Here is a 115,343-nt window from a genome sequence, read left to right on the forward strand (position 1 = left end):
CAGCATCTATGATAATGGTGCAAAAGCATCGATGGGCGCATTTGCAACAACAGACCCTGTTGAAGGCGTTAACATCAGTGATACCGTATTCGGTACGATCGATTCCCTAGTAACCGGTGCTAAGACTCAGCAACAATGGGTTGATGCCATCACAAAAGATAGCGATGCCCTGCGCGGTGCATTGAAACAATAATAAGGTGGATTTTTAGGGTTCCCCTCGATGAAGTAGGGGAATCTACAAAAATCCAGTAATGATGGTGGTCAGCATTAGCTGCCCACCATTATTCTGACCTTAAGAAGGAGAGATCGCCAATGAATTCCACCAAAGGAAGAGGACGCTTTATATTCCTCTGTCTAGCACCTGCTGTTCTCCTATTCATCATTTTCTTGATTATCCCTACATTTGATGTATTTCGGATGTCCATGTACAAGTGGGGAGGCTACACCGATAACAAAACCTTTGTAGGTATGGAGAATTTCACGAAACTTTTTCAAAGTGATAAATTTTATCAGACCTTCCAAAACAGTGTTCTACTCATTGTCATCGTTACAGTCGTAACCTTTAGCTTGTCACTTCTATTTGCCTCGATGTTGTCCCGTGAAAAAATCAAAGGACAAAATCTATTACGCGTCATTTTCTACATTCCGAACATCCTGTCCGTTGTTGTTATTAGCGCGATCTTCTCAGCCATTTATGATCCGAATAGCGGGCTTCTGAACTCCTTCGTGAATTTATTCCGTGGATCAGGAGCAGAGCCGATTCTGTGGCTTGGAGACCAGAACATTGTTATTTTCAGTCTCGCCGGCGCAATGATATGGCAGGCCATTGGCTATTACATGGTCATGTATATGGCAAGTATGGCTAACATTCCCGAGAGTTTATATGAATCAGCGCAGCTAGAGGGTGCAGGTCGGATGACTCAGTTTTTCTCTATCACCATCCCACTCATCTGGACGAACATACGCACGACCCTCACCTTCTTCATTATCAGCACGATTAATATGAGCTTCCTATTCGTTATGGCTATGACAGGCGGCGGCCCAGACGGTGCCACTGAGGTATTCCTGAGCTACATGTATAAAGAAGCTTATACCAATTCCTCGTATGGCTACGGAATGGCAATCGGTGTTGTTGTGTTCCTGTTCTCGTTTGCGCTTGCAGCGATCTTGAATGTAGTCACTAAACGAGAGCATTTGGAGTATTAAGGAGGGGACAAGATGAAGAAAGATAAACTCGCAGGGCAACGCGGTAGCGATAAGTTCTATAAAGGCTTTATATATGTGATATTGATTGCTTTGGCCGTCATCATTGCAATCCCCGTGCTATGGGCGTTCATGTCTTCGGTGAAACAAGATAGTGAGTTCTATGGTAGCCCGTGGGCGCTTCCAGAAGGCATTTATCTGCAGAACTTTGCTGATGCATGGTTTAAGGCCAAGATGGGTTCATACATGCTTAATTCGGTTTTGGTAACAGCTATGGCACTCGTGATTCTACTTGTAGTAGCACTGCCAGCAGCCTATGTACTTTCACGATTTAAATTTATAGGAAATGGTTTTTGGAACATGTTGTTCATGGCGGGGTTGTTTATCAATATCAACTATATCGTCGTACCGATCTTCCTGATGCTTAACAACGGTGATAAGGTAGCGCGCAGCATTTTTGGACATCCGATTCTATTAAACAATCTGTTCGTCCTTGCCATCGTCTATGCTGCCATGGCACTGTCCTTCACCATCTATCTGATGTCAGGATATTTCAAATCTCTACCGAAAGAATACGAGGAAGCGGCTTCCGTGGATGGCGCAGGTTATTTCCGCACGATGGTTCAAGTGATTATGCCTATGGCTAAACCGAGCATTGTCACGGTCATTCTGTTCAACTTCCTATCGTTCTGGAACGAATATATTGTTTCTATGACACTATTACCAAAGCCGGGACTCAAAACACTGCCTGTTGGCTTAATGAACCTTATGGCAGCGCAGAAATCGGCGGTTGAATACGGTCAGATGTACGCAGGTCTCGTACTCGTCATGCTTCCGACTCTCATTCTGTATATTCTCGTACAAAAGAAGCTAACCCAAGGAATGACTATGGGCGGGTTGAAAGGTTAAGGTGGCTAATATGAATGATTCGATGAATGCTTTACGTGGTGTGCTGATGCTGATTGTATTTATCATCGGTATGACACTCGTGATTGTCGGCGTAAAAAACATTGGTGCACCCGGACTCGGTCTTATGTTACTCGGGCTCGCCATGTTGATTAGTCTGCTGTGGTTCTATAATCGTAAATACAAATAAAGGAGCTGTCATCGATGAGTAAAACTAGAGGACGTGTTACGATACCAACGGATTTGGACGTTATTTCCCAGACGCATGAGGTTATGAAACGCTGGGGAGCGGACGCCGTTCGTGACTGTGATGGTACTGACTTTCCAGTGGAGCTGCAAGAAGTCGATGCTAAGATATATTCCACGTATTATACGACTCGGAAAGATAACGTATGGGCCAATGCGAATCCGGATGAAATCCAGCAGATGTATTTGATGACACCGGCACATACAGCTGAAGGACCAAGCCTATCCATCAACTTAATGAAGGGGCTTTATCCGGATATGCTCGCTGTGAACACCCGAGATGATATCAAACGCTGGTGGGAAGTCATCGATCGCACGACAGGAGAGCCTGTCCCTACGGATCAATGGAGCTATGACGAGAAGACAGGCAATGTAGACATCGCTACCACTACATTCCATGATTATACGGTTAGCTTTTTAGCTTATATCATGTGGGATCCCGTTCATATGTACAATGCGGTCGTCAATGAATGGAAGGATGTTGAGCATCAGATCACCTTTGACGTTCGTCAACCGAAGACCCGTGAATACACCATGGAGCGTATCCGTAAATTTATCAAAGATCATCCTTATGTCAATGTGATTCGTTACACAACATTCTTCCACCAATTCACTCTCGTCTTCGACGAGCTTGCTCGTGAGAAATATGTGGACTGGTACGGCTATTCAGCCTCAGTTAGCCCTTATATCCTCGAACAGTTCGAACAAGAGGTTGGCTATAAGTTCAGAGCTGAATATATTATTGATCAAGGTTACTACAACAACAATTATCGCATTCCAACGAAGGAGTTCCGTGATTTCCAAGCCTTCCAGCGCCGTGAAGTGGCGAAGCTTGCCAAGGAAATGGTCGATATCACCCATGAATGTGGGAAAGAAGCCATGATGTTCTTAGGCGATCACTGGATCGGTACAGAGCCTTTCATGGAGGAATTCGCGACCATTGGTCTGGATGCTGTAGTCGGCAGTGTAGGGAACGGTTCAACACTAAGGCTGATCAGTGACATTCCAGGTGTGAAATATACAGAAGGTCGTTTCTTACCTTATTTCTTCCCAGATACCTTCCACGAAGGTGGAGATCCGGTTAAAGAAGCGAAAGTGAACTGGGTGACGGCAAGACGTGCGATCCTTCGCAAACCGATTGACCGGATTGGCTATGGTGGATACCTGAAGCTGGCGCTCGATTTTCCAGACTTCATCGATTATGTAGAAAGTGTTACGGATGAATTCCGTACGCTATACGACAACGTACAGGGAACAACACCTTATTGTGTTAAGACGGTTGCGGTTCTTAATTGCTGGGGCAAAATGCGGGCTTGGGGCAATCATATGGTCCATCACGCACTCTATTATAAGCAAAATTACAGCTATGCTGGCATTATTGAAGCACTTTCCGGTGCGCCGTTCGATGTGAAGTTCATCAGCTTCGATGATATTAAACAAGATGCTTCCATTCTGGATGGAATTGACGTCATATTGAATATCGGGGATGCAGATACGGCCTATACGGGCGGAGAATGGTGGCTGGATACAGACATCGTGACCGCAGTGAAAGGATTTGTTCATAAGGGCGGCGGATTCATCGGTGTTGGCGAGCCAACAGCGCATCAAGCGAATGGACGGTATTTTCAACTGGCGAATATCCTCGGCGTAGAGGAAGAGCGTGGATTCACCCTAGGTTATGATAAGTATAACTGGGATGAGCATGATCATTTCATTACGGCTGATTGCAAAACCAATAATGATGGACAAAAGGAAATCGACTTTGGTGAAGGCAAGAAAAATATCTTTGCACTAGAAGGTACGACGATCCTCCGACACTTGGATAAAGAAGTCCAACTTGCTACGAACGAATTCGGCAGTGGTAGAAGTGTATATATCAGTGGTCTGCCATACAGCTTCGAGAACAGTCGCTTGCTGTACCGTGCAATCCTGTGGAGTGCTCACAGCGACCACGAGTTGAACCGTTGGTTCAGCGAGAACTATAACGTTGAAGTTCACGCCTATGTGAAGAACGGTAAATACTGCGTCGTAAACAACACTTACGAGCCGCAGGAAACGGTCGTTTATCGTGGGGATGGCTCTAGCTTCTCACTCAAGCTGGAAGCGAATGAGATTAAGTGGTACGAGATTTAAATTAAAGTGGCAGGTGTAAGTTGCTGTTGTGAGCTTAAGTGATAGGAAAGACCGTCCAATGGGCGGTCTTTTTGTATTTGGGGCGAAGTTGCTTGGTCGGTTCATGCACGAGGTGGGGGGGAATCAGCCTTATGTTATTTTGCAAGGTGCTCACTTCGTCAAAAGAATAGGCAATAAAGACATTGACTTGCTGGTCTATAAGTCGTAGACTTATAAATCATAAAGGTCGATAACATATAGACCAAGAGAGGTGCAGTCATGGCGGAATACACACTTACCGAAAGTGAAGAGAAGTTCGCAGATATCATCTGGCAGAATGAACCGATCGGCTCTGGCGATCTGGTGAAGCGGTGTGAAGACGAGATGAAGTGGAAAAAGTCTACTACGTATACCGTGTTGAAAAAATTATGTGAAAAAGAGATTTTTCAGAATGAAAATGCAGTGGTTACGTCTTTAATTCCTAAGGATGAATATGTTTCAAAACAAAGTCACCGTTTCGTTGAGGACACCTTCGGAGGGTCATTACCTAAATTCCTAACAGCATTCATGGGCGCGAAGAAACTAAGCAAACGACAAGCTGATGAATTAAAGAAGCTAATTGATGAACACAAGGAGGAGTAGAAATGTTTGAGCTGTTTCTTACGACATTGAACATGAGTCTGACAGCTAGTTATGTCATCCTCTTTGTGATCCTTGCCAGATTCCTGTTGAAAAAGGCACCCAAAATCATCTCCTATGCCTTATGGAGTGCCGCTGCATTCCGCCTTGTATTTCCGTTCTCATTCGAAAGCATGTTCAGTCTGTTCCCCCGAGGCACGGATAACTCGATCATCCCGGATAAGATCATCCAGCAATCAAGTCCTCTAATGGATAGCGGCATTACGGCGGTTAGTTCGCTGGTAAGGGGGACGTTTCCTGCCGTTGATTCTGGAACAAGAATGGACTCTCTGTTGATGTATGCATATATAGGGGCTTATATCTGGATTGTGGGTGCGGCAGTACTGCTCCTTTACAGTGTGGGATCGGTTGTGATCTTAAAGAGAAAACTTAAATATGCAGAGTGGATAGAGCACAATATTTACGAAGCTAGAAATTTGAAAACACCGTTCGTGCTTGGTCTGATAAGACCCAAGATCTATTTACCTATGGGAATGAGTGCTGACGAGAAAAAATATATCCTCTTTCACGAACAGACGCATATTCGGCGCAAGGATCATATCATTAAAGCGCTAGCTTTCATCATCCTATCTTTTCATTGGTTTAATCCGCTGGTGTGGATCGCTTTCATCTTAATGAGCATGGACATGGAGCTGTCCTGTGATGAACAGGTCTTGAAGAAGTTGGATGCTGATGTGAAGAAGCCTTATGCGGCTTCCCTATTATCGCTTGCTGTCGGAAAGCATATCATGAACGGGAGTCCACTTGCTTTTGGTGAGGGGAGCATAAAAGCAAGGATTAAAAATGTTCTTAAATACAAGCAGCCAAGGCTTTGGGTAACGGCATTCTCTGTTATCTTTGTCATCGCTATTGGTATTGGACTTATCGCTAATCCAAAAACGACTATATTAAAGGCAGAAGAGTCACTTTTACCGGAGAAGACTGAAGTCCACGAGGAACTGTGGAAAGCTCACACACCTTATATAGGTAATGCCTCCGCTGTTGGAAAACTGATTAGCTTGCTTACGATGCCAAGCGATGTGGAGTACGACCACATGGAACTGAAGACAAGTGAACGGCCATATGAAGTTAAAATAGTATACTCTGCTTCTTCTGAAGTTTTGAATGCGTATGACACGGAGGGAGCGAATGTTTCACGCCCCTTCTTCAACAATGCACTAATCCTGCTTGCTCTGATTGATAATGCAGATGGTGTACAGGTAACCCTGACAGACGGCAACCGTGAAGTGAACTTTACGTATGGGCTGGAGTGGGCGAATTCCACAGTTGGAGAAGACATCAAAAACTATGCCGAAACTCCTGAGAAGCTGAAAGAGCTTATAAACCTTGAACCCGCACAACGAAACGTTGATAAGATTAGTAGTTATCTGATGGTTGAGAGCAAGCGTGTATTCTCTCCATATTATGAGTTGCAGAATTTTATCATATCGGATTATAAGGAAGAAACGATCGATGGGATTATGGAAGCCACTTTCACCTATACGATAAACTATAAGAACTATGATAAAGATCCGGATACCGTGAAATACATTAAAGATGCCAAGGAGAGCGGCAGTAAGCATTATCAGCAGTTATATGATGAATACCTAGAGACCAAAGAAATGAATTTTTATTTTAAAGTGAAGATGGATAAGGACGGTGGAATGACTCTATTTAGCGCTGATCCTGCTATTAAGGATAGTTGGGATGAAGTGAAAATGTCTGATTTTATTATTAAATAAGTAGGCGTGTAGATGGAGAATAAGGAAATGCCTCGCGGTAGCGGGGTGTTTTTTATATTTTGGTAGTTTCTAATGACAGATATGATCAGTGGTATCCATTTCTGATAGGAGGAATGGGAGCCGAAGGATATAGTGACAATAATAAATAAATTCAGGACCTTGGAATGTTTTCCAGATACTTGTAATTGGGTATAATCTGTTTAGCAAATAATGGAGTGATACATATGTCCAAAATCCAGGTTCCACCCGAGGTGCTGATTCAAGTCGCTGAGAAGTTCCGTGTAGAGTCCCTGCAGATGGAATGGAGAGTAAGTTCACTGGACCATCAAATGGAGACCATGCTGATGTGGGAGGGAACTACGCGTCAGCGTTTTTTTGAAGATTATCATAGAGCTCGCAATGATATGACCAAGACCATTGAATATATGAACTCAATTAATGAAGAATTAAAACGCATAGCTAATCGATTTAAATTAGTAGATGAAGAGCTATTACCTGTTGCCCTGGTTGGTAGGAATGAGGAACCAAAGGAATGGTTTGAAGAGGCCTGGGATAGCTTGAAAGGATTAGGGAATGATTTTGTAGAAGCTTCTAATGAGAGATATGATAGACGGTATGCTTCTGTGTGGGGCTTTTTGGACTACTGGACAGCTGGGATACCCAAAGCAGCTTATCAAGGGTATGTCGATCGAGCTAATAAGGCGTTTGCTTCCCCGAATGACTTCGCAAATTATATGACACTTGGAGTCCATGGAACCATTAGAGAAACCCTCTTTCCTACACAAGCTTGGTCTAAAGAACATATGGCTAGTATGATTGGATCAGCAGGACTTGTTGCGGGTGGAGCTCTTGTTAAACCGAAAGATGTGTTGAGGCCATCTGTTAAAAGTGAGGTTGGAAATGGTAAGAAAGGGTTGAAGGGTGAGGCGGATGGAGGGGGAAGGCCGAAGGCTGAGGAGCCGGGAAGTGGTAGTTCGGTTAATAGTGTAGTTATTAACAAGACTATAATTAGTGCAGAGATGGAACAGAAGATACTATTTGGTAGAAGAAACGAACCAACATCAAAAAAGCCGAATGGTGTTGTGGGAGGTCATTCCCCTAATATAAATAACTCACATCCTGATTTCGCGGTAGAGGAATTAAGAATTAATCCTGATGGAACAAAGGATATAAAATTTTATACACAATTTCCAGATGGTAAGATTTCAAATGTTAAGTCAAGTACTATTTTTCCAGACACATGGACTGATACAGAAGTGATCAACGCTGTTAAAGAGATTGGTGATACACCAAGTACTGGTACTCGTGTAGACATAGAAGGTACGAAAACACTGCACAGTGGAACTGTCAATGGGGTAAAAATAGATGTTATTAAAATGGGCGATGATGTGGTTTCAGCTTATCCAGTGGGAACAAAGCCTACCCCAGGTTTTAATAAATAAAAGAAGGTGGCATTAATATGTATAAGGAACTGGATACACTTTTAACAGATTTTCAAGATGCAGATAATTACTGGTATGACGTTGGTTGTTTAACCGCTGAGAAATTAATTACAATGTTTAAACAGAAAGATTGGAATGAGTTATCAGATGACCTTTTGACAAAATCTCTAGGTTGGCAAAAAAAATTGGCTTATTGTTTAGGTGATGACTCCAATTTCGAAGAGTTAAAAATTTTATTAACTCTAGCGAGAGTTGAGGATGCGGATTTATTTGAAGTCTGTATTGATTCTTTAAGGAGTTTTACCAGTGAAGAAAATAAACGAATAATATGTGAGAATCGTTCCATTATAGAAAAAGTAAAGGAAGTTATACCTGGAGCTGGAGTAGTATCAAGAGAAATATTTCATGACTTTCTTGATAATATAGATCAAACAAATCAATAAACAATAAACGAAATATAAACTTATAATGTTATATGGCGGAAGCTGAGAACATTCGTCTTGTCCGTAATAAAAGTCCCTCGAATGATTTACATGCTTTGAAGTACTTGAATTTTATAACCTAAATAACGCTATACTGTTACACCAAACAGGTCGATTATGGTCAGATACTCTCCATGATCGATCTATTTTTTTGTTATCTTCGTGTTCTAATAGTTTTTAAAGTAATCTAACATTAATTAGAATTGGGACAAGATATCTATAAACAAGTATATACGACGTTATCAGCCACAGATACACACTACAAATGTGAAAATGGAATACGATACTGAATATAACATTTCGAATGATATTGCATTTTACAGGAGGAGTAAACATGGAGGAATGGGATTATAACGAATTAATTGAATATGTTTCTGAGGTTTTTGATAATTCAATTGACGATGGTCTGAATGCTCTGCAAGCAGGAGGACGATGTTTATATGAGTTTGCTAACGTGATTGAGGAGGGGGATACCGAGAAGACTATATTTTATATTAGTGTAGCTCATCTACAAATGAATAGTGGAGTTTTATCTGCTCGAATCTATGAAGAAGTTAATAATATCGTTAAGTCTTTTGATATTGATAACTTTGTTGATGTGTTAGGAACTAATGATGCTAAAGATTTAAGTCTTCGTATCGAATCACTTAAAACAAAGATACAGAGTGCTGAGATTATTGGTTAGTTTTATCTCACCTAGGTTGTGGAGCTATCCAGTAGCGCGACTAAACCCATGATTCGACCAACAACACATATAAACCATCTAATACCTTTATAAAGATTTCACCTAATTTGTTTGTGCGCACATGAATCCCATGATTTTACAAGTTGAGTAAGGTTTTTTATTCAGCATTAAATGGAGGCACTATATTTGTACAAGGAACTAAATAACCTATTATCTGCTGATACAACAGTAGATTCCTGGTATGATGATGGCTGTGTCATTGCAAACGAGATACTTGAGGATTTTACCCCAAGTGATTGGGATGAATTATCTAATCAAGTACCAAACAAACCAGTAGAATGGCAAAAAAAATTAGCATATTGTTTAGACAATGAGTGCAATATGTATGAACTTAATATTTTAATATCATTGCTGAGCACTAATGATGTTGAATTGTTCGAGATATGTATTGACACACTAAGAAGTTTTACAACTCAAGAAAGTAAGGAAATGATATTAGATAATCCTATAATACTACAACGTGTTAATAACATTTTATTGCATACTTCGAGCTTACCCGTGAAAAGTATGCTTCAAGATTTCCTTTCAAAAATACATACATAAATTTGCGTCATTTGCCACCTTGATTCAGGAAGTGAGAATCTGAAAGTCTATATTAAATAAATAGCAGAAGTTGAACGGAGAGCCTTTGAAGGCCTCCGTTTTTTTGCGTGCAATTAAGATTCTCTAAGCCTTTAGAGTATGCACGGCAGGTTCATTGAAAAATACCATGACAACGTGAGAGCAAACTCCTTCTGTAGACCGACACCAATATACATCGGCTGAGGGAAGTGATTTTTCTTAATTGCTATATGATGGAAAACAGTGGAATGAAGTCGGTTAGAGTACTACCCCTTTAAAAGTCAGCGATGCAATACCAAATAGAAGTTTAAAACAAGGAGATGTAAGAATTGAAAACGTTAATCGAATTCAAAAACGTGACAAAAGAGTACAGAGTAGGCGAGGTGAGTATTAAGGCGCTTGCTGGTGTTGATTTTTCGATATCAGAAGGAGAGTTCGTCGTTATATTAGGTGCCAGTGGGGCTGGTAAAAGTACGATCCTGAATATCCTTGGTGGGATGGATACAGCTTCTTCCGGTCAGGTACTCGTTGGCGGTCAAGAAATCACAAGCTTGGGAGAGAAGAAATTAACGGTCTATCGCGGTGAGAAAGTTGGCTTTGTATTTCAATTCTATAACTTAATTCCGAATTTAAACGCGCTGGAGAATGTTGAGTTTGCCACAGAAGTATGTAGGAATCACCTGGATGCGAAAGATATTTTACATAAAGTTGGACTCACGGATCGGATCAGAAACTTCCCTTCCCAGCTCTCTGGAGGAGAACAGCAAAGGGTTGCGATCGCAAGAGCTGTTGCCAAGAATCCTCTGCTACTACTCTGTGACGAACCTACGGGTGCTTTGGATTATGTGACAGGCAAGTCTGTCCTAAAGCTTCTTCAAGATCTGAACAAAGACACGAAAAAATGCGTCGTGCTCGTCACACATAATTCCGCCATTGCGCCGATGGCAGATAAAGTGATCAAGGTTAAAAGCGGGAGGATCGAAAGCATCACCATAAATGAGAAGAAACAAAGTGTTGAAGGGATTGAGTGGTGATGTCGAGATTAATCTTGAAATTGTTCAGGGATATGCGGCAATCGGTCGGACAATTTGTAGCTTTTGTTCTGGTGATCGCCGTCGGGGCTTTTTTCTATGCGGGACTAGATACGTTAAGTGATGATCTTAGCGAGTATTCGAAGGCTTATTATAAAGAACATAATTTAAGTGACTTGAATGTATATTACAGCCAAATCTCCAAGCAGGACGTGGAGAGCTTAAGTAAGATCCAAGGTATAAACAAAATCGAGGAACGGTACACCTTGGAGGCGGAGCAAGTTTTTGAAGATACGAAAGCTACAATAAAGCTACATTCGATCCCTGAGATCAATGAGATTAATACGTCTGCGATCATGGAGGGCAGGATTCCGTCTCAAAATAATGAAATCTTGCTAGATTACCATTATGCCAATGAGCATCAGTATCAGGTCGGTGATCATATTCAGATGCGTGTGAGTAACAACCAGATGACGTTCACCATTAGTGGCTTGGCTATGAATGTGGAATATGTCAAAAAGAACGCAACCCAAGATCACAAAACGTCCGGTTTTGCTTATATCCAAGAAGGCGCTCTGCCTGAAATCATCGGTGGCCTTACCTATAATGAGATCATGATTGATGCGGTGGACGGTTACGATGTTAACAAGTTAGGTCAAACCATCGAAGCACAGTCCAAAGGCCTCTCCTATATAAACCTAGTAAGCAAAGAGCGAACGTTCAATTATATTCAATTACAACAAATGTTCTATAACAACAAAGTCATGAGCAATGTTGTGCCACTGGTCCTCTTCATCATCACAGCCGTGATTCTTTTCCTTACAATGTCGCGTATTATTGATTCGCAACGTAATCAAGTAGGGATCATGAAGGCGTTGGGTGTGAAGGACAGAAAAATTTTGCTTCATTATATGGGGTATCCGGTGCTGGTGGGGATCATGGGCTCCATTCTCGGTTATATCATTGCTGCGAATCTATTCATCCCCATGATCGCAGCGAAGAGTGCAGTATCCACTTCTCTCCCTGATGTTGTCTTCTCCCTGTCCTTACCTTCCATCATTGTACCCATCTTCTTCTCAAGTGCGTTCGGCATTGTGGCTTGTTACTTGAGTGCCAGACCTATCTTACGAGAACGTGCGGCTATGGCGATGCGTCCGAAACCACCGAAGAAGACAAAGAAGCTGCTCATCGAGCGAGCTACGGGATTTTGGAATTATATTTCCTACAGCAACAAGATCATTTTAAGAAATATATTCTTGAATAAACCTAAAGCATTAGCGAGCTCCTTTGGTGTCATGGTGAGTACCGTGTTACTGATTACTGCTTTTGGTACGCAGATGGGCCTGATGCAAGTAGCTTCCCAGATTGAAAAAGTGAACACCTATGATTTAAAAGTCGAGTATAGAAGCGGAACTGACCTCGAGACCGTACAACTGCCCAGCGGTATTGAAAGTAGTTACGATCTATCCACCTTTCCCGTGGAGCTCATCATAGTGGAAGATAACGAGAATGCCACGTTAGTTGTTACGGATAAAGAAAACACGCTTATTCATTTCATGGATGAAAAGGAAAAAAGGGTCGCTTTGAACGAGAATGGTGTGCTAGTTCCTAAATCGTATGCCGACAAATATCGGATCGCAGAAGGGGATCTCATCAGAATTAAGTTCACTGACCCAGCGTTGGCTAATACAACCGTCGATATGAAGGTTGCACATATATCCATCCAGTATTCGAATCCGTCTTTTTACATTACACCAGCGTATCTAGAGAGCTTTGACATCGATAATAATCCAACAATGCTATTAGTGGAAGCGAGTAATCCAGCGGACCTTACAACCGTTCGTCATTTCTTCGAGCAAGATCAACAAGTGGAGACTATTGCAGATAAAACGGATTTAAAGAGATCCGCGGAGTATATGATGAAGCAAAATAGCTTTGTGTTTATCTTGTTTATTATTAGTGCTATTGTTTTGTCCTTCGGAACCATCTATACGATATCCTCCATCAACATTTATGAAAGAAATCGTGAGCTGGCGACACTAAAGGTACTAGGTTATCCCAAGCATAAAATAAACCGACTCATCTTCTCAGAAAATATGATCTTGACCACCTTCGCGGTTGTTGTAGCGTTGCCGATTGGTGCCTATATGTATACCCTAGCTGTCCAGGCCATGGCAAGCGCCCATCAGCAAATACCGAGTCAGGTAAATCTGCCTGTTATTGTGATATCTGTTGTTATGGCGTTTGTGCTTACTGTAATTTCGAGCATGTTGCTTCGGAGGAAGGTGGGGCGGGTTGATTTGATTGGGGCTTTGAAGGGAGTGGAGTGAGGGACGGAAGCCCCTCTTTTTTTGTTGTAATATCCAGCTTCTATAATGCTTATGAATTACTTTTATGGTTAAATATTACTTATATAATAATGAGAGATTACTAATGATATTGAAAAACAAAAAAAGATAACTGATGAGGGGAACAATGGCCACTATTAAAGTTACTCCAGAACATCTACAAGAGGTATCCAAGCAATTTTTCAATACCAAAATAGTAGTTGATAATATGAATGCCCATTTAATATCTCAAATTTCAGATATGGTAGAGTCTTGGGAAGGAACTACAAAACAACGCTTTTATTATGAGTTTCATACAGCTAAAAAGGCTATGGAAAACTTCTCATTTTTAATGGGTTCAATTTCTCAACAATTAAAGGAGCATGCCGAAAAATTTAGATTAGCGGATGAATCTCAAAATGGCATACTGGATTCTAGGTGTTTACCACCACCTCCCAACTCCTGTACGGCTCCTTCACAAGACACGCCAAATGCCCTTGAGAAGTCTTGGGACAGCTTGAAACAGTTGGGTACCGATATTAAATCGGGTTTTGACGAGCGGTACGAGAGAAAGTTTGACTCATTTTGGTCATTTCTAGACTTTGCCTCTGCAGGTATTCCTAAAGGGGCTTATCAAGATTATGTGGAGAGGGCAAACCATTTGTTTGACTCTCCCAACGACTTTTTTAATGGTATGACATTTGGTGTGCATGGTGCCATTAGAGAATCTATCTTTCCTACTAACGCTTGGTCCACGGAACATATGGCCAACCTTATTGGAACGGTTAGTCTCGTCAGCGGGGGCATTACTGCGAAGGGATTCATTAAACCTAAGAATGTAGTGGAAGGTTCAGTTAAAATCGAAGGCGCTAGTGAAATAAGACAAATCTCCTCGGATGGTATTAGAAATGAACTCCCATTAACTGAATTTCAACAAAAAGAGCTCATGGAATACACAAGAACTCTTAGTTTTCCAGAACAAAATATTATTCTAAGCAGATCTGGATTTTATGATGAATGGAATACAGGAATGATGTATGATCGGTTTATTATAAATACAGATGTACTGCCTGCGGAGCATACAGGAATAGGTACTCTAAGTGCAAATTCCCGAGTTACCGGCAGAGCGACAGTGGCACATGAAATTGTAGGTCATTATGAAGCATACCAAGCAGGAAGAGCATTTGAATTATATGGACTTGAAGGTGACACATTTAAAATCAACTTCGCTCTTGACGAAGCGCAGGCTAGTATTAGAGCGGCTAGGTTTGCACCCGAATTAACATCAACGGAAAGAATGACGCTGCTCAGAGATGCAATTACTAGGTTGCATAATGGTGGTCTAAAGTGGCGAGATGTAAAAGATCAATTATATATCAATGAAAGATAAAGGAGGTTTAGATAGATGGATAAAATTATGACGGTTAGCCTCGCATTTGATCACAAGGAAGAGGGAACGATCTTAGTAGGCATAAATCCAGAACTTGATTCCTTAACCTATCCCGAAATTGAAGCGATGATAGGTGAACGGATAGTCTTAAAAAGTGATAGTGATGAAACAATACATAGAGTTCAATCAATACAAATCTCAACTTCAATGGCTAATAAGAAGAACATAGGTATTTGTATTGGAAAGAATGTAGCGGCCAAGGATATTCAAGTGGGTTCGGTTGTGTATAGAGTTAAAGAGAGTGGTTAATGGTTGTCTATATGAGTCAGATGCATCTCCAACATACAAATGAGATTTATACTATATCAATCATGTTTGAACAGACAGATAACAGAGTGATTACAATAACCTGTAACATTGACTGATAAAAAATAGAGCCACCCAAGAGAAGGGTGACTCTATTTTTACTTAAAGGGGGAGTAGAGCTTCTAACTTGATTCAGCCCGAATTCCTAGTGATAAAGCCATCAACAATAAATTAAGACTCAGTCAAATACCCATAAAGCTTGCTCTCTACCGAACGCTCCAGTATCAGATTCATATGTACAACAGATATGGAGTCCCCATTTTTATCGAGCATGGAACCTTGGACGGCACTATTTCGATCCGGGTGTGCTTTCCCCAGATAATAAAACTCAGTTCCTTCTGCGTCGTCCTTTTTAACGAATACATGAAGATCGATCATTCGACGATCTGCCTCAATAATGGTTCTAACTTCTTCAGATTCAAGTGTTCTTCTACTTCTTGTTGACCACTTCAAAACTTCGGAATTAACAAATTCCTCTTGATAATTTGTACTTGCTTCGACCTCATCATGTTTGTGATAGGTTACAAAGATCGGGCAGGTGTGATGTTTCGTTTTATATCCGTACATGGTCGAGCTTTCATCGCTATGCCAATTCAATAGTTTGCAGGAATCCTTACGGGAATACTTTTTGTATAGAGTTAGTTGCTCGTTACATACATACTGTTCACTAATGCGAGATGCAGTCTGTATAATGTCTGAGAACAAATCCTTGAAATAAGAGTTGTTCTGCAAGGAATTGGTCATCGCTGGATGAAACGAAAATTGCTTATTCTGCGTGAACACAACGACTGGGGTGTCTCCATATTTCTTCCGCGTGGGTTCTGTGAAGAAGGTCATGTCAAGAACGCGTTTGACCGAGTCAATCGTTTCGGTATCAGTTGAGCAACCATGTTCCTTAAGAGCATATACATACTCCTCGTAGGATACTTTCTCTCTGTTAAATAACAGCTCAAGTAGTACGATCTCATGTCGACGCTTCCCATTTAGAACTTCAGCAGATAACATGACGACATATTTTTGTTCTTGTTCGGATAAGTGCGGGACACTCTCTTTGATTCTCTGTAAAAAGTGATAATAACTAGCGTGTTCATCAGTAAAAATCAGTGGATCAATTGAATCATTCTCAGTGTAATCCATTAATCGGGGTATACGATTTAGCCGATTTTTAAGCTGAAAATAAGATTCTCTAAGTATCTTTAATGCTGTTAAATTGCTGTTGCTAATCGAACGGAAGATCTGTTGTCTTGCAACCTCTTCGAAATTGATTGTTGAGACGCCTTTAATATAACTTGTGTCTTTCATATGTCGGCGGATGTTATCTTTGTTCTGAGACTTATCTCCTGATAGGGCTACCGGTATCAAATAATTGTTTTTATAGTTACCAATAAAATCGATAATGGTGACAAATTCCTTGTCTGAATGTTTACGCAGACCACGTCCTAACTGTTGAACAAACACAATGCTCGACTGTGTCTGTCTCAGCATTACGACTTGATTAATACAAGGAATGTCGATCCCTTCATTAAAAATATCTACTGTCAGGATATAGTCCAATTGACCAGCTTCAAGATCAGTTACACAGCGAATACGTTCTTCTTGACTATCATCGCCCGTTAAAGCCACGGTTCGGTAGCCTCTGACATTAAGGATATCAGATAGTTGAATTGCTTCTTCCTTACGACTACAGAAGATTAAGCCCTTTACAGCTTCGCCGGAATAACCATAATATTCGATTTTCTCAATTAAATAAGAAACTCGTTCATTAGCAACCAGCTGAGAGAGCATCGTCGTATCGTCGATTGTTTGGCCGTTGTATTCAAAATCAGTGACTCCAAAATAGTGAAAAGGGCATAGCATATCTTCTTCTAAAGCTTCTTGCAGACGAATCTCGTAAGCGATATTGTAATCGAACAATTCATAGATGTTAAAATCGTCGGTCCGTTCTGGCGTTGCAGTCATGCCGAGTAGAAATTTAGGCTTGAAATAATCAATCATTTTAAGATAAGAAGTGGCTCCTGCTTTATGAACTTCGTCTATTAGGATATAGTCAAACGATTCGGGATCAAAACCTGTTAGAGTTGTGCTTTTAGAAATTGTCTGAATTGTGGAGAATAGATATTTGGCATCCATATCTCTACTGGTGCCGGATAATATACCATAATCACTATCCTTACCGCCAATGATTCGCTGATAATCGATAATAGCCTTTTGCAGGATCTGCTCTCGGTGCACAATAAATAGCATTCGGTCAGGTGCAAAGTTTCTTACGTCGAAAGCAGAGAGATAGGTTTTTCCTGTGCCTGTAGCCGATATGACCAAGCCTCTATGTTCTCCTGACCTGCGTAGATCCTTCAGGTTCCTTAACGCACTCTGCTGCATTTTATTAGGAGAGATTGAACTGAAGAGTGTCTGAGGAACCTCTGGAATCATCGGCAGCACATTATGATTCTTTTGATTTGCCTTTTGGACCTCTTCATATAAAATTTGATAGGCGTCGATCCATTTATCTGTTAATGGGATAGCCTTGTTCCAAACCTTTTCAAATTCGCTTTGAAACTGTTCCAGAAGTCCTCCATGTTTAAAAGAGGTTAGCTTCACATTCCATTCGTAGTTGGACTTTAATGCTGCAGCTGTTAGGTTAGAGCTTCCCATAATGATGGTGGAATATCCTTCATGCTTAAAGACGTATCCCTTCGCATGAAAGCCATTTAGATCCGTCAACCGAACTTCAACATTTGTGATCTTCAGCAGCTCTTTATAAATTTTTGGTTGGTTGAAGTTTAGATAATTGGAAGTAAGAATTTTACCTGTTATTCCACGCATCTTTAAATCAGCCAGATGAGACTTGAGCGTGGCTAGTCCACTCTCTGTTATAAATGCAACGGAGAAAATAAAGGATCGACAGTGATCCAGTTCCTCCAATAAAGGAGTAAGCACATAATTACTGGTCTCTGAGTTGTTAACCAAAAGCTTAGGCTTGTACTTGTCCAAAGATTCTTGCTCATGATTAATGAATGCCCAGCTTAAGGAATTATTTAAATGCTGAATAGGATTTTCCATTTTATTTGATCAGCTTCTCCTGAATTTTAGTAACAGCAGGGATATCAGCAGGTGCCCAATCCAAAGACATCAACTCATCCGGTGATAGCCAAGAGATCGCAATATGTTCAGTCAATGTGGGCTTTCCGTTGATCAGATGACAATAGAATGTAGTTAGATGGACAAAGCCAAAGTCATATTCATATACAGTGGTTTCGATCGCTTCTCCAATCTCAATGGTGCAATCCATTTCTTCGTCGATCTCACGCTTTAATGCAGCTTGAGGTGTTTCGCCTTCCTCAATTTTCCCACCTGGAAATTCCCATTTGTATGCTAATGTTTTCGTAGCTCCGCGCTGCGCGCACAAAACCTTACCGTCTTCGATGATTACAGCTCCAACGACGTGAATATGCTTCTTCATTTAATAGTTACCTCCGGTCATGCATTCTGATATTTAGTGAATTCTGCAATTAATCTTATTCTATTATAGTTTTGGGGATTTGGGCTATAAATTGCTGAAAGGTAAAGGAGTTCATGACATAAAAGTTATATACAAGTTTCGATCTATACATACTTCAACTTCATTAGCTAATTAGAAGAATATAGGGAGTGCAATCGGGAAGGATGTAAATTCGCAGGATATTCGAGTTGGTTCGGTAGTATATGCGATGAATGTGGACTTCAAATAACTATGATGTGTGCATGTAATGTAGTCCTGTTCATTCCCTTACCTGTGATAGAATATGATTACACAATTAACTATGTAAAGGATGAGACACCATGCCAGTTTACAATAAATTAGTTCGTGATTTTATTCCTCAAGTAATTAATTCGACTGGAAAACAATGTCGCACACGTATCTTGGATGAAGAAGAGTATAAGAAAGAACTGAATATAAAGCTGAAGGAAGAGTCAGAAGAATACCATACCGCTCAGAATTCAAATGAATCTTTAGAAGAGCTTGCAGATATGTTAGAGGTTATCCGGGCCTTGGCTAATGTACATGGCGCATCTTGGGAAGAACTTGAAGAAGTGAGGAAAAAGAAAGCGGAGAAACGTGGTGGATTTCAGGATCGGGTGTATCTAATCGATGTCGATAACAACGCTTAATGTCAAGCTGATTACAGAGAATCTAGCGGACGATTTAATCACTGCAATGCGGAATGCTTCCGGAATATATATTATGACTTCCTTTGTGATGCAATCAGGAGTACGCTTATTGGCGCCTCATTTAAAGGAAGCTGTAGAACGGGGAACTGAGGTGAAGCTTCTCGCTGGAGATTATTTGTTCGTTACGCAGCCTGAAGGACTTCAAGCATTACGTGATATTGACCCTAGACTTGAGGTGCGATTATGGCGGAGTATGGGTACGTCATTTCACCCCAAGGCTTATTTATTTGATAACGAAAATGGTGAAGGACTACTCATTGTGGGCTCATCTAACTTCTCAATGTCTGCTATGAGAATGGGGATGGAATGGAACTTAGCAATGAATGCCAAAGCGGAGCCGTATACATTCCAAGTAGCTTTAGAGAAGTTTATGCAGAACTTCTATCACGATTCTACATTGCCACTCAATGACCATACGATCTCTTTATATGATGAAGAGTACCGGATGTACCATCGTAATAATCCGGAGCTAATCCGGATGATAACGGAAATGGAAGAGAACGAATATCGTACAGAAAGCATCGGTGATTCTGTAGAAGAATCAGATCAGGAAGATGAACAAACGTCTATATTTCCTCGTTTCGCTCAAATCGATGCTCTGGATGCGCTAGAGAGAACATTAGAAGAAGAATATGACAAAGCCATGGTTGTTATGGCTACGGGTCTCGGAAAAACTTATCTAGCGGGCTTTTTTGCTCAGCGCTTTAAACGTGTGCTATTCGTAGCGCACCGTGAAGAAATACTCTATCAAGCTAAGCGATCATTTCAACGTATTATGCCGGATAGAACTTTAGGTATCTTTAATGGATCAAAGAAAGAGGGAGACGCTGATTGTGTGTTTGCTTCAATATACACGCTTGGAATGAAGAAGCATCGTGAATCTTTCTCACCAGGCAGCTTTGAGCTTATTGTAGTAGATGAATTCCACCATGCAGCAGCGGCATCCTATCAGTCACTTATTCAATACTTTCAACCGAAATTTCTACTTGGTATAACAGCTACACCAGATCGAATGGATGGAAAGGATGTATATGCTCTGTGCGATGGTAACGTCGCATATCAGATCCATTTCATTGAGGCTATTCGACGGGGCTGGTTGTCTCCGTTTCGATATTTTGGTGTGTATGATGATACGGATTATTCATCCATCCGCTGGCTTGGAACACATTATGATGATGAACAGTTGGCTGCAGCTCAGTTAAGACAGACGCTAGCTGACAAGATCTATGAAGCATGGAACGAGAATAAGCAGACACGGACAATTGGTTTCTGCTCATCAATTCGACAAGCTGATTTTTTGGCGAGATATTTTCAAGACAGAGGAGTAGCAGCAGTTAGTCTTCACTCTGGAACCATAGGCATTACGAGAGAAGAGGCAATAAGCAGCCTAACAGGCGGAGATTTAGAGGTCATATTTACGGTTGATTTGTTTAATGAAGGTGTGGATATTCCAAGTGTGGATACGCTGCTATTTGTCCGTCCAACAGAATCCCTAACAGTATTTACACAGCAGGTTGGTAGAGGTCTGAGACTATCGGAGCTGAAGACGCACTGCACAATCATTGATTTAATAGGGAATTATCGAAATGCAGATGTGAAGCTTCGTTTATTCGCAAAAGATGGGGAAGTTAAGAGAACGGCAAAAGATACAATCATTCCATCAGTTCCGGAAGGATGTGAACTTCATCTAGAGACGTCGGTCATTAATCTCCTTGATGAATTAAGTCGTAAAAGGCTACCTCATCGCGAACGTTTGCATCGTTCATTCCTAGATCTCAAGAATGAGCTCGGTCGAATTCCTACATACCTAGAACTACACCTCTATGGAAAATCTAACAGTTGGGAATATCGGAACGAATTTGGTTCATATATTGGATTTCTATATTGGGCGGAATGCTTATCGAAGGAAGAAGAAGAGGTATACCATCAGTATGAATCTTGGATTTGTGATGTCGAGAAGACCGCCATGAGCAAGAGTTATAAAATGATTGTTCTTCTTTATATGCTTGAACGTGGGTCTGAGCACTGGATTGAGTCGGTTACCTCTCGGGAGGTTGCGCCGTTCTTTCACGGATATCTTATGAAAAAAGAATATCGGAGGAGAATTGACTTCTCCGATAAGGATTCGAAGCGACTTTGGGAGTATAACGAGTCCGGAATTAGCCAACTCATTGAACGGATGCCCATGACGAAATGGGGAGCGGCTAAAGGAAGTATGACTCGTTTTGAGAATGGCGTGTTTAGTTTAAGGTTTGAGACTAATTCCGACCATCGTTCTATTTTGTATCACTGGACAAAGGAGATTTGTCTTTATAGATTACATCATCACTTTGAACGTAAAGAGAAGAATGCAGGAGTCTTTAAATCATAATGAGTGAAAAGGTCAACACCTCGTATGCCGAATTGTCAGTGGTTTGTATGAGAGAGCAAGGATGAGAGAATCGATCTAATTCTCCAATTCCCCCTCATACCCCTCTATTAAAACCGAAGCCTTAACATGAAGCGCTCTTGCTAATGCAGTAATCGTTAGCAACGTAGGCGCTTTTTCTCCGTTCTCAAGTTCACTAATGTAAGACCGATCGACGCGGGAGTAAAGGCTCAACTCATCTTGGGTGAGCTTTTTTCCTTTGCGGATTTTTCGAAGAGCTCTGCCGAAGGCAAGTAACTCTATGGATTTATCATTATGATTCGTCACGTTATAACCCCTTAATGGATAGTTAGATTCATCTTATGCGGCAGACTGCTTTGACCAAGGTGCGATTTTTCTTCTTACCCAATGCTCTCAAGAATATATGAATCTATGTCTACATCTCTTAGACAAAAAATTTCTTCACGTCAGTTTACTGCTATGCACCAGAGCCCTAGAATCCATGCTAAACGCTTTATATATAAAGCAGGAGAGAAGGCCGCTTAGTACAAATATTTTGCTAGATGATATAATTAGGATGTATTCTGAAAAATCATTGATGAACGTTGAAACGTTGATATTCATCCAATCTGTATCCTTTTTATCACAAGAGATCTCTTTAATTAGTAAAATGCAGCCTTCACATTTAATAGACTTGATCAAGAGAGTGGATGACCATCTTCTTCAGATATCCAGCCAACTAGAAATGCCCTACGAAACATACCAGTCAGTTTTTAAATAATAAAGCTGCCCATCATCTTTTCTCAATGACTTCGACTTAACTCCAGAATTCCGTTCCACAATCCATTCATAATAATCAGTTCTTCAAAAATAGCCTCCAAGGCTCGCTATCTAAAGCAGCCTGGAGGCTATTTTCACTCAGCTTCTTTTTTCAGCTGATTAATATGTTTTTGATAGAATAGAGTCGAAAAGATGGTGATAACTGCAGCTAATAAGAAGAGCCAAGTTGATAGAATACCCCATTCTCCCTTCACGAACGAATTTCTTATGAACAGAAAGAGGGAAAGTAGTAACAGAATGAAGTGCGCATCTCGTTGTGGCTTATAGTATGTAATTTTATCTTCAATCGTAGTATGTGATGCAAATGGTCTATCGTCATGGTGTCTCTCGATAATGAAGAGCTTTTTATTCTTCGTGATGACGCGATATCCAAAGTCCCTTAAAGTCCTCGTATATCGTTCTAACTCGCCATTCGATTTATGCCCCGCAAAATCAATGTAATATTCATATTGGTTAGGTTCACATTCCTCAAATTCAAACCATAGCTTGCCTGTTCTGCTTAAACGATACCCTTTTGCCGACATCGTGTTCAACCATCTTTGCTCCGATTCTATGAATCCGCCAAAATAACGTATGTATTTTTTACTCATGCCCTAGGCCCCTCCGTAATTTAATGAGCAATTGTGATGACTTCCCTCAAATACTATTAGTGTATCATTAACGTTGATAGACTAACAATTAGATCATAAGGATGGTTTGTCATCAAGATAAACCGTTTTATTTACACTGGGGCTTGAGAAACTTAAACTCTATGTAAACTTGATATAATAAGCGTCTGGACAGATGAGTAAATGAACTCATTCGTTCAGTCTGTTTTTTTATTATCCGGATTTTTTCGCGACAAGGGAACCGGATACTGCATATTGTAGTCTTATTGTTTGAGGTGAATGAATTGGAAGTGGATTTGAATTATTTACAGTATACAAGTGAGATGGACAATCTCTCATTAGAAGAAGTGATGGATCAGTATGGAACGGACGTATGGAATTATGCTTACTTTTTAACCAAGGATACGGAGATGGCCGATGATATTTCGCAGGAGGTATTCATTAAATGCTACAAGAGTATTGGGAGTTTTAGGGGGAAAAGTACACTCAAGACTTGGCTTCTTACGATCACTAGGAACACAACATTCTCATACCGAAGGTCGCGTTATTTTCGTTCCAGGAGCTTTGTGGAATTACTTCGTTTGCAAGATTCACAGACGTTAATGGATCAACGTTCAAGTGCTGCTTCTGCAGAGAGTGAATACATATCACGTGAACATGTTAATGAAATATGGGATGTCATTATGCAGCTGCCTGACAAGTTGCGCGAGGTACTGGTGCTAGATTTGAAGTTCGAGATGTCAGTGAAAGAGATTAGTGAATTAATGGGAATCGCAGGAGGAACCGTCAAATCGAGACTTTCCAGGGCTAGAAAGAAAGTGCAGACAATGCTGAGGGGGTTGGAGTGATGAATGAAACAAGACCACAGTGGTATGAAAAAGCCAAAGAAGGACCGTTTGAGAAAAAAGGATTTACAGCTAGTCATAAGCAAGCAGTCATGATAAAAATTCATGAGAGTAAATCATCCTCATCTAGGTCTAGATATACAGATGGCAACCGTAAAAGAATGTACTGGGGATTCGCTACAGTGGCCATATTAGCTTTAGTGGCAGCTGGTTGGTTGTGGAATTCAGAACGATTGAACACGAATCCAACATATCAGGCTCAGAGTATATTGACAGAGGTTCCTCCAACGGGTGTGACAGAAGCGGTATGGAACACAGCCAGATCAGCAATGCATGAAGTGGTAGGTAAAGAAATGAAGTTTGAGCGTAGTGAGAAGCTGGACAATAACGAAATGTTACTGACATTCCGCGGCGAAGGTGATGATTTTGCGAATTTATGGATAGACGTAGCTTCAAACGAATTGGTGAGAACCATTTCCACAGCGGACTTGCCTAAAGAATCTGTAGCTTCATTTGGTGAAAAAGCAGAAATGGAATTGAAAAAGCTCGGTTATAAAGGACAATTTGATTACTCCGTAGGACGTCATGTACTGTACAAAATGGATAGCGATACTCAGAATAAGGTTCTTACATCACTTAAAAGTGAGGATGCCAAAGTGGATTTTTCCAATGGTGAACTGGAGTCGGTTTGGTTATCTAAAAGTATGGATGATATTCCATTAGAAGTGGAAGAGGCATCGAGTGCTGCACTCAAAAAGCTTCGCGGTATAGAAGAGCTTCCTCCATTGACGGAATCGTTCCAAATTAAGTATATCAGCCGTGGTCATCATGTTCTTGAATTGCATTATGGTGAAGATACCATTGTCTATTACGAACTCAATCAAAAAGAAATCATTCAAGTTAGTGATTGGTCTTTAAAGGGAACAGCTAAGAGCAGCACTTATGTTAAGGATAAAAATACAGCTAAGAAACAAGCGGCTCCTTTAATTAATAATATATTAGGGGTAGATGTTAGGGATTACAGAGTGACCGTTGACAATAAAAATCCAGGCAGTTACCTGTTTGTAAAGGAAGGCGAGCCGTCGATTGAGGTAGCTTATAATGCCAAAAAGTATGTTTATAGTATCACTAAACATATTTCTGAAGATTGAATGGAATGAATCTCTCAAAAGATTAATGTTAAAATAGAATCAATATACGCAGTTATGGAGGTATTGTCATTGATCATTCAACTAGGTAATTTTGAAGTGAATTCCGGACAATTGGTTGTTGCAGATCCTTGTTATGAATTGGATACGAACATTATCATCATGGGTGTACTGGAATCTGCTGTTAGTGGAAACTGGACTGCGGAAGTGGAGAAGGTGGAGATTCCGGACTGGGGTGAAGCCAACGCTAAGCTGACGGCTTATCATCATTCCGTTGTTGATCAAGGGGCATTCCTGGAGTGGATCAAGTGTCCTTTTGTGGCTGGGGTGGATAGCGGGCAGGCTGGGATTTTTGACATTAATCATTACCGAGTTCCTGATGTGGACGGTCCTGATGTTAATGCCGATACGGACAGTGACTGGTATCTTGCCTGCTGCGATATCACCGAGAATGGGGAAGAAGCGGGTGTCCTGACTGGTGGCGTTGTATCTCGTACGGGTGTGGGTGACGGCGCTTATGGCGTGTATAAGGCAGTGAATGCCCAGGGTCAGGTGGTTGGTGTGAAGATCGTGTTTATTAAGAGCTAGCCTAGTGCTAAGTAAACTGAATAAAAGCAAGCGCAAACGGCCATAGGAGGAAACTCTTTAATGGTCGTTTTTTGTGTGCAATAGTTCTTCTGAACCATGAATTGGATAAAAAGTTCGAATCTTTATGCATGTAAAGTCCAATTCTCTCAATATGCAGGACTCTGGCATCTTACACATACCCTAAAATATGGATAAAATAAGTAACCAATGAAATCGCCTGGAGAGGATGCGAATGTCTAGAATACTTGTTCCGCCGGAGGTTCTGATCCGAGTATCGGATGAAGCAGGAAGGGCTGCGGAAGAACTGGAAACAACCAAAAATCTTCTGGATCAGCAGATTACGTGGATGATGTCTTCATGGGATGGGACGACTCGGTCGCGGTTTTTCGAAGATTTTCAGCGGGCCCATGGAGAAATGAACAAAACGATTGAACATCTTAGAGTCACCAGCCAGGAATTGAAGACTATTGCTTTTCGTTTCATTCAAGCAGATGCGCGTATGGATTTATGGAATGCAGCATCTGCTGCCGGAAATGCAGAGTCCAAAAATTTCTGGGATCACGCGGGGGACTTCTGGGAAGGACTCCAGACTGGGGCGATGTCCATAGCGAATTCGGTAAAAGATACGGCCACCTCTCTGGTTGAAGATCCGGTTGGCACCGTGGGGGATATGGCCTATAATGCAACCATCGGAACGGTGGAGGAGATCGTCGATACCGCAGTCTGGGGAGGCAAAATGATCTTCGATGCGGATACCCGTGAAAAGTTCGCAGGGGACGTTGAGGACGCAGGAGGCACGTCCAATTATATCGGACAGCAGGCTGCCATGGTCCTGGGTGGCTTGGCCACGCGCCGGTTCGGCGTGAAGGGTAGCCCTCATCTTAAGCATGACTCGGGTGGAGATGGGGGGAAGAGTGTTGGGGGAAAGGAGAAATCTGGGGCGTTAAGCGAAGATTTAAGTCAGAACTTAGTGGATCATATTCTTAATAGACATTCGGTGGATAGTACAAAGAAACAGCTTCCGTATCTGCAAAAGAAAATGTCGGATGAACAAATCGATGAAATGTTAAGTAAAAAGACTTTTTTTAATAAAGAATGGTCAGATATTAAAATTGCTGAAGCCTCCTCGTTGGCTGTTAAGCAATTAAATCAACAGGGAATAACCGATGGATTACATACAGTGACTGTTTTTGATGAGCCGATTAAAGTGTATATTAGGAATGGGAATGTCGATTCTGTTTATGGAACAAATAGTTATACACTCAGCGATATACTAGATTAGGGGTGACTGAACATTTTTACTATTTCCTTTAAAGCATATGATAATTTTGATGATATTAAACAAATGTCAGCTGAACAGTTTGACCAGACAAAACAAGATATAGAAGGAATTATAGAATTAAATTTTAATGGTAATAAATACGGAATGTTCTTCGATGATTGTCCTTTTGGTGAGGAAAGGCTTATCAGGTGGTTTGTTGACTTATTATCAATCGCGATAAAATTAAAAGAGCATAATTATGTAGCGTACCGAATTCCAGATAGTGCAAACTTGTGGCTTGAATTTATTTTGCAGGGAAAAGAGCTGAGTGTGAGCCTGGTAGAGGATGTAGATCGAGAATCAATAATAGACTTATTCATATATAAACCATACAAGGAATTTAGATATTCGCAATGGACAGGAAGTATGATCAGCATAGGTTCTTTTATAGAAGAAATAATAATAAATGCAGTAAAGCTATTAGATTTTATATCCGTATTAAATCCTCAACTTTTAAAGAGCAAGAATGTTCATATACTAGACAATAAAGTACGTGAATTAAGTTTATAAAGTTTTATTTCATATATGATGACTGACTCGTAGTCCTGCACTAAAGTAACTTCATAATAGCAAACGTAAACGGCCATAACGCGTTGGATAATAAAAACTAATGGAGAAATAGAAATTATTTTCCTAGATAACATGTTGCAACCCTAATATTTATGGAGGTTAAACTATATGTTTAATGAAAAGGTGCGTTCGGTATTAGGGGCACGGGCGTTGCTTGATGATAACGACTTAGGCTTGAATAGTCATATTCAAATCGCAGAAAGTTATATGAATTAATCGATCTTCAACTTACAAAGGCTTAGCAACAAGATTATGCATATCAACCACAAACCACAAAAATTTAAGGCTTATTCCAACTTATAATGAGTTAAGAATGAGCCTTTTTTGCATGATCAATGAATGGCAGATGGCTACGAACAATTAACTTACAAATGGAATTGTGGAACATATAAGTACGAAGTTAGGTGGCACACTAAAACTCTGCTGATCAAGAAAACACTTGAGTGATTCAAAGAAGAGTTCTCTTAAATAATAATTGATTGGAGTAAGGTATGATTAATAGGAACAAACCATTAAAAGAGTCTTTGACCAATGAAGAGTATGAAAACATTGTGAGAGATGCAACACAATTTTCAGATGTATCATTACCTATATGGCACTTAGAAATAGTCGGGAAATGTCTCGTTGAGTTATCAAGCTTTGATTTAATCCGCTGTATTAGACAAGATGTTTACACCGATCTAGCAATATTTGAAATTATTGAACGGATAGATGAACAGAATACCCCTTTCTATGCTGATCTTGATTCAATAGAATTAATGGAGAAATTATCATCTGTTAGTTCTGAAAGGCTTTCAGTGTATAAGAAAAGGATAGATAGAATCATTGAGAACATTGAAAAAAATAACTTAATAGATTTAGCAGATATTTGGATATTTGATGAAGAGAAGGCAACATACAAAGGCTATATCAATAAATTAAAGAATAAATTCTAATTTTATAGCGAGCTTTTAAATTTGGAACGTTAGTTAAAAGACGGAAAGCTAACTAATTAGGAGGAATCAAATTATGGCCAGATTACAATGTAAGTGTGGAGAATACTTATCTACAGTTGAAGCTCCAAACGATGTTCAATTACATGTTTATACAGATAGAGAATGGGACGATATTATAAACATGGGAGATTCTATAGATCCACTTTTAATACCTGATCCTAAGAAAGAAGTTTGGAGATGTACTAATTGTGATAGAATATACGTTTTTAACGAGGATAATACAGTTAGTAAAGTCTATGTATTAGAACAGCATTAAGAAATGAGAAGTTCTATAAACTTAACAATCTGTTCGGATAATTTAATTAGTATGAGGGCTCATTTTAACTTGAACATGTTGTAGAATGAGTTTTTTTCTCGATAATTCTTGAATGAAGAAGCCTAGTGGCATATTTCATATCCTACTGTAAACGCAATTTGCATTAAGGAAGCAGGTACTCACAAAACTGAATTATTGCAAGTGTAAACAGTCATAGAAGGAAGGCCTTTTATGACTGTTTTAGTTTTGGTATACACGCTACGCTCAAGAATATGGGTGACAAAATACTGTGGTGGCCGTAGTCATAGGCTGGAGGTGAATAGTGTGAATGGGAACATCGATGTATCATTTCATGAAAAGTTGCTTCTGCATACGCAATGGGTGAAAACATTAGGTAAAGAGGGGCAACAGATTCAAGTTGAAGATATTAATTTATCAAATCACAACTTCTCGGAAATTAATTTATCGCAAGCGATCATGCCAGGAGCAATATTTGATAATTCAATCTTGGAAGATGCGGATTTATATGCGTCGAATCTTGCATCAGCGTCATTCAAAAATGCAAAGATGGACAGGGTTACAATAGCAAAAGCAAATTTAGATTACTCAGTGCTAGAAAATGCTTCTCTTGTTCAAGCCAATCTAATAAGAACGACATTTTTCGAGGCGAACTTAGAAAAAGCTAATTTAACACAGGCTAAACTAAAAAAGGCGATGTTTATTGAGGCAAACTTAAAAGATACCATATTTATTAATTGCGATCTTGAGATGGCTGTATTCAATAAATCCATTTTATCGAAGACTGATTTCAGTGGAGCTAATTTGATTCATGCTGATTTCTCAGATGCAGTTTTCATCGATTGTAAATTTATTCAGGCGAAGTACGATGAGAACACAAAATGGCCAGATGATTTTGAACTTTCTGCTCATGAATTAATTAAAGTGTAGTACAGCATAATAGCAGTCTGGTAAATATTATACAGGTCAATTATGGTCCTCCCATGATTGACCTATTTAGCTATTCTCTTTCCCACACTGAATCATGAAATCATACTCACCTGCTCCATATACCGCCCCATCCATGTAAGTTGAGACAGCAAGAAACCTCTCTTACTGATACAATAAATATAATTTGAATGGATAGACTTAGATTACTAGACAAAAGGAGTTAGGGAGATGCAGTTTGCTAAGAGAATGGATCAATTTGGGGAAGGGATCTTCACTAAATTATTGGAGATTAAACGTTGTAGATTGGAGCAAGGAGAACCGGTGATTGATTTGAGTGTGGGCACACCGAATATCCCTCCGAGCAAACATATCATAGAAGCTTTATGCTCAGCAGCAGCCGATGAACAGAACTACATATATGCGGTTAATGATCAAAGTGAATTGCTTGAGGCCGTGAGTTATTGGTATAGGGCGAGATATGGGGTGGATCTGGCCCCCAAGACGGAAATATGCTCACTTTTAGGATCACAGGAAGGGCTTGCGCATATTTCTCTATCCATTGTGGATGAGGGGGATATCGTGCTCGTGCCTGATCCATGTTACCCTGTGTTCGCAGACGGGCCTAAGCTTGCCGGAGCTGAACTGCACTATATGCCGCAGAAAAAAGAAAATGGATACGTGATCAATTTACGAGATATCCCTGAACATGTAGCCAAGAAGGCGAAGCTAATCATTGTCTCCTATCCTAATAATCCGACTACTGCCATGGCACCGGACAGCTTCTACGTTGATCTAATCAACTTTGCGAAGGAGTATGAGATTATCGTTCTTCATGATAACGCTTATAGCGAATTAGTGTTTGACGGAAAAAGAGGAGGCAGCTTCCTATCCTTCCCTGGTGCAAGCGAGGTAGGCGTTGAGTTTAACTCTCTATCTAAAACCTATGGTCTAGCGGGTGCTAGAATCGGCTTTTGTGTTGGAAACGCTGAGGTCGTATCACGTTTAAAAATACTTAAGTCCAATATGGACTATGGCATGTTCCTACCGATTCAACAAGCTGCAATCGCAGCTATTACGGGGAATCAGGCTGGTGTAGAAGGAACAAGAAAAGCTTACGAACATCGCAGAAATGTGCTGTGCGACGGTCTGAATGCGCTCGGTTGGCCTATAGACAAGCCTGAAGCGACAATGTTCGTCTGGGCCATGATCCCGTCTCATTACGAGAGCTCAGCGGATTTTGCGATGGACATGGTAACCAAAGCAGGTGTGATCGTAACACCTGGCAGCGCTTTTGGTCCTTCGGGTGAGGGCTATGTGAGAATGGCATTAGTTCAGGATGAGGTAGTTTTGAAGCAAGCCATTGAGGCGATTCGCCAAAGTGGGATTTTAGAGGTGTAAGTCTGAGCTCTTCTTTTAAATCCGGTTTATATGATTTGATATCGTATAGATAAAATGAAGCAGAACAACGTTAACCGTAGAATTGCTTAAGCTTGTGCTATTGAAGAGAGAGTGGAACCTGCCTTCGAAGCGGTAGGCAGATTCCATCACTCCTTATAATAACAAAACACCTTATTCCAAATCCCATACTAACTTTGCCCTCTTGAGTAGTTCGGTAACTTCAAGTTTTAGATCTTCTGCTATTCTTTGTTCGATTAGACTATTTTTTTTGATTGGTGTCAGATCGTGATTCAAGTGGACTTGATAAACCTTGTCTTTCTTTTTTATCATAATCCCATATTCATACTTACCGTTCATTAATGGCCAAATAATTAACAATTTCCCCTCTTTTGAGTTGTTGACCGATAAATTTCCGGTAAAGCTTAAGTATGTTGGACGATTTACACCGTATACATAATCATCTTTACGAATGATATGATTTCCAAATTTGCTTTTTGGTACAGCTTTAAGGAAGTCTTCATAGCGGTTATTCGTTAGTAGGATCCAAGCGATATTCCAGGCTGCAAATAGTAAGAGGAGGATAGAAACAAGAATAATAAGCGGAACTTTTAGATTTTTCTTTCGCACAGATGAACCACCTTATTTCCTTGTTTTTTTATTTCCTCATCATGGGTGACCAGAACAATAGTTTTACCCTGATCATTAAAATCTTTCAGAATATTAAGTACAATGTTTGCATTATTGTGGTCGAGTGATCCTGTCGGTTCGTCTGCCAGAATGAGATCACATTTTTTAAGCATTAATCGAGCCAGTGCTACCCGCTGCTGCTCACCTCCTGAAAGGGTATATACTTTACTATTCAATTTGTCCTCGAGACCTACCCTCTGTAACGCATCATTTATGGAGAGGTTCGTTCTGGAATCCTTTCGAATCATTTGCAAATTATCTTTTACTGTTTTATGGTCTACCAGTGCAAAATTCTGAAATAAAAAACCTACTCTGGTGCGGAAATAATTTAATTGGTTTTTCTTATCGCTTAAATCCACGCCGTCAACTCTTATTGAACCGGATTCAATAGGCTCTATCGCACCGATCATATTCAGAAGGGTTGTCTTTCCACAACCGCTGGGACCTGAAATGATCACAAAATCTCCAGATTCGATCTCAAGATTGAAATTTTTGAATAATGCTTGGTCACCAAAAAACTTATTAAGGTTTTGGATGGAGATCATGTTACGTTCCCCCCTTTTAAAATCAATTGTATTTTAGCTTTTTCAATCTTTCTGATCTTTCTAATGATAACTATAATCTCCAGAATCATTATCACGGCACCTGCTGATGCCAAATAACCAGATATGTTTAATTTTAGGAATATTGATATTGCCACTGCTATGGCAGTGCTTAGAATCGTAGTAATGAACGTGATAAGAATGATTTTTCGATGGTTCTCCCAAATGCTGTAACCAAGAACCTTCCTGATGGAAAGTTCAATTGCGTTCACTTCGTACTCTAATTTGATTATAGAAGTGATGATCATGAATTCTAAGATCAGCACGAGTATACTAAAGACCAGATTAATGTAGAGTATTTTTTTGGCGGCATTCCAGCTGTCATTGAATTTATCCATGACATTGGTTTTTGAGATGACTGCATTAGCTTCGGTCAAATCATGCTTCTGAAGAAAACGATTGAACTCTTCATCTGTAATATCATACATAATCTCTCTGATGTAATTTGCTCGATGAGGGCCTATGTTAAGGGGCTGGGATTCAGGTGAGATGTTGTTGTATATAATAATGGGGTTTTCCAGCCATTCACTTCCGTAGTTTTTATTTTCATTGATTGCCGTTATATCTACGTGGTTTTGATAATAAATGACTTTGTACTGTCTCTCTTGAAGATCTGTATTTTCAAAAAATGTGAATTCTTGTTTTAACTCTTCAACAATCTGGTTGTTATCAGATAGAGATTGGGGAAGTAAGAAGTATACGTCATGGTCCATAGGTTCACTATTGAACTCTTGGATTCGATTTGCTAGATAGTCCCGGGCATTTTGATTAGTCATGACAGCCGAGCGGGTTGTGGATAAAGGACTGTGAACAACTGAGATTAATGTAGCCTTTGTTTTGCTGAAGTGTTGTGAATAAAATTTGGATTGCAAAAGCTCACTTTCTTCAAACATCGCATTCGCATTACCATTCTGATCCATATAGGGTCTGTACTGGGTGTAAATATATGAAAATTGAGCATTTTTTTCGAAGAATGGTTTTTGTCTATAGAGCTGATATGAATCATGAACCAAAACTAGGTTACTGGAAATAACGGATATGGTCACTATGACGGTAATTGCCTTTAAACCATAGTTTAGAGCGAGGAGCTTTCTGGAGCTACTATTTGTATTTGAGAATACTTGTTTAATGTGACTGGTTCGAAGGCTTACATAGACCATTGCATTTAAGACAAGCAGGATAGCTATACATAGTAATGATTCAGTGAATTGATAGGAGATGGATGTGATGCGATTCAATAGAATAAATATGAATAAAAACATAAGAGTATACACTATGGTGTCACTTGCGATATTTCTAATAATAATACTGCTTAATTTTTCGCCCATGGAGACGCGGATGAGATTTTCCTTTTTCTGATGAATGGCATCATAATAAGTGAACAGCAGTGTGATACCAATCAATAAGATCCAGATTGCAAAAACGGTATACTGCGCATCTTCATTTTGGTAGCCTTCCTGTGGAAAATTACCGGCATAAATATTAATCAATTCAGTCTTGAACTGATCTGACTGCTCTTTTCCCCCAATAATATAAAAATCATGGATATCTTTTAAATTTTGAATGGCTTCAAGCGAATATAAGCTAAAATGAATATCTCCTAGAAATAAACTTTTATAGTGCTTATCATAGATATTGAGTTCCTGGTTAATGTGCTGCTGAAAGTTTGGCGTTCCGTATAGCTTTATCGAAGTGTATTTATCAGTTGGAGTTTTTATAAAAGTAAAAACCTTTACTTTATTTCTGTCGGCAGCCTGCAGGATATCTTTAATCATATCCTTCTCGTTCTGACCATGTTGGAGATAAAGAGAGGTATAGCGATATGGAGTATGAAACTGATCCAGACGAAAAATTTGACTCTCGGCAACGATCAGCATGCCTATGAAAAAAACAAAGAAACATAGTATGTATTTTATTGTCTTCAAATGAGTAAACCTCCATACATATTTGTTACCGCACAACTATTAAAAAATAGTTGTACGGTAACTAGGGTTAAGTATGTTTAAATATAGCTGTTAAAAATTAAAATTATAGTATACTGCGTTGCCGGAATGTCTAACGTCCACTCTCGACCAGTTACCAGCGGTGTCGCTGTCAGAATATGTTCCATTTCCATTAGTCAATTTGACGGTATGACCCTTGGAATTGTGGTAGCCATGAATAAAGTCTTCGTCTATAGCATATTTATTAAATCCGTACTTAACCTCCCAAGTGTTGAACCCAGTCCCGCCGTCATCATATGCAGTCCAGGAACTTCCAAATCCGTGACCGCCACTATCATAGGCACTTGCGAAAGCTGAAAGCGTAAGAGAAAGTAAACTCAACGTAAGTATACTGGACAATAATTTTTTCTTCATAATTATTCGTAGCTCCTTTTATAATAAGTTAGTTGGACTTTGACCGGTCAGTTATAGTGTCTCAACTTGATATGATAGTATCATCAAATTTTAGTATAGTAAACATAAAATGTAAAAAAAGAGAGAAAATAACTAAATAAACTCGAACGGCCATGAAATTCGTGCAGCCGCGGGTGGTAGCATGTCCCACGTCATGAAAACGACTGTTCTTATTCAAAATATGGATGCCCTTATAGAAATTGAAGTGATTGTGAAGCTTAATTATGTAGCATAAGAGAGAGAATCCCGCGTTGTGCAGCGCGTTGGGATTCTCTTCTTTGTTGAATTCATCTTAGGTTTGAGTGACGGGTAGCAACGCCTGCTCTATAATAAGAGACATGGCATTCATTTGTAATAATCAACCATCCACAGAATAGGAGAACAAGATGAATAAACTAAAAATGGCCGTCGTCGGCTTAGGACATATGGGCCGCCATATGATTCACCGCTTACTGCCCCAATATGCGGACACAATCGAATTAGTTGCACTTTGCGACAGTGATGAAGTTAGTATGAATAAGGAAGTGGAAGCAGCAGGCATTAGTCCTCGGCTGTACACCGACTACCGCCAGCTGTTGGGCGAGGTCGAACTTGATCTAGTATATATCGCGGTTCCGCCGTCCCTGCATTATGACGTGGCGAAGATCGCTTTTGAGAAAGGCATTCACGTCTTCTGCGAGAAGCCGCTTGCCAACAGCTTGACCGAAGCACGGAGTCTAGTAGAATTGGCAGAGCAGTCGGATCTGCTCCATGCCGTCCATTTCTCACTACCGCTCGAACCCGCTGTACTGAAGCTACAGGGATTGCTTGAAGAGCATGCAATCGGAGAAATTCAAAGCATGGAGCTATTCCTAGAGTTTCCGCAGTGGCCGAGAGCTTGGCAGCAGAATCCTTGGATCACCTCTAGACAACAGGGAGGCTATCTGCTGGAAGTCGGTATACACTGGATTCAGATGATTCAACAGCTATTCGGTCCAATCACGCATGTGAAGAGTGAGGTGGAGTTTCCATCGGATTCGAATCAGTGTGAGAGCCGTGTGCAGGCTGTTCTCAGATTACATAATGGTATCGACATTCACTTGTCTGGAACCGATAAGCGGGAAGAGGATGAAAGGGTCTCTCTCGTGATCCATGGTGAAGAAGGGACGATAGCACTTGAAAACTGGTGCAACTTGTTCAAGAGCGGTAAGGACGCCGATCTTCAGCCTGTACCTGTAGAAGACAACAATAGCTTACTGCCGATCTTGAGCCAGATCGTTAAGACATTGCACGGAGATTCTGGGATTTTCTTTAACTTCTACGATGGCTACAATGCGCAGGTTGTACTCGAAGCCCTGCGTAATCCAGGTGAGGGCTTTACGGATCTAAGCCCCCAATTGATGGTGGCCAAGCAGTAGAAGCCAGTCTTGGACAATCCTGAATTGGTGGAAACGGGTGGTGAATATCTTATTCACTACTCATTTTTTAAACGAATACCTGAGACACGCAAAAACACGCCAATAACTGGCGTGTTTTTTGTGCTTCCAAGCTACCAATTGTCTGACAAAGATCATGGATAATATCTTCTAGTTAGCTCATAATCATTTCTTTGGCAGCCTTCTTGCCTGCCGAGAGAATGTTGTCGCTCAGGTTAGGATCACTAACCGTTCGTGCAAGAACAAGAGAGCCCACCATGGTACTGAACAGTGCACTACCTTTGGATGTGTCTATTCCCGCCAGATCGGAGATGAAAGAAATCATTCGCTGCAGTTCATCGGTGAATACCTTCTGAACCTCTTCTGATGAACGAGATATTTCGCTAGAAAGGGCAGGAATAATGCAGCCCATTTTTTTTTTGTCGCGGTGATACATACTTAAGTAATAATCGATGACGGTATTAATTTTCGAGTTCTGCGTCTCCTGATCAGCGGCTTTCTGCAGAAGTTCGATGGTATCGCTAATGGCATACCGGCAAGCTTCGGCGACTAGCTGGTCTTTGTTATCAAAATGCGCATAGAATCCTCCATGAGTTAATCCGGCGCCCTTCATAATGAACGGAACACTAACATCTTGAATACCCTTGGTGCGAAAAGCCTGAGCGGCACTTTCAACGATTCTATTCCGTACTTTTATCTTATGGCCTTTGGGATACGGTATTGTAATCACTCCACAGCTTCGTCAGTCTACTTTTCAAAATATTATATTCGTCATATTAAAGCCTGTCAATTTAGCGATCTGGTGGCGGTTAGCCCAAGTAAGGTTAGACACGGATATTGACGTTTTTAAAATATGATGACTATAATATATTATAGTCATCATATTTTAAATTGGCTTCAACTGGAGGTATAAGGATATGAGTAAGCTTGAATCCGTAGATACGTTAGTGATTGGATCAGGTCCAGGAGGTTATGTGGCTGCGCTGCGCTCCTCACAACTTGGTATGAAGACCGCGATTGTTGAACGAAGTCAGCTTGGCGGCGTCTGCACACATGTGGGCTGCATTCCATCCAAAGCATTAATTGCAGAATCACATCGTTATGATGTATTTAGATCGTTCAATAATATAGATGCGTTAGCGTCATTTCAGCGTGCACAGGATTTCAAGCAAGGGATTGTGAATAAGCAGGCAGGCGGCGTTCAGTATTTATTAAAAACCGCAGGGGTGAGCATTCTGGAAGGAGAGGCTAGCCTGGTTGATGAACATACCGTGCTGATCCGGCAAGCGGGAGCGGAGCAGACCCTTTCTTTTAAACATGGCATACTTGCAACAGGATCTCGCCCAATTGAGCTTCAAGCATTTCCAGTTGAAGGACGCATTCTGTCTTCCACAGAAGCACTGTCACTCCAAGAGATTCCGAGTAGCTTGGTCGTTATTGGTGGTGGATATATCGGGATCGAACTGGGGCAGATGTACGCTAAATTTGGAACAAAGGTAACGATTCTGGAGGGAGGAGAACAAGTACTGCCCGGATTCGAGGCGGAGCTTGTAGCCCCTGTTGTCCGGCAGTTGAAAACCGATGGGGTCCATATAATTACCGGCGCGACAGCTGGAAGCGCAGTACAAAATGCAGATTCCATTACCCTTCATTATTCACACAATCAGGAGCAGCATCATGTTACAGCGGACTATGTGCTCGTCACGGTCGGCAGAAAACCCAATACAGACGGCAAGTTAGGACTGGAGCGCATAGGCTTGAATGTGACGAGCAGAGGATTGATCGAGACGGACGAACAGTGTAGAACGTCTATCCCACATATTTTTGCCATTGGGGATATTACAGCGGGTCCGGCCCTTGCCCACAAGGCGTCCTATGAAGCGAAGATTGCAGCAGAAGCGATTGCAGGCCTTACCTCCAAGGTTGATTATAAAGCGATGCCGCTTGTTGTTTTTTCGAGTCCTGAGCTCGCTAGCGTGGGCTTAAGTGAAACAGAAGCAAAGGCGAAATCTATTCCAGTTGTGATTGGCAAAGCCTCTTTTGGGATCAACGGGAGAGCATTGGCACTCCGGGAAACGGAAGGGTTCATTAAGATCGTAGCAGACGAGACCTCAGGTATCATCATCGGTGCACAGATTGTAGGTGTAGAGGCATCCACACTTATTTCGGAGCTAGCACTTGCAATCGAGATGGGGGCAACCGTAGAGGACCTGGCCATGACCATTCACCCTCATCCTACATTGGGAGAAGTGGTGATGGAAGCTGCCGAGAATACGGTCAGAAAAATAGCAATGAAGAAGAACTAACTACAGCAGATTGTTGTTATTAATAAGGACATGATGGTACGAGTAAGTACTGTCGTGTCCTTTTTGTCGTATCTAAGATATTCTAGTAAAAAAATAAATTGGAAAAATTTAAGCCAAAACATCTCTCCATTTATCTAATAGATATAAACCCCAAACGAAAGGAGGAATGGCAATGACACATGAACGATTAGTCAAGAAAGCGCAAAAAGGAAATGACAAAGCCTTCTTAACTCTTTTTCAGCAATACGAAGCAGATATTTACCGTATGGCGTATGTCTATGTGAAGAATAAAGACGATGCCCTAGATCTTGTTCAAGAAGTGGCCTATCAATCATTCAAGAACATCGGTACATTGAAGCAACCCGAGTATTTTAAGACTTGGCTTATGAAAATCACGATGAATTGTGCATTGGGCTTAATAAACAGAAATAAAAAAGTGATTCCATTACATTCAGATTTCGATATGCATATGGGGGCGGACGATGAAGATATTGCACTTACGATATCTTTGAATAATGTCATGGATATTTTGAAAGAGGATGAGAAGAGTGTGATTTTGCTGAAATATTATGATGATCGTACGTTAAAGGAGATTTCCGAGATTCTAGATATTCCGCTTGGTACGGCCAAGTCTGTTCTATACCGTGCATTGGATAAGCTTCGTCAAACTATAAAGGAGGTAGGTATTTATGGATAATCACTTTAAGCGAGAGTTAGCGGGGATCGAAATTCCTGTAGAGCTTCGTGAACGAAGTAAAATGGGTATTGATAGAGCAAAGTCTGAAATGGGTGGCAAACGGAATCGTTCTCTAAGAAAAAGATTGGCCATCGTCATTATTGCTGCTTGCTTAATGATCCCTACCGGAGCATTTGCTTATCAAGCGTTACTTGCGGATGATTTATATGGTTCATTCGATAATCTAAAGAAACGTGCGCTAAATATGACAATGGAAAGTTATTTAATATTTAATGCAAAACTAAATCAAGCAAAAGGTGACCTCGGAAAGGAAGAATATAAACAATTTAAATCCATATTACATGTCATTACAAGTGCAAAACTAGAATATGGCGATACGAATGGCAATATCGATTATTCTCAGGTCCCTTCAGCACCATTAGCGGAAATCAGGGGCGCCATGAACGATATTCAACCCTATTTTGATCGATTAAACGGACTCCCATCAAGCAAAGAAGTGTTAACAGCAGAAGAGTATGAGCAGTACATTCAAGCCTTAATAACCTATGAAACGATTAAGGCACAACTAGGAGTCTCAAGTATTCGCGACACTTCTTCCATCCCAGCGGAGTTACAAGAGGAATTTGGTGAGGCTCGAGATTACTTATTTTATGTAAATGAAAAACAAGCTGAAAAGTGAGCAAATTCGAATTGGGGAATATGAAAAAGAGGCGCCGTAGCTACCTCATTTGAATGAATCAATCTATCCCATTCTCTATGTTTGTTCCAATTCTTTCAATAAGTCGTAAGGTTCTATTTCCAACCCAATCAATTTTACATTCCAGTTAACCCCAACCAACAAACTCTCTTCATTCATTCCGTATAGCCAACTATATTTGAATTCTTCTAGAGTGATAGGGGCTGGTATGTAATGCGACCATTCTTCAATTGCACATTGTCGTGCATATGCTTCATCTGACCAAAAAAGCATAACTTCTGTATCTTCATACTCGTTCGATTCGCATACACACCATCCATGTTCACTCTTTAATCCCCAAACCATTTTATTTTGGGATATTCTACTTATAAACTTTTCATATCGTCTTTTAGAATTTATGGTCAAATCAAGTTCCATCACGAATCTCCTTTGTGCAGTATTCCATCTAAAGTCTCTCAGTTTAGCACTAAACCTCTTTTTTAACAAACGGAGCAGGTTGAGTTTATCCAAGAGGCTAATAAACAAACAAAGTACACCACATTTATATGTGATGTACTTTGTCTCATCTATATCTATCATAGCTATGTAGATGTTAATCTCCCACAATGACCCTATTCCTGAGCGTCACGCTCCATCGTTCGAATCGACTCGGCAACCTTCACCATCATGGAGCATTCCACCCGTTTGCGAAACACATCGCAGCTAAAGTCGTAGATGCCGTTGATGTCGCCTGTTGCATGAAGAGCATTAGCAGGACATCCGCCGCTACAATAGAGCTTGGCCCAGCAATCTTTGCATTCCGGCTTCGAATAGCAGTTGCTCTCTTTGAATTTGCATTGCAGCTCAGGTCTTGTGATGCCATCCCAGAGATTCCCCATGCTGTACGCTTCATCCCCAACAAACTGATGGCAAGGGAATAGCTCACCCCAAGGTGTAACAGCAAGGTATTCTGTGCCTGATCCGCAGCCAGAGATTCTTTTCTGGATACAAGGGCCTTCCGAAAGATCGAGCATGTAATGATAAAAGGTAAAACCTTCGCCTTGTTCACCGCGCTCAACCATTTCTTTGGCGAGAACCTCGTACTGGTTGTAAATCTCCGGCAGGTCCTTCTCGGTTAGTGCATAAGGCTCCTTCGGATCGCAGATAACCGGTTCCATCGAGATATTATCAAAGCCAAGGTCTGCGATATGAAATATATCGTTCGTGAAATCAACATTATTACGCGTGTAGGTTCCCCGTACATAATACTCCTGGTCACCCCGCTTTTGGATGAATTCCTGAAACTTCGGCACGATATGATCATAGCTTCCTTTTCCGTTAACGGTTGTGCGGAGCCGGTCATGAACTTCTTTTCTTCCATCCAGACTGAGTACGACGTTATACATTTCCTGATTCAAAAATTCGGTGACCTCATCGTTCAGCAGCATGCCGTTCGTTGTGAAGGTGAAGCGGAACTTCTTCTTATATTCTTGTTCCTTGTTTCTTGCGTAAGCCACAATCTGCTTGACGACTTTCCAGGCCATAAGCGGTTCACCGCCGAAGAAGTCGATGTCGAGGTTCCGGTGATGCCCTGAATTCTCCAGCAGAAAATCGATCGCCTTTCGTCCAACCTCATAGCTCATGATAGCCCGGTCGCCGTTATATTTTCCTTGACTCGCGAAGCAGTAGTCACAGGAAAGATTGCAGGTGTGTGCGACATTTAGGCATAGCGCTTTAACATACGTTGTGCGATTTCTTAAATCCATGGACAGATTCTCATAGGGATCTTCAGTAAAGAGCTGTCCCGTTTCTTTAAGTTCCTCTACAGTTACTAGGGTATCTCGAATATCCTTTTCGGTAATGTCCGTATCATGCTTATGCTTCTCTAGCATATGTTTCAGAATGTCTTCCTGAGATGTATGTTCATAAAGCTCAATGATGTGGTATGCGAGATCATCAACAACATGCACTGAGCCGCTGTAGGTGTCGAGCACAATGTTGTATCCGTTGAGTTGGTATTGATGGATCATTCCTGTTAATCAAGCTCCTTTTGAGGGTAAATAGAATAGGCTATAAAAAACTACGCCCATCTACGAGAGCAGAGGGCGATGAACATGTAAGAATCCTATTTGTTCACTGGGTTTTCACAGCGCTGGTTGGCAACGCCGCAAGAGGTCTTACAAGCGGATTGGCAAGATGTCTGGCAAGCACCGCATCCGCCATGTTTTACGGTGTCCATTAGTTTCCGAGTGCTTAAGGTTACGATTCTTTTCATCATGAATAACTCCTCTGCCATTTTTCATTAGTTCGTAAATTATTAGACTTCTGAAATATGGTAACAACTGCTTGAAGGATGCTTCAACCACATAGGTCACACGAATAAAGAGTATCAATTTTAATAGAAATCAGCACAGAATATTACATTATATTGACCAATTCAATCGTGGCTTGTCTATTTATTTTCACAAAAAAAGCAATCATTAATTTCACTTTTTTAGAAGTTATTTATTTACATATAACCCAGTGTGTCTCCCTTTTTCGTAAATGTTATAAACCCTTTGATATCAAAGGATGTTAATATTCAAAGCTCATCTGTATTCTATCTTTCAGTTTCCAATTATTTAGAAGAAAAGTTTTTATTATGTACAAATTTACAGTGTATTTCTTGACATATGTAATTTGAATTGATAGGATTCAAAGACTCGTAGAAATCAAGTCAACAATAGAAGGGAATGTATGGTATGAAAAAGTTAGCTGGAAAAGTAGCAATTGTCACCGGTGGAGCATCTGGTATTGGTTTGGGATCTGTTAAACGTCTAGTAGAGGATGGCGCTGCTGTTGTAGTAGCTGACTTGAACGAAGCTGGCGCGCAGCAGATTGTTGAAGAGATCAAGCAAAACGGTGGTCAAGCTATCGCTGTAGGCGTGGATGTAGCTGATGAAGAAGCTATGAAAGCCATGATCGCTAAGACAATCGAAGCTTTTGGCAAGATTGATATTCTATTTAACAATGCTGGTTTTGGACATCGTGATGATAAAGACCTCCTATCCATGGATACGGATCTTTGGGACAAAATGATGGCAGTTAACGTACGTGGACCTATGTTTGGCGCTAAATACGCTATTCCTGAAATGTTGAAAAACGGCGGAGGCGTCATAATCAACAACGCTTCAGGTAATGCAAAAGTTGGTGATTATGAACGTACAGCTTACTCTGCTGCAAAAGCAGGTTTGTTATCTTTGACTCGTTCTATCGCAACGCAATACGGTAAAGATGGAATTCGTTGTAACTCTATCCTGCCTGGCTTGATTCTAACACCTGCGACTAGAGGTCGTTTCTCCCAAGAACTCATGGACCTAATGGAAGAAGGTCACCTGACTCCTTATGTGGGTGAACCCGAGGATATTGGTGCGCTTGTATCTTTTCTTGCATCAGATGATGCTAAATTTATTACAGGCCAAGAAATCCCATGCGATGGCGGTGTGAACGTTCGTTCCGCTGCATCAGGTATTATGAAACACGTTCAAATGTACGGTAAATAATATAGTTATCATTTAAAACATTTAATATAAGTCAAAGCCTCCATTCAGTGTATACTGGTGGGGGCTTTGTGTATTTATGATCAGGGATAATTATCATTTTTCCTGTAAAGTGTAACTTTTTAAATCATTCCTGCGTTATTATGTATAATAATGTAAGAATGGAGGTTTATAATGAAAAAAATTAACAAGCTAATTTTTATAATGATTCTGCTATGCATCCCTCTTCTAATAATATCCTGTACTAATTCATCTGAGAAAAAGCTTAACGAATCTGAAGGTTCTCAAGAGAATAATAAACCAACTTTCAAACTAAACCCTGAAGATATTTCAAGTGTTATCGTGTATGATCATAGCCCAGAAAGGCATAAATCCGCAGAAGTAATTAAAAGAGTGGACATTGATGAAATAGTAACAATTCTAAATTCAAACACAAATTATGCAGAGCCACATACATTAAAAAATTATCGTGATTTAGAAATCCAAATGAAGAATGGCTCAGTATTAACAGTAATGCTCCTTAATGGATCAGTATTTTATGTAGAGAATCCCGGCGATCTCAGGTTTAGCCCACCAGAAAATCACAAAAAATTAAAACAGCTAATTGAACGTATAGAAAAAGAATATTTAGCCAAATAAAAAGCAGCTTCGATTAAATCCGAAGTTGCTTTTTATTGTTAGTTATTTTGATTAACTGCCTTAACTGTATCACTCGTATATAGTGATACTGAACCTACAGTTGCTAGAGATGAAATATTTCCTGATATGATTCCCACAACACGATCAGTGCTATAGTCGTTAAAAGCAATAGACCCACTATCTCCAGGTATACGAAAGTCTCCAACGGACTTTAAAAGGCATCGATGGATTCTTCGGGGCATCCAGCATTGAGCGATTTGCGGCGGAGAAGGGAAATAGAGAACAGACCGAAGCATTTAAGACGATTGCTAAATAAAAGGCGAGGCTATCCCAAAAGCTGTTCTTGTGAGGGATAATATCTTTATCAATTCATACCAAAAAGATCAAAGACTAACTCTGATGGAGTGCCTGTCTTTGATCTATTTGTATATATTCAATTGTTTTCATAATTGAAATTGTTTTTTGTAATGGATATGCAGTTAGCAGTGGAGAGGACGAAGCATCTCCGGACAAGCGTAAGCGGTCGCCTTTGTCCCCCAATTTCAACCTTTACTAAGGTTAATTCAAGAAATTGGGGGACAACAGCGATGGGAGGAATGATTCGTACTCGTAGCGTCTGACAACGAAAATACCTATGTTAGTCAATCAATAAATTGAGAAGTCATAGTATACTATCAAAAAGGGAGGGATTGATAGAATGTCTACATATGATAAATTGCATTCCGGCGAGATATACAGCTGCACCGATGAAGAGTTGATGAGAGAGCAAGCGAAATGTCTGGAGAAGCTGTATGATTTTAACGCAACCCGTCCATCCGAAGGGGACAAGCGTAACGCGCTTTTGAAAGAAATGTTCGCTGAAATCGGAGATGACTGCTATATCGAGCCGCCACTCCGTGCGAATTGGGGCGGGAAGCATGTGCATTTTGGAAGCCATGTCTATGCTAACTTCAATCTGACGATGGTAGATGATACGCATATCTATGTGGGGGATTATACGATGTTTGGCCCGAATGTAACGGTTGCGACAGGTGGTCATCCGATCCTGCCCGAGCTGCGTGAGCCTGTAACCCAGTTCAACATCCCGGTACATATCGGCAGAAATGTATGGATTGGTGCGGGGGCCATTATTCTTCCAGGCGTGAAGATTGGTGACAATACGGTCATCGGCGCAGGCAGCGTTGTAACGAAGGATGTTCCAGCGAATGTCGTCGCAGTCGGTAATCCATGCCGTGTGCTACGCGAGATTAACGACCATGATCGAGAGTACTATTATAAAGATAGACGCATTAATACCTTTAAGAACACAGATTAAATCGGCGATAACCATATCTCACATATAAAGAGGCTGACTCCAGTAACTACGATGCATGTAGTCTTTGGAATCAGCCTTATTAGGTTACTTATGAGCTTAAGTGATAACTTACTTCTCGTTTGGTAACAGCTTATTCAACAAGATCGCTGCTAAAGAAGCGGCTAGAATCGGTGATCCTAGTAGATATTGCACGAACGTAGGAAGTGTATATAAGAAATCTTTAGGAATAAGTACGAGTGCTAATGTCAGTATCATTGGTATAGCGATAATGTACATTTCTTTTTCACGGATCGTTACATTTTTCATAACCTGAATTCCGTTGATGGAGATGATACCACAGACGATGGCGAATACGCCGCCAATCACAGCTGTTGGAATCGAAGAGATTAAAGCTGCTAGTTTACCGGAAAAGCCGAACAGGACAAACCATCCACCTACAGCAAGAAAGACTCTGCGGCTTGCGATACCTGTGATAGAAATAATACCTGCATTGGTAGAATAGCCTGTCACCGGAGTGGAACCGAGTCCAGCAGCGATAAGACAACTAATTCCTTCCCCAACAACTCCCTGATTAATATTCTTATCTGTTAGTGGCTTATCAATAACGTTGCTGATTGCAAACCACGTACCTGTTGTTTCAGCGAGGAGTACGAGATAAATAATAACCATTGTGATAATAGCGGAGAAGTCAAAGGAAAATCCGAAATCTTTAAAAGGAATCCGCGGCATGCTAAACCAATTGGCACTTTGAACCGCTGAGAAATCCAGAACCCCCATAAATTGTGCGGATACACATCCGACAATTAAGGCGACCATGACAGAAGTAACTCGGAATAGCGAACCTTTTTTACCGAACAATGACCCTAGGATCACGAATAGAATGAGCACAGCCGCTGAAATCAGCGCTAATAATACGTTTTGGTTAATGGTAGCATCCGTTGCACCATAGATATTGTCTTTAATCGCAGTAGGCAAAAGTGAAAGACCTACAATGAAGATAATCGTTCCCCCAACAATAGGAGGGATAAAGGATTTAACAATTTTATTGAAGATTCCTGTGTAACCCAGAATGATAACGAGTACTGCACCGACTAAGCTGGCACCTAACACGGAGTTCCAACCGAGTGCCCCACCGCCACTAGCGGCATAAATCGTAACGATGGCACCGAGTGGTACATAGGATGGACCTTGCGCCATAGGCAATTTCATACAGAAATACGTTTGGACAATTGTTGCAAGGCCAGCAGCAATAAACGTCGATTGAATCAATGCGCTGGACTGGTTGGACCCGAGTCCAATTAACATGGCAATCAGGAATGGAACGACATAAACGTCCATCGCTAGTACGTGCTGCAAGCCCAGGACTGCTGATTTTCCGAATGAAATCTTGTCTTCAGGTAGAACTGTTAATTGCTGCGACTTTACTTGCGCGTGATCTTGCTTGTCTACTTGTGTTTTCACTTCGGTGCACACCTCGAATTATATTATTTGTTTCTAAATTTTAACGTGAATGAACCTTTTCACCTTGTACCCAGACTTCGCGGATATGCTCAGGTCTAACAAGATACATCATCTTCTGGAAAATATCTTGTAAATCTTCATTATCATCATAGATCGGTAGTTTGGAAGCTTTGCATTTCGTGTCGATGACCTGTACATCCCATGCATAATTTTCTTGAATGCGCCCGATGGGTAAGCTGAGGCTTTCTCCGCCGCCAGCCGTAGCCAGATAGAAAGCTTCATGAACGGTAATGCGTGAGCCTGGTACTCCGCGCTCTTCAGCTGGAAGAGAAGGGTTCACACCATCTTCAAGCATTCTGGAAGACATGACAGCTTGTCTGATGTTATCGAAGAGACTTGGTGAGAATCCTCCGGAAATATCAGATCCGAGACCAATCTCAACTCCCTTGGAATGGATATGAGCCACTGGAATAACACTATTGGCAAAATAGGCGTTCGATACAGGACAATGAGCAATTGCTGTTCCGGTCTGAGCGAATAAATCGACATCCGGATCTTCTAGGAAGTTACAATGAGCCATGACCGATTTATCACGCAATAGGCCAAAATCATGTAATGCAAACGCATCGTTCTTATTAAAACGTTCTTTGACATAACCGTGTGCCCAATCACTTTCACTACAGTGGGACTGAACATACGTATCATATTTAGCTGCCAGTTCTCCCAAGCCCTTCAAGCCTTCATCTGTGCAGCTTGGAATGAATCTTGGGGTTACTACAGGATATACACCTTGTTTCGTGGACTTGGCTAATTCTTGTACAGCCACAATAAACTCTTCTGTGTCCACTAGTGCCGCAGATGTGTCAGCATCACGGTAGTATTCAGGATTTTGCTCGGGATCATCCATGACTACTTTTCCAACAAGTCCGCGCTGTCCTTTTTCTGCGCAGATCTTAGCTAACAACAAGCTTGCTTCTTTGTGAACCGTTGCAAAATAAAGTGCTGTAGTTGTTCCGTTCGCCAGCAAGGTGCTAACGACATCATCGTAGACCTTCTTGGCAAAATCTAAATCTGAGAATTTAGATTCCAATGGGAAAGTATATGTGTTGAGCCAATCATAGAGTGGAATGTCTAACGCTGTTCCAGATTGGGCCCATTGTGGTGCGTGAACATGCAAATCGACAAAGCCAGGCAAGAAATACTGACCGTCAGCTAAGCGATGAAAGTGGTCTGTGTCTTGATATTGCTCTAGTAAAGGTTGATATTCTGCATCTTCTGGAGCAACGATTCTTTCAATCATTCCGTCTTCATTAATACAGAATAGATAGTCTTTCAATATTTGAATTTCTTTAGGTGATGTGCTGGAAAAAGCAGTGCCTTGAAATAATTCCATATATTTACTCATGATTACCGCCTTAATGTTCGTTTTTTAAGTGTATTTGTTATTATAATCTGCCGTAAATGATAAGTCTATACTAGAAAGACGAATATGTATGAGGTATAGAATTATTAAAGTTGCCTGATAAGCTACATCCCACTGAATATAGAGGCGAAAGAAAGGTGGCATTGTCGCCTGAGTTTATAAGTATTTTCACATTCCTGTGTTCAAGTCCATACCCCTGTAGGATATATCACATAGACTAATGTAAAAACTGCAGGAGGTGTCTGTGTGAACCGCTCATATTACTGTAGAAAAAAGTCAAACAAAAAGAGATCCAATAAGGTTATTGCTAAAAGAAGAAAAGGTAGAAAAGAAATTTGTTTACCACGGAAGATTATTATTGAGTGCTCTCGAGGGCTTAAGAAATGTGTTAGGGGACCTAGGGGGCCTGTGGGACCTAGAGGACCTGTGGGACCTAGGGGTCCTTTTGGATTTAGGGGACCTGTAGGACCTAGAGGGCCTGTAGGAGCAAAAGGGCCTGAGGGACCTCGGGGACCAGAAGGACCTAGAGGGTTTACGGGACCTAGAGGGCCAGAAGGTCCAATCGGTCCAAAAGGAGCAACCGGAGCAGCAGGTGCAACTGGAGGAACGGGATCGACAGGACCCACGGGAGCGACCGGAGCAGCCGGAGCCACGGGATCGACAGGAGCAACGGGAGCGACCGGAGCAACAGGAGCAACTGGAGGAACGGGAGCCACGGGAGCAACGGGAGCCACGGGAGCAACAGGAGCAACCGGAGCAACGGGAGCGACAGGAGCAACAGGAGCCACGGGAGCGACCGGAGCAACAGGAGCAACTGGAGGAACGGGAGCCACGGGAGCAACGGGAGAAGCAGGAGCAACGGGAGCGACCGGAGCAACAGGTGCAACCGGGGGAACAGGAGCCACGGGAGCAACGGGAGCCACGGGAGCAACGGGAGAAGCAGGAGCCACGGGAGCGACCGGAGCAACAGGAGCAACAGGAGCAACCGGAGAAGCAGGAGCAACGGGAGCCACGGGTGCAACCGGAGCTACGGGAGCCACGGGAGCGACAGGATCCACAGGTGCAACCGGAGGAACAGGAGCAACTGGAGGAACGGGAGCCACGGGAGCAACTGGAGGAACGGGAGCAACTGGAGCCACGGGCGCGACAGGAGGAACGGGAGCGACCGGAGCAACAGGAGCAACGGGAGCGACCGGAGCAACAGGAGCAACAGGAGCAACAGGAGCAACCGGAGAAGCAGGAGCAACCGGAGCCACGGGAGCAACAGGAGCAACCGGAGCAACGGGAGCCACGGGAGCGACCGGAGCAACAGGAGCAACCGGAGGAACAGGAGCAACCGGAGCAACAGGAGCAACTGGAGGAACGGGAGCAACGGGAGCAACTGGAGGAACGGGAGCCACGGGAGCAACGGGAGAAGCAGGAGCAACGGGAGCGACCGGAGCAACAGGTGCAACCGGGGGAACAGGAGCCACGGGAGCAACGGGAGAAGCAGGAGCCACGGGAGCGACCGGAGGAACAGGAGCAACCGGAGCAACAGGAGCAACCGGAGCAACAGGAGCAACAGGTGCAACGGGAGAAGCAGGAGCAACGGGAGCAACGGGAGCGACCGGAGCCACAGGAGCAACTGGAGGAACGGGAGCAACTGGAGGAACGGGAGCAACGGGAGCAACGGGAGAAGCAGGAGCCACGGGAGCGACCGGAGCAACAGGAGCAACCGGAGCAACGGGAGCCACAGGAGCAACCGGAGCAACCGGAGCAACAGGTGCAACGGGAGAAGCAGGAGCAACGGGAGCAACGGGTGCGACCGGAGCCACAGGAGCAACGGGAGCAACGGGAGCCACAGGAGCAACAGGAGGAACCGGAGCAACAGGAGGAACGGGAGCAACGGGAGCCACAGGAGCAACAGGAGCGACAGGAGCCACGGGCGCGACAGGAGGAACGGGAGCGACCGGAGGAACAGGAGCGACAGGAGAAACAGGTGCAACAGGAGCAACCGGAGCAACAGGAGCAACCGGAGCAACAGGAGCAACCGGAGCAACAGGAGCAACCGGAGCAACAGGAGCAACGGGAGCCACGGGAGCCACAGGAGCAACAGGAGCAACAGGAGCAACCGGAGCAACAGGAGCAACGGGAGAAGCAGGAGCAACGGGAGCAACAGGAGCAACCGGAGCAACGGGAGCCACAGGAGCAACAGGAGCCACGGGAGAAGCAGGAGCCACGGGAGCCACGGGAGCGACAGGAGGAACGGGAGCGACCGGAGCAACAGGAGCCACGGGAGCAACCGGAGAAGCAGGAGGACTATCCCAGTACGGGTATATTTATAATTTTAGCGCTCAAGTTGTAGCAATCGAAGCACCTATACTTTTTGACTCAACTGGTGTTATTACACCAGGCATCACTCATACTCCCGGATCGGCAAGTATTGTTGTTGTCAATGCAGGAGATTATGAGATTACTTTTTCAGTTTCTGGTGTAGAACCAGGCCAATTTACACTGTTCATTAACGGGTCCCCAGTTACGAACACTGTTTACGGTTCTGGAGCAGGTACCCAACAAAACAATGGGCAGGCGATTGTCACCTTAGCAGCCGGCGATACTATTACTTTAGTTAACCATTCTTCTGCTGCCGCGGTTACACTTCAGACACTTGCCGGAGGGACACAAACAAACGTTAACGCTTCTATTGTCATAAAATTACTAAGTTAGGATGTCGGGCTTATTATAGAGAATTAGTATAAGAATGAATAAAGATACGGTCATTCAGGGAATAAATGCTGGAGAGTAGATAAACTTCTCTCCGGGAATTTATTCCTTTTTTATATGTAATCAAACTAAGGAATTTACTGAAAAGTACTTTATAGTACTATATGTTGAAAAATGTATGTTTGTTGCTCTATATATAGCGTTTTTAAGGGTGTTTTGCACAGTAATCCTCTCTAAAAAAGTCGAAAAAAGAAGGCATATGTCTAAACTTAGATAATTCATATTCTGCATATAATATGCTAAATTAGATGGGTCTAAAATAGAACAAACAACCAGAGGAGGCTTTACATATTGGATTGGCAGGAATTGATATTTAAGTTCGTTGGAGGACTTGGGATTTTTCTGTTCGGTATTAAATACATGTCGGACGGGCTTCAAAAATCAGCTGGGGATAAAATGCGTGGCATATTAGAGAAATATACATCTAACCCAGTTCTTGCTGTCCTTGTAGGGGTTAGCGTAACGGTATTGATTCAGTCTTCGTCAGGGACAACGGTTATGGCGATTGGGCTTGTTAATGCGGGCTTAATGACCTTACGGCAAGCGATTGGTGTGGTCATGGGTGCTAATATCGGTACCACAATGACTGCATTTATTGTAGGAATCAAGATTGAAGAGTACGCTCTTCCTATTATCGCAGTAGGTGCCTTTTTCTTGTTCTTCTTGAGTAAGAAAAAGTATCAGTACATCGGCCAAATCATATTTGGTTTCGGTACCTTGTTCCTTGGCTTATCCACAATGAGCAGCGGAATGAAGCCACTTCGGGAGCTGCCAGTTTTTACAGACTTCATGGTTGATCTTTCACACCAGCCTGTCCTTGGGCTAATCGTTGGAACCGTATTTACAATGATTGTACAGAGCTCAAGTGCCACGATTGGCATTCTGCAGACCATTGCTGATGAAGGCATGATCAGTCTGAAAGGGGCCTTACCGATTCTATTCGGAGACAACATTGGTACGACCATTACAGCCGTGCTTGCATCAATTGGTGCATCGGTTGCTGCGAAACGTACGGCTCTCGTACACGTTATTTTTAATATCGCAGGTGCGATTATTTTCACAGTATTGTTGCCTATCGTTTATAACGTTGTCATGTGGATTGGTGAAGGTGTGAATATCCGGATGCAGATTGCCTATGCTCACGGTCTGTTCAACTTTACGAATACCCTAATCTTCCTGCCACTCATTCCGATGTTGGCTTGGATCGTAACGAAAGCCATCCCTGGAAAAATGCAAGAGATCGAGTTCAAAGCTATTTATCTGGATGAGCGTCTTCTCGCAACACCTGCTATGGCTCTTAGCCAAGCGCAACATGAGATTGTACGGATGGGACAATATGCGTATCAATCACTTCAGGATGCGACAGGATTCTTCTTTAGCAAGGATACGAAATCGGCAGAGAAGGCACTTCAGAAGGAAGAGCTAGTGAATGAGCTGAACCGTAAAATTACCGATTATATCGTGAAAATTCATCAAAAGGGACTTTCTCCAGTTCAATCTGAGAATACCACAGGCTGGTTCCAAACGGTAAGTGATCTAGAGCGGATCGGGGACCATGCAGAAAATATTGTGGAGCTTGGAGAATTTAGAATAACGAATAAGCTGGAATTATCGGCTGAAGCGTCGGCTGAGCTGAAGGAAATGATTGAAGTGGCAAATCAGGCTGTGGATAAAGCCTTGATTGCACTTGAACACCATAACGAAGAGGCAGCTGAGGAAGTACTTCGTCTAGAATCCAAGCTGGACGAGCTTGAAGCGGCTTGCCGTAAGAATCATCTTAATCGTCTGAATAAGGATCTATGTTCTGTTGGAACAGGATCTATCTATCTGGATCTTCTAACGAATTTGGAGCGTATTGGCGATCACAGTAAGAATATTGCTCAGTTTGTTATGCATCAGAAGTAAGAGCTTAACACGGAGTTTAAGGATCTGAGGAACCTTGAGAGGCATAATGCCTTTCGAGGTTCTTTTCGATTTTGCAGATAAGGATGTCGTTATCTGTACCTGCAACAGCCGACCTATGATACTATATGAAAGGGATCTAATAATTTCACCCTAGTTATCATGGACATCTGGATACTTGAAATGGAGACGAACGACTTGAAAACATTTAAAAAAGTTTATATAGAAGTAACGAGTATCTGCAACTTAGCCTGTCATTTTTGCCCACCGACGGAGCGAAAGGCTAATTTTATTAAGGTTGAAGATTTTGCTAAACGATTGGATGAAATCAAACCGCACACAAGCTACATCTATCTGCATGTTAAAGGAGAGCCGCTTCTTCATCCGAAGATCGATGAACTGCTGGATATTAGTCATGAAAAAGGCTTTAAGGTCAATATCACGACCAATGGAACGTTGATTGCGAAGAACCGGCATAAGCTACTTGGCAAGCCGGCACTGAGACAGATGAACTTCTCGCTTCACAGCTTTGATGGTCATGAAGGCTCAACGAATCGGGAAGGATATTTGAGAGAAATTCTATCTTTCGTCCGAGAAGCAGAAGAGCATAATGTAATCTTCTCATTCCGCCTATGGAATTTAACGCAGGACAACGCAACCAATCTGGAGAAGAGCAGAAATCGTCAGACACTTGAGATTATTGAGCAGGAGTTTGGGCTGGACTACAAGATTGAGGAGATGGTCATTCCAGGTGGTGGCGTGAAAATTGGTAAACAGGTTTACCTGAATCAGGATTTTGAATTCCAGTGGCCTAGTCTCACAGCTCCTGAGGATGATGGGAAAGGTTTCTGTCACGCCCTTCGTAGTCAGGCAGCAATTCTTGTGGATGGGACCGTCGTCCCATGCTGTTTAGACGGGGAAGGCGTAATCAATCTGGGCAATGTGAATAAGTCCTCATTCTCCGATATTGTGGACGGTGAACGGGCAAATAACCTCGTTGATGGATTCTCTCGTAGGGAAGCTGTCGAGGAATTATGCAGGAAATGTGGTTATCGTCAGAGGTTTGGATCGTAATCGAAGGAGTAATAAGGTAACTAATTGTTTAAATTCTATAGAAATACAACGATCCACCAAGCACAAATGCTTGGTGGATCGTTTATGTACATAAGGTACGAAGCTATTTATACCATCTGACTCAAAATCTTAGCCTGAACATCTAGCTTGCTAACAGCCTCTCCAATTCCTGCAAACTCAGCAACGGCTTGCTGAATCTGAGCCTGACTGCTCGCAATAGCTTCCTGAGAAGTTGTCGTTCCCTCACTGACTCGACCCACGTACTTGGAAATTCCCTCAACCGTCGCTTGAATCTCCTGAGCTGCCTCTTGTACACTTTGGGCTAACTTTCGCACTTCGGTTGCTACCACATTAAATCCACGTCCATGTTCTCCAGCGTGCGCTGCCTCAATTGCTGCATTCAAAGCAAGTAGATTCGTCTGGGATGCGAAATCTCGAATCATCTTCACGATCCGGTGAACGGCAATCGTTTGCTGCTGTAGGTCATGAAGATCATTTAGGTTATTCTCGTTACCATTCATGAGCAAGTCTATGGTTGTGGCTACTTGTTGGTTACGTGTGATGCCTTCTTCAGTACGTAAGAGTAAATCTTCCGCCATCGTTTGTAATTCTTGTATGACTTGGGTTGTGCTAATCTCTCGCTTGGTGATATCTGTTGCTACCTTAAGAACAGCGATCACTTGTCCATCTTCATCACGAATCGGCATGTATGTAGCTTCCAGACTTATAAGAAGTCCGTTTTTAGTGACACGCGTGATTTTCTCTTGAAATTTTTTGCCTTGTCTAAGATTGTCCCAAAGCTCATTATATTCCGAACTTTTCATAAAGTCCGGTGTGCAGAATTGTCTATGATGTATTCCCGGTAACTCCGACGTTGTATAGCCCATCACTTGAGCAAAATTATCGTTTGCCCATAATACTTCTCCCTGCAGATTAAATTCAATCATAGCAAGTGATTGCTCTAGTGCGGCGAGTACGGATCGTTCATTTAGCACTTGTGTAGAGTACGTTCCCAAGAACATAGCTCCCTTCCCTAAAGCCAAAATAGAAAACAAATGAAGATATTTAAAAATAAGACTTTTTTACTATTCACAGCAGGTAAGATTATACTATACATGCAAATTTGACGAAAGAGAAAGAAGCAACAATTTTTGCGTAATAGTGTGCATTATTTGTGAAGAGTTTAAGACTTCTGGCTGTACATGAAAAACCATGAAAAATCCCCCTCATGCAAACGTTAGTGGCTGGTTACACTCATTTACACGAAGGGGACTTGGCTCAATATCTGATTAAACTATCATTCAATTATTCATGGATGATGATTCGGGCTGTAACTTTAATCTTAATTCCTCGATCGACACTCTTCGCTGTCCCGCAGCTCTTGGTTCTGCAGAATGAATGATCGGGGCTTCTTCGCCAGCTTCTATCATTCGAATGATGAGTCTATTTTTCAAATCATCGGCAACAGTCCGGTAAGATTCGATCCCTGCGAGGTTCGTCAGTTCATAAGGATCTGCTTCCAGATCATACAACAATGCTTCTACATATTCCTTTGAGCCGGGCTCATCCCATCCGCTGAGATCAGGCGCAGTTACAGCATATTTCCAGCGTTTGGTTCGAATGGCTCGGCCCACTTGAGATTCACTGATCTGAATAAAGGCTTCTTCCTGCCAATCCGAGTTATCTCTTCGAACAAGCGGCATGATCGAGTGACCTTGCATCTGCGAAGGGACATCAATACCTGCTGCAGCTAATAACGTTGGAGGGAAGTCAATTAGACTTACCATTTCACGGATTTGCCCGCCTTGCATGAATCCAGGTCCATATAACGCGGCAGGCACCCGGATTGAACTATCGTGTGCAGAGCGCTTATATTCACCGTTACGAGTCTTGAAATGATTCCCGTGGTCTGATGTGAAGAGAATAATCGTATTATCCGATAACTTCAGACTCTTTAAAGCATCTAATAGTCGTCCTAGAGCTTCATCTAGACGTTTCACCATCCCATAATAGCCGCCTAGATGCTGTGGAGATGATCCGCCGAGCGCCTTCAAGTCTGGTGGAGTCCAGCGATCCGTGTAAAGATCCTCGTAGCCGTCAGGAGCCGGATAATTATCCGTATGGTTCTGATGGTGAGGCTCCAGATACGATAAGAATAAGAAGAAAGGCTGATCCCGATGGCCATCTATATAGCGAATCGCCGCATCCGTCTGCGCATCTACTCGGTATCCAGGCAGCTTTACTTCGTTACAATCATTATCGTACAGTACCGTGCTGTAGGCATCCGAAGATAACTCTAACAGATTTGCTGCGAGCCAGTAATCATAACCACCGCGCTCTTCTATAGGTACGGGCTCCTGTTCTGCCAAGTGCCATTTGCCGATATATCCTGTATCGTATCCAGCGTCCTTAAAGTAATGGGCCATCGTGCGACTGTCTTCTGGAAGGGGAATCCCGTTCCGATAGCAGCCGGTAGCCGTTGCATACATGCCCGTTTGAAGACAGGAGCGTGCGGGGCCACATACGGGCTGACAGGTAAAGGTGTTATACAGATGCGTTCCTTCTCGGGCAATACGGTCAAAATGTGGTGTTAATCCTAAAGGGTTTCCGTGAACCCCTGTCGTATCCATGCGCTGCTGATCGGTGAAAAAAACAATGACATTTGGTTTTTCCTGATTCATATGAGACATGTCTTCACTCCCTATGTATATAAAATTTCGAAGACTTTTTACGATCTTTTATATAATATAAAGAAATGTAAGTGCTTTTTTTAGTAATGAATCAAAGATAAAATATAAGAAAACGAAGATCACAGCTAACGGAAGGTGACTGGCGTCTATGAGTGATTACCAGATTTATCGTGCGGCAACCGGAGATTCTGATATATCATTACATTTTGTATTCGATTGGCATAGAGACGAGTCATGGAATTTCCACGAATATTGTATTCCCGTAACGACGATCTGGTATGTCCTTGCAGGGAGTCGAAAAGTATTCCTATCAGGAGAAGAGTATCTCGTGGAGCCTGGCAATATCGTAATCCTGCCCTCGAATGAGAAAGTGACAACTCAACATATTGATGAAGAGCAAGGTTCCATCCGATATTTATCTATGGGTATCCAATCGATCATTGGAGGGGTAGAATGCCACCAGTTGTTCGGTATTCCTGCGGTTTTCTCGGTATCGGAAAGTCCCAGGGCAGGTGAGTTTAAGACCACTTGGCTCGAATTGGTTCAACAATTCTACCGTTTAGGTGATCAGGGACTTGAATTATCGGCCAGTAACACGGAGCTTGCGCTTTCCACTGAAGCGAAGACGAAGCAGTGGGTAGCTTTAATGATTCATCTCGCCCAGCCATTCATGAAGACACCGACACCGGTCTCGGACAAACGAGTACGAGAAATTTGTACTTATATCCGAGAGCACTACGAAAGTTCATTAAGTTCAGAGGAGATATCGTCGGCTGTATGTTTAAGTAAAGGGCACATGAGGGCCTTATTTCGCCGCTATATGCGCATGTCACCCCATCAATATCTCTTGGAAGTTCGGATGGAAAAGGCGAAGGAGCTTTTAGGAACATCGATGCTTGCTCTTAATGAAATTGCAGAACGGGTGGGGTTTGAGGATGTCAGTTATTTCATTCATTCGTTCCGTAAACGAGAGGGCATGACACCGGCCGTTTATCGAAGATTACTTTATCCTTGGAGAGAGAAGGGCTAGCGCTCAATGATTAAGAAGAGTATAAAAAATAAAATAGTATTATCATTTCTATTGGTTTTGATTCTTCCAACAACCATCATCAGCATTATGTCATACCGGATTTCTGTCAATTTGCTAGAGGAAAAGGTCAGTGATTCCTTCTTATCCAATCTGACCTTCATCGGTGACAATATCGAAAAGGAACTTGAACAATGGGAGCAAATTTCTAAATTCATTAATGTGAACCCCGTAATTAGAAATGTCCTAATGACTTCCTATGATAATGATCTTGATTTCTACTATGATATGAAACGTGTAGAGCAGCAGCTCGATACATACTCCATTAATACAAATATATTCGCTTATGTTTCTTCACTTGTCGTAATTGGTAATAATGGCCGAAATCTTCTATACGGTGAGGATGCGACAAGCTTGGATATCGATCGGATTAAAGAGCAGCAATGGTTCAGTGAAGTGAACAGTCTGAATGGACAGGTGATGTGGCTTGGTATTCATAAGAATATCGCTAACTACAGGACTCAAAATGAAAGCGTTGTCGCGCTAGGTCGAGCGATTGTCGGAGAGAAGAACAATAAGACACTTGGAACATTATATTTAACGTTTAAAGAATCTTATTTCACTGGACTACTCAAGAATATCGAATTGTTGGATGGTGGCAGGCTGTATATTGTGGATAATCGAGATCATATTGTATTTGATTCCGAGACACTTTTGTTAAATGAGTCGTTTGCCGGTATGGATGAGATTAGAGCTCAGGATGACAAAGGGTACTTTCTTACCGAGGGAACGAATCAAGAGCAGCTTCTGCTTGCGCATGTTCCAATCACAAAATATGACTGGCGAGTTGTTGAAACGGTTCCGTATGCTTCTTTAACCAAAGGGACGGATGGCATTTTCCGCAATACCATTGGTGTTTTTCTGATCTCATTTATTTTAACATCAGTGATTTGGTTCTTTGTATCCTCCCATATTGTACGTCCTATACGGACGCTAACGAATTCGATGAAGAAGGTACAAGAAGGGGATTTGACTGTCCGGGTAGATATTGAGCGGCCTGACGAGGTAGGTGTCATGAACAAGCACTTTAATTTCATGATTAAGCGAATTCAGGAATTGTTTCAATCCAATTTAGAGGAACAGGAGAAGAAGAAGAATGCGGAGTATAAAGCGCTTCAGGCGCAGATTAATCCCCATTTCTTGTACAATACGCTCAATACGATAAGATGGATGGCCATCATACAAAAGTCTGACAATATAAGAGATGTCGTTGAGGTGCTAGGTAGACTGCTGAAAAACACGATTAAACATGATGGGCCTTTTGTTACGGTAGAAGAGGAATTATCCAACCTGCGAGATTATGTGTATATCCAAAAAATACGTTATAACCATAACTTCGATGTAACCTATGATGTTGATCCTGAAGTCTTATCCATGCCTTGTGTGAAGTTCATTTTACAGCCGCTAGTCGAGAATGCGATATTTCATGGCATTGAACCGAGGGAAGAATCAGGCGGAGAGATTAAAGTTTCGATGAAGTGTCATGAGGATCAGCTCTATATCCGGGTGTGGGATAACGGTGTGGGGATGTCGAACCAAGAACGAGAGGAACTCATAAGTCGCGTGAGCACTCCTAAGCAACATGGCGGAATTGGTGTGTCCAATGTGATGGAGAGATTGAAGTTAACGTATGGTGAAGAGAGTGCTTTTTATATCAGGAGTGAGAAAAATGAATTTACGGAGATCGAGATGATCATACCGGCTGCTACTTCGAATGTAGAGTCTGCATCTAAGATCGGGTGAGGGGGAGAGCCATGTACAAGGTAATGATCGTGGATGATGAGATGCTGGCTAGAGTAGGCATAAAATCGCTTATTCGCTGGGAGGAGAACGGATTTACGATAGCAGGTGAGGCTGAGAATGGAAGAAAAGCTTATGAATGGATGATGGATAACCCGGTGGATATTGTGATTACAGATATAAAAATGCCGATTATGAATGGAATTGAGTTAATCTCGAAGGTACGGGAATATCATCCTGAAATCAAATTTTTAGTTCTCAGCTCCTTTGATGATTTTGAATATGTTCGAGAAGCTTTGAAGAATGGGGCCGAAGACTATTTTATCAAATTGCAGATGAATCCTGAGGAGCTTCTTGGTCAGTTGAAGAAAATAGCAGAGAAGCTGGATCTTGAACAAGATCAGAAGAAGTTAGAAGCAGGTCATGGCCGAATAAGAGCCAAGGAACTTAGCCTTTTGAGAGAGAATTTCTTCAAGGATCTCGTATATGGCTGGATTCATACGGAATCGGAATATATTCAGAGAATGAGAGAGGCAGAGCTTACGCTACCGGATGGATTCAAGGTCTCGCTCATGTTCCAGACAGACGGGATGGAAATCTACGAGAGATACGGGGAAGATGAGATTCATCTCCTGAACTATGCAATTCTTAATATTTTGAATGAGATTTCATCCGATCATAAATATGGATTTCCGTTGTCCATTCATCCTAAAGAGTTCCTGTTATTATACTTTGCTCCCCCGAATATGGAAGCTGAGGAAGCACTTGAACAGGCGTATCATTTGACTGCTATGATCAAAGAAGCTTTGAAAAAATACCTGAACTTCTCAGTATGTATAGCCATCAGCGAGCCAGTGACCGCATTTCATGAAATCAAATTAAGTTATAGACAGGCTCTTGAGGCGCTCAGCTTCCGGTATTCCTATGCGGGAGGAACGACTATTCTATATCGAGAGATTAGATCTTTAAGTGGAACACTAGAGTCAGCAGACATAGCCAAAGAAATACGGAACCTTGAACTTTCTCTGGATCGGCGTGAAGATAACAATGTCTTCAAGTCTATTGAAAATATCAAGCAGTTATTAAGCCATCTGAATGGCCATTCTCTGAATAGCCTCAAAGTGTACTGTGCCCCGATTCCTTTTCTGCTGGCTTCCAGATGGGGGGAGGATGCTTCTGTATGGATGGACGGACATCTAAAGCGAATGGAGAACTGGCGTGTGAAGACCGATATTATTAAGTGGCTTGAAACCATTCAGGAGGAGTGGAATGAAGGAACGGGAACCTCTTCAGATAATTCACGCACGATTCATTCAGCCATGAGATTCATCCAGAAGAATTATTCGAATAGTGTCACACTTGAATCCGTAGCGGAGTATTTGAATCTGTCACCGTCCTATTTGAGCAACCTGTTCAAGAAAGAAACCGGACAAAATTTCATAGATTATCTAACCCAGATTCGTATCGAGCAATCGAAGATCCTACTGCGAACAACGGAACTGAAGATATATGAGGTGGGTCACCGGGTGGGATATGAGAATGAGCATTATTTTAGCAGGGTCTTCAAAAAGGTTGTAGGATGCTCGCCTTTTCATTATAAATCAGATACTTCTTTGTAAAAGAGCCGGGCTTGGCTTGGGCAAATGATATATGTGCACCCCCTAGAATGACATCGGGAGCTTTTAGGGAATCCCGATGTCATTTTAGGGGGCATTTTATTGCTTATTAAGCAATTAAGTGCATGATTTCATTAAAAAGTGCATCTTCTTGCAGACGTTGTAACCAGTAAAGAATTCGAAGTCGAAATAAAAGATATTAGATCATTAACATGTGCATGTAAACGAAAGATAAGCAGATCTATAATTTGGGAAGAGTCCTATTATGACATACGGAGGGGTTATTGTGGCACAGAAGACAAAGAGACATACGAGTATTCTTCTACTCGCGTTCATGCTGCTCATGACAGCTTGTGGAAACGCTTCAGAATCACCGTCAGGTTCAGAGGATACAACATCTAAAGATGGAAACGCAGCTAAGAAGGACAGAGTTGTTACGGTTTATGAGGATGCCAAGCGAGCGGAAAGTGAAGAGATTAAGAAGAAAAATGCGGATTTCACAGCAGAAACGGGCATTAAGATCGAGATGAATGTTGTTCCTGGTGATGGAATCGAGGTCTACAAAAAGATTGATGTCGATATGATTTCTGGTGAAAAAACGGATGTAATCCGTCTTTCTAACCCCATTCTCATTGATAAGTATGGATCGAATGGTTGGTTGTATCCTTTGGATGAGTTCATGACCAAAGAAAGCTATGACGCCGCTAAGGTCTATGGCGATTATCTACCTAAATTCGTGGATGGCAAAACCTATGTATTCCCGGACCAAGCGGGGAAATGGGCTGTGTATTACAACAAGAAAATTTTTGATGAAGCAGGCGTGCCTTACCCTTCCGGGGATTGGACGTGGGACGAATATATCGAGACTGCCAAAAAATTGACCAATCCGGAAAAAGGAATCTACGGTTCCTACATGCTGGATTACGACAACTACATGTACATGCTGGCAAGACAGTATAACGTCAGTGGTTATAAGGAAGATGGAACTTCGAACTATGATGATCCTGCATTCAAGAATGCGCTCCAGTTCTTTGGAGATCTAGGAACGGTTCATAAAATTCAGCCAAGCTGGCTTGAGTTTAAATCTAAGAAACTGTCATGGGATGGTTTCATGTCCGGTGACTATGGCATGCATTTTATCGGAACATGGTACACGAACCAGTTCAAAGATAAAACAACCTATCCGAGAGATTGGGAAGTGGGGATCACCCAAATTCCAGTACCTGCAGATGGCAACGGCAGTAACAACTTTGGTATTGTAGCGGGTTATGGCATTAATAAGAATGCAGAGCATCCGGAAGAAGCATATACCTATGTGAAGTGGATGGCTGAGAACAGCTACAAATATAACGGTAATCTGCCAGCTCGTTCTGATTTGAGTGATGATGATATTAAACAATTGTTCCAAAAGACTTCCGATGATCTGAATGGTGAGATTACAGTGGAAGAATTAGATAAAGCACTTGTTTCGAACAACCTTGGGTTTGTGGATGAGAAGATTACGGGTCCTGGGTCGACAGAGTACAGTAATATTATCCTCCAAGAAGCTGAACTGTATCTGGTAGGGCAAAAATCATTAGAGGATACGGTGAAGTCGATTAAAACACGCGCTGACCAAGCGATCAAGGATGCCGGCGGAGAGTAGCACGCATAATTGAGAAGGATTCCTTTGGTCAACAGCCACTGGAGTCCTTCATTCTTCCTAAGGAGCCATTCATATGAAAAGTAACGTTAAGACAGACAAGCCTAGTATTTTCTACAGAATCTCTCAGTTAGGATATCGCGAGAAAGGAACAGCGCTAATCTTCGTTCTTCCTTTTATTATTGGATTTATTATATTTAATGTGATTCCTATGGTATATTCCGTCGTCATCAGTCTGATGGACTTCAACACCTTTAAACCACTGAGCATGATTAAGTTTATTGGGATCGATAACTACACGAGGCTGTTCAATGATCCGATTGCTCTAAATGCATTTGTAAAAAGCTTCATCTATACCTTGTTCTATGTTCCGGGGCTTATCATTTTATCTTTTGTGATGGCTACACTATTGAATAAGACATTTGCTTTGCGTGGGCTTACTCGGACATTGATTCTGATGCCATACGTAGCGAATGTTGTGGCTGTATCTATTGTATGGTCTATTCTGTTAGATCCATTCGGAGGGCCTATTAATCAGATTATTGAAAAGCTAGGTGGTACTCCACCGATGTGGCTCAGTGGTGTCAAGACAGCTCTTCCAACCATTGCGGGTATCAATGTATGGCAAAGCCTTGCATTCCAGACAATTGTCTTTCTAGCCGCTCTGCAAGGTGTTAACAAAGAACTATACGAGGCAGCGGATATGGATGGTGCCAGCCGGTTTAGAAGACTCTGGTCCATTACGCTTCCTGCCATTTCACCAACAACCTTCTTCCTGGTCATTACAAGCATCATTGGTTCCTTCCAAAACTATGCGTCTGTCCGTATGCTGACGAATGGAGGTCCGGGGACTTCCTCACGGGTCATCTCCCTGAACATTTATGAAGAAGCCTTTACCTTGAACCATTACAGTTATGCATCCGCGCAAGCGATGATCCTATTCGCCATTGTGCTTGTCATCACGATTATTCAATGGAAAGGACAGAAGCGATGGGTACATTATTAAGAAAAAGTTTATATAACCTATTCATGCTGATTATTGGCATCATTATGGTTGTCCCTTTTGTATTTATGATCTCAGCTTCATTAAAAGCACCGGCGGATGTGTTTGTAAACCCGATGCAGATTATACCGGATAAAATATTCACCTTGAATTATGAAACGATATTCAATCACAAGTATTACTTCCAATGGTATTGGAATTCTTTCAGTACCGTTGTGTTAACCGTTATTTTTAGAGGGTTCTTCGTGACGATGGCTGCTTATGCCTTTGCTAGACTTTCATTTCCCGGTAAAAATATTCTGTTCTTGTTCCTTTTAAGTGCGATGATGATTCCACATGATACGACGATCGTGGCCAAATTCATGCTGTACAAGTACATGGGGCTTATAAATACACACTGGGTTATTATTCTTCCAGCGGCATTTGATGTGTTTTTCATCTTCCTGCTTCGTCAATTTTTCATGGGGATTCCTAAAGATCTCACCGAATCATCACTGATTGATGGTGCATCGCATTTCGGTATTTATTTCAAGATCATCCTGCCGCTTGCGGTACCTGCGTTAATTACGATGGGACTCTTTACGTTTATCTGGACTTGGAATGATTTCATTACACCGTTTATATTTATCAATGATATTGATAAGCAGCTAGTTACGGTAGGTTTGGAATATTTCCAGCTGGAGGCAGGTAAGAACTACGCACTCCAGATGGCTGGAGCGTGTCTGATCGTTGTTGTTCCAATCATTATATTCGCTGTTCTACAGAAGTACTTTGTTCAAGGTATAGCCATGTCAGGCATTAAGGGTTAATGGTTCCACACCAACTAGGGATTCTTGATAACTGCTTTCTAAGCACGGTTCAAGAGTCCCTTGTTCATAAAAAAGTTAACAATGAGGCTCGTATCTTAAGATTCGGGCATGTTCCCAAGTTACGTAATGGGATACTCTGAAATAGTCAAAATGTAAGCGCTTAACTTAATCTTTGAGGTGATGTCCATGAAGAAAATTATATTACTACTAGGTTCGGTCACGTTTCTTGGAATGATCCTATTATTTCTATGGAGTACGCCAGATAAAACGGAAGTAGCTCAGGTGAAGTCTCAGGATGAACCAGCTACTTTGAATCGTATTTCTGTGGCGAAAGAGGAAATGCACCTAATCATGCAGTTATCTGGAAGGGCTCAAGCGGGAGAAACTGATCTTGAGCATAACGAAGAGGCAATGGATCGTTTGCTTGAGATCAAGGTAGCACAGCAGCTTGCTGTGAAATATGGCATTTTGAAGGATAGCTCATTTTCAGCGTTTCTAGAGGAGTTTGACTTAGAGAACCAGAGAAGAGCGAAGGCCCTTACGAACAAGGAAGTCATCTATGGCCCAAGGCAATACTCGCAGCTAACTTATTATGATTACCGTCACGCGAATATGATCAATTCTCTCAAAAGCAAATGGTCCGAGCAAGAATTGGACATCAGCGATGACAAGCTCATGGATTATTATGAACATAATCGCGATAGATTCGCTAAAAAGCACGATACGATTAAGCTTTATAAAATCATGCAGCCAAAGGGAACATCGGAAGCTGAGCAAAGGATGCACCAGATCGAGCAGGAATTAAAGGCAGGACAAGATTTTATGAAGCTCTATCATCAGTTGGAAGAAGAGGGATTCACAGAGATCGAGACGATCAATGAGGAGAATTACAGAGAAGTATCTAAGTATCGTAGTGGCTTCTATCACCTTGTAACCAATCTATCGCCAGGCGAAGTAAGTGAGGTTCTAGAGGATGAGAAGCAATATTTCGTGGTCATGATTGCGGATCAGCACGCAGAGGGCTTCAAGAACTTTGAGGAGATTCGGGAGGAGGTGATTCGGCACTATACCGATGATTACTTTCAATCTTTTCTAAAGCAGCAGATGGCATTGTCAGAAGTGAAGATTAAAGGAGTGAATGTTAATGATAACTAAGTTTATGCGAAGCTTCGGGATGACCCTAATTGTATTTATCGTGGGGGCTGCATTCTACGCCGCTGCAGCATCAGCCGCTACATATTATGTGGATTCGGCAGGTGGTAATGACTCTAATACGGGTACAGGGACAAGCTCGGCGTGGAAAACACTCGATAAAGTAAATGCGGTAAACTTCCAGCCAGGGGATCAAATCCTTCTGAAGCGTGGTGGCAGCTGGACCGGAACTCTGTGGCCCAAAGGCAGTGGAACGAGTGGCGCTCCAATTGTCATCGATCAATACGGAACGGGAAATTCACCACTTATTAACGGTAACGGGAACGAGGCCGCCGTATACTTATATAATCAGCAATACTGGGAAATTAAGAATCTAGAAATTACGAACAGTAATGGTTCGAGCTCGCGCCGTAACGGTATTTATATCGTAAATCAGGATGCGGGAACACTAAATCATATCCATCTTATTGGCAATAACGTGCACGATGTATTCGGCAATAACGTTAAAGATGGCAACGGAAGTTCAGGAATTAAGGTGCGTACCATTGCAGGCTCCGTGAAGTCAAATTATCAGGATATCCTGATTGATGGCAATACCGTTGGACCTCGAGTAGACCGGACAGGGATCGATATAAATTCCGATTACTGGTGCCGAACAGGCAGTGGCTGCACGGGAACGAACAACTGGTATCCTAGTACGAATGTGAAGATATCGAACAATTATGTCACAGACGTAGGTGGAGATGGCATCGTACCGATGGCAACCCAAGGGGCTGTTGTCGAATATAACACGGTCAATGGCTTTAACATGAGATCAGGGACTGTGAATGCAGGTATCTGGGCATGGAATGCAGACAATACGATCATTCAATATAATGAGGCTTTCAATGGAAATACAACACAGGACGGTCAAGGATTCGATATTGATTATGGTCAGACCGGCACGATTGTACAGTACAATTACAGCCATGATAATGACGGTGGATTCATCCTGATCTGCCAGCCAGGTGGTGCGACGAATGATGGCGGTGTTGTAAGATACAACATCAGCCAAAATGATAAAGCTCGGGTATTTCAGTTGGCAGGACCTACAACGAATACACAGGTATACAACAACACGATCTATCTACCAACGGGGAGCTCGACAATGCCAATCTATGTGAATAGCTGGGGCGGATATACCAAGTCGATATCTTTTACGAATAACATATGGATGCTTCAAGGTGCTGGGAGTTGGCAAGGGCTATCTAACATCGCTAGTCTTCAGTTCGATCACAACACCATTTACGGAGTTCACACGACGGGCGAACCATCCGATGCTAACAAATTGACAAGCAATCCTATGCTTGCTAGTGCAGGTAGCGGCGGTATGGGTAGAACTTCGGTTGATGGTTATAAGCTGGTTACGGGTTCTTCTTCAATCGGAACGGGAAAAGTCATTTCGAATAACGGAGGTAAAGATTACTGGGGGAACGCAGTTTCCTCTTCCTCAGCTCCGAACCGAGGCGCCTATAATGGACCGGGTGTTACGGCCCCTTCAAATCTGATGATTAATGGTGGGTTTGAATCTGGAGTTCTGATGCCATGGAGTAATTGGAACACAGCCAGCGTAGTGAGTGGCAATGCCAGAAGTGGATCCTATGCTCTTCAGTTGGCCGGAGGACCTGGATCTGCGGAGCAAATCGTAAACTTGGAACCGAATACGACTTACACACTCACCGGTTATGCGAAGACAACGAATAGCAGTCAACCTGTTCGTATTGGTGTGAAGAACTATGGAGGTGCAGAGAAGTATTCGGTCATCACAACGACGGATTATTCCGAAGGTAGTCTTACATTTACAACAGGTGCAAGCAATACAACGGCAACGGTCTACGTATATAAACCTTCGGGCAGTGCTAATGCCTATGGGGATGATGTGACACTGATTAAGAATTAGATGAATGTGGATGGCTTTTCCTGATCATCAGAAGCAGGCTAGATCTTGGGGGAAATCCCTAACGTGCCTGCTTCTTTCCTTTTCTTTTGTGATTTCCTTTTGTGCAAGAGAGAGCTGTTCAACTAGTTCTTTTTCATTCATAGATGTTGATTATCGGGCATATACGCTCTAACCTGCCGAACAATATACTAAAGATATCGAAAGGCTATAACTTGAGGGGGGAAGAATAAGTGAAGATTAGAAAAAAATTAAAAGGGTCATTATTGCTATTGCTTATGGTTAGCTTTATTGCAGGTTGTTCAGGAGGGAACAAGGCGGATGGGGGTGCTGATCAAGGGACGGCTGCCGGAGAACAGGTAGAGACAGGACCGGTTACCATTACAACAGCCAGACCTGTAGGCAGTGACGTAATCTTTGTAAATGGAGAAGATATTACGAACAATGTCCATAATAAATGGGCAAAGGAGAAGCTGGGAATTGATATCAAAGATATATGGACGACGGCAGACAATAATGCCTACCATACGAAGCTAAGGCTTGCTCTTTCAACTGGAGAAGATCTGCCAGATCTATTCATCGTTCAGGATCGCTCACTCGTAGCTGATTTTATCGCTTCCGGTAAAGTGATGGAAATATCAGAAGCATTTGATCAATATGCATCCGAACGTCTAAAGAAGTTATACACTGAATTCGAACAGTCTCTGAATCAGCTGAAGACAGAGGATGGCTTGTACGGCGTGCCTATCTTCTCAGCAGGGGATGGAACGAACCCGGTATTATGGGTTAGACAAGATTGGCTTGATGCCCTGAATCTTGAGGCACCAAAGACAATCGAGGATTTTGAGAAGGTTATGGATGCCTTTACAAATGGTGATCCGGACAAGAATGGTAAGAAGGACACGATTGGGTTTTCATTTTCCGCTCGTGAGGGATTCTCCAACTGGATGTCTGATACAAGCTTTATATTCGGCGCCTATACAGGCAATTCCATTCCTAATACATGGGCTGAAATCGATGGGAAGTTAAAGTTCGGTTCTGTTCTTCCTGAGATGAAGCAAGGTCTTGGCAAGCTGAAAGAATGGGCGCAGAAAGGTTATATCGATCCGGAGGCTCCCATTCTTGATCCGATTAAAGCTACAGAAAGTTTCATTCAGGGCAGATCCGGAATGATCGCTGCACCAAGCTGGGCAGAAGGCTGGCCTTTAGCCGATCTATATGGTACGAATCCGGATGCTAAGATTAATGTATATGCTCTGCCAACAGGACCAGACGGACAATCAGCTAGATTTATGAATACGCTTAATGAGAACAGAGTCATGCTGTTCAACAAGGATTTTAAACATATGGACCGGTTCTTTGAATATTTCGATAAAATTTATGATTATGCATATGAGACAGGCGATTTTAAATACGGATTCTTTGAAGGCTACGATTATGCATTAGTGGACGGACAACCTGTTTATGACGGTAAGAAGTTCCCAACGCCAGTAGAAAGTAAAGGTACGCCGAGTAAATACACTTTGTTCTGGAACGCGCCACAGATTCCATTAAAGGATTCTCAAACAGCGTACGACCTCTTTAATGGTAAAGAACCAACCACAGAGGGTGAAAAAAGAGCTATGACGCAAAATGAAGTTACCATGAAGGCAGGCGCGATAAACTACGAATTAAAGGCATCCAACACACCGGATAAATTCCTAGGAGCACCGACCAAGACCATGCGTAGCAAAGGTGGAAGTTTAGACAAGATGCTTCTGGAAACTTATGCGAAGATTATCTTTACGGAAGAGCCTCTCGACAGCTTTGATAAACTCGTAACAGATTGGTATGCAAAAGGTGGACAGGAGATTGAGAACGAAGTCAACGAATGGTATCAAAGTGTAAATAAATAATCGAAATCCCCCTTCGTATGTCTATGAAAGACTTCGAAGGGGGATTTTTGTAATTACTTATTGTCTGGTGAAACTTCCATAAGCTGCTTGTCTCTGAATTCTTGGGGAGTAAGTAGATATTGTTCTTTGAACAGACTTATAAAGTATTGAGGTTTATAGTAGCCAATCTCTTTAGAGATTTCGAATATTTTCTTATTGGTTTGCGTTAAGAGGTATACGGCCTTCTCAAGACGGATCTTGGTAATATAAGCAGATAACGTCATCCCCATCTCTTTCTTATATAGCCTAGACAGGTACACAGGGTGCAGATAAATATGATCTGCGATGGTCTTTAAGGTGACGTCTTCGTTCAGATGCTGCTCAATGAAGCGATGAACTTGCATGATGATATGGGAATGCTTTTTCGAGGTAGGCTCATCAAAGCTTTTCTTAAATTGTTCGATTAAGGATAGGACCCAATTCTTTAATTGGGAGGCAGTCTTGAAATAGTACCCATTTCGGAGATATTCGGGATGATCCACCAAATCCATTAATCTTAGACCTTGCTTATGCGAGATATAAGAAAGAGCGCTACATAGGTAATAATATAATTCTAATAAATGGTCCTGTGTTCGGTAGATATCAGATTCCAGTTCCTGAAATATAAAATCCAGTCTGTCCCTAGCCTCATCCCATTGCCCAGACTCCATTAGATTCTGAATGGATGGTGGCTGATAAAGACGACTGAGGGGTCTGTATTCCGTCCCTTTGATCGAAATATCCATGTACTGAAGTTCAGCGGTATGACTTCCGATATGCTTCCAGAAATACCTTAATGCTTGATGATATTCCTGATCCAATGGCTTAGGGAAGTGGAATGAATGACTAATGAGCAGGGATACAGATCGATTGAGATATAGCTTAATCTGCTGCTGCAGGGTTAGTAATTTGTCACGGAACTGATCTTCGTTCTCCCAGTAACTCTCTTCGAGAAGAATAATAGTGTAATCATGGGGATCTCTACAGCTCCAAAAGCTTGGCTCAGATAGATCTGCATTAAATATTTCCTCCGCTATATTCGCTAGGGAATAAGATAGAAGCTGAGTGTCCTCTATAGAATCTGCAGCAGCCGAATCTTGGGCTTCCAGACGCAGGATAGCTAGTCTCACGGGAGAGTCAGAAAGATCCTTCATGTGAAGTGAGGCCATTCTGTCGGAGACAGAGCCAACGGTATACCGGCTTCCAAGAAGAAGATCAAGAAGCAGCTTCTCTTTTGCTGACTGCATATCCGTCGTATTCTTCTGCTGTGCTTGTTCTTGAACTAGATCCGTACTTTGTGAGCGTTGCCGCCCCTTTAGTGCTTTGTCGATACACTCGTTTATTTCCTCAGGAGAGGCGGGCTTAAGCAGATAGTCGAATGCACCGTGACTTAGTGCCTGCTTGGCATAGTCGAATTCGGAATAACCGGATAAGAGAATAACAATAATATCGGGTGTTTGAGAGCGGACCTGTGCCAGCAGCTCAAGGCCACTTTTTTCGGGCATGCGAATATCCGTAATGATGATATCTATTGCTTGTTCTCCAACATAAATTAATGCTTCGTCCACGGAGTTAGCACAAAATATTTGCTGAATGTTGAAGCGATCAACTTCGATATGATCGCTCAGGTAGTCTAATACAAATGCCTCATCATCCACAATTAACATATTCATGGTATGTGTTTATCCTCCTTGGATGTCCAGTGTACAGTAACCTTCAAGCCGCCAAGTTCAGAACTCTCTATCTGAACACCTGAAGTATTACCGTAGCGGTGCTGCAGTCTCTGATGAATATTCCAAAGACCAAATCCCGATCCATTTCCACTACTGTTCTGTTTGTTAGTAATTCTTGCTGAGAGTTGCTTCATTTCCTCTGGCTGCAGGCCATATCCGTCATCTTCAACTGTGAAACAGTACATGTCGTCCACAACTTGCCCGCATATTCGAATCTGCCCAGCCCCGATCTTGTTATCGATTCCGTGAACAATACTATTCTCAACAATAGGTTGTAGAAATAATGGGGGAACCAATAATGGTTTCATGGATTCTTCGATATCCATGGTATAGATGATTTTTGGATTTCGGAGACTTTGAACAGATAAATAGCTCTTAATCCATTTGAGCTCCTCTTCCAGTGAGATTTCATGCTGTACATTATTTTTCGTGATAAACCGGTAATATTCAGCTAGATTCTTAGCCATTTGTATAACAGCATCCGGGTCTTTCTTAGCCATACTTACAATGTAGAAGAGACAGTTATACAGAAAGTGGGGATTAATCTGGGACTGCAGCTGCTTGTATACCGCTTCACGGGATAAGAGCTTCTCTTCGTACACGTCTTCGATCAAGGTCTGAATTCGGTCTGCCATCTCGTTAAATCGTTCGAATAAGTAATCATACTCATTGTTCAGTTTGAGGTGGACTCGGCTTTCATAGGCCCCTTGTCCGAGGGCTTCAATCTTTCGAATTAGGTAGCTGAAAGGTTTCATGATATTACGATAGAGCATAAGAAGCATTAACACACCCGATACACAAAGGAATGCAAGACTGAACCGAGTGATGGTTTTCGTTTGGTTAAGCGGTTTCAGGAAGTCGTCTAACGGAATGTAATGAACGAGTTCCCAATTCAGTACAGAGCTGGATACCGACTGAATTAAGTAGTGTTCTTGATTGATTTTTACTGTCTGATGATTTAGCTTTCCTGTTGAAAATGTATTAGTCGCATATAGGTCACGGATCTGCTGAAGTAGCGGTTCATTTACTTCTCCCGAGGTTACTGGGGCAAAGTTCGGATTATAGAAGAATGCTTTTCCGTTTCCGGCAGCTTCCACACCGTTTAACACATTCTGTAGAAAGGGCTCCCCGAGTGCGGTCTCAACCGTAAAATTCACTTCGCCGAGGTTCTGCGTCTTTAAGAAGGGAGCAACTAGAATATATCGAAGCTCGAAGCCATTCTCTTGGCTAATGAACCAGTTGAACTTAGGCAGCTTAGGCCATTGATCTTCATCATAGGTTCGAACGGTTCTGTTGTCTGTGGAGGTAAGTACTTGATTAAGCTGTGGCCAATAAACATACACACTGCTATGAACGATATTGGCATAGCTCTGGGTTAATAGCTTCTCTTCAATATTTTTTCGTAAGAGTAGGCTGTTTAGGTAAGGTGAAAAGTCTTTGGAGGTACCATAGCTTTTAATACTGCTGTCATTCGAGAGAAGCACAGTTAAGATCTCAAGCTGTTTAAGATCTTGTTCCATCTCATCTACAGCATGTGAAAGCTGATTTAAGGATGTATTCTGTAGATTCTGTTGTAACACGTTCTCGCTTACCCGCTCGGTGATCGCAAAGAGTAAACTGATTGCAAGTAGAATGGATATAAAGGACAGGAGCAAGATTCGAAACAGCTTATACTTTACCATGACTGGCACCTCAGGTGATTTAGGTATTTAAAAAGTTCTGAGTGAGGACATAGAAGTTAAGATCCGGACATAGGAAGATTCTCCCTGCGTAGGTACAATTATTATAACACAGAACACATCCTACACGGTTCGACATTTGAAGGGAGAAAGAGAGATATGTCCAATTTGAATGGAGAGAATAGTCAAGCAGGCTTGAACATTCAACTTCCCAAGAAATATCCTAAGCGTTCGAATTTGAAGAGGAATTGGAAGAAAACGCTACCACTTCATCTCTTGATATTACCGGCGCTTGTGCTTACTATTCTGTTTCAATATGTGCCCATGTTCGGACTTGTTATTGCATTTCAGGATTATAAGCCTTGGCTCGGATTCTTTGGATCCGAATGGGTAGGCTTATCGCATTTTCGCGAGCTTTTCTTATTCGATGATACCGTAAGTGTGATATGGAACACCTTTATTATTGCGGTACTGAAAATATCCATTGGTATGGTTTTTCCCATTGTGTTTGCCCTATTGCTCAATGAAGTTCGAAATATGGGACTTAAACGCTCGATTCAGACCCTTGTATATCTACCGCACTTTCTATCTTGGGTTATCCTCGGCGGGATCCTCATTGATATTCTGTCAATCAACGGCGGATTGATCAATCAGATTCTACAGTACTTCGGGATTCAGCCTATATTCTTCCTTGGGGATGGTAACTGGTTCCGGTTTACGCTCGTGATCAGTGATATATGGAAGGAATTTGGATTTAGTGCCATCGTCTATCTTGCAGCCATTGCCGGAATCAATCCTTCCATATATGAGGCCGCTGAGGTTGATGGTGCCTCGAGACTCAAGCAGGTACTAAATGTTACCCTGCCTGGCATGCTTCCCATCATTGTGGTCATCGGGACGCTGCAGCTAGGAAACATCCTGAATGCCGGATTTGACCAAGTGTTTAACCTATACAATCCGCTGGTCTATGGAAAAGGAGACATTATCGACACGTTTGTATATCGTAACGCTTTACTAGAAGGTAATTTCAGCTTTGCGACCGCAATTGGATTGTTTAAATCCGTCATTAGCTTTGCTTTGGTGGTTTATTCCTATCGGTTAGCTTACAAATATGCCAATTACCGAATCTGGTAGGAGAAGGAGAGAGCGATATGTACTATAAAAGTAAGGGGTACCGAATTTTTAGCGTAATGAATTCAGCATTTCTCATTATCTTGGCGTTACTATGTATTTTTCCGATGATTCATATTCTAGCCGTGTCTTTTAGCGGACGAGGAGCGGCTAACGCCAATATTGTGGGATTATGGCCTATAGATTTCACGCTGGAGTCTTATGATAAGACACTTAATAATATCAATTTTGTTCGTTCATTCTTTGTATCGATTCTGCGTACCGTACTCGGAACAGCTATAGGTATGAGCTTGATTATTGCTGCGGGATACGCACTCTCTAAGGAATATCATTATTTTAAAAGTCGGAACTACTACATTTGGATCTTTGTATTCACAATGATGTTTAACGGTGGCTTGGTACCTACATATCTATTAATATCTAACCTTAATCTTGTGAATACGATCTGGGCTTTGGTGCTTCCTGGAGCCGTGGGCGTATACAATATGATTCTGATGATGAATTTCTTCAAAGCCATTCCAAAGGAACTTGAAGAAGCTGCTTATCTTGACGGAGCCGGTATTTTCTCAACGTTATGGCGTGTGTATCTACCCGTATCCATGCCTGCGATCGCTACCATTGGATTATTTACGCTTGTGTGGCAGTGGAACTCTTGGTTTGACGGTCTTATCTATCTGACAGATTCGAAAAAATACCCGATGGCTACTTACTTGCAGACGGTAGTGGTTCAGCAGGACTTTAGCAAAATTAGCTTAGATCCAAGAGACTTAGAGAACTTGTCTCAACGGACCGTGAAGGCGGCACAGATCTTTATTGCGGCATTCCCGATTTTGGCGGTGTATCCATTTCTGCAAAAGTATTTTGTGAAAGGTATCGTACTAGGAGCAGTTAAGGAGTAAGGAGGGGAACCATAATGAAAAAGGTGATTGAAGTTGATCGGTTTGTTCCTGTGACCGGCAAGATATCTGCGGTGAAGCAAATGGATCTGTACCAAGTTCAAGCAGGAAAAGATGGCGGAGAGCTTCGATTAGAAACGCCAGAAATAGAGTGGGCAGATTATAAATACCTGCAATTCGATCTGTATCATGAATCTCACGATGTCCTAGTTGTCGTTGTGAACTTTGAGGAAGAAGAACAGAATGGGATCTGCAAGCAGATTGAAGTTCATGTGGGATCACTGCCGTATGTAAAGACAAGAATATGCTTGCCTTTAGCCGTTGTGAATGGACAGAAGCTCTTTCTGAAGCGGTTCCCGGGAATGATGCAGTGCGTTCTAAGAGGCGATGATTCGATAGATCAAGCGAAGATTCAGGCAATATCATTATCAAGTATTCCTTCTGTGAACGACAGAGAATGGAGTATGGGCAACATTTATTTGAGTCAAGATCCACTTGAACAGCAGCTTGAACACCTTCCTTATATCGATTCGATGGGACAATGCCAGCTTAAGAACTGGCCTGAGAAAATGCAGTCTGAACAAGAAATGATCTCTCTTCTACAGAAGGAACGAAATGATATACCCCCATTCTATGAGAACGGATATGGAGGGTGGAAGAGTCTTCAGTTCGAATCCACGGGATTCTTCCGCACGCAGGTTGATAAGAAGAGATGGTGGCTCGTTGATCCCGATGGGTATGCATTATTCAGCGTGGGTATGGATTGTGTCCGCCCTCATAGTGAAACTTCTTATGAACAAGTGAGTCATCTATTCCCGAAACAGCTAGAGTCAAGTGGCGTATTTCAAGACGCTGTTTCGGATCAGGGGTATGATTTTGCGGTTGCCAATTTAATAAAGGCATTCGGTGCAGCATGGAAAGAAGAATGGTCAGCGCTTACGAAGCACAGGCTTATTGATTGGGGATATAATACGATTGGAAACTGGTCAGACCCTGAATTTATGAAGGATGCTCAAATGCCGTTTGTGTATCCGATGGACGATTATCCTTCAACAGAGCATGTAGTATACCGTGATTTCCCGGATGTATTCTGCGAAACGTATGAACAGCGTGCAGAGATATTTGCTGAACAGCTCCTGACACTGCGTGATAATCGTTATATGGTCGGATATTTTATGCGGAATGAACCACACTGGGCATTTGTTGATGATCTATGTCTTAGTGAAATGCTATTAAAGAATCCTGCCCCGTTGAAAAGCAAGCAGCATATGATAGCATGGCTTCGGGAACGTTACGGAAATATCGATGAACTGAACAAGGCATGGGGTAGCGAGTACAACAGCTTTGATCAAATTCTCATGACCGCTTATGATGTTCTGCGCAAACCGGAGGTCCGGGGAGTCCTGCAACAGTTTGATCGAATCATGATTCGTCGTTATGTTGAAATTCCGGCATTAGCATGCAGGAAGGCAGCTCCGAACCATATGAATCTAGGGATGAGGTACGCGTTCATTTCTAGACCAGAGATCCTCGAAGGCTGTGAATATTTCGATGTCTTCTCCTTAAATGCCTATCAATTAAAACCGGATGAAGAGCTGGTTCAGTTGATATCAGATCAATTGAACATGCCGGTGATGATTGGCGAGTTCCATTTTGGCGCGACCGATGTAGGGATGCTTGCGAGTGGCATTCGGGCTTTCTCTACCCAAGAGGAACGGGGACAAGCTTATCGATATTATGTCGAACAGGCAGCTGCCAACCCGAATATCATTGGGGTTCATTATTTTCAGTGGAATGATCAGCCGGTTCTTGGCCGATTCGATGGAGAGAACTATCAGATCGGCGTAGTGGATGTTTGCCAGCAGCCATATTGGCCTTTTGTGTCGCACATGATAAAGGCACACGATAACATCTACAGCGTCAGAAGTGGTATGCAGGCGCCATATTCGGATGTACCAAGGGAGATACCAAAAACGGGATTCTAACTTTTAGGAAACGATCAACCTTCACATTCGCATCATGCGGATATGGAGGTTTTTTGTTCCTATCAACCATTCGGATCTCTGGTAAATCCATAGCAATATCGGTATACTGTTCATGCATCCGTAAAGACTCTATGATGTGATCATCATAGGATGAATAAGCATCCTTGTGTTGCGATAAAGGAAAAGGGAGTACAATCATGAACAATTATAAATTGACGATTCAATATGATGGTGGGCGTTATAAAGGGTGGCAGCGGCTAGGAGATAGTGAGAATACCGTTCAAGGGAAAATTGAGAATGCCATTTCCGTCATGATCGGTGGGGAAGTTGAGATCATAGGTTCGAGCAGAACCGATGCGGGGGTTCATGCATTAGCGCAGGTGGCGAATTTCAAGATCAGTGATCAACTGCCTGAATCAAAAATTATGAATTTCTTGAATCACTATTTACCTCCGGACATTAGCATTACAGAAGTTGTACAGGTGGATGATCGTTTTCATGCCAGATACAACGCCAAGGATAAAACCTATATTTATAAAATCTGGAATGAAGCGTACAGCCATCCCTTCATGCGAAAGTACAGTATGCATGTTGCGAAAAAGCTGGATATTGAACTTATGAAACAGGCAGCACAGCATTTTATCGGCGAACATGATTTTACGGCGTATTCCAATGCGAAGTCGAAGAAGAAAGATTCGGTACGTACCATCAACGCACTGGATATCGAAGAGAAGGACGGCTTTATCCAGTTCCGAGTAAACGGTAATGGCTTTCTGTATAATATGGTTCGGAAAATAGTGGGTACGTTGATTGATGTCGGACTTGGCGACAAGAAACCACAAGCCATCCCTGCGATTATAGAATCCAAGGAGCGTTCACAAACGGGTGGCATGGCAGATGCGTGTGGGCTTTATTTAGAGAAGATCCAGTTTTAGAGATAGCGTACTCATGATAAAAGGAGTTGTCTCCTAAGAAGATTTCTTACTTAGGAAGAACTCCTTATTTTTTTGCCTAATTCGACATTTAGGCAAGTCGCAAGCGATTTTTTGTGTGCTTCTCGTTCTCTTCTAGTAGAGAAATTTTCCGGCTGGAAAAGGGCGATTGCTTAGAGATGTATAAAAAATATGGTGGAATATGCACGAAGCAGCGGAGGGGACGAAGCGTTTCCGGACAAGCGGCAGCGGTCGCCTAAAAGCTTTTCAAAGAAAAGCTCACATCGGAAGCATAGCCTTTGTGTTCCAATTTCTTCAATTGATAAGACCAGTTCAAGGAAATTGGAACACAACAGCGATGGGAGGAATGATTCGTACGCGTAGCGTTCTATGCTATATGTTCTCTTAGGATTACGCTTGCTGTCGATATTCAATTGGAGTCAGGCCGCAATGCTTTTTGAACACTTGAGAGAAGTAAGAGAAGTTCGAATACCCCACCTTGGATGCAATAATATGAACAGGAATATGCGTGCTCGTTAAGAGCGACTTCGAAATTTCCATCTTTCGAGTGACGATAAAGTCATTCAGAGATACACCCTTCTCTTTCTTAAACAAGCGGGATAAATACTCCGGATTGAGATAGATGGCTTCGGCGACTTCCGCCCGACTAAAATTCTTCTCGATATTCTGATTGATATACTCAATGGCCCGCTCAATCGGCGATTGGGTGCTGTGTGTCCCTATCGCATGCTCCTGGACATAATCCAGTGTGAAATTGACCAGTTCGATCATCTTGTCGAGCGAGGTATAAGCCTGAATATAATCAGCGTAGGGGTATTGCTCGAAGAAGATATCATTCACCTCTAGCTTCATCTGGTTAGCTGCTGTCAAAAAGATTTGGATGAAATCCTGATGAAACCGAGCTAAAAATTCAGCAGACATGATCCCAAGCTGCTTCTGCTGGAGAAGGTAGCTATTAATCTGATCGCGAACGGTTTTACTGCTACCATGGCAGATGAGCATGGACCAGTTCTGCATGTCCGGAAACGAGAAGGAACTGTCTTTTATCTCCTTTAGATGCTGCATTGTAAAGACCTTGCTATATAAAGCGACATTCTGCTGACGCATATGGCAAAGGGCTTTGTAGTGCAGCTTAAGTTTATCGGGATGTCCGATATCGGAGATATAGCAGGCGACAGAATAGCCTAACTCATTCTGAATCATATCTATAAATTGAGTGAATAGTTCTGTAATAGGGACGTCGAATAGGCCCTCGACATACAGAAGAGCTAGATAGTTCACTCGATCCAACTGCACAAATAATGAGTTAAGGTGGTAAGGCTCAATGAGCTTTGTCAGTACATGTCTCAGTTCGTACTTAAACGGCTCCTTGTTTGAGTTTGTCCGTTGGATCAGAATGGAACAGAACTGCGCATGGGGAGAAACGGAAAAATTAACATTGCTTAAATCTCGGAGCAGCTGCTGTGGTTGCTTACCTGGATCAAGCATGAAACTGCGGACACAGTTCTCCAGTAGAAACTCTTCATTTTGTCGCCAATAAGCGCCATATTCATAGATTTGCTGTCTTTGAGTGTTGGCATGAATTTTATGAATTGCACGCTCAATCGAAGCTTGTATGTCCTCATATCTAGCAGGTTGAAGAATATAATCGAAGCAGCCTAATTGAATGGCTTCTTGCGCATATTCAAATTCAGAATAAGAAGACAGGAAGATACACTCGGTGGCAGGATACTGAGCTTTTACCCACTTAAACAATTCCAGTCCATTCTCCAGCGGCATTTCGATGTCACACAGCATGATATGTATTTGATTCGTATGTAGAATAGCTCTTGCTTCGTCAGGGCCATAGGTGGGATACACATGATCTACATGCAGCTCCTGCCAGTTCACGCCTGCAATCACACCTTGTACTACATCGTATTGATCATCCACGACTAGAACGTTCATTCCGTTTCCTCCCTGTCCCTTATTCTTGAATTGATTGGTAGAATGATTTCGGAAACGGCTCCCTTATCGTTATTGAAAAAGGCAAGCATCGCTCGTTCTCCATACAGCATGGATAAACGGTGACGTACGTTGCTAATTCCAATATGTATATCTGTATAGAAGCTACTTTCTCCGTAATTAAGCTCATGCAGAATTGAATCCATAAATCCATCGCCGTTATCTTGGATGGTAATGTCCGCATAATCGCCATCATCGCTCTGTAGCAGAATGACCTTGATCTCAATGTGAAGCTGTTCATTCGGTTTCATCGCATACTTCACACTGTTCTCAACGAAGGCCTGAATGGATAGGGGCGGTATAATGAAATCCTCAAGTGCACTATCGATACTGCATTCACATTTCGGAGGAATATGATGGCCAATTTGCTGAATGCGTATGTAGTTTAGAACATGTTCGACTTCTTGATGAAGAGATACAAGTTGTAAGTTATCCTTGAAATTGTAGCGAAGGTGACTGGATATCGCTAGAATCATATGCTGTATTCGCTCATAGCTTTGCTGTTGTGCCATCCCATACAAGCTCTTCAAGCAGTTAAGGAAGAAGTGGGGGCGAATTTGCAATTGCAAATGCTGAAGTTCTGCTTTTTGCCGCTCAATCTCATGTTCGTAAGCGACAATCTTTAATTGATTGATCTGATTATTCATATCGTTAAAGGTAGAATCTACTTGTTTGAACTCTTCAATATAATATTCTTCTTTCAGCTCCTGGGAAGAACCTTTACCGATACTCGTCATTAGACGATGCCAAGGTGAGAGGAGTGAACGATTGAAGAAGAATAAACTGATTGTGACAAGCATGATGGTGAATAAGGATAAAGTGAATAATAAAGCGAGACCACCTTTGAATACACTAGGCTTCGGAACGGCGAAGAACAATTGCACATCCGTGTTTGGTATGGGTTGTCCAACAAGGATGAAATTCTCGTTGTTTTGCTTCAGGCGGATCTGGTGATCTGCAATAAACTGTTTGTTCGTTAGAGGCATATCTTGATTATTAGCGTAAATGACCTCGGTCCCTTTTTGGACAAGATCCATCGAATGGATCTGATCAAAATCCACCATGACAGCCGCGTAGGTACCATTTTTTCCGAGCAGTCTGAACAGATAGGCTTTCCCTTCAACTTCGTATGATAACCAACCATTATAGTAGTGATTCTCGTAAGCAAAGGTTAAGGTTCGCATATGCTGCCGGATCGCTTCTTTAACTTCATAGCTGTAGCTGTTACTGAATATGTCACGATACGTGTCATTGACCGCACTATAGATGAAGAAGGCATTAGCTATCTCATAAGAGTTCAGCGCCGTATTGAATTGGGTCATGATCTCATGAGACGCTACATGTGCCTTGATTGAGCTAACAGGACTATTTAGGGTGAGATAGTTGTAATCGCTTACGGCAACGTTAGATAAGAATTTATCAACGGCATCTAGATCCGTTTGCATATTTTTAGCGTACAGGGCAAAAGATTGCTCGTTTGATTCGACAAATTTTGCATTGAAGGCGTAATAAGAATAGAAGTTAAACACAAGTAGCATCCCGATTAAAGGGAATGTGATTAGTAATAATGCACGAAATACATTCATCTTAAATGAAGCACTGTACTTTCTTATCATCTGTCGTCACCTTAACCCAAAATTTGTTTTAAATCATATTATAGCATGAGGACTACTGAACTAGGTTGAAGAATTTTATCACTTCACATTAATGAAGGTTTTGATTCGAAAAAAAGGACAATAGGCAGGCAAGGAAATAAATCCTTGCTGCGCTGTTTGTCCTTTTTTTAGTGTGAGAACTACCGAAGGCTTAGCCTTTGACCGCTCCTACGGTTATTCCTTTTACAAAATATCGTTGGAAGAAAGGATATACGACCATGATCGGTAAAGCACCGACCACGGCGATAGCCATCTTAATCCCTACGCTTGGCATGGTAGCGGCAATCTCACTCGCATTACTACCAGCACCACCGCTTGCTAGGAAGCGTACATCCTGCAGCATTGTATTCAGCATGTTCTGAACGCTGAATAAGCTCTGATCCGTTAGGTAATACAGACCGTTTCTCCAATCGTTCCAGTAGTTGAGTCCGATGAGGAGAGATAGCGTGGCAACCATCGGGAGGGACATGGGGAGAACGATGCGGAAGAGAATACGAAATTCTCCTGCCCCATCCATTCTTCCGGCTTCAATGACCTCATCGGGTATGGTTGTCGCAAAGTAAGTGCGCATCATAATTACATAGAAGGCATTGAGCAATAGTGCAGGGATGATCAAAGCCCAGATCGTATTATCGATGTTTAAATAGCGGGTCCACATGATGTAGGTAGGTACTAGTCCCCCGTTAAATAGCATCGTAAAAAAGACGAAGAAAGCGAATTTCCCACGATGAGGCAAGTCTCTTCTTGAAAGAGGGTATGCCAGCAATATTGTGAGCAGCAAGCTACTAACGGTACCGACAACCGTTACGATAACGGTGATGCTGTAAGCTCGCAGTATAGTATCGATTTTTTGGAACATGTACGCATAGCTTTCCAAACTGAATTTTTCAGGGAACAAAGAGTACCCGTTACGAATCAGGATGCTTTCATCTGTAAAGGAAGAAACGACTAGCAGTACAAACGGAAACAAGCAGAATAGCATCAACAGAAACATGAAGATATTCGCTATGACCTGAAAGGCTCTACCATTATCAACCATTTTCGATTCTCCTTTGCGTCAGAATAGCGCGTTCTCTTTGCTGTATTTAATAACGAGTCGATTGGCGATATAGACGAGTGTAAAGCCGACCAGGGATTGATACACACCCGCGGCAGATGACATGCCGACATCGTTCAATTTGATCAAACCACGATAAACATACGTGTCGATCGTATTCGTAACATCATACAATGGACCGGAATCCATAGGGACTTGGTAGAATAGGCCGAAGTCGGAGTAGAAGATCGTACCGATCGCAAGCAGCACGAGCGTAATCATCGTCGGTTTTAGCGCTGGTAAGGTGATATGTACGATCTGTTTCCAGCGATTTGCCCCATCAATAACAGCAGCTTCATAGTAACCGCGATCAATACCGACCACTGTAGCATAGTAGATAATACAGCTGTATCCCACTGTCTTCCATAGATGCACTATGGTTAGAATATAAGGCCAATATTTCGGTTGTGTATACCAAGAGATACCTTCTAGACCGAGAGGCTCTAGAATGGAGTGATTCACAAATCCAGACTCGGAGCTAAATAGAGCGAATACGAGATAGCTCACGACGACCATCGAAATCAGGTAGGGGAGCAGGATAATGGTCTGATAGCTCTTTTTCCAGAACTTCGAGCGAATTTCATTCAGGATAATAGCAATCGCAACAGCAATCAAAGTGCCGAGGATAATAAACGCAAGGTTATATCCTAAGGTGTTGCGAGTAATGATCCATGCTTCTTTTGTCTTGAAGAGGTATTCGAAATTGCTCAAGCCTGCGAATGGACTGTCGATAATGCCCTTATTCCAGTTAATATGTTTAAACGCGATGATGATACCAGCCATTGGAATATAGTTATTGATAAGCAGGTAAATGAGGCCGGGAATCATCATGATGTACATGGGAATAAAACGTTTATGTTTGTTCTTAAATCCAGCTCTTTTTACCTTAGGTGCTGCCATGATTGCCATTCTCCTTTCAGCTTATAGTGGAGATGCTGCGTTACTTGTTTTTAGCAGCCCACTGATCAAGCTGGGATTGCTTCTCAGCAATAATGTCATCAATACCAGCATCTTTCAGTTCCTTCTGGAAGATTGGCAATGTTGTTTCAGGGTCAAGCACACCAGCCATCAAGGCGTCATGGTATTTAGCAACGACGTTAGAAGTCGCTGTAACCTGATTCCGTACACGGCTTGAATCAAAGGTGAATCCATATGCCGCAGAGCGAGTTGCTGTATTGTTAAAGTCCTTCTGAATTTCCCAGTAATCTGCTGGGTTACCGTTCCATACGTGACCAATGGTTTGGTTCGGCCAGATCCAACCACCACCAGGAGGATATCCGCTATTAGTAGCATCTAGACCTTCTGGGTAATCGATAATGGATTGTCCATTTGCAGCCTCACCGACAGCTACATAGTGCTTATCTTTAATACCATAAATTAAGAGGTTCATAATATCAGGATCTGTATACATCAGATTAAGTAATTTCATAGCGGCTTCAGGGTTTTTGGTACCATTGCTGATTGCCCAAGTCGCCATCTGTACATCAGAAGTCGTTGTATAGGCAGGAACGATTTCTGATACAACAATCTCTGTAGCGTAGTTTCTTGTTTCTTGAACATCGAATCCAGGCTTCAAGTTGGCGAATCCACCAAATGCGCTGCCTGCTTTCATCATCGTGCCGGTATTTTCGGTGTTATTAATTGCATCTTTCATGATCAGACCGGAGTTATACCATTTGTTCGTGCGCGTAATAAACTCTTTGTAGAAGTCTGTTTCATACAAATTGACAACCTTAAGTTCCTTACCGTAGTCCATCAATACACCAAGGTTCGTCATATCGTCACCGAGTGGATCCCAGCCCCAGTTCCGAACCAGCTCGCCATTTGGTGGTACGACAGGAATAACGCCAGGTTCATTCTCGTGGATAACGGTGAGAGCTTCCTCCAACTGATCCAGTGTCTTAATGTTGGCATAATCGATGTTGTATTTATCAGCCAGGTCTTTTCTCATCTCAAAACCGTAGGCCTTAGCAAGGTCACGACCTGTTGTAATTCCGTAGATGTCATCACCTACACGTCCGCTTTCAATGTACTGTGGCCCGATCTCCTTCACGAGATCTTGACCGTACTTCTCTAGCAAATCGTCAAGTGGAAGGATCTGACCGTTGTTAGCAACGGTAGCCAGTGGCGTCATATAGATTGGGAGCAGATCCACGCCTTTACCAGATGACAACATCATTGTCGTCTGCTGTACATAGTTTCCGTAAGAAATATATGTAAGGTCCATCTCAATGTTTAGCTTTTCTCTTGTGATTTCGTTAACGGCATTAACGATCTCAGCCGTATCCGCCTTGTTCGAGGCCATCATGACCACGTTCAGTTTCACAAGTTCTTTCTCTTTCAGATCTCCAGCAGCAGCTTCTCCCGTGGTGCCAGTGTTCGGATCGGTATCTTTGCTTCCACAAGCCGTAAGGATGGAAAGCGCCATTACCATGACTAGTAGACATGATAGCATTCGTTTCATTTTTCGATAACACCCTTCCCCAAATTAGAATCTTGTTTTATATCTTAGCAAACTAGCTGAATGCATATCTGTAAAAATAATGTCGTAAATATATTGAAAAAATGACTTGTTGTCTTGGAATGAACATCGGATCCTGAGCCGCGTGCTATGATGGTGCTGAAAATTATGCCATGAACATAACATTGGAAAAGAGGCGAAAAGAAGGCATGACAAATTTGAAGGTAGCATTACAACTATATACTCTGCGTGATTATGATCAGGAAGATTTCGCTGCAAAGCTCAGCAAAGTAAGCGAAGCTGGCTATGACGGTGTTGAATTTGCGGGGTTCGCTAATATTCCGGCTGAAGAGATGAAGGCAATGCTGGAGAAGGCCGACCTGAAAGCGATGGGAAGTCATACACCTATGGATGAGCTGATAGGGAATTTGGATGAGGTGATTGCTTACAATACAGTGATTGGTTCCTCCTATATCGTGATCCCTTACTATAAGATCGAATCGATGGAAGATGTACATAGCTTGATCGCGATCGTGAAGGAGATCGGTCCAAAGATCAAAGCTGCTGGAATGGACCTTCTGTATCATAACCATTACCATGAGTTCGTGAATGAGTTTGGTGACAAGCCAATCTTAGAGATGCTGCGAGAAGCAACAACAGAAGAAGAATTCAACTTTGAAATCGATATGTTCTGGACAACGCATGCGGATCGTGAGCCTGTCGAGGTAATGAATAGTTTCGGTTCGCGCTGCAAGACGGTTCATGTGAAGGATATGGTAAACAAAGCCGACAAAGAGATGACAGAAGTTGGCACAGGACTGCTGGATCTAAGAGGAATTATCAAGACAGCGAAGTCTTCGGGGTATGCGTGGGTCGTTGTGGAACAGGATAGAATCAAGATGGATGGCTATGAGAGTGTTAAAATTTCGCTCGATAACGTAAAAGCTATGATGGCAAGCGTGTAAATAGCTAAAATTGAAATGCACCCCTTAGCATAGAGCTAGGGGGTGTATTTTTATGTTCTCCATAAAGCTACTGCTGTGAATGAGAGCCGATTGACGTACTTTCATAACGTTCCAGTGCCTTTGAGGAAGATTCGAGCATCCTTCTCTTCAAGTAGTCACCCTGGATGATCCGCACACGTTTTCCAAGAAAGCGGATTTTGGAGAGGAGATACTCTGATTCGTCGCTAAGCAAGGTAATTCTCACATTATACATATCATTCTCCGCATCGTAATCCACGTTCTTCTCGAAGTTGGAGAGAGCGTAAAGAATTCTTGACAGCTCCCGATTGTAATCTCGGACCACTTCAATGACAACTTCGATCTGGCGAGTTTTGAGTTGCCGACTTATCTTCCGAATTATTTCATCTGCGTGGGATGGGAGGATGCTCTCCTCCGATACAGAAATAATGGTGTGAAGACGGGTCCTCATGAACTTGTGTTGTTGTAGATGGTACCATAGCAAATACCACTCTCGTTTGACCATCGAGTATTCCAGTTTATAAGGAAAGCCTGAATGTTCCGAATGTATGCGTCCGTTCTTGATCCCGTAGGTTAAACAAATTCCGTTCTTATCCATAATCATACGGGATAAAGGACGCAGAAACGAATGATATACTTGCTTCTCCAAACTCCGAGCTTTTTCAATTAAATGATCAGAGGTATCCATCACTTTATCTGGCTCCAGAATTGAGTTTAACTTGGTTAAAGTATCCGCTGTGAAAGCCACAGTTGCTGCCGGATGATTCAACATGGTCTTAAGCCAAGATCTTTCGTGTGAGCTAATCATGAACGTTCCCGAATCCTCTAGACGGGAGACGATCTGGTAGTTAAAAATCTTCTCAAACAGATTCATAGTAGGACTGAATCTCCTTCCATTCAGCAATCATGTCATGGCGGAGCGATGCGGGGGCAAGCACCTCACAGCTGGAACCGAAGCTCCTTAGCCATGGCCTGATCTCGGTTGTTCCATTCACGATGATTTCATAGATGAAGCATTCATCGTCTTCATGAACGATCTTTCCCCATTGCCCTTGCAGTCGAACCCGTTCTTTGATGAAGTTGGATTGCGTATGTTCCGGATTGTAGAAGCGGACCCGTACGGTTACCGGCCTGCCGGTATCAATCAGCCAGCTATATTGGATTTTCTCCTCAAGCTCATTTCTTTTCCATTCAAAAAACTGTTCCGTTACTTCCTCATCCTCTTCGATCTGGGTGATCCCTTCCATACGGAATTTTCGGATCCCATCTCTACTATACGAGAGTAAATACCATCGTCCGTACTGATGGTCGTAGATGACCTTGAGCGGCAGTGTTTTATTTAATTTCCCCTTTGTTTCTCGTTCAAACAATGGGTTCGTATTCATAGAGGCATAGCTCTTCTCCGACTTAGGTGAGAAATACAAGAAACGGACCTTACGGCGATGCCGAATGGCGTGCAAGAGCGTAAACAAATGCGATTCATCCAGTATCCGTGAGTAATAATGGTACTTATATAAGAAGGGCTCGGTAACGAACTTCTCAGGATGGTCCCGAAATAAATGCTTCTTAAGTCCATCACGCAGTAGATAGCCTTGAACAGAAGGAACCTGCGTGTTCGCCATCACATCGATAAAGTGGTATAGATCAAGTAGCTCCTGCTCCGACAATTGCCGGACCAAGTCGTTCTGAATGCGGTACCGATAAGGACGAGTCCCGGGTTCCTTCTTGATGACGCCAACCTCCTCTAGATATTTGAGATCTGAGCGAATCGTTTTCTCATCAGGGAGGGGCAGGTCTTCTTCAATTCCACTACAGCAAATCTCCATAAGCTCCATCGCAGTCAAAGGCTGTTCATTCATGGCTCCTAGAAGCAATGACAAGCGGTGGCTTTCCGATTCTTTGACGGATTTGGCACGATATAAAAATAACAGCATTGGATCGCTGGAATCATAATAGTTGAATCGAAGCGTCTCGGTAAATTCCTTGCTCTGTTCCTGCGGTAACTGTTGGTACATTGAGTTTACAATTCCTTTAAGCCGACGAATGGTTTTATCGAAGGTATGGACGGATATACCCAATCGATCCGCATATTGTTGTCTGTTGAATGCACCACTTGTGAGTACAAGCATGCGCAGGAATTGGATCTCTTTATCAAAGCTCTCTTTGGCCATCACACTTCACCGTCCCCATAAAACGTTTGTTATCATTTTAACAGGGGAGAGATATGGGTTAAACGGAAACATTTTCTTGTGTCGTCATACTTACACCATGTTCGTGCGACCATAAATAAGCGATTATAGAATTACGAAGCTTGCACCACTGAAGTGATTGGCAAGTATAGACATAATAATGAAGGTGAGGTTAAAGCTTATGCCCGATATCCAGCAACAGATCATTGAAGAATTGAACGCTATTGAAAGGGAAGAACAGGTCCGAATTTTGTACGCTTGTGAATCGGGTAGCCGCGCATGGGGATTCCCATCCAAAGACAGTGATTATGATGTAAGATTTATATATATCAGACCGCTAGATTGGTATCTATCGATTGATGAAAAGCGGGATGTCATTGAACGGCCGATCAGCAACATGCTTGATATCAACGGATGGGATTTGAAAAAAGCATTAAAACTGTTTCGCAAATCAAATCCACCACTGCACGAGTGGTTGCAATCGCCGATTCAGTATATGGAGAACTATTCGGTAGCAGAGCGCATCCGTCATATCTCACCGCTCAGCTTCTCGCCTAAATCATGTATGTATCACTATTTACACATGGCAAAGGGGAATTATCGTGATTATCTTCAGGGAGAACAAGTAAAGATCAAGAAGTATTTCTATGTGCTTCGTCCGATTCTGGCCTGCGAATGGATCGAGAAATACAATAGTATGCCGCCGATTGAATTTCAAACTCTTCTCAATGCCTTAGTCCCAGAGGGCAGTGAGCTCAAGGGAGTGATTATGGAACTGTTAGCCCGCAAAATAGCAGGTGATGAACTGGATTATGAACCAAGAATCAATCCGATCAATGAATTTTTAGAGACGAAAATACCTTATTATGAACAGATCGCACATGGCTTACGGGATGCTGATGGAAGACTGAATGATCAACTTGATGATTTATTCCGTACATCATTGAAGGAAGTATGGGATTCAGAGAAATAAATACATGAATTACAGGAGTTGAAACGAATGGCTTATCAAAATATAGACGGTGTACGTGTCTGGGGTAAACCCGACGAAGGTGCGCTTGTCCAAGCGAGAATGTGCGCACAGACAGGGAATGTCGTTCAAACGCTGCTGATGGCGGATCATCACAAAGGGTATAGTCAGCCGATCGGTGGTGTCGTTGTCTACGACGGGCAAATCTCTCCATCAGGTGTTGGGTACGATATTGCTTGCGGGAATAAAGCCGTGCGGACTTTGCTGCATGTGGAAGACGTAAAACCTAGAATAGGTAAACTAATGGACGAAATTGCACGCAAAATTTCCTTCGGGGTGGGACGCGTCAATAATCAAAAGGTTGACCATGATCTGTTTGATGATCCGGACTGGGATGTATATAAAGCCGTTGGCGGGCAGGAGCACGATAAATTAAAGGCGCTTGCTCGTGATCAACTAGGTACGGTTGGCAGTGGTAATCATTATGTTGATCTGTTCGAAGAAGTTGGGACAGGGAGAGTGTGGATTGGGAATCATTTCGGAAGTAGGGGATTCGGACATAAGACGGCAAGCGGGTTCATGAATCTGATGGCTGGAAGAGCGTTTCTCGCGAATGCCCCTGGTGAGAAGATGGATCAGCCTCCCCTATTGCTGGACCTGAGTAGTGATCTCGGCGATATGTACTATCGTGCGATGAAACTGGCGGGACTATATGCGTATGCCGGACGGGATTATGTGATGGAGGAAGTCTTATCGATTCTGGGTACCGAAGCCGATTTTGAAGTACACAACCATCATAACTATGCTTGGAAAGAGACGCATAATGGTAAGGAAGTCGTCGTTGTTCGCAAGGGAGCAACCCCTTCTGCACCAGGGCAGCTTGGCTTTATCGGTGGTAGTATGGGTGACATCTCTGTCATCGTTGAGGGTAAGGATACGGCTGAGAACCTGGAGGCTTATTACAGTACGGTTCACGGGGCTGGGCGTATTATGAGCCGGACGCAGGCTGCAGGCAAAATGAATTGGAAGACTCGCGCCCGTAGCGGCGGGCAGATTTCCAAAACGCAGATGCTTGAGGCTATACAGGATTTTGGTGTTGAGCTTCGCGGTGCAGGTACGGACGAGAGTCCGTTCGTTTATCGGAAGCTTCAAGAAGTGCTGGATGCTCATGCAGAGACAATTGCCGTTATGCATGTTCTAAAACCAATAGGTGTATGTATGGCGGGCGCGGATGAGTTTGATCCGTATAAGGATTGATATGTATTAACTCCGAGTAAGGGATAGAGTTATCAGATTGATATCTGAGATCTATCCCTTATTGCTGTTCTTCATGCAGGAAAGATCCCTCCATGTAGAGAACTTTTCTTCTTAGACGTAGCAATCCTACACAACATCATTAGAACATAGAAGACAACTAACTTTTGCTGGGGATTGGTCATGAAACGCATTCGTAGACAAAAGGAGAGTTGGGGTCATGAAGAAGCTAAGCATTAACGGTCAACGGATTGTGAACGAGGATGGCTCGCATGTCATCTTAAGTGGAGTAAATCTTGTATGCAAAAGTAAAGCGCTCGGTTATGTTGAACCGTGTGATGAAAGTCTGTTTGAGTGGTTTCAGCAGCAGGGCTTTAATGTCATTCGCTTAGGTCTGATCTGGGATGGGGTGGAACCAGAGCCAGGTCATTATGATGATGCCTACTTGGGTAGAATCAAACAGCAGGTTCGATGGGCAGCGCAGCACCAAATCTACGTTTATCTAGATATGCATCAGGATCTCTATAGTCAGCAATTTGGGGATGGCGCACCAGAATGGGCTACGCTAACCGATGATCTGCCACATGTGACAGGTGATATGTGGAGTGATGCTTATCTCTCAAGCCCTGCTGTGAATCGTGCGTTAGATCATTTTTGGCAGAATACGCCTGCTGTAGATGGGATTGGTTTACAGGATCATTATGCAGCGATGTGGAAGCATGTGGCTTCCTATTTCGCAGATTGCCCCAATATCATTGGATATGACATGATGAATGAGCCTTACCCAGGAAGTAGCGGACAGCAAGTGTTCGGAGCCATGATCGCTGCGTATGCTCAGAACGTCATGGGAATGAATGAAGTGGATATGGATCAGCTGGCTACACTGTGGTTTGATGAGGAGAAGAAACAGGAGATTCTACATGGTATGGCGGATATGGACATCTATCGTGTGTTGATGGAACATGCACAGGAAACTGCGCAAGCGTTCGACCGGGAGGTTATTACTCCATTCTTCAATAAAATAGCGGAATCGATTCGCACAGTGGACCCGGATGGGTTCTTGATGCTGGAAACGAATTATTTTACGAATATGGGCGTGGAGTCTGGACTTGAACTTGTACAGAATCCCGATGGAACGATCGCGCATCATCAGGTGTACACTCCTCATGGCTATGATCTCGTTGTAGATACGGATCATTACGAAATTTATAACCAGGAGCGTGTGGACTTCATTTTTGCGACCCACCGCAAGGTGCAGAATCGCTTAAATGTACCCGTGCTGATCGGCGAGTGGGGCGCTTTTAACGGGAATCCGGCCACTTATGAATTAACGAAGGCAGTAAACTCGATTTTCGAACAATATTTATGGAGTAACACGTTCTGGTGCTGGTTTGAAGGCTTTCAGAATACTCCCTTCGCCAAGGCACTTAGACGTGGATTCCCGCACACGACAGGGGGTGTGCTCTCTGGTTACCAGTATGACTACGATACGGAGAGGATAAAAGTCGAGTATATATCAAGTGGAGGGGAGACGCTGATCTATCACCCCCATGCAGCATTAATTCGTGCTGAGGATGTAAGGGTTCAAGGTGCTGGGGCAGTATGCCAGATTGAGATTCGTCCTTATTATAATTCGGAGGCAGGCTTGATTGCAGTTAGAGCTGAGAAGGGTGAAAGGATTATTACCGTTATAGCCGGGTCGTCTAGAGGAAGAGCCGTCGATACTATGTATTGAATTAGTGATAAATGAAGGGATAGGATTCGGAGACATTCCGAGTTCTATCCCTTTTGCTTGGTTAACTTAAAATGGAGATTCTACGTCAAACTCAGTAGCTACATCAGTTAGAATGGACTGTTGCTCTAAGCCGATTGGAATGCCGCTCTTGATCCAATCTCGTTCACGTTCAGATTCTAGTACGCCAGGAAGTGTGGCTCTGTCATAGCCAGGCATGGGCTGCATCTCACTTGTGATCTTCATATATGTATCCATCTCGTGTTTGAAATGGTCTGGTTGTAGAAACTGGCTAATATCCAGTGCGATAATTAGCGAGCCTTGATTAGCACCAACATACTCTTTTCCCTCGTCGTTTCTCTTAAGTGGAATGCCTGCTAAGAATCCACCGAGAGCCTGGCACATAAAGCCGAGTCCCATGTTGCGGAATATAAGGCCGGGTGCGAGCTTAAACAGCTGGTCCACATGGGGGGCTTCTGGGAAAATGTCTAGCGTTGCGCCGAAATCGAGTACCATAGGTACCTCACTGCCGGACGGAACTGCAAAGGACATAGGAGAGCCGCCCGCGGCTTTCATAATGGAGTCTTCTGCTTTCAAATCCAGCTGATGTCCCGAAGTCACATATCCAATGAGCCCTTGTTCCGCAAGCATACGTGAATAAATACCGGCTGCACCAATGTGACCATGATTTCGTGTGACAGCTGCAGCGATACCTTGGTGGCGGCAGCGTTCTACAATCTCCTGAACGGCACGATGTACTGCAAAATATCCAAGTCCACCATCTCCATCCACGACAATGGTTGCAGGCGCTTCATTTACGGTACGGACTTGTGGATTCGGGTGAATCAAGCCGTCCCGCATAATACGGGCGTAGGTTGCGATTTGCACAGAACCGTGGCTGAATACGCCCCGAAGATCGTTCATAACGAGCATATCTGCTAGAAACTCAGATCGTTCATGAGACATGCCGGCCTTCTGGGCAATCGATGTGATTAGTTCACGGAGCTTTTCAGGTAAGATGCGAATACCGTCTTTGGGTTCCACGTTCATCTTCGAGTCCCTCCCCAACCATGATTTGCACTAGCTAAAATAGTTACAACATCATATCATTCTTCAGTTGCTTATCTAATTCCTCTCTATGTATTACCCACATCTTGTGAAATTTCATTTGATTAATTAAGCCTATGAACGGTTTAAACTATTTGGAGTGATGTTATAGAGCATTTCTGTAGGATGCTTAATAATAAATCATTACTTAATGCAACATGATAGATATAGAAGGAGGGGCTTAAATGGCACTAGGAATATTACTCATTATATTTATCGTGATAGCCGTTGTGAGTTTGTTCAGCATTGCAGCGCTATTTATGGTAAAAGATCGTAAAGTAAATAATTGGGTGTTTGGTTTTACGGTGATACTTGGGCTTGTAATTAGCTATATGGCGGTGACTGCGCTGCCAACGAATTATACCGTACCAAGAGTCTTCTCTGCATCTATGGGGGTGCTCGCGATCATCGGAGTCATATTGAAATTGATGCATAAGACACTTGCTGCCAAATTAGTAGTTACGGTATCGGTACTCCTGGGGATGACACAGTTATTCTTTTTCTGATCTGTAATCATGATTTATGGGTGTGAAATCGTGAAAGTTATAGTGGAAAATCTGTTGAAAAAAAGTGTGGAATTGCAGAAAACAAGGAGGCGGAGAAAAATTCCGCTTCTTTTTTAGTACCGATCTGTGGTATCTTAGATGCTCATGACGTAAAGGAACGGCTTGTGGAGACTCCAGTGTGAGATGCCCAAAGTTACGTGATTAGAATATATGTGTTTATAATTAAGGAGACCTCATGACATTTAATGAATTGAATATTACACCTGCTATTTTGAAAGCTTTAGATAAGGAAAACTACACTACACCAACTCCGATCCAAGCCCAAGCGATCCCTGCGATATTAGCCGGAAGAGATTTTCTAGGCTGCGCACAGACAGGTACAGGGAAGACAGCTGCGTTTGCGATTCCGACCATCCAGCTATTAAACGAACAGCCACCTAAACCAGGAATGGGACGCCGTATCCGTTCATTGATATTATCACCAACAAGAGAACTTGCTCTGCAAATATTTGATAACGTCAAAGCGTATAGTCAATTTACCAAACTTCGTGCTACAGCCATTCTTGGTGGTGTGTCTCAGAAGACCCAAGAACGATCGCTCCAGCAAGGTGCGGACATCGTGATTGCAACACCAGGTAGACTTCTCGATCTGATGAATCAGAAGCGCATTGATCTGCAGTATGTTGAGATTCTTGTCTTGGATGAAGCAGACCGGATGCTCGATATGGGATTCATTCATGATGTGAAACGAATTATTGCGAAAATGCCGAGTAAGAAGCAGACCCTTTTCTTCTCAGCCACGATGCCTAAGGAGATCACTCAACTGGTAAAATCATTGCTGGTAGACCCGGTAAAAGTTGAGATAACGCCGGTTTCTTCTACAGCGGAACGGATTAAGCAGGAAGTTTATCTTCTAGAGACGGGACATAAGCAGAAGCAGTTGAATGAAATTCTTAAGGACAAGTCAATTGTGTCGGCGTTAGTCTTCACTCGTACGAAGCGCGGTGCGGACCGAGTTGTACGTGATTTGACGAAAGTAAATGTATCTGCTCAAGCCATCCACGGAGATAAATCACAGATCAGCCGGCAAAATGCATTAAAGAACTTCAAGAGCGGTGAGACACGCGTGCTCGTGGCAACAGATATTGCTGCTAGAGGTATTGATATTGACGAGTTATCTCATGTGATTAACTTTAACCTGCCGAACATTCCTGAGACGTATGTTCACCGGATTGGACGTACTGGCCGTGCAGGTTTAAGCGGAACTGCCATTTCTTTCTGTGAAGTGGATGAGCTTCCATTCCTTAAGGATATTGAGAAATTAATTGGCAAAACAATTCCTGAGGTTAAAGATCATGACTATCCGATGCCGAGTTCCGCAAGGTTCTCCAAGAGCAAGGGATCATCGAAACCAGGAGCAGCTTCTAAGCCGAAGAAAGCTTCAGGTTGGAAGCCGAAAATGGATACAGCTCGTAAGCCGAAGAGTGACGCGGGTCGTAAACCAAAGACTGATGCCGGGCGGCCATCGAAATCAGAGACAGGACGTAAGCCTAAAGAATATACAGCCCGTAAGCCCAAGTTCGATGGAGGCAGACAGGGAAGTAAAGCGAGTAAGGCAAGCAGAGCATAGGACGGGGCATGGATGAACTTCATGCCTATGAAATAAATGAACACAAGAATAGAAGGGATAGAGTTCCAGAGGTATTTGGGAGCTCTATCCCTTTTTTTATATTACGAATCTACGGTTTACAAATGCTGGAGATGACATTAGACTAGGTGTGCCAAACCATAACCATTCTGTCTGGAGGCGATATGTAATGGAGAAGCAAGGCCGGGAGGTTGTATCTCCCCATCAGTTGGATCAGAATATGAAGATTGAAAGCGGAACAACGGATGGACTGACATGGTATTCCCCGCTGGAGGAGCCGTTCCGTATATCTGGATTCGCTTGGATTGAAGAGGAACGTATTTACCGTAGACTTCCTGTATCACCGGATTATCCTATAACGACTGCAGTCGATAATTTAGCGAATTGTACATCGGGAGGCCAGATCCATTTTCGAACCAATTCCAGAAGTATATCGGTGCGGGTTCGACTCGCTGCAGGTTCAAGCATGTATCATATGCCGGCGACAGGTGAATGTGGAATGGATGCATACTTCGGAGGACCGGGCCATTGGTTGTATGCAGGAACGGCAAGTTTTGGATCGGGGCAACCGGAATATGAAAGTCGGCTATTTCTAAGTGATAGTAACGAACAGCGTTCCTTTATACTGAATATGCCACTGTATAAGGGTGTGAAAGAAATATGGATCGGTCTTGAACCGGAGTCAGACGTCTTGGCACCTGAGGCATATGATTCGGATCGTAAAATTATTTTTTATGGTACCTCCATTACACAAGGTGGATGCGCTGCGCGTCCCGGCATGTCTTATACGAATATCTTGAGCCGCAGAATTCATCAGGAGTTTATCAATCTTGGTTTCTCTGGGAATGGGAAAGGGGAACCCGAACTTGCACATTTGATCACACAGATCGATAATCCAGCTTGCTTCGTCATTGATTATGAATCCAACAGCGGTGGCACGGAACCTTACCGTAAGACGCTGCCGGAATTTATCCATATCCTTCGTGAAGCTTATCCTGATGTTCCGATCATTCTCATCTCTAGATTCCCGTATGCGTCGGAATCGTATAAGCCGGAGGTTCTTCAGGGAAGAGTGGATCGTAGAGAGTTCCAAGCCCAGTTGGTCCAGAAACTAAGAGAAGCTGGAGATCACAGGCTGACCTTCGTGGATGGCGCTAGTTTACTCAGCAGCCGAACGGATGAGGCAACGGTTGATGGCGTGCATCCAACAGATTTTGGATTTATGCAGATGGCGGATCATCTAGAGCCGGTGTTAAGACAGGTTCTTGCGGGTGTAGCTACTTCTTAATATACAAAAAGATGACTTCTGACTAAGGATGCAGAAGTCATCTTTTTGTATGGTGAGGCGATGGCATTAACTCAGCCGATAGCTGGCAAACGGCTTACCATGAATAAAGGATTCGCTAACGGCGTCTAGCTGCTTACTGAGATCTTGATCGATCTGAATTTCGAGACTTTTGATATTATCCGCAAGCTGCTCGGTGCGTGTAGCTCCCACAATCACGGTGGACACAGCTGGGCGATCCATAAGCCAGGACAGAGAGAGGGCGCTTGGTGTGTAGCCGTATTCTTCTGCAAGCTTACTTACCCGTTGTCCAAGCTGAATGTTCTTGTCCTCAAGGAATCGGTTGAAATTTGGATCGGTGTCTGCTCTGGAACCGGAAGGTGCTGAGCCCGCGCTGTTGTTATATTTTCCGGTCAGAATTCCGCCTGCGAGTGGAAAATATGGAATGATGCCTACACCTTGATCTAAGCAGAGGGGAACAAGCTCCAGCTCTGGTGTTCGGTCTGCTAAGGAATAGCTGGTCTGTATGGAAGTATATCGAACATAATCTTTGAGATCGCTGATTCCGAGTGCCTTCATAATCTCCCATGCAGCATAGTTGGATGCACCGATATACCGTACTTTTCCGGAAGTAACCATATCATCGAGTGTCCGAAGTGTTTCTTCCAGTGGTGTATTCGGATCAAATGTATGAATTTGATACAGATCTACGTAATCTGTCTTCAGTCGTCGTAGGCTGTTGTCCAGCTCCTGCATTAGGTGATAACGGGAAGAACCACGCTCATTCGCTCCTGCTCCCGTAGGGAGTCCAGCCTTCGTTGCTAGCACGGCTTCGTGGCGTCTTCCCTTCAGTGCTTCTCCGATGATCCGCTCCGATTCTGTATTGGCATAAATATTGGCCGTATCAATGAAATTCACGCCGTGATCGAGCGCAAAATGAAGAATATGGGTAGAGGTTTCTTGATCGGCTCTTTTGCCAAAAGCATTCGTTCCGAGTCCCAATTGGGAGACTTGAAGGCCACTGTGTCCAAGACGACGATATTGCATATAATCCGCTCCTTTTCATAGATGGTGACACCCTATGATCTAGTCATTGAGAATAAAGTTCACTGGTTCATATTGTACTCCGTTGAGGAATGAAAATCGAATCTTTAGATGGGATGTCGTAACGAATAGGGGGTTCGAGACGTTAAAACATTAGGTGGGAATTGGAAAGGGGGGGGGTTAGTGAAGCAATTTATTTGGATTACATTGTTTCTTTTCCTGATTGGATGTGCTGAGAAGTCTAACACGATTGAGCAGGTGATTAATGAATCACAGGGGTTTCAGTCTGAGGATGTTATCGAAATCATCGAACACGGAGATAAATACGCGAGTATTCTTTACAAGAAAGAGGACAGATATGGATTAGGACTGGTTGAAAGAAAGAATAATAGCTGGAAGTGGGTTGTTGGAAGTTTCTCACCCCTAGATCATAAGCAAGACGTTACCTATAGTTATTATGATTTAATCAATCGTTATCCGGTGTTTATAGGTACAGTTAATAATGATAGGATTCATAAAGTTGAAGTCCAGACGAACAAAAAAACGAAAGAAGTAGCAGTACAAACTTCCGCAAATGGATTTAGATATTGGTATGTTTTTATAGATGAACCTCAGGGTCCACCGAATCAAATAACAGGTTATGATGGCGATGGCAAGATTGTATACCTTATGGATGAGCGGTTGAAGTGATATAACACTTTTGGAACTTCAACTAGTTTTTATTCTTACTTACAACAAAAGAAATCGCTCCTTAAATCAGGGCGATTTCTTTTGTGTAAGGTTCAGCAGCGATCATAGAAATGATTCGTACTACTCGCAGCACTTTAAGACAATGTAACTTTAGGATTCAGGGTGATCTCAAAAGCTCTATCCCAAATGTAGCTTGGATTTTCATAGGATAAAGCTGCACTTTCATACTCGGCATAAGACCATTTTGCTTTCTTGATTTGACGGATGTTGTGAGATGATGTGCATTGGCTAATCTGAAAAGCATTCTTGGCTGCCAAGGTATTCGTGTGCGTCTGCATCCGTTCCCTCAACAGAGTAACCACATGAGCATAGTCGCTCTCCGAATTAAACAAAAGAAAATTACCATCTGCATAAGGGATGTTCGTATACAGGGCATTGGCTCTCGAGTACTGCCGAATCTCGCCAATCGTCAGCGTCTTGTAGTAGTAGTCTTTCAAGAAACGTTTGAACAACAGTGATCCATGCGCATCTACAGCTTTATTTAGTGCAGGCGCCTTTTTCTCTGTGATGAGAAATGCATATCTGGCTTGTGCCATTCCTAGGGCAATACCGATCTTGTTCCCTGCGGTATTCCACCCACTATACCCGAGAATCTGTCCTGTATATGAACTTTCGAGCAGTGCTTCGGTGACGACTGCATTCGCCGCACCTCCACCTACGAAATCAATGACAACCGTGGGCATCTGATTCAATCCATTAACTTCAATTCGGCTTACCGCGTTCGGTACTTCGTCCTTATCAGTAATCGCAATAATCTCCACATCAACTTTTACTTCCGGGGAGTCCTCAACGAGCTGACCGCCTATGATATCAACATGATGCTGAATATTCTGGTGTACACTCATGTACTCATATGGGTTGATAATTGTAGATCCATCTCGTCCAAAATAAAGCACAGAATATTTCGGTTTCTCCTCTATACGTAACAGTTCTTGCGCCATTCTGGCCATGAGTGAATGCCCTAAACCATCCGCGTCTGGCAGTATAATCGCACGTTCAGGACTTTGACCATTCTCGCCGCCAAAAGATTCTGTGATCATTCCTTCTACATAATCGATTTCATTCGCTTGAACACCTTGGGTGGAAGAGTCGTCCACACCGATGGCCAGGAAGTCAATATAATCGAACTGTGCTAATCGATCCAGAATGTACACATTCGATTTGAATTTGTGTCTGCGAGCATCATAGTAATGCTCTTTATTAAAAGTGACCGTTTCCTCATAAAGAGTGCCATCAGGTTTCGTATCATAACCTTCTAAAATCTCACTGAGCTCATCTACGCTCTTTCTCGGTTGTTTCATGAAACTGCGGGATTCATCGTAAGCATTCTGGAACACATTCTCTACATACGTTGTGGTAGCGAGCCTCATAATGGTGTCAAGCACATACATGGGTTTGCGAGGATGAGCCTTTTTCACCTGTCGAATGGTATCCAGTAAGTGGGTTGTTGCAGGATCATAGTCTGGGTAGGCTGAACCGCCGTGGGTACGTAATCTTCTGCTCCCAATGAGTCCTCCATACGCGAGCATATCTGCTGAGATAATAAAGCCATCAACCTCTGCTGCATGATCGAGAATGAACTTGCGAATGTTGGTTGTGTTACCGAATGTAGGCGAAGATGTGCTTAGGAGTGTATTGTCTGAATCGGTCTTCTGAGAGTCCATTCGGTTCTTGATATCCTCCAAGCATGGCGTAATCACTTCAATGCCAGCGGATCTTCCTTGAACAATCACATCATCTAGGTTTACCGGTCGATCATCTAAAGGTACATACAGAACTTTTTTCATATTCATATCCATACAACTCCCTCGTTTATAGTATGAAAGGCCGTATACAAAAGGGAAGTGAAGAATCGATATGAACCTCTTCCCAAGTTCATCTCGTTTCTTTATTGTTAGGTGCCTTCACCTATATAGGTAATTGTTACATAGAAAATACAACCACTAGAATTATTTTTTTGAAAAATAATCATTTTTCTATATAGAACAACTTTCAAATGACCTTAGAAAATTCATAAATCAACATTACAAACACCATAAAAAGTGGTATTGTATAGAATAAACAGAACAAATGTTCTTATATTTTGGTGATGATAGTCTATCTTTGCAACTTAACAGAATGGAGTGGATGAAGAATTGAATACAGGTCAGACGGCTTTTGAGCGAGTTCAGGGAGAGGTCCACCGGATTGGCTGGAGGATTCAATATCGCGCCAAGACGTTGAAGAGACGGGAGTGTACCTTCTATGATCTTGAACGCATGTATACGAAAGTGAACTTTACAGATCAAGCTGAGAACAGAATGTTGGTTGAACAGCTGATAAATACACTTCCCCCTCAAGGCAAGATCATTATTTATAAACTGTACATACAGGATCAGACGGAATCCGAAGTAGCACGCGAGCTGAATATAAGTCAACAGGCGGTGAACCGATGGAAACGAAGAATGATCAACCAGTTATCACAGACCGTGAGTTTCTAGCATTGCTAGAAGCAGCGCAGCATAATGATCCAGATGCGATGATACAGCTTATCGATTTATTTAAGGAGGATATTGTGAGAGCCAGTCAATTTATCCAACTACCGAAAGAGGATGCGGTAGCAGAAATTGTGTTGGAGCTATTAGCTTATATTAAAGAAGGGGAGGAATAGATTAGGAGTTTGTTCGTTTGACATCTATCCCAATCCTGTGTACAGTAATTGACAATAGAATAGAAAGTCCACTAGGGGAGCCGTTGGCGGCTGAGACAAGAGAGTATCTTGGACCCTTTGAACCTGATCTAGTTCATACTAGCGTAGGAAAGTGGAGTCGGTCATATCATTATTGCCTTATCCTTATGCAATGATTGAAATAGATGAAGCCGCTCCAGCTTTCGGGGCGGCTTTTTTTGGCGTCCACTGAAAGTGGTTACTCTTACGGGACTTTCTGCTCTTCAAAAAAATTGGAGGTGGAAGACTTATGAGTTTCACACAAGAGCTCCGTCAACAGGCGGACGGTATTTTTCAGGCCATATTTGAACATCCCTTTGTGAGAGGAATTGCAGAAGGTAAGCTAACGAAGGAACAGCTGGTTCATTATATCAAACAGGATTATGAATATTTGAATGCATACATGCGGATTTATGGGATTGCCATTTCTAAATGCACGACAAGAGAAGAGATTGCTGTATTTAATGAACAGATATCATTTATTCTACATAGCGAGGTACATCCACATCAGAATTTTTGTCATGAGGCAGGGGTTAGGTATGAGGATATGCAGGGGTATCCACTGGCTCCGTCAGCGCATCATTATATACGCCATATGTTGACAGTGGCTCACGAAGGCAGTCTGGGTGAGATTATGGCGGTGCTGCTACCTTGTCCATGGACGTATCTTGAGATTGGGCAAAAGCTGATGAAGGAGGTTAATCCAGATGAGTCTCACCCGTTCTATGAATGGATTACATTCTATGGTAACCGTGCGGATGGTGCGACCGTTAAATTCTGCAATGAACTAGATGCTTGGGCCTTGGAGGCCACGGCTGCTGAGCGTTCACGCATGACTGAGCATTTCATGCTTAGCTGTCAGCTAGAGTATTTGTTCTGGGATATGGCTTACCGTCAGGAAGAGTGGCCGGTTCAGATGCAGGCGATCTGTTCTGTGAATTCTTAGTGTATTCCATCATCATAACGACAAAGTGAGGCTGATGAGTGTGATGTTAGATAAAGAGGTTTCCGAGTTATTAGGGAAGGTGCAGCAGCATAAACCGCTTGTACATAATATGACGAATGTGGTGGTGACTAATTTTACGGCAAATGGTCTTTATGCGTTAGGTGCATCCCCTGTTATGGCGTATTCACCCGATGAGGTTGCCGATATGGCAAAAATCGCAGGGGCGCTGGTGCTGAACATTGGAACATTGTCTCGTGAATTGGTGGATGCCATGATTATCGCGGGTCGTTCAGCGAATGCGCATGGGGTGCCGGTTCTGCTGGACCCTGTAGGTGCGGGAGCTACAACGTTTCGAACGGAGTCAGCGCTGCGTATCTTGAAGGAGGTTCAGATTTCGCTTGTACGGGGGAATGCGGCCGAAGTTGCTCATCTTGTCGGCGAATCGCGGGAGATTAAAGGCGTGGATGGCGGTGGCAGTACGGGTGAAAGTCATGTGAGTCTAGCCATTCGAGCAGCACAGGAGTTGAAGACAACGGTTGTCATTACGGGAGAAGAGGATGTCATCACAGATGGTACGACCGTACGGGTTATAAGTGGGGGCCATGAGCTGCTCACAAAAGTAACCGGAGCGGGTTGTCTATTAACTTCTGTATTAGGGGCTTTTGCAGCCATAGAGCCGGATCTTATGTTATCAGGCGCAGCCGGGCTTGCTTTCTATGGAGCAGCCGCTGCTCGCGCGGCAGAACTCACCTCAGATGTTGGACCTGGTAGCTTTCAAGTTGCTTTTATTGATGAGTTAGCGAAGCTGCATCCCGGTTCCCTGTCAGGATATTCCACGATCCGAGAAGAAGAGGTAGCTGGAACAGGTGATACACGATGACCCGTAATAGGATTCCAAGAGCGCTAACGATTGCAGGCTCAGATAGCGGTGGCGGGGCTGGTATTCAGGCAGATTTGAAGACATTTCAAGAGCTTGATGTATTCGGCATGTCTGCCATTACTGCGGTAACGGTACAGAACACCTTGGGTGTTCATGGGGTTTATCCACTTCCTCCGGAAGCGGTAGCCGAGCAGATAGAGGCAGTGGGACTAGATCTTGGCGTGAATGCAATAAAGACAGGAATGCTGTTTAGTCCGCCTCTCATCTGCGCAGTGGCTGAGCAGATTCGGAAATTCGGATGGGTTCATGTCGTTGTCGACCCGGTGATGATTGCCAAAGGTGGGGCAGAGCTGCTTCGGGCAGAAGCAGTTCAGGCGCTGAAGGAGGAACTGCTTCCTTTGGCATTCATCGTTACCCCGAATATTCCGGAAGCCGAAGTGCTAGCGGGGATGAAAATACGTTCAATGCAGGATCGCCGTGAAGCAGCGCAACGTATTCGTGATCTAGGAGCGAAGATTGTAGTGATTAAGGGGGGCCATGCTGCGGATGAAGAAGATGAGGTCGTTGATCTTATCTATGATGGAACCGTGTTCACGGAGCTAACGGGCAAGCGGATACAGACGATTCATACACATGGAACAGGATGCACCTTCTCGGCAGCTATTACCGCAGGATTAGCGAAGGGGATGTCTCCTGAGGCAGCGATTACGAGGGGGAGAGCGTTCATTCAAGCAGCGATCGAGGATGGGCTGAATATTGGGCAGGGTCATGGTCCAACGAATCATTTTGCCTATCGACGTCGTCATCAGGAGGTGCTCTCATGAATGGAAGAATTTCGCCTTCCACCATGCGCGAATTCCTTCGTATGTACTTGGTGATGGGAAGTGTGAACTGTCTGTCAGATCCAGAGCAGGTATTAACAGAGGCGCTAGCTGGTGGCGTGAGTATATTCCAATTCCGAGAAAAAGGTGAAGGTGCGCTGTGCGGTGAACAGAGGTTAGTCCTCGCCTCAAAGCTTCAAGCATGTTGCCGCCAAGCGGGTGTGCCGTTCATCGTGAACGATGATGTGGAGCTGGCGCTTGCGCTTAATGCCGATGGCGTTCATATCGGTCAAGATGACGATTCAGCAGATTCTGTTCGAGAGCGAATCGGGAACCGAATTCTAGGTGTGTCTGCCCATACCGTGGAAGAGGCCAAATTAGCCATTCTTCAAGGTGCCGATTATCTCGGTGTGGGACCGATCTATCCAACACAGTCAAAAGATGACGCGAAGGAAGTGCAAGGTCCGGGAATTGTACGCAAGCTGCGTGCAGCTGATATAGAACTTCCGATCGTTGGAATCGGTGGGATTACCGAAGCGCGTGTGGAGGAAGTTATCCGCGCAGGCGCGGATGGTGTGGCCGTTATATCTGCGATAACGCATGCGAAAAGGGTGCGTGCTGCAGTGGAGGGAATGAGAAGGAAGGTTGTTTCTTCTTCGTTACAGTAACAGAGTGCCAGTGAAAATAATGAAAAATACGAGTTCACCTGAGGCTGATATAGCATCAGGTGAACTTTTTTATTTGAATTGAATCATTTTAATATGCTTCGTTTATTTAGATGCCTTTTGAGATAATCCAAAAAGCAGATAACCTAAGATTATGCCGTACAACAGATGAGCAATTAACCAGATGAGTAGGGAGAATGGGTCGTAAAGGGATGGTGTACGTTCGGACAAAGAGGTTGTTAAATATAACATCAATCCAATAACAGTGCATGTTAGGGAGACCACGCTTATATTTTTACGCCAAGAGAAGTTCCTGTGCCTAAGAAAGATAACAAATACGCCACTGAGAAGAACAGAAATGATCAGATGAAGTGAAAATTCTACGAATTCGGATAATGTCAGCTGATTAAGTATGGGGATATAATCAACATTTAGAAGCAGTGTATAGACTTTTAATGAAGTGATACTTTGCATCAATTTCAGGAACAATCCTAATAAAATGCCTGCTGCTAAACCTGACCAGATGATACGGAGAAGGTTATTATCCTGACGCATTGTAAATCATGCCTCCTTTTATCACATTATTGTATAATGATTGTATAATTTATGTGAAGTCTTATTTTTGTATTATACAAGAGGTGATCCATTACGATGAAATGTTCACTGGTCTGGTTCCGTCGAGATCTGCGTGTTCATGACCACGGCCCATTATTAAGCGCAGCGGCTTCAGGATTTCCTGTTGTAGGGGTGTATTGTTTCGATCCGCGTGAATATGGAATGAACGAGTTTGGCTTTTCGAAGACAGGGATACACCGCGCACAATTCTTACTCGAAAGTGTAGCAGAGCTGCGTCGCAATATGAATAAGCTGGGCTTTAAGCTCATCGTGAGGATGGGTAAACCAGAGGTAATTCTCTCTCAGTTGATATCCAATTTAGAAATTCAAGAGATTCATTACCATATAGAATTGGGGAGTGAGGAAACCACCGTAGAGCAGTTTGTTAGATCGATGAATACGGGCTGCACATTTCACGGTTATTACGGTCATAGTCTTATTCATCCAGAGGACCTGCCGTTTACTGTGGAACGTCTTCCGGACCTTTACACTCCGTTCCAGAAGCAGATTCTGCAATCAGAACCCGGTTATATACGAAAGCTACTACCACTACCCATGAAGGGGAGTTCGTTCGTCGACGTTGAGGAAGGTCGTATTCCCACCGAGGCTGAGCTAGGTTTATCTGCGATTCCAACGAATAAATCTCTAGCTTCGGGTATATCGCTTATCCGTGGAGGATCTGCGGAAGGTCGTAAACGGCTTCGGTATTATTTTTATGAAGGGAATTTTCTGCAACAATATCAAGATACAAGAAACGGATTACTTCAGCGAGATGATTCCTCCAAACTCTCACCATACCTTGCGCTTGGATGCCTGTCTCCTCGGTATGTATACTGGAGCCTGATGGATTATGAGGCAGAGCGTGGCGTTCATTCGTCTACGAAAATGTTTAAGTCAGAATTGCTATGGCGGGATTTCTTTTGGTATGTTCATATGAAATATGGTAACCGTATTTTTGCTCAGAGTAGATTAAGCGGCACCTCGTTTCAGGGAACGACGGACTCTAATCTAATCCAGGCATGGATGAATGGGGAAACCGGATATCCAATAGTGGATGCAAATATGCGCGAACTTAGGGCCACTGGCTGGATGTCTAATCGAGGTAGACAGATCACGTCAAGCTTCCTAGCGAAAAATCTGGGAATCGACTGGCGAGTTGGGGCAGCTTGGTTTGAGTCCTGTCTACTCGACTATGATGTTTCTGTTAATTACGGAAACTGGTGTTACACATCGGGAGTGGGGAATGACTCGATGCCTTACCGGCTATTTAATGTTACTAAGCAAGGAAAGGAATATGACTCAAACGGGAGGTATGCGAAGCATTGGCTTCCAGAACTTAAGAGCGTTCCTTCTGAGCGTATTTATGATGTTCCTACCTTTTCCTTATTCGAGCAATTGGAGTACGGACTGATGTTAGGAGAGCATTATCCGTATCCGATCATTGATTGGTCAGAGTCTGTTCAGAGATATAGACAAAGGACGAATTAAGTATGGTGATATTTGGATTTAATTGTAGAATTAAGACTGACTAACATATATAATAATTAAAAAGACGATTACTTTATTAAACTTTTATACTAAAATATGTATTTAGGGGCATGAATGTCTTTCTGGAGGTTGTTTGATTTGATACATACAACCACGATTCGATCAGAGTTGGAGAGTTACCTGAGAAAGAGTGGGTTAACGATTAACCAATTTGCAGATAAGTCGAAGGTTAACTCAGGGACGATAAGTACTATTCTCAAGGGAACAAGACCTATTGCAATGAAGCAGTTAGATCTCATTGTCTCTGCTATGGGGCTTCCTGAAGGAAGTTTTTATGGTCTGTATATGAATGATTGTTTTGATCAGTCACCCAATTGGCGGAGGCTAAGGCCGTTCTTATCTCGTTGCGCGGAATTGGACAAGCTCGAATATATTCAGAAGGTTGTTCGGCTAATGATGGACAATCTCTCATATATCCCGGCGCTTTTTGATACGGCTGAAGAATTGTTTAATCAAGGCATGCAGGCAGCAGCGGCTGTGATCTATGAGAGTGTCGCTGAGAGTGAGAAGTATCAACATTCGGAGCGCCTGGCTCTGTGTCATTATCGATTGTTCTGTATCTCATTGGGTCAAGATCAGGAGAGAAACCTTCAAGCTGCTACTAAATTCGAAGGTTTTGTTGAACGATTAGATGAAGTAGATCAGCTGGATGCCCTTAAAGATTTGGCTAATACATATCTCTCTCTTAGACAATGGAGCAAGGTCGATGAATTAGCTGAATTAATGGGAAGAAAGGCTATGATCCAATACAAATATAGATATGAAACATCCAAGAGGTATGACCATCCTAAAGAACCTAAGCGTCCTTTGTTCCTGTACATTGTATATTCGTATTTGCTTCGTTCTGCAGTCTGTGATGAACTTGGAGATTATGAACAAGCCCTGCGATATGTCGCACTGTACTCTGACATGAGCTGGGTGAAGGAAGATTCGGAAGAAGCACAGCGTATCATTGAGCAGTATCAATTATGGGCTGTTGCCAACACCTACCTATATCAAGTCATGATGGGTAAGGCTGAGGTCATTCCTGAGTATGTAGCATTTATAGAGTCGAAAGAAAGCGAGATTATTCATGCCTTGACGAAGATACTCCAAGCTTCGAATCGCTATGATTTTAATATAGATGATATTTTGCACCAATTTGAATCGCAAATTTCCTGCTACATCGATCGTAAGGGGATGGCCATCGGTACGTATACCCATCAAGTCGAAGCAGATCGGTATACGAGTTTCTTGACGGAGCTTTCATCTTACTATTTGAGCAGAGGAAAATATGAGTCTGGTATTCAATGTGTACTGGACGGTTTGGCATCAGCGACAGAGATTCATAATAACGATGCGATTCTGAAGTATGTAAGATTGTTTGAACTTTTTCGACATGCAGCATCCCAAGAAGCACAACATAGATATCATATTTTAATTAGCGAGGTGAAAGGTAAATGAAAAGAAAAATCGCTGTGTTGTTGACTACGCTTAGTATTGTTATGTTGCTTGCTGTTCCGGTAAGTGCTGAGCAGACACCTTCTAAGCCGTCTTTCCTCTGTACTCATGGCGCAGGAGGCTGTTAAGCCCAGCGCGTAAGAAGTGGCTTCATCATGGGAAATTGCTCGTGGCCTGCTGAATCTAGCAGGCTTTTTTGTTGTTGTCATAAATTCAGAGTTTCGTTAGCCGGTCTGGAGTAATGCAATACTATTAAAAATCTATATTTTTTCATTATATCCTAAAATATTACATAAGGAGGTGGCTAGCTATGATCCGTGTGGAAGTATTGCTGGAGAGAATAGAGGAGTCAAGGCAACTTTTATATCAATTAGGTAGTGAGTATGGATTACAACATCCCAAAGTTCTAAGGCAATCTATGGATCTTGATGAGTTGCTAAATCGATATAACAATATTAAATATGGAAAATATGCGAAGCCAGCTACTCAAACGATTAGTTTTCATGAGACGTGTAATGTGAATCAGGGAATGCCTGAGTTTATTCAGGATTATTAATAAATAATTGATATAGCCATAATAGTACATAAATTATTTTGTTCTCTCAGTCGAATGGAAGCAAGACAACGAAGAGAGGTAATCGGTGTGTATATAAGAAGAGTGTCAGCATCGTGCTGACACTCTTCTTTCGTCAAGGGGGAGGATGGTTTGCTATGCTCGTCTTACTCTGGCTTTTCTTGTCCCGGATCAGCTTGGATCGTCTCGTCTGCACCAGGGAAATCCCGTTTAATACCCATATGTAATTGACGATTCTCATAATCAAAACGATTGGGTGGCCGCTGGTCTTTGCGCCAAGGCGTGCTTTTACCTAACGATTCACTTCGCAAATCGGCTCCATACGGTCCTTCAGGAAATTCTTCGGGTACAAGATCGTTGCGCTGGGATTCAACATTAGATAAGTCAGTGTATTGCTCTTGTTCTTCCTTCTCAAAGGGATTCATAAGTGACCTCCTAGCAATAGGTAAAAACACTAAAACACGAGTCTAGTGTTCCCCAGTTGGCGGAGAACATACGAAAAATCAAAGCCCTGAATGATACACCGCACAAAAAAGCCTACTCCAATCCAAAATAAGGAGGAATAAGCTATTTTCTATTTTACTCATTTAGGCTGAAAAGTCTTAGATGGCCTTAGACAGGGAACGCATCATAAAACCGAAGGCTGTACTTGCGAGAGCCTATTCTTGCGGTAGGACGGGGTGTGAGTTGGCGCAAATGTTCGAAGTCGAGCTGATCCACCTGCTCAGAGAAGAATGCAGATGTTGTGCTGCCAGGCTTTCTTCTTCTATTTAAGGCACTTATCATTTCACTTGCATTCTTGATTCCAATGCCATGTCCGAAGTACTTATCATCCGAGAGCATAATGGCATTCTCACCTCGCCACTGCGGGGTATTAGGGTTAAAGTCAGGATTTTCAAAGTATACAACATCACCCGGATAAGCTTCATTCTTATTCTGTATGATACGGATGCGTAAGTCGCTGTCATACTGCCAATCATACAAGAGCAAGTCTTGGAAATAGGCATTAAAGGTATCTTTACCAAGCGTGTCGAGTGCAGCCTTATATAGGGTTACAACCATTGCCGTAGCACATTCGAAACCGTATAATGGGCCATTCTCGAAAATATCATTAATCGCATCTGAGCTTAGCACGCCAGGTCTTTGATGCAGCGCCCCGTCCGCAGTTCGATACCAGAATTTCTCATTCGCATGGGAGTTCTGAAAGGTAGCAAATGCGGCATCACTGTCATCCAGTGCTTTAGCAGCTTTCACAATATTACTTCTCATCTTCAGCTCAAACGATAATGCTTCCGGAGAAGTGTAACGATAGATAACCGGACTTTCTTTCTTTTTTTGAAAAATAGATCTTTCGAGTTCTGACATGTTGGACATATCGAATTGCCCTACATCATAATTCATGATCTCGATCATAATGTCCCTCCATGATTCGTAGTAATATGGATAGGTTATTGTACGGTTATACCAGGCACTTTGTGTAAGGCTTAGGGCAATAAAACAATAAAAAATACAGCGAATAATCCTAAAGAGGATGTAATGGTTCTCCAGTTCTTATCCTAAATACACTTTCCCAAGCATACATTTGATATGAAGAGGAGTGTGATGAATATGGATAAGAAGCTTAGGCGTTATTATGGACTCAAACAGAAGCAGAAAGAGATAGAGCAGGAATTAGCGGAATTACGCAGTGAAATTATTAGCCATTGTAAAGAAAATGAAGTTTATGAGTTGGAGCAAGGTGGCTATAAGGCAAAGCTAGTGCTCCAAGAGCGGAAGGAATTCGATGATCATAAGCTGTATGCAGCGCTTCCGGATCCTGTGGTGTGGCGTATGCTCTCTAAGGCTGATACCTCCAAAATATCCAGTCTGGTCACACTGGGTGTTATATCTGGAGAAAAAATAAAAGGTACATATTCCGTAAAGGAGGTAACATTGCTGCAGGTGGATAAGAAGTGAAAATAAGATTCCATGGATCATCCATCGGTGACGGTGAGATGATCATTTTTATGTACTGCGTACCAACATGCTCATCTCTTGTCGAATGAAGGATCTTCCTAGCCTAATAATGTATATTTCATCATATTTGTATGAATAATCGAGGATAGAGGATATAATGAAAGTCCGAGCTATATTTTAAGTGAGTTGTAGGGTTTATTGAAGAAGGGAATGAATGATTTGACTACAGAAAATATGAATCATGAAATGAATGAAGAGATCGTTACTTATCAGGAGCTGAAAGCAGCGGCTAACCGGACGGCAGATTGGCGCGAGCGACTAAGAGCGGTTGAAGCCTTGGGTAAGATCGACAATCCACAAGCGATTGATGTGCTGAAGCATCGGATGACGAACGATCCGGTATATAAAGTTCAGGAGGCTGCTTATCAACAGCTGAAGGAATTGGATGAGGATGTACAGAAGCCTGTAAGAAGACAAGAGGAATTGGTGAAGGGCTTAACGAAAATGCTGGTTCGAATTAAGAAGAGCCTGCCGGAAGGCCACAGTTATGAAGAATTCAAAGAGAAACTGAAGAAGATGAGAATTGATGTGTACGATACGTATGAAGGTGACAAGGGCGAAGAGTTCGACAAGTGGCTGGAAGAGAAATGGGCTTCACTTCGGACAAGCAAAGTATAAACGATAACGGAGTGATGATTTGAGTAAAGCTAAAGGTAAGGGTGGAACAGGCCGGGGAACGGGAAAAAAAGGCTGGAATCGCTGGCAAGCTAGTGCCAACCGATCTAAAAGCGCCCCAAAACCATATAAGAGCAAGAATACGAAGAACCAGGATTCAACGGATCAACCTAAGATGGATGGAGATCGATTGGATATTTAGTCAACTGGTTACGTATAAATTATAGATGGGCTGATTCCTTTATTCTGAAACACTTGACGTAGACACGAGTGTAAGGGTAGTCTGGAATCGATAAAATAGATTTAGGAGTGGTAATTTGAGGAAACAAAAACCGATGTCATTTGACGAATTGTTGGCAGATTTACAAGGACAGAAAGCAGCTCAGAACGATCCGAATCACGTATCACTGAACGATCTTTTTAATGAGTCGTTTATGCGTAAACATTCTAATTTCACAAGTTTCAGTGCCTTTGTTGAGAAGGGGAACTTTCAAGTAGAGACACAGGCAGATGTCGATAATATTCCGGATGAGCTGTTCGATCGTCACGTTGCGAGAGAAACCGATTTTGCGGATTGGAAATCGATGCTGGATACAGCGACCAAGGAACTTGCAGATAAATAATTGGATAAAGGTATTAAAAGACACGGAATGGTTTGCATTCGTGTCTTTTTGCGTTAGGGAACCTTTTCTTTCGAAAGGAGATAATTTGGATATGAACATTCGGTTATTTACAGCACTCGATAGTGATAGGGTTGTGGAGATTTGGCTTCAAGGTTCTTTACAGGCGCATGATTTTATTGATGCGAGTTACTGGGATGCTCAGAAAGAAGACATGAAGACTCTATATCTTCCTTCTTCAAGAACATTTCTGCTTACGAAAAAGGATGATGATAGCATAGTCGGGTTTATATCATTAGTGGATGAGTACATAGCAGCTTTGTTTATTGACGTTCATCAACAGAGTCGTGGGTTTGGAAAAATGCTGCTGGACCACGTTAAGAAGGAGCATAATTTTCTACATTTAAAAGTTTACCGGAAGAATGAAAGTGCTGTAAGGTTTTATCAGAAGAATGGCTTTAAGATTACGGGAGAGAGTGAAGATCCAGCAACCTCGGAACAGGAATATGTAATGGAGTGGACACAGGCTTAATCAGCTATCCAACATGTGGTAAACTATGTATACATAGGATAGCTTAGGAGGGTTGCTTGAATGGTTATGGGCCCTGAGAATTTGGATCAGATCAAACAAGATGTCTCTGAAAGAAAGGCTAAAGAGAAGCTGAATGGCCTGAAGCAAAGAGGATTACGAAGTGATATGTTAATGACACTAGCCGCTGCTGCTGTATTTATCGTGATTGCTATAATATTCGGAGTGATCATATACAACATTAGATATTAAAAAATAAACATGCCGACCAAGGTGAATCTTGGTCGGCATGTTTATTTTATTTTGATTAATTAAGAAATCGCACGGGTCTTCACATTGCTCTTGCGAACAAGCAGGAGGTAACAGAGTACAGCTCCCAGATCAGCACCGAATATAACAATGCCCATCGGTACAGCGGTTCCGCTGCCCATGATACCAACAAGTGGCATAACCAATGCCCCTAAAATGTAGGACAACAATCCAAGAAGTGCAGAAGCGCTACCCGCTGCATGCCCATAATTTTGAAGGGCCATCGAAGCGCCGGCTGTACCGACGATACCTACACAGGAAACAACGATAAACAGAGTCGGAAGAATAAGAATCAATCCTGCTCCGCTCACAACTGCTATCAGTAATGTAGAGCCACCGATGGTTGCTAGAGCTATACCAGAGACGAACAGGTTCCGCTCACTAACTCGTCCTGCTAGTCGTCCTGTAATTTGGCCTGCAATGATAATACCGATCCCATTGACTGCAAAGATCAGGCCGAAGGTCTGAGGTGATACACCAAAAATATCTTGAAGCACGAACGGCGAACCGGAGATATAAGCGAACATGCCAGCCGATACAAAGCCTTGGCACAGAGCAAGTCCGATAAATGTTCGATCACGAAGCAAATCCCCGAACGTGGAGAGTGTATTCATGATTCCGCCTTTGGAACGCTTGTCTACGCCGAGCGTCTCAGGAAGCCAGAAGAGTACAGCTAGAAGCATCAAGACACCGATTACGGTGAGTACGATGAATACTCCGCGCCAAGAGGTGAACTGTAACAGTTGTCCTCCGATGATCGGAGAGAGAATGGGCGCTGCACCGTTAACCAGCATTAGCATGGAGAAGAACTTCGTCAGTTCTGAGCCGGAATACATATCTCTGACTACGGCTCTGGAGATGACAATTCCTGCTGAGCCTGCGATTCCTTGAACGAATCGAAGAGCAATTAACATCTCAATAGACGTGCTAAATGCGCATAGGAGGGAAGCAACTCCATAAACAACCATACCAATAATTAATGGAAGGCGTCTTCCGCGTACATCACTAACTGGACCTGCGAACAGTTGCCCAACAGCTAGACCGATAAGGCAAGAGGTCAGACTAAGCTGTGTCAGGGAGGTTGACGTATGCATGGTCTTAGCTAATTCCGGTAAGGAAGGCAAGTACATGTCGAGTGACAGAGGTCCAAATGCTGACAAAGCCCCCAGTATAAGAATCATCCAAATCCGGCTCATGCTTGGTTTGGTCTGAACCATCGTTTCTTTATGGTTTCTCGTATTTAATCTGTGTCTTACTTCACTCATAATAGTTACAAACCTATCCTTTCTCTATATGAATCTTCTTGGAACACATCTATACAGATTAGCACAAATCTTAAGGTTGATGTATGAAAAAAATGAAAAGTGCTTTCTCTAAAGAACGTTTAATCCATATATGATACGGATTGTTTGGGTGAACTAAAAGGAGGATGTTATAAGAAAGGCACCGGATATAAATATCCGATGCCTTTCTTATATTCGGTCTATTTTGTTCTTCCATATTGCTTAGCATATGATAGGATCCGGTTGTATAACGTTTTATCCTTCAGGTTCTTTACGGGATAAAATTGAGGGCGAGTATTCACTTCTAGTATCCAAGGTCTTCGATTGTTATCCAGAGCAACATCCAAGCCTAGTTCCCTGAATCCTCTGTAATTTCGATCAAAATTGTGTCCTACGGATACGCCAAGCTGTTTCAGCCGAGTCTCCATACTCCGAATCGCATCGTCATTATATCCCGCGCCAGCGAGTGTTTTATGAAAATATCCGATGCTTCCGCCTTGATTATAATTCGTAGCTACCTTGTTCTTACTTCCGACTTTAGTAAACAGACCGGGACTGACCCAGTTGCCTTTGTTTGTTTTTTGGACCATGACACGAATATCAAATGGTTTGCCGTTCGTTTTGGCTAATTTGATTCCTTTTTGCAGCAGAAAATTCTGTGTTCCCGCGAATCGTTTTAGTTCATGATAGAGCTTATCTTGCGTGGCGTAGGTTTTTTTGACGGTATTGTGCTGTGTCTGATAGCCTCCGTCCTTCTTTGTGATCCGAACGATATTTACCCCGCCGGAACCGTTTGTAGGTTTGAAGTAAACCGTGGAATAGGAGGAGAGCATAGAAGATAGATTATTTTTACTGAAAGTCATTGTAGTAGGTACATAAGATCTGATATGAGAGTCCTTCAATAGC

Annotated in this window: 107 protein-coding genes, 2 pseudogenes and 1 riboswitch (2 of these 110 cut by a window edge); of the genes and pseudogenes, 75 read left to right on the forward strand and 34 right to left on the reverse strand. The window is 42.6% G+C overall.

Annotated features, from left to right (window positions below; genetic code table 11):
* From ACK8P5_RS04770 to ACK8P5_RS04845, 16 genes are all read left to right on the forward strand, one after another.
* On the forward strand, nt 1-193 hold the end of the coding sequence (locus ACK8P5_RS04770; protein ID WP_422659841.1) for a carbohydrate ABC transporter substrate-binding protein. Its footprint begins 1,175 nt before the window's first position; only the last 193 of its 1,368 coding nucleotides appear in the window; the start codon falls outside the window, past its left edge; it ends in the stop codon at nt 191-193.
* Nucleotides 194-312: 119 nt separating this feature from the next.
* Nucleotides 313-1,206 carry a carbohydrate ABC transporter permease gene (locus tag ACK8P5_RS04775; RefSeq protein WP_422659842.1) on the forward strand — a complete coding sequence of 298 codons (894 nt, stop codon included), beginning with the start codon at nt 313-315 and terminating at the stop codon, nt 1,204-1,206.
* A 12-nt stretch (nt 1,207-1,218) separates the two neighbouring features.
* On the forward strand, nt 1,219-2,112 hold the full coding sequence (locus ACK8P5_RS04780; protein ID WP_422659843.1) for a carbohydrate ABC transporter permease: 894 nt from the start codon (nt 1,219-1,221) through the stop codon (nt 2,110-2,112).
* A gap of 10 nt (nt 2,113-2,122) precedes the next feature.
* Entirely contained in the window at nt 2,123-2,299 is a 177-nt protein-coding gene (locus ACK8P5_RS04785) for a DUF6903 family protein (RefSeq protein WP_422659844.1), read from the forward strand.
* 14 nt (nt 2,300-2,313) lie between these two features.
* Nucleotides 2,314-4,488 (forward strand): 1,3-beta-galactosyl-N-acetylhexosamine phosphorylase, encoded by a 2,175-nt coding sequence (gene gnpA, locus ACK8P5_RS04790; RefSeq protein WP_422659845.1) that lies wholly within the window; start codon nt 2,314-2,316, stop codon nt 4,486-4,488.
* 28 nt (nt 4,489-4,516) lie between these two features.
* Nucleotides 4,517-4,696 carry a hypothetical protein gene (locus ACK8P5_RS04795; RefSeq protein ID WP_422659846.1) on the forward strand — a complete coding sequence of 60 codons (180 nt, stop codon included), beginning with the start codon at nt 4,517-4,519 and terminating at the stop codon, nt 4,694-4,696.
* Nucleotides 4,697-4,746: 50 nt separating this feature from the next.
* Nucleotides 4,747-5,109 (forward strand): BlaI/MecI/CopY family transcriptional regulator, encoded by a 363-nt coding sequence (locus ACK8P5_RS04800; protein ID WP_422659847.1) that lies wholly within the window; start codon nt 4,747-4,749, stop codon nt 5,107-5,109.
* 2 nt (nt 5,110-5,111) lie between these two features.
* On the forward strand, nt 5,112-6,887 hold the full coding sequence (locus ACK8P5_RS04805) for a M56 family metallopeptidase (protein ID WP_422659848.1): 1,776 nt from the start codon (nt 5,112-5,114) through the stop codon (nt 6,885-6,887).
* A gap of 224 nt (nt 6,888-7,111) precedes the next feature.
* Nucleotides 7,112-8,329, forward strand: coding sequence for an EndoU domain-containing protein (locus ACK8P5_RS04810; RefSeq protein ID WP_422659849.1), 1,218 nt, complete (start codon nt 7,112-7,114; stop codon nt 8,327-8,329).
* A 17-nt stretch (nt 8,330-8,346) separates the two neighbouring features.
* A complete protein-coding gene (locus ACK8P5_RS04815) occupies nt 8,347-8,772 on the forward strand; it encodes a hypothetical protein (protein WP_422659850.1) in 426 nt (141 codons plus the stop codon).
* 373 nt (nt 8,773-9,145) lie between these two features.
* On the forward strand, nt 9,146-9,496 hold the full coding sequence (locus ACK8P5_RS04820; protein WP_422659851.1) for an Imm3 family immunity protein: 351 nt from the start codon (nt 9,146-9,148) through the stop codon (nt 9,494-9,496).
* A gap of 186 nt (nt 9,497-9,682) precedes the next feature.
* A complete protein-coding gene (locus ACK8P5_RS04825; RefSeq protein ID WP_422659852.1) occupies nt 9,683-10,099 on the forward strand; it encodes a hypothetical protein in 417 nt (138 codons plus the stop codon).
* Between the two features lie 347 nt (nt 10,100-10,446).
* Nucleotides 10,447-11,151: an ABC transporter ATP-binding protein gene (locus tag ACK8P5_RS04830; RefSeq protein WP_422659853.1), complete on the forward strand. Its 705-nt coding sequence runs from the start codon at nt 10,447-10,449 to the stop codon at nt 11,149-11,151.
* A complete protein-coding gene (locus ACK8P5_RS04835; protein ID WP_422659854.1) occupies nt 11,151-13,478 on the forward strand; it encodes an ABC transporter permease in 2,328 nt (775 codons plus the stop codon). The genes ACK8P5_RS04830 and ACK8P5_RS04835 overlap by 1 nt, the downstream gene beginning before the upstream one ends.
* 145 nt (nt 13,479-13,623) lie before the next feature.
* Nucleotides 13,624-14,865, forward strand: coding sequence for a WXG100 family type VII secretion target (locus ACK8P5_RS04840; RefSeq protein WP_422659855.1), 1,242 nt, complete (start codon nt 13,624-13,626; stop codon nt 14,863-14,865).
* A gap of 15 nt (nt 14,866-14,880) precedes the next feature.
* Nucleotides 14,881-15,174: a hypothetical protein gene (locus ACK8P5_RS04845; protein ID WP_422659856.1), complete on the forward strand. Its 294-nt coding sequence runs from the start codon at nt 14,881-14,883 to the stop codon at nt 15,172-15,174.
* Nucleotides 15,175-15,402: 228 nt separating this feature from the next.
* Here ACK8P5_RS04845 and ACK8P5_RS04850 read toward each other — a convergent pair whose 3' ends face one another.
* Nucleotides 15,403-18,291, reverse strand: coding sequence for a DUF3427 domain-containing protein (locus tag ACK8P5_RS04850; RefSeq protein ID WP_422659857.1), 2,889 nt, complete (start codon nt 18,289-18,291; stop codon nt 15,403-15,405).
* Nucleotide 18,292: 1 nt separating this feature from the next.
* Complete coding sequence (locus ACK8P5_RS04855; RefSeq protein ID WP_422659858.1) at nt 18,293-18,691, reverse strand: (deoxy)nucleoside triphosphate pyrophosphohydrolase; 399 nt, start codon at nt 18,689-18,691, stop codon at nt 18,293-18,295.
* A gap of 359 nt (nt 18,692-19,050) precedes the next feature.
* Here ACK8P5_RS04855 and ACK8P5_RS04860 point away from each other — a divergent pair, with 359 nt between their 5' ends.
* Nucleotides 19,051-19,380 carry a hypothetical protein gene (locus tag ACK8P5_RS04860; protein WP_422659859.1) on the forward strand — a complete coding sequence of 110 codons (330 nt, stop codon included), beginning with the start codon at nt 19,051-19,053 and terminating at the stop codon, nt 19,378-19,380.
* A complete protein-coding gene (locus ACK8P5_RS04865) occupies nt 19,361-21,811 on the forward strand; it encodes a DEAD/DEAH box helicase family protein (RefSeq protein WP_422659860.1) in 2,451 nt (816 codons plus the stop codon). Before ACK8P5_RS04860 ends, ACK8P5_RS04865 begins: the two co-directional genes overlap by 20 nt.
* 75 nt (nt 21,812-21,886) lie before the next feature.
* Here ACK8P5_RS04865 and ACK8P5_RS04870 read toward each other — a convergent pair whose 3' ends face one another.
* Together ACK8P5_RS04870 and ACK8P5_RS04875 are read right to left on the reverse strand one after the other, a co-directional pair.
* A complete protein-coding gene (locus ACK8P5_RS04870) occupies nt 21,887-22,135 on the reverse strand; it encodes a helix-turn-helix domain-containing protein (RefSeq protein ID WP_422659861.1) in 249 nt (82 codons plus the stop codon).
* Between the two features lie 587 nt (nt 22,136-22,722).
* Nucleotides 22,723-23,238 carry a DUF2812 domain-containing protein gene (locus ACK8P5_RS04875; protein ID WP_422659862.1) on the reverse strand — a complete coding sequence of 172 codons (516 nt, stop codon included), beginning with the start codon at nt 23,236-23,238 and terminating at the stop codon, nt 22,723-22,725.
* Between the two features lie 341 nt (nt 23,239-23,579).
* Here ACK8P5_RS04875 and ACK8P5_RS04880 point away from each other — a divergent pair, with 341 nt between their 5' ends.
* The 9 genes from ACK8P5_RS04880 to ACK8P5_RS04920 all read left to right on the forward strand — a co-directional run bounded on the left by ACK8P5_RS04880 (nt 23,580) and on the right by ACK8P5_RS04920 (nt 31,325).
* Entirely contained in the window at nt 23,580-24,104 is a 525-nt protein-coding gene (locus ACK8P5_RS04880) for an RNA polymerase sigma factor (RefSeq protein WP_422659863.1), read from the forward strand.
* Complete coding sequence (locus ACK8P5_RS04885; protein WP_422659864.1) at nt 24,104-25,252, forward strand: hypothetical protein; 1,149 nt, start codon at nt 24,104-24,106, stop codon at nt 25,250-25,252. The genes ACK8P5_RS04880 and ACK8P5_RS04885 overlap by 1 nt, the downstream gene beginning before the upstream one ends.
* Nucleotides 25,253-25,321: 69 nt before the next feature.
* Nucleotides 25,322-25,837 (forward strand): hypothetical protein, encoded by a 516-nt coding sequence (locus tag ACK8P5_RS04890; protein WP_422659865.1) that lies wholly within the window; start codon nt 25,322-25,324, stop codon nt 25,835-25,837.
* A 232-nt stretch (nt 25,838-26,069) separates the two neighbouring features.
* Nucleotides 26,070-27,119 (forward strand): WXG100 family type VII secretion target, encoded by a 1,050-nt coding sequence (locus ACK8P5_RS04895; protein WP_422659866.1) that lies wholly within the window; start codon nt 26,070-26,072, stop codon nt 27,117-27,119.
* Between the two features lie 63 nt (nt 27,120-27,182).
* Nucleotides 27,183-27,668: a hypothetical protein gene (locus ACK8P5_RS04900; RefSeq protein WP_422659867.1), complete on the forward strand. Its 486-nt coding sequence runs from the start codon at nt 27,183-27,185 to the stop codon at nt 27,666-27,668.
* A 551-nt stretch (nt 27,669-28,219) separates the two neighbouring features.
* A complete protein-coding gene (locus ACK8P5_RS04905) occupies nt 28,220-28,663 on the forward strand; it encodes a contact-dependent growth inhibition system immunity protein (RefSeq protein ID WP_422659868.1) in 444 nt (147 codons plus the stop codon).
* Between the two features lie 73 nt (nt 28,664-28,736).
* Nucleotides 28,737-28,979: a hypothetical protein gene (locus ACK8P5_RS04910; protein ID WP_422659869.1), complete on the forward strand. Its 243-nt coding sequence runs from the start codon at nt 28,737-28,739 to the stop codon at nt 28,977-28,979.
* Nucleotides 28,980-29,210: 231 nt separating this feature from the next.
* The gene (locus ACK8P5_RS04915; RefSeq protein ID WP_422659870.1) at nt 29,211-29,927 is read left to right on the forward strand and encodes a pentapeptide repeat-containing protein; all 717 of its coding nucleotides are present in this window, start codon (nt 29,211-29,213) and stop codon (nt 29,925-29,927) included.
* Nucleotides 29,928-30,155: 228 nt separating this feature from the next.
* A complete protein-coding gene (locus ACK8P5_RS04920) occupies nt 30,156-31,325 on the forward strand; it encodes an aminotransferase class I/II-fold pyridoxal phosphate-dependent enzyme (protein WP_422659871.1) in 1,170 nt (389 codons plus the stop codon).
* A 171-nt stretch (nt 31,326-31,496) separates the two neighbouring features.
* Here the strand turns inward: ACK8P5_RS04920 and ACK8P5_RS04925 are convergent, their stop codons facing one another.
* The 4 genes from ACK8P5_RS04925 to ACK8P5_RS04940 all read right to left on the reverse strand — a co-directional run bounded on the left by ACK8P5_RS04925 (nt 31,497) and on the right by ACK8P5_RS04940 (nt 34,971).
* Entirely contained in the window at nt 31,497-31,952 is a 456-nt protein-coding gene (locus ACK8P5_RS04925) for a hypothetical protein (RefSeq protein ID WP_422659872.1), read from the reverse strand.
* Complete coding sequence (locus ACK8P5_RS04930) at nt 31,934-32,557, reverse strand: ABC transporter ATP-binding protein (RefSeq protein WP_422659873.1); 624 nt, start codon at nt 32,555-32,557, stop codon at nt 31,934-31,936. The genes ACK8P5_RS04925 and ACK8P5_RS04930 overlap by 19 nt, the downstream gene beginning before the upstream one ends.
* Nucleotides 32,554-34,491 (reverse strand): DUF1430 domain-containing protein, encoded by a 1,938-nt coding sequence (locus ACK8P5_RS04935; RefSeq protein ID WP_422659874.1) that lies wholly within the window; start codon nt 34,489-34,491, stop codon nt 32,554-32,556. Before ACK8P5_RS04935 ends, ACK8P5_RS04930 begins: the two co-directional genes overlap by 4 nt.
* Nucleotides 34,492-34,629: 138 nt before the next feature.
* Entirely contained in the window at nt 34,630-34,971 is a 342-nt protein-coding gene (locus tag ACK8P5_RS04940) for a hypothetical protein (RefSeq protein WP_422659875.1), read from the reverse strand.
* A 425-nt stretch (nt 34,972-35,396) separates the two neighbouring features.
* Here ACK8P5_RS04940 and ACK8P5_RS04945 point away from each other — a divergent pair, with 425 nt between their 5' ends.
* Nucleotides 35,397-36,407 (forward strand): Gfo/Idh/MocA family protein, encoded by a 1,011-nt coding sequence (locus ACK8P5_RS04945; protein ID WP_422659876.1) that lies wholly within the window; start codon nt 35,397-35,399, stop codon nt 36,405-36,407.
* Nucleotides 36,408-36,579: 172 nt separating this feature from the next.
* Here the strand turns inward: ACK8P5_RS04945 and ACK8P5_RS04950 are convergent, their stop codons facing one another.
* Nucleotides 36,580-37,146: a TetR/AcrR family transcriptional regulator gene (locus tag ACK8P5_RS04950; RefSeq protein WP_422661372.1), complete on the reverse strand. Its 567-nt coding sequence runs from the start codon at nt 37,144-37,146 to the stop codon at nt 36,580-36,582.
* Nucleotides 37,147-37,342: 196 nt separating this feature from the next.
* Between ACK8P5_RS04950 and lpdA the strand changes: the two genes are divergently transcribed.
* The 3 genes from lpdA (at nt 37,343) to ACK8P5_RS04965 (ending at nt 40,107) form a co-directional block, all read left to right on the forward strand.
* The gene (gene lpdA, locus ACK8P5_RS04955) at nt 37,343-38,731 is read left to right on the forward strand and encodes a dihydrolipoyl dehydrogenase (RefSeq protein ID WP_422659877.1); all 1,389 of its coding nucleotides are present in this window, start codon (nt 37,343-37,345) and stop codon (nt 38,729-38,731) included.
* A gap of 172 nt (nt 38,732-38,903) precedes the next feature.
* Entirely contained in the window at nt 38,904-39,428 is a 525-nt protein-coding gene (locus tag ACK8P5_RS04960) for a sigma-70 family RNA polymerase sigma factor (RefSeq protein WP_422659878.1), read from the forward strand.
* Nucleotides 39,421-40,107, forward strand: a complete 687-nt coding sequence (locus ACK8P5_RS04965; RefSeq protein ID WP_422659879.1) for a DUF3600 domain-containing protein — start codon at nt 39,421-39,423, stop codon at nt 40,105-40,107. Before ACK8P5_RS04960 ends, ACK8P5_RS04965 begins: the two co-directional genes overlap by 8 nt.
* Nucleotides 40,108-40,182: 75 nt before the next feature.
* On the opposite strand, the gene ACK8P5_RS04970 is transcribed toward ACK8P5_RS04965, so the two are convergent.
* From ACK8P5_RS04970 to scfA, 3 genes are all read right to left on the reverse strand, one after another.
* Complete coding sequence (locus ACK8P5_RS04970) at nt 40,183-40,542, reverse strand: DUF2750 domain-containing protein (RefSeq protein WP_422659880.1); 360 nt, start codon at nt 40,540-40,542, stop codon at nt 40,183-40,185.
* Nucleotides 40,543-40,736: 194 nt separating this feature from the next.
* Complete coding sequence (scfB, locus tag ACK8P5_RS04975) at nt 40,737-42,134, reverse strand: thioether cross-link-forming SCIFF peptide maturase (protein WP_422659881.1); 1,398 nt, start codon at nt 42,132-42,134, stop codon at nt 40,737-40,739.
* A 95-nt stretch (nt 42,135-42,229) separates the two neighbouring features.
* Nucleotides 42,230-42,379 carry a six-cysteine ranthipeptide SCIFF gene (scfA, locus tag ACK8P5_RS04980; protein WP_422659882.1) on the reverse strand — a complete coding sequence of 50 codons (150 nt, stop codon included), beginning with the start codon at nt 42,377-42,379 and terminating at the stop codon, nt 42,230-42,232.
* 466 nt (nt 42,380-42,845) lie between these two features.
* Between scfA and ACK8P5_RS04985 the strand changes: the two genes are divergently transcribed.
* From ACK8P5_RS04985 to ACK8P5_RS05000, 4 genes and pseudogenes are all read left to right on the forward strand, one after another.
* Complete coding sequence (locus tag ACK8P5_RS04985; protein ID WP_422659883.1) at nt 42,846-43,646, forward strand: SDR family NAD(P)-dependent oxidoreductase; 801 nt, start codon at nt 42,846-42,848, stop codon at nt 43,644-43,646.
* Between the two features lie 171 nt (nt 43,647-43,817).
* Nucleotides 43,818-44,282 carry a hypothetical protein gene (locus ACK8P5_RS04990; protein ID WP_422659884.1) on the forward strand — a complete coding sequence of 155 codons (465 nt, stop codon included), beginning with the start codon at nt 43,818-43,820 and terminating at the stop codon, nt 44,280-44,282.
* Nucleotides 44,283-44,499: 217 nt separating this feature from the next.
* A pseudogene (locus tag ACK8P5_RS04995) lies at nt 44,500-44,598 on the forward strand (phosphoenolpyruvate hydrolase family protein); the annotation flags it as partial.
* Between the two features lie 381 nt (nt 44,599-44,979).
* On the forward strand, nt 44,980-45,597 hold the full coding sequence (locus ACK8P5_RS05000; RefSeq protein ID WP_422659885.1) for a sugar O-acetyltransferase: 618 nt from the start codon (nt 44,980-44,982) through the stop codon (nt 45,595-45,597).
* Nucleotides 45,598-45,705: 108 nt separating this feature from the next.
* On the opposite strand, the gene ACK8P5_RS05005 is transcribed toward ACK8P5_RS05000, so the two are convergent.
* Entirely contained in the window at nt 45,706-47,058 is a 1,353-nt protein-coding gene (locus ACK8P5_RS05005) for a uracil-xanthine permease family protein (RefSeq protein WP_422659886.1), read from the reverse strand.
* A gap of 40 nt (nt 47,059-47,098) precedes the next feature.
* Nucleotides 47,099-48,463, reverse strand: a complete 1,365-nt coding sequence (guaD, locus tag ACK8P5_RS05010; RefSeq protein ID WP_422659887.1) for a guanine deaminase — start codon at nt 48,461-48,463, stop codon at nt 47,099-47,101.
* Nucleotides 48,464-49,042: 579 nt separating this feature from the next.
* Here guaD and ACK8P5_RS05015 point away from each other — a divergent pair.
* The 3 genes from ACK8P5_RS05015 (at nt 49,043) to ACK8P5_RS05025 (ending at nt 54,220) form a co-directional block, all read left to right on the forward strand.
* Nucleotides 49,043-51,187: a collagen-like protein gene (locus tag ACK8P5_RS05015; protein ID WP_422661373.1), complete on the forward strand. Its 2,145-nt coding sequence runs from the start codon at nt 49,043-49,045 to the stop codon at nt 51,185-51,187.
* A gap of 348 nt (nt 51,188-51,535) precedes the next feature.
* A complete protein-coding gene (locus tag ACK8P5_RS05020) occupies nt 51,536-53,149 on the forward strand; it encodes a Na/Pi cotransporter family protein (RefSeq protein WP_422659888.1) in 1,614 nt (537 codons plus the stop codon).
* A gap of 195 nt (nt 53,150-53,344) precedes the next feature.
* The gene (locus ACK8P5_RS05025) at nt 53,345-54,220 is read left to right on the forward strand and encodes a radical SAM/SPASM domain-containing protein (protein WP_422661374.1); all 876 of its coding nucleotides are present in this window, start codon (nt 53,345-53,347) and stop codon (nt 54,218-54,220) included.
* Nucleotides 54,221-54,327: 107 nt separating this feature from the next.
* Here ACK8P5_RS05025 and ACK8P5_RS05030 read toward each other — a convergent pair whose 3' ends face one another.
* The 3 genes and pseudogenes from ACK8P5_RS05030 to ACK8P5_RS05040 form a co-directional block, all read right to left on the reverse strand.
* Entirely contained in the window at nt 54,328-54,819 is a 492-nt protein-coding gene (locus tag ACK8P5_RS05030; RefSeq protein ID WP_422661375.1) for a methyl-accepting chemotaxis protein, read from the reverse strand.
* Between the two features lie 48 nt (nt 54,820-54,867).
* Nucleotides 54,868-55,242, reverse strand: a pseudogene (locus tag ACK8P5_RS05035) (PAS domain-containing protein); the annotation flags it as partial.
* Between the two features lie 279 nt (nt 55,243-55,521).
* Nucleotides 55,522-56,910: a sulfatase-like hydrolase/transferase gene (locus tag ACK8P5_RS05040; protein WP_422659889.1), complete on the reverse strand. Its 1,389-nt coding sequence runs from the start codon at nt 56,908-56,910 to the stop codon at nt 55,522-55,524.
* A gap of 148 nt (nt 56,911-57,058) precedes the next feature.
* Here ACK8P5_RS05040 and ACK8P5_RS05045 point away from each other — a divergent pair, with 148 nt between their 5' ends.
* The 9 genes from ACK8P5_RS05045 to ACK8P5_RS05085 all read left to right on the forward strand — a co-directional run bounded on the left by ACK8P5_RS05045 (nt 57,059) and on the right by ACK8P5_RS05085 (nt 69,790).
* The gene (locus ACK8P5_RS05045; RefSeq protein WP_422659890.1) at nt 57,059-57,940 is read left to right on the forward strand and encodes an AraC family transcriptional regulator; all 882 of its coding nucleotides are present in this window, start codon (nt 57,059-57,061) and stop codon (nt 57,938-57,940) included.
* A 6-nt stretch (nt 57,941-57,946) separates the two neighbouring features.
* Nucleotides 57,947-59,740, forward strand: coding sequence for a sensor histidine kinase (locus ACK8P5_RS05050; protein WP_422659891.1), 1,794 nt, complete (start codon nt 57,947-57,949; stop codon nt 59,738-59,740).
* A gap of 11 nt (nt 59,741-59,751) precedes the next feature.
* Complete coding sequence (locus ACK8P5_RS05055) at nt 59,752-61,356, forward strand: response regulator (RefSeq protein WP_422659892.1); 1,605 nt, start codon at nt 59,752-59,754, stop codon at nt 61,354-61,356.
* Between the two features lie 283 nt (nt 61,357-61,639).
* On the forward strand, nt 61,640-62,998 hold the full coding sequence (locus tag ACK8P5_RS05060) for an ABC transporter substrate-binding protein (RefSeq protein ID WP_422659893.1): 1,359 nt from the start codon (nt 61,640-61,642) through the stop codon (nt 62,996-62,998).
* 73 nt (nt 62,999-63,071) lie between these two features.
* The gene (locus ACK8P5_RS05065) at nt 63,072-64,001 is read left to right on the forward strand and encodes a carbohydrate ABC transporter permease (protein WP_422659894.1); all 930 of its coding nucleotides are present in this window, start codon (nt 63,072-63,074) and stop codon (nt 63,999-64,001) included.
* Nucleotides 64,002-64,024: 23 nt separating this feature from the next.
* Nucleotides 64,025-64,807 (forward strand): carbohydrate ABC transporter permease, encoded by a 783-nt coding sequence (locus ACK8P5_RS05070; protein ID WP_422659895.1) that lies wholly within the window; start codon nt 64,025-64,027, stop codon nt 64,805-64,807.
* A 186-nt stretch (nt 64,808-64,993) separates the two neighbouring features.
* A complete protein-coding gene (locus ACK8P5_RS05075) occupies nt 64,994-65,962 on the forward strand; it encodes a peptidyl-prolyl cis-trans isomerase (protein WP_422659896.1) in 969 nt (322 codons plus the stop codon).
* Entirely contained in the window at nt 65,952-67,898 is a 1,947-nt protein-coding gene (locus ACK8P5_RS05080) for a carbohydrate binding domain-containing protein (protein WP_422659897.1), read from the forward strand. Before ACK8P5_RS05075 ends, ACK8P5_RS05080 begins: the two co-directional genes overlap by 11 nt.
* 230 nt (nt 67,899-68,128) lie before the next feature.
* Complete coding sequence (locus tag ACK8P5_RS05085; protein ID WP_422659898.1) at nt 68,129-69,790, forward strand: ABC transporter substrate-binding protein; 1,662 nt, start codon at nt 68,129-68,131, stop codon at nt 69,788-69,790.
* Nucleotides 69,791-69,843: 53 nt separating this feature from the next.
* Here ACK8P5_RS05085 and ACK8P5_RS05090 read toward each other — a convergent pair whose 3' ends face one another.
* Nucleotides 69,844-71,481 carry a response regulator transcription factor gene (locus ACK8P5_RS05090; RefSeq protein WP_422659899.1) on the reverse strand — a complete coding sequence of 546 codons (1,638 nt, stop codon included), beginning with the start codon at nt 71,479-71,481 and terminating at the stop codon, nt 69,844-69,846.
* Nucleotides 71,478-73,223 carry a sensor histidine kinase gene (locus tag ACK8P5_RS05095; protein WP_422659900.1) on the reverse strand — a complete coding sequence of 582 codons (1,746 nt, stop codon included), beginning with the start codon at nt 73,221-73,223 and terminating at the stop codon, nt 71,478-71,480. The genes ACK8P5_RS05090 and ACK8P5_RS05095 overlap by 4 nt, the downstream gene beginning before the upstream one ends.
* 156 nt (nt 73,224-73,379) lie before the next feature.
* Between ACK8P5_RS05095 and ACK8P5_RS05100 the strand changes: the two genes are divergently transcribed.
* The 4 genes from ACK8P5_RS05100 to truA all read left to right on the forward strand — a co-directional run bounded on the left by ACK8P5_RS05100 (nt 73,380) and on the right by truA (nt 78,167).
* A complete protein-coding gene (locus ACK8P5_RS05100) occupies nt 73,380-74,354 on the forward strand; it encodes an ABC transporter permease (RefSeq protein WP_422659901.1) in 975 nt (324 codons plus the stop codon).
* Nucleotides 74,355-74,371: 17 nt separating this feature from the next.
* Complete coding sequence (locus tag ACK8P5_RS05105; RefSeq protein ID WP_422659902.1) at nt 74,372-75,250, forward strand: carbohydrate ABC transporter permease; 879 nt, start codon at nt 74,372-74,374, stop codon at nt 75,248-75,250.
* Nucleotides 75,251-75,264: 14 nt separating this feature from the next.
* Nucleotides 75,265-77,232 (forward strand): beta-galactosidase, encoded by a 1,968-nt coding sequence (locus ACK8P5_RS05110; RefSeq protein WP_422659903.1) that lies wholly within the window; start codon nt 75,265-75,267, stop codon nt 77,230-77,232.
* 197 nt (nt 77,233-77,429) lie between these two features.
* Nucleotides 77,430-78,167 carry a tRNA pseudouridine(38-40) synthase TruA gene (gene truA, locus ACK8P5_RS05115; protein ID WP_422659904.1) on the forward strand — a complete coding sequence of 246 codons (738 nt, stop codon included), beginning with the start codon at nt 77,430-77,432 and terminating at the stop codon, nt 78,165-78,167.
* A gap of 408 nt (nt 78,168-78,575) precedes the next feature.
* Here truA and ACK8P5_RS05120 read toward each other — a convergent pair whose 3' ends face one another.
* The 5 genes from ACK8P5_RS05120 to ACK8P5_RS05140 all read right to left on the reverse strand — a co-directional run bounded on the left by ACK8P5_RS05120 (nt 78,576) and on the right by ACK8P5_RS05140 (nt 85,404).
* A complete protein-coding gene (locus ACK8P5_RS05120) occupies nt 78,576-80,132 on the reverse strand; it encodes a response regulator transcription factor (protein ID WP_422659905.1) in 1,557 nt (518 codons plus the stop codon).
* Nucleotides 80,129-81,805, reverse strand: a complete 1,677-nt coding sequence (locus ACK8P5_RS05125) for a sensor histidine kinase (RefSeq protein WP_422659906.1) — start codon at nt 81,803-81,805, stop codon at nt 80,129-80,131. Before ACK8P5_RS05125 ends, ACK8P5_RS05120 begins: the two co-directional genes overlap by 4 nt.
* Nucleotides 81,806-81,995: 190 nt before the next feature.
* A complete protein-coding gene (locus ACK8P5_RS05130; protein WP_422659907.1) occupies nt 81,996-82,883 on the reverse strand; it encodes a carbohydrate ABC transporter permease in 888 nt (295 codons plus the stop codon).
* 18 nt (nt 82,884-82,901) lie between these two features.
* Nucleotides 82,902-83,840, reverse strand: coding sequence for an ABC transporter permease (locus tag ACK8P5_RS05135; protein WP_422659908.1), 939 nt, complete (start codon nt 83,838-83,840; stop codon nt 82,902-82,904).
* Nucleotides 83,841-83,880: 40 nt separating this feature from the next.
* Nucleotides 83,881-85,404 (reverse strand): ABC transporter substrate-binding protein, encoded by a 1,524-nt coding sequence (locus tag ACK8P5_RS05140; protein ID WP_422659909.1) that lies wholly within the window; start codon nt 85,402-85,404, stop codon nt 83,881-83,883.
* Nucleotides 85,405-85,610: 206 nt separating this feature from the next.
* Between ACK8P5_RS05140 and ACK8P5_RS05145 the strand changes: the two genes are divergently transcribed.
* The gene (locus ACK8P5_RS05145) at nt 85,611-86,366 is read left to right on the forward strand and encodes a sugar phosphate isomerase/epimerase family protein (protein WP_422659910.1); all 756 of its coding nucleotides are present in this window, start codon (nt 85,611-85,613) and stop codon (nt 86,364-86,366) included.
* Nucleotides 86,367-86,433: 67 nt separating this feature from the next.
* Here the strand turns inward: ACK8P5_RS05145 and ACK8P5_RS05150 are convergent, their stop codons facing one another.
* Nucleotides 86,434-87,258 (reverse strand): WYL domain-containing protein, encoded by an 825-nt coding sequence (locus tag ACK8P5_RS05150; RefSeq protein ID WP_422659911.1) that lies wholly within the window; start codon nt 87,256-87,258, stop codon nt 86,434-86,436.
* On the reverse strand, nt 87,245-88,555 hold the full coding sequence (locus tag ACK8P5_RS05155; protein WP_422659912.1) for a helix-turn-helix transcriptional regulator: 1,311 nt from the start codon (nt 88,553-88,555) through the stop codon (nt 87,245-87,247). The genes ACK8P5_RS05150 and ACK8P5_RS05155 overlap by 14 nt, the downstream gene beginning before the upstream one ends.
* Before the next feature lie 199 nt (nt 88,556-88,754).
* Here ACK8P5_RS05155 and ACK8P5_RS05160 point away from each other — a divergent pair, with 199 nt between their 5' ends.
* The 3 genes from ACK8P5_RS05160 to ACK8P5_RS05170 all read left to right on the forward strand — a co-directional run bounded on the left by ACK8P5_RS05160 (nt 88,755) and on the right by ACK8P5_RS05170 (nt 92,532).
* Nucleotides 88,755-89,546 carry a nucleotidyltransferase domain-containing protein gene (locus tag ACK8P5_RS05160; protein ID WP_422661376.1) on the forward strand — a complete coding sequence of 264 codons (792 nt, stop codon included), beginning with the start codon at nt 88,755-88,757 and terminating at the stop codon, nt 89,544-89,546.
* A 27-nt stretch (nt 89,547-89,573) separates the two neighbouring features.
* Nucleotides 89,574-90,800, forward strand: a complete 1,227-nt coding sequence (locus tag ACK8P5_RS05165) for an RtcB family protein (RefSeq protein WP_422659913.1) — start codon at nt 89,574-89,576, stop codon at nt 90,798-90,800.
* Between the two features lie 217 nt (nt 90,801-91,017).
* Nucleotides 91,018-92,532 carry a glycoside hydrolase family 5 protein gene (locus ACK8P5_RS05170; protein WP_422659914.1) on the forward strand — a complete coding sequence of 505 codons (1,515 nt, stop codon included), beginning with the start codon at nt 91,018-91,020 and terminating at the stop codon, nt 92,530-92,532.
* A 66-nt stretch (nt 92,533-92,598) separates the two neighbouring features.
* Here ACK8P5_RS05170 and ACK8P5_RS05175 read toward each other — a convergent pair whose 3' ends face one another.
* Nucleotides 92,599-93,579 (reverse strand): Ldh family oxidoreductase, encoded by a 981-nt coding sequence (locus tag ACK8P5_RS05175; RefSeq protein WP_422659915.1) that lies wholly within the window; start codon nt 93,577-93,579, stop codon nt 92,599-92,601.
* Between the two features lie 242 nt (nt 93,580-93,821).
* Between ACK8P5_RS05175 and ACK8P5_RS05180 the strand changes: the two genes are divergently transcribed.
* The 3 genes from ACK8P5_RS05180 (at nt 93,822) to ACK8P5_RS05190 (ending at nt 97,078) form a co-directional block, all read left to right on the forward strand.
* A complete protein-coding gene (locus tag ACK8P5_RS05180; RefSeq protein WP_422659916.1) occupies nt 93,822-94,142 on the forward strand; it encodes a hypothetical protein in 321 nt (106 codons plus the stop codon).
* Between the two features lie 235 nt (nt 94,143-94,377).
* The gene (locus ACK8P5_RS05185) at nt 94,378-95,772 is read left to right on the forward strand and encodes a DEAD/DEAH box helicase (RefSeq protein ID WP_422659917.1); all 1,395 of its coding nucleotides are present in this window, start codon (nt 94,378-94,380) and stop codon (nt 95,770-95,772) included.
* Nucleotides 95,773-95,959: 187 nt separating this feature from the next.
* Nucleotides 95,960-97,078 (forward strand): SGNH/GDSL hydrolase family protein, encoded by a 1,119-nt coding sequence (locus ACK8P5_RS05190; RefSeq protein ID WP_422659918.1) that lies wholly within the window; start codon nt 95,960-95,962, stop codon nt 97,076-97,078.
* 66 nt (nt 97,079-97,144) lie between these two features.
* Here the strand turns inward: ACK8P5_RS05190 and ACK8P5_RS05195 are convergent, their stop codons facing one another.
* On the reverse strand, nt 97,145-98,122 hold the full coding sequence (locus tag ACK8P5_RS05195; RefSeq protein ID WP_422659919.1) for an aldo/keto reductase: 978 nt from the start codon (nt 98,120-98,122) through the stop codon (nt 97,145-97,147).
* A 180-nt stretch (nt 98,123-98,302) separates the two neighbouring features.
* Between ACK8P5_RS05195 and ACK8P5_RS05200 the strand changes: the two genes are divergently transcribed.
* Nucleotides 98,303-98,809, forward strand: a complete 507-nt coding sequence (locus ACK8P5_RS05200; RefSeq protein WP_422659920.1) for a hypothetical protein — start codon at nt 98,303-98,305, stop codon at nt 98,807-98,809.
* Nucleotides 98,810-98,943: 134 nt separating this feature from the next.
* On the opposite strand, the gene ACK8P5_RS05205 is transcribed toward ACK8P5_RS05200, so the two are convergent.
* Nucleotides 98,944-100,662, reverse strand: coding sequence for a DUF4127 family protein (locus ACK8P5_RS05205; protein ID WP_422659921.1), 1,719 nt, complete (start codon nt 100,660-100,662; stop codon nt 98,944-98,946).
* 330 nt (nt 100,663-100,992) lie between these two features.
* Here ACK8P5_RS05205 and ACK8P5_RS05210 point away from each other — a divergent pair, with 330 nt between their 5' ends.
* The 6 genes from ACK8P5_RS05210 to thiE all read left to right on the forward strand — a co-directional run bounded on the left by ACK8P5_RS05210 (nt 100,993) and on the right by thiE (nt 104,891).
* Nucleotides 100,993-101,349, forward strand: coding sequence for a sigma factor-like helix-turn-helix DNA-binding protein (locus ACK8P5_RS05210; RefSeq protein ID WP_422659922.1), 357 nt, complete (start codon nt 100,993-100,995; stop codon nt 101,347-101,349).
* Nucleotides 101,301-101,519 (forward strand): hypothetical protein, encoded by a 219-nt coding sequence (locus ACK8P5_RS05215; RefSeq protein WP_422659923.1) that lies wholly within the window; start codon nt 101,301-101,303, stop codon nt 101,517-101,519. The genes ACK8P5_RS05210 and ACK8P5_RS05215 overlap by 49 nt, the downstream gene beginning before the upstream one ends.
* Nucleotides 101,520-101,582: 63 nt before the next feature.
* A riboswitch (TPP riboswitch) is annotated at nt 101,583-101,686 on the forward strand.
* A gap of 140 nt (nt 101,687-101,826) precedes the next feature.
* Complete coding sequence (gene tenA, locus ACK8P5_RS05220) at nt 101,827-102,522, forward strand: thiaminase II (protein WP_422659924.1); 696 nt, start codon at nt 101,827-101,829, stop codon at nt 102,520-102,522.
* Nucleotides 102,523-102,565: 43 nt separating this feature from the next.
* Nucleotides 102,566-103,402 carry a hydroxyethylthiazole kinase gene (gene thiM, locus ACK8P5_RS05225; protein ID WP_422661377.1) on the forward strand — a complete coding sequence of 279 codons (837 nt, stop codon included), beginning with the start codon at nt 102,566-102,568 and terminating at the stop codon, nt 103,400-103,402.
* Nucleotides 103,399-104,226: a bifunctional hydroxymethylpyrimidine kinase/phosphomethylpyrimidine kinase gene (thiD, locus tag ACK8P5_RS05230; protein WP_422659925.1), complete on the forward strand. Its 828-nt coding sequence runs from the start codon at nt 103,399-103,401 to the stop codon at nt 104,224-104,226. Before thiM ends, thiD begins: the two co-directional genes overlap by 4 nt.
* Nucleotides 104,223-104,891 carry a thiamine phosphate synthase gene (thiE, locus tag ACK8P5_RS05235; RefSeq protein ID WP_422659926.1) on the forward strand — a complete coding sequence of 223 codons (669 nt, stop codon included), beginning with the start codon at nt 104,223-104,225 and terminating at the stop codon, nt 104,889-104,891. Before thiD ends, thiE begins: the two co-directional genes overlap by 4 nt.
* A gap of 102 nt (nt 104,892-104,993) precedes the next feature.
* On the opposite strand, the gene ACK8P5_RS05240 is transcribed toward thiE, so the two are convergent.
* A complete protein-coding gene (locus ACK8P5_RS05240; RefSeq protein ID WP_422659927.1) occupies nt 104,994-105,443 on the reverse strand; it encodes a hypothetical protein in 450 nt (149 codons plus the stop codon).
* A gap of 96 nt (nt 105,444-105,539) precedes the next feature.
* Here ACK8P5_RS05240 and ACK8P5_RS05245 point away from each other — a divergent pair, with 96 nt between their 5' ends.
* The 4 genes from ACK8P5_RS05245 (at nt 105,540) to ACK8P5_RS05260 (ending at nt 109,047) form a co-directional block, all read left to right on the forward strand.
* A complete protein-coding gene (locus tag ACK8P5_RS05245) occupies nt 105,540-106,991 on the forward strand; it encodes a DASH family cryptochrome (protein WP_422659928.1) in 1,452 nt (483 codons plus the stop codon).
* A gap of 138 nt (nt 106,992-107,129) precedes the next feature.
* A complete protein-coding gene (locus ACK8P5_RS05250; protein WP_422659929.1) occupies nt 107,130-108,494 on the forward strand; it encodes a helix-turn-helix domain-containing protein in 1,365 nt (454 codons plus the stop codon).
* Entirely contained in the window at nt 108,491-108,619 is a 129-nt protein-coding gene (locus ACK8P5_RS05255; RefSeq protein WP_422659930.1) for a hypothetical protein, read from the forward strand. Before ACK8P5_RS05250 ends, ACK8P5_RS05255 begins: the two co-directional genes overlap by 4 nt.
* 182 nt (nt 108,620-108,801) lie before the next feature.
* Nucleotides 108,802-109,047 carry a Spo0E family sporulation regulatory protein-aspartic acid phosphatase gene (locus tag ACK8P5_RS05260; protein ID WP_422659931.1) on the forward strand — a complete coding sequence of 82 codons (246 nt, stop codon included), beginning with the start codon at nt 108,802-108,804 and terminating at the stop codon, nt 109,045-109,047.
* 164 nt (nt 109,048-109,211) lie between these two features.
* Here ACK8P5_RS05260 and ACK8P5_RS05265 read toward each other — a convergent pair whose 3' ends face one another.
* Nucleotides 109,212-109,490 carry a hypothetical protein gene (locus ACK8P5_RS05265; protein ID WP_422659932.1) on the reverse strand — a complete coding sequence of 93 codons (279 nt, stop codon included), beginning with the start codon at nt 109,488-109,490 and terminating at the stop codon, nt 109,212-109,214.
* 187 nt (nt 109,491-109,677) lie between these two features.
* Nucleotides 109,678-110,478 carry a protein-glutamine gamma-glutamyltransferase gene (locus ACK8P5_RS05270; protein WP_422659933.1) on the reverse strand — a complete coding sequence of 267 codons (801 nt, stop codon included), beginning with the start codon at nt 110,476-110,478 and terminating at the stop codon, nt 109,678-109,680.
* A gap of 189 nt (nt 110,479-110,667) precedes the next feature.
* Between ACK8P5_RS05270 and ACK8P5_RS05275 the strand changes: the two genes are divergently transcribed.
* From ACK8P5_RS05275 to ACK8P5_RS05300, 6 genes are all read left to right on the forward strand, one after another.
* The gene (locus ACK8P5_RS05275; protein WP_422659934.1) at nt 110,668-111,021 is read left to right on the forward strand and encodes a hypothetical protein; all 354 of its coding nucleotides are present in this window, start codon (nt 110,668-110,670) and stop codon (nt 111,019-111,021) included.
* 234 nt (nt 111,022-111,255) lie between these two features.
* Entirely contained in the window at nt 111,256-111,699 is a 444-nt protein-coding gene (locus ACK8P5_RS05280; protein ID WP_422661378.1) for a HEAT repeat domain-containing protein, read from the forward strand.
* 19 nt (nt 111,700-111,718) lie between these two features.
* Nucleotides 111,719-111,898, forward strand: a complete 180-nt coding sequence (locus tag ACK8P5_RS05285) for a DUF3934 family protein (protein WP_422659935.1) — start codon at nt 111,719-111,721, stop codon at nt 111,896-111,898.
* A gap of 133 nt (nt 111,899-112,031) precedes the next feature.
* On the forward strand, nt 112,032-112,319 hold the full coding sequence (locus ACK8P5_RS05290) for a hypothetical protein (RefSeq protein WP_422661379.1): 288 nt from the start codon (nt 112,032-112,034) through the stop codon (nt 112,317-112,319).
* Nucleotides 112,320-112,410: 91 nt separating this feature from the next.
* On the forward strand, nt 112,411-112,848 hold the full coding sequence (locus ACK8P5_RS05295; RefSeq protein ID WP_422659936.1) for a GNAT family N-acetyltransferase: 438 nt from the start codon (nt 112,411-112,413) through the stop codon (nt 112,846-112,848).
* A gap of 60 nt (nt 112,849-112,908) precedes the next feature.
* Nucleotides 112,909-113,097: a hypothetical protein gene (locus ACK8P5_RS05300; RefSeq protein ID WP_422659937.1), complete on the forward strand. Its 189-nt coding sequence runs from the start codon at nt 112,909-112,911 to the stop codon at nt 113,095-113,097.
* 59 nt (nt 113,098-113,156) lie between these two features.
* Here ACK8P5_RS05300 and ACK8P5_RS05305 read toward each other — a convergent pair whose 3' ends face one another.
* Nucleotides 113,157-114,371, reverse strand: a complete 1,215-nt coding sequence (locus tag ACK8P5_RS05305; RefSeq protein ID WP_422661380.1) for a Bcr/CflA family multidrug efflux MFS transporter — start codon at nt 114,369-114,371, stop codon at nt 113,157-113,159.
* 266 nt (nt 114,372-114,637) lie between these two features.
* A protein-coding gene (locus ACK8P5_RS05310) for a YheC/YheD family protein (protein ID WP_422659938.1) crosses the window boundary here: on the reverse strand, nt 114,638-115,343 show its 3' portion. It continues 50 nt past the right edge of the window; the window shows 706 of its 756 coding nt (coding positions 51-756); its start codon lies off the right edge, out of view; its stop codon occupies nt 114,638-114,640.

The organism is Paenibacillus sp. EC2-1, assembly GCF_049311625.1.
Lineage (GTDB): Bacteria > Bacillota > Bacilli > Paenibacillales > Paenibacillaceae > Paenibacillus_AQ.

Bases quoted from the DNA above. Each gene is read 5' to 3' on its own strand.
- ACK8P5_RS04775 (WP_422659842.1), top strand. From the start codon at position 313: ATGAATTCCACCAAAGGAAGAGGACGCTTTATATTCCTCTGTCTAGCA.
- ACK8P5_RS04780 (WP_422659843.1), top strand. From the start codon at position 1,219: ATGAAGAAAGATAAACTCGCAGGGCAACGCGGTAGCGATAAGTTCTAT.
- ACK8P5_RS04785 (WP_422659844.1), top strand. From the start codon at position 2,123: ATGAATGATTCGATGAATGCTTTACGTGGTGTGCTGATGCTGATTGTA.
- gnpA (WP_422659845.1), top strand. From the start codon at position 2,314: ATGAGTAAAACTAGAGGACGTGTTACGATACCAACGGATTTGGACGTT.
- ACK8P5_RS04800 (WP_422659847.1), top strand. From the start codon at position 4,747: ATGGCGGAATACACACTTACCGAAAGTGAAGAGAAGTTCGCAGATATC.
- ACK8P5_RS04805 (WP_422659848.1), top strand. From the start codon at position 5,112: ATGTTTGAGCTGTTTCTTACGACATTGAACATGAGTCTGACAGCTAGT.
- ACK8P5_RS04810 (WP_422659849.1), top strand. From the start codon at position 7,112: ATGTCCAAAATCCAGGTTCCACCCGAGGTGCTGATTCAAGTCGCTGAG.
- ACK8P5_RS04815 (WP_422659850.1), top strand. From the start codon at position 8,347: ATGTATAAGGAACTGGATACACTTTTAACAGATTTTCAAGATGCAGAT.
- ACK8P5_RS04820 (WP_422659851.1), top strand. From the start codon at position 9,146: ATGGAGGAATGGGATTATAACGAATTAATTGAATATGTTTCTGAGGTT.
- ACK8P5_RS04835 (WP_422659854.1), top strand. From the start codon at position 11,151: ATGTCGAGATTAATCTTGAAATTGTTCAGGGATATGCGGCAATCGGTC.
- ACK8P5_RS04840 (WP_422659855.1), top strand. From the start codon at position 13,624: ATGGCCACTATTAAAGTTACTCCAGAACATCTACAAGAGGTATCCAAG.
- ACK8P5_RS04845 (WP_422659856.1), top strand. From the start codon at position 14,881: ATGGATAAAATTATGACGGTTAGCCTCGCATTTGATCACAAGGAAGAG.
- ACK8P5_RS04850 (WP_422659857.1), bottom strand. From the start codon at position 18,291: ATGGAAAATCCTATTCAGCATTTAAATAATTCCTTAAGCTGGGCATTC.
- ACK8P5_RS04855 (WP_422659858.1), bottom strand. From the start codon at position 18,691: ATGAAGAAGCATATTCACGTCGTTGGAGCTGTAATCATCGAAGACGGT.
- ACK8P5_RS04860 (WP_422659859.1), top strand. From the start codon at position 19,051: ATGCCAGTTTACAATAAATTAGTTCGTGATTTTATTCCTCAAGTAATT.
- ACK8P5_RS04865 (WP_422659860.1), top strand. From the start codon at position 19,361: ATGTCGATAACAACGCTTAATGTCAAGCTGATTACAGAGAATCTAGCG.
- ACK8P5_RS04875 (WP_422659862.1), bottom strand. From the start codon at position 23,238: ATGAGTAAAAAATACATACGTTATTTTGGCGGATTCATAGAATCGGAG.
- ACK8P5_RS04880 (WP_422659863.1), top strand. From the start codon at position 23,580: ATGGACAATCTCTCATTAGAAGAAGTGATGGATCAGTATGGAACGGAC.
- ACK8P5_RS04885 (WP_422659864.1), top strand. From the start codon at position 24,104: ATGAATGAAACAAGACCACAGTGGTATGAAAAAGCCAAAGAAGGACCG.
- ACK8P5_RS04895 (WP_422659866.1), top strand. From the start codon at position 26,070: ATGTCTAGAATACTTGTTCCGCCGGAGGTTCTGATCCGAGTATCGGAT.
- ACK8P5_RS04900 (WP_422659867.1), top strand. From the start codon at position 27,183: ATGTCAGCTGAACAGTTTGACCAGACAAAACAAGATATAGAAGGAATT.
- ACK8P5_RS04905 (WP_422659868.1), top strand. From the start codon at position 28,220: ATGATTAATAGGAACAAACCATTAAAAGAGTCTTTGACCAATGAAGAG.
- ACK8P5_RS04910 (WP_422659869.1), top strand. From the start codon at position 28,737: ATGGCCAGATTACAATGTAAGTGTGGAGAATACTTATCTACAGTTGAA.
- ACK8P5_RS04915 (WP_422659870.1), top strand. From the start codon at position 29,211: ATGACTGTTTTAGTTTTGGTATACACGCTACGCTCAAGAATATGGGTG.
- ACK8P5_RS04920 (WP_422659871.1), top strand. From the start codon at position 30,156: ATGCAGTTTGCTAAGAGAATGGATCAATTTGGGGAAGGGATCTTCACT.
- ACK8P5_RS04930 (WP_422659873.1), bottom strand. From the start codon at position 32,557: ATGATCTCCATCCAAAACCTTAATAAGTTTTTTGGTGACCAAGCATTA.
- ACK8P5_RS04935 (WP_422659874.1), bottom strand. From the start codon at position 34,491: ATGCTGATCGTTGCCGAGAGTCAAATTTTTCGTCTGGATCAGTTTCAT.
- ACK8P5_RS04940 (WP_422659875.1), bottom strand. From the start codon at position 34,971: ATGAAGAAAAAATTATTGTCCAGTATACTTACGTTGAGTTTACTTTCT.
- ACK8P5_RS04945 (WP_422659876.1), top strand. From the start codon at position 35,397: ATGAATAAACTAAAAATGGCCGTCGTCGGCTTAGGACATATGGGCCGC.
- lpdA (WP_422659877.1), top strand. From the start codon at position 37,343: ATGAGTAAGCTTGAATCCGTAGATACGTTAGTGATTGGATCAGGTCCA.
- ACK8P5_RS04960 (WP_422659878.1), top strand. From the start codon at position 38,904: ATGACACATGAACGATTAGTCAAGAAAGCGCAAAAAGGAAATGACAAA.
- ACK8P5_RS04965 (WP_422659879.1), top strand. From the start codon at position 39,421: ATGGATAATCACTTTAAGCGAGAGTTAGCGGGGATCGAAATTCCTGTA.
- ACK8P5_RS04970 (WP_422659880.1), bottom strand. From the start codon at position 40,542: ATGGAACTTGATTTGACCATAAATTCTAAAAGACGATATGAAAAGTTT.
- scfB (WP_422659881.1), bottom strand. From the start codon at position 42,134: ATGATCCATCAATACCAACTCAACGGATACAACATTGTGCTCGACACC.
- scfA (WP_422659882.1), bottom strand. From the start codon at position 42,379: ATGAAAAGAATCGTAACCTTAAGCACTCGGAAACTAATGGACACCGTA.
- ACK8P5_RS04985 (WP_422659883.1), top strand. From the start codon at position 42,846: ATGAAAAAGTTAGCTGGAAAAGTAGCAATTGTCACCGGTGGAGCATCT.
- ACK8P5_RS04990 (WP_422659884.1), top strand. From the start codon at position 43,818: ATGAAAAAAATTAACAAGCTAATTTTTATAATGATTCTGCTATGCATC.
- ACK8P5_RS05000 (WP_422659885.1), top strand. From the start codon at position 44,980: ATGTCTACATATGATAAATTGCATTCCGGCGAGATATACAGCTGCACC.
- guaD (WP_422659887.1), bottom strand. From the start codon at position 48,463: ATGAGTAAATATATGGAATTATTTCAAGGCACTGCTTTTTCCAGCACA.
- ACK8P5_RS05030 (WP_422661375.1), bottom strand. From the start codon at position 54,819: ATGGCGGAAGATTTACTCTTACGTACTGAAGAAGGCATCACACGTAAC.
- ACK8P5_RS05040 (WP_422659889.1), bottom strand. From the start codon at position 56,910: ATGTCTCATATGAATCAGGAAAAACCAAATGTCATTGTTTTTTTCACC.
- ACK8P5_RS05045 (WP_422659890.1), top strand. From the start codon at position 57,059: ATGAGTGATTACCAGATTTATCGTGCGGCAACCGGAGATTCTGATATA.
- ACK8P5_RS05050 (WP_422659891.1), top strand. From the start codon at position 57,947: ATGATTAAGAAGAGTATAAAAAATAAAATAGTATTATCATTTCTATTG.
- ACK8P5_RS05055 (WP_422659892.1), top strand. From the start codon at position 59,752: ATGTACAAGGTAATGATCGTGGATGATGAGATGCTGGCTAGAGTAGGC.
- ACK8P5_RS05065 (WP_422659894.1), top strand. From the start codon at position 63,072: ATGAAAAGTAACGTTAAGACAGACAAGCCTAGTATTTTCTACAGAATC.
- ACK8P5_RS05070 (WP_422659895.1), top strand. From the start codon at position 64,025: ATGCTGATTATTGGCATCATTATGGTTGTCCCTTTTGTATTTATGATC.
- ACK8P5_RS05075 (WP_422659896.1), top strand. From the start codon at position 64,994: ATGAAGAAAATTATATTACTACTAGGTTCGGTCACGTTTCTTGGAATG.
- ACK8P5_RS05080 (WP_422659897.1), top strand. From the start codon at position 65,952: ATGATAACTAAGTTTATGCGAAGCTTCGGGATGACCCTAATTGTATTT.
- ACK8P5_RS05090 (WP_422659899.1), bottom strand. From the start codon at position 71,481: ATGAATATGTTAATTGTGGATGATGAGGCATTTGTATTAGACTACCTG.
- ACK8P5_RS05095 (WP_422659900.1), bottom strand. From the start codon at position 73,223: ATGGTAAAGTATAAGCTGTTTCGAATCTTGCTCCTGTCCTTTATATCC.
- ACK8P5_RS05100 (WP_422659901.1), top strand. From the start codon at position 73,380: ATGTCCAATTTGAATGGAGAGAATAGTCAAGCAGGCTTGAACATTCAA.
- ACK8P5_RS05105 (WP_422659902.1), top strand. From the start codon at position 74,372: ATGTACTATAAAAGTAAGGGGTACCGAATTTTTAGCGTAATGAATTCA.
- ACK8P5_RS05110 (WP_422659903.1), top strand. From the start codon at position 75,265: ATGAAAAAGGTGATTGAAGTTGATCGGTTTGTTCCTGTGACCGGCAAG.
- truA (WP_422659904.1), top strand. From the start codon at position 77,430: ATGAACAATTATAAATTGACGATTCAATATGATGGTGGGCGTTATAAA.
- ACK8P5_RS05120 (WP_422659905.1), bottom strand. From the start codon at position 80,132: ATGAACGTTCTAGTCGTGGATGATCAATACGATGTAGTACAAGGTGTG.
- ACK8P5_RS05125 (WP_422659906.1), bottom strand. From the start codon at position 81,805: ATGATAAGAAAGTACAGTGCTTCATTTAAGATGAATGTATTTCGTGCA.
- ACK8P5_RS05130 (WP_422659907.1), bottom strand. From the start codon at position 82,883: ATGGTTGATAATGGTAGAGCCTTTCAGGTCATAGCGAATATCTTCATG.
- ACK8P5_RS05135 (WP_422659908.1), bottom strand. From the start codon at position 83,840: ATGGCAGCACCTAAGGTAAAAAGAGCTGGATTTAAGAACAAACATAAA.
- ACK8P5_RS05140 (WP_422659909.1), bottom strand. From the start codon at position 85,404: ATGAAACGAATGCTATCATGTCTACTAGTCATGGTAATGGCGCTTTCC.
- ACK8P5_RS05145 (WP_422659910.1), top strand. From the start codon at position 85,611: ATGACAAATTTGAAGGTAGCATTACAACTATATACTCTGCGTGATTAT.
- ACK8P5_RS05150 (WP_422659911.1), bottom strand. From the start codon at position 87,258: ATGAATCTGTTTGAGAAGATTTTTAACTACCAGATCGTCTCCCGTCTA.
- ACK8P5_RS05155 (WP_422659912.1), bottom strand. From the start codon at position 88,555: ATGGCCAAAGAGAGCTTTGATAAAGAGATCCAATTCCTGCGCATGCTT.
- ACK8P5_RS05160 (WP_422661376.1), top strand. From the start codon at position 88,755: ATGCCCGATATCCAGCAACAGATCATTGAAGAATTGAACGCTATTGAA.
- ACK8P5_RS05165 (WP_422659913.1), top strand. From the start codon at position 89,574: ATGGCTTATCAAAATATAGACGGTGTACGTGTCTGGGGTAAACCCGAC.
- ACK8P5_RS05170 (WP_422659914.1), top strand. From the start codon at position 91,018: ATGAAGAAGCTAAGCATTAACGGTCAACGGATTGTGAACGAGGATGGC.
- ACK8P5_RS05175 (WP_422659915.1), bottom strand. From the start codon at position 93,579: ATGAACGTGGAACCCAAAGACGGTATTCGCATCTTACCTGAAAAGCTC.
- ACK8P5_RS05180 (WP_422659916.1), top strand. From the start codon at position 93,822: ATGGCACTAGGAATATTACTCATTATATTTATCGTGATAGCCGTTGTG.
- ACK8P5_RS05185 (WP_422659917.1), top strand. From the start codon at position 94,378: ATGACATTTAATGAATTGAATATTACACCTGCTATTTTGAAAGCTTTA.
- ACK8P5_RS05190 (WP_422659918.1), top strand. From the start codon at position 95,960: ATGGAGAAGCAAGGCCGGGAGGTTGTATCTCCCCATCAGTTGGATCAG.
- ACK8P5_RS05195 (WP_422659919.1), bottom strand. From the start codon at position 98,122: ATGCAATATCGTCGTCTTGGACACAGTGGCCTTCAAGTCTCCCAATTG.
- ACK8P5_RS05205 (WP_422659921.1), bottom strand. From the start codon at position 100,662: ATGAATATGAAAAAAGTTCTGTATGTACCTTTAGATGATCGACCGGTA.
- ACK8P5_RS05215 (WP_422659923.1), top strand. From the start codon at position 101,301: ATGGAAACGAAGAATGATCAACCAGTTATCACAGACCGTGAGTTTCTA.
- tenA (WP_422659924.1), top strand. From the start codon at position 101,827: ATGAGTTTCACACAAGAGCTCCGTCAACAGGCGGACGGTATTTTTCAG.
- thiM (WP_422661377.1), top strand. From the start codon at position 102,566: ATGTTAGATAAAGAGGTTTCCGAGTTATTAGGGAAGGTGCAGCAGCAT.
- thiD (WP_422659925.1), top strand. From the start codon at position 103,399: ATGACCCGTAATAGGATTCCAAGAGCGCTAACGATTGCAGGCTCAGAT.
- thiE (WP_422659926.1), top strand. From the start codon at position 104,223: ATGAATGGAAGAATTTCGCCTTCCACCATGCGCGAATTCCTTCGTATG.
- ACK8P5_RS05240 (WP_422659927.1), bottom strand. From the start codon at position 105,443: ATGCGTCAGGATAATAACCTTCTCCGTATCATCTGGTCAGGTTTAGCA.
- ACK8P5_RS05245 (WP_422659928.1), top strand. From the start codon at position 105,540: ATGAAATGTTCACTGGTCTGGTTCCGTCGAGATCTGCGTGTTCATGAC.
- ACK8P5_RS05255 (WP_422659930.1), top strand. From the start codon at position 108,491: ATGAAAAGAAAAATCGCTGTGTTGTTGACTACGCTTAGTATTGTTATG.
- ACK8P5_RS05260 (WP_422659931.1), top strand. From the start codon at position 108,802: ATGATCCGTGTGGAAGTATTGCTGGAGAGAATAGAGGAGTCAAGGCAA.
- ACK8P5_RS05265 (WP_422659932.1), bottom strand. From the start codon at position 109,490: ATGAATCCCTTTGAGAAGGAAGAACAAGAGCAATACACTGACTTATCT.
- ACK8P5_RS05270 (WP_422659933.1), bottom strand. From the start codon at position 110,478: ATGATCGAGATCATGAATTATGATGTAGGGCAATTCGATATGTCCAAC.
- ACK8P5_RS05275 (WP_422659934.1), top strand. From the start codon at position 110,668: ATGAATATGGATAAGAAGCTTAGGCGTTATTATGGACTCAAACAGAAG.
- ACK8P5_RS05280 (WP_422661378.1), top strand. From the start codon at position 111,256: ATGAATCATGAAATGAATGAAGAGATCGTTACTTATCAGGAGCTGAAA.
- ACK8P5_RS05290 (WP_422661379.1), top strand. From the start codon at position 112,032: ATGTCATTTGACGAATTGTTGGCAGATTTACAAGGACAGAAAGCAGCT.
- ACK8P5_RS05295 (WP_422659936.1), top strand. From the start codon at position 112,411: ATGAACATTCGGTTATTTACAGCACTCGATAGTGATAGGGTTGTGGAG.
- ACK8P5_RS05300 (WP_422659937.1), top strand. From the start codon at position 112,909: ATGGTTATGGGCCCTGAGAATTTGGATCAGATCAAACAAGATGTCTCT.
- ACK8P5_RS05305 (WP_422661380.1), bottom strand. From the start codon at position 114,371: ATGGTTCAGACCAAACCAAGCATGAGCCGGATTTGGATGATTCTTATA.